The organism is Bowmanella denitrificans (assembly GCF_039522935.1).
Lineage (GTDB): Bacteria > Pseudomonadota > Gammaproteobacteria > Enterobacterales > Alteromonadaceae > Bowmanella > Bowmanella denitrificans.
Genome location: NZ_BAAAEI010000006.1, coordinates 818,983 through 909,341, shown reverse-complemented (window position 1 = coordinate 909,341; position 90,359 = coordinate 818,983). Strand labels below are relative to the sequence as shown.

At 50.0% G+C, this 90,359-nt stretch carries 74 protein-coding genes and 2 tRNA genes; 48 read left to right on the top strand and 28 right to left on the bottom strand.

Annotated features, from left to right (window positions below):
- Nucleotides 1-65: 65 nt before the first annotated feature.
- The 7 genes from ABD028_RS06910 (at nucleotide 66) to ABD028_RS06880 (ending at nucleotide 5,865) form a co-directional block, all read left to right on the top strand.
- Nucleotides 66-659 (top strand): Cap15 family cyclic dinucleotide receptor domain-containing protein, encoded by a 594-nt coding sequence (locus ABD028_RS06910; RefSeq protein ID WP_343843347.1) that lies wholly within the window; start codon nucleotides 66-68, stop codon nucleotides 657-659.
- 2 nt (nucleotides 660-661) lie between these two features.
- Nucleotides 662-1,765 (top strand): nucleotidyltransferase-like protein, encoded by a 1,104-nt coding sequence (locus ABD028_RS06905; protein WP_343843344.1) that lies wholly within the window; start codon nucleotides 662-664, stop codon nucleotides 1,763-1,765.
- A gap of 161 nt (nucleotides 1,766-1,926) precedes the next feature.
- Entirely contained in the window at nucleotides 1,927-3,558 is a 1,632-nt protein-coding gene (locus ABD028_RS06900) for a TIGR04141 family sporadically distributed protein (RefSeq protein ID WP_343843341.1), read from the top strand.
- Between the two features lie 323 nt (nucleotides 3,559-3,881).
- On the top strand, nucleotides 3,882-4,169 hold the full coding sequence (locus ABD028_RS06895; protein ID WP_343843338.1) for a hypothetical protein: 288 nt from the start codon (nucleotides 3,882-3,884) through the stop codon (nucleotides 4,167-4,169).
- A 26-nt stretch (nucleotides 4,170-4,195) separates the two neighbouring features.
- Nucleotides 4,196-4,678 carry a hypothetical protein gene (locus tag ABD028_RS06890; RefSeq protein WP_343843336.1) on the top strand — a complete coding sequence of 161 codons (483 nt, stop codon included), beginning with the start codon at nucleotides 4,196-4,198 and terminating at the stop codon, nucleotides 4,676-4,678.
- A 54-nt stretch (nucleotides 4,679-4,732) separates the two neighbouring features.
- Nucleotides 4,733-5,227 carry a rod shape-determining protein gene (locus tag ABD028_RS06885; RefSeq protein ID WP_343843334.1) on the top strand — a complete coding sequence of 165 codons (495 nt, stop codon included), beginning with the start codon at nucleotides 4,733-4,735 and terminating at the stop codon, nucleotides 5,225-5,227.
- Nucleotides 5,228-5,292: 65 nt separating this feature from the next.
- Complete coding sequence (locus ABD028_RS06880) at nucleotides 5,293-5,865, top strand: hypothetical protein (protein ID WP_343843331.1); 573 nt, start codon at nucleotides 5,293-5,295, stop codon at nucleotides 5,863-5,865.
- Between the two features lie 29 nt (nucleotides 5,866-5,894).
- On the opposite strand, the gene lipA is transcribed toward ABD028_RS06880, so the two are convergent.
- The 7 genes from lipA to ABD028_RS06845 form a co-directional block, all read right to left on the bottom strand.
- Nucleotides 5,895-6,860 carry a lipoyl synthase gene (gene lipA / locus ABD028_RS06875; protein ID WP_343843328.1) on the bottom strand — a complete coding sequence of 322 codons (966 nt, stop codon included), beginning with the start codon at nucleotides 6,858-6,860 and terminating at the stop codon, nucleotides 5,895-5,897.
- Nucleotides 6,853-7,437, bottom strand: a complete 585-nt coding sequence (gene lipB, locus ABD028_RS06870) for a lipoyl(octanoyl) transferase LipB (protein WP_245921532.1) — start codon at nucleotides 7,435-7,437, stop codon at nucleotides 6,853-6,855. The genes lipA and lipB overlap by 8 nt, the downstream gene beginning before the upstream one ends.
- Nucleotides 7,438-7,506: 69 nt before the next feature.
- The gene (ybeD, locus tag ABD028_RS06865; protein ID WP_102796226.1) at nucleotides 7,507-7,770 is read right to left on the bottom strand and encodes a DUF493 family protein YbeD; all 264 of its coding nucleotides are present in this window, start codon (nucleotides 7,768-7,770) and stop codon (nucleotides 7,507-7,509) included.
- A 512-nt stretch (nucleotides 7,771-8,282) separates the two neighbouring features.
- Nucleotides 8,283-9,893, bottom strand: coding sequence for an FMN-binding glutamate synthase family protein (locus tag ABD028_RS06860; RefSeq protein WP_343843324.1), 1,611 nt, complete (start codon nucleotides 9,891-9,893; stop codon nucleotides 8,283-8,285).
- Nucleotides 9,894-10,028: 135 nt separating this feature from the next.
- A complete protein-coding gene (asnB, locus tag ABD028_RS06855) occupies nucleotides 10,029-11,705 on the bottom strand; it encodes an asparagine synthase B (protein ID WP_343843322.1) in 1,677 nt (558 codons plus the stop codon).
- A 375-nt stretch (nucleotides 11,706-12,080) separates the two neighbouring features.
- Entirely contained in the window at nucleotides 12,081-12,950 is an 870-nt protein-coding gene (locus ABD028_RS06850; RefSeq protein ID WP_343843319.1) for a class I SAM-dependent methyltransferase, read from the bottom strand.
- A 99-nt stretch (nucleotides 12,951-13,049) separates the two neighbouring features.
- The gene (locus tag ABD028_RS06845; RefSeq protein WP_343843318.1) at nucleotides 13,050-13,499 is read right to left on the bottom strand and encodes an OsmC family protein; all 450 of its coding nucleotides are present in this window, start codon (nucleotides 13,497-13,499) and stop codon (nucleotides 13,050-13,052) included.
- A 93-nt stretch (nucleotides 13,500-13,592) separates the two neighbouring features.
- On the opposite strand from ABD028_RS06845, the gene ABD028_RS06840 reads away from it, so the two are divergent.
- Complete coding sequence (locus tag ABD028_RS06840; RefSeq protein WP_343843315.1) at nucleotides 13,593-14,171, top strand: Tll0287-like domain-containing protein; 579 nt, start codon at nucleotides 13,593-13,595, stop codon at nucleotides 14,169-14,171.
- 230 nt (nucleotides 14,172-14,401) lie between these two features.
- Nucleotides 14,402-16,591, top strand: coding sequence for a catalase/peroxidase HPI (gene katG, locus ABD028_RS06835; protein ID WP_343843313.1), 2,190 nt, complete (start codon nucleotides 14,402-14,404; stop codon nucleotides 16,589-16,591).
- A gap of 119 nt (nucleotides 16,592-16,710) precedes the next feature.
- On the opposite strand, the gene ABD028_RS06830 is transcribed toward katG, so the two are convergent.
- The 4 genes from ABD028_RS06830 to ABD028_RS06815 all read right to left on the bottom strand — a co-directional run bounded on the left by ABD028_RS06830 (nucleotide 16,711) and on the right by ABD028_RS06815 (nucleotide 22,363).
- Nucleotides 16,711-17,904 carry a Ca2+-dependent phosphoinositide-specific phospholipase C gene (locus ABD028_RS06830; RefSeq protein ID WP_343843310.1) on the bottom strand — a complete coding sequence of 398 codons (1,194 nt, stop codon included), beginning with the start codon at nucleotides 17,902-17,904 and terminating at the stop codon, nucleotides 16,711-16,713.
- 16 nt (nucleotides 17,905-17,920) lie between these two features.
- Nucleotides 17,921-20,134 (bottom strand): TonB-dependent receptor, encoded by a 2,214-nt coding sequence (locus ABD028_RS06825; RefSeq protein WP_343843308.1) that lies wholly within the window; start codon nucleotides 20,132-20,134, stop codon nucleotides 17,921-17,923.
- Nucleotides 20,135-20,343: 209 nt separating this feature from the next.
- A complete protein-coding gene (locus ABD028_RS06820; protein ID WP_343843306.1) occupies nucleotides 20,344-21,510 on the bottom strand; it encodes a hypothetical protein in 1,167 nt (388 codons plus the stop codon).
- Nucleotides 21,497-22,363 carry a substrate-binding domain-containing protein gene (locus ABD028_RS06815; protein WP_343843304.1) on the bottom strand — a complete coding sequence of 289 codons (867 nt, stop codon included), beginning with the start codon at nucleotides 22,361-22,363 and terminating at the stop codon, nucleotides 21,497-21,499. Before ABD028_RS06815 ends, ABD028_RS06820 begins: the two co-directional genes overlap by 14 nt.
- A gap of 420 nt (nucleotides 22,364-22,783) precedes the next feature.
- Here ABD028_RS06815 and ABD028_RS06810 point away from each other — a divergent pair.
- The 4 genes from ABD028_RS06810 to ABD028_RS06795 all read left to right on the top strand — a co-directional run bounded on the left by ABD028_RS06810 (nucleotide 22,784) and on the right by ABD028_RS06795 (nucleotide 25,372).
- Nucleotides 22,784-22,860, top strand: a tRNA-Pro gene (locus ABD028_RS06810).
- Nucleotides 22,861-23,518: 658 nt separating this feature from the next.
- Nucleotides 23,519-23,812 carry a hypothetical protein gene (locus ABD028_RS06805; RefSeq protein WP_343843302.1) on the top strand — a complete coding sequence of 98 codons (294 nt, stop codon included), beginning with the start codon at nucleotides 23,519-23,521 and terminating at the stop codon, nucleotides 23,810-23,812.
- A gap of 615 nt (nucleotides 23,813-24,427) precedes the next feature.
- Complete coding sequence (locus ABD028_RS06800) at nucleotides 24,428-25,132, top strand: GNAT family N-acetyltransferase (protein ID WP_343843299.1); 705 nt, start codon at nucleotides 24,428-24,430, stop codon at nucleotides 25,130-25,132.
- Between the two features lie 30 nt (nucleotides 25,133-25,162).
- Nucleotides 25,163-25,372, top strand: coding sequence for a hypothetical protein (locus tag ABD028_RS06795; RefSeq protein ID WP_343843296.1), 210 nt, complete (start codon nucleotides 25,163-25,165; stop codon nucleotides 25,370-25,372).
- Between the two features lie 107 nt (nucleotides 25,373-25,479).
- On the opposite strand, the gene ABD028_RS06790 is transcribed toward ABD028_RS06795, so the two are convergent.
- Complete coding sequence (locus tag ABD028_RS06790) at nucleotides 25,480-26,181, bottom strand: hypothetical protein (protein WP_343843293.1); 702 nt, start codon at nucleotides 26,179-26,181, stop codon at nucleotides 25,480-25,482.
- Between the two features lie 193 nt (nucleotides 26,182-26,374).
- Between ABD028_RS06790 and ABD028_RS06785 the strand changes: the two genes are divergently transcribed.
- The 4 genes from ABD028_RS06785 (at nucleotide 26,375) to ABD028_RS06770 (ending at nucleotide 29,836) form a co-directional block, all read left to right on the top strand.
- Nucleotides 26,375-27,226, top strand: coding sequence for a TraB/GumN family protein (locus ABD028_RS06785; RefSeq protein ID WP_343843292.1), 852 nt, complete (start codon nucleotides 26,375-26,377; stop codon nucleotides 27,224-27,226).
- Nucleotides 27,227-27,372: 146 nt separating this feature from the next.
- Nucleotides 27,373-28,029 carry a TetR/AcrR family transcriptional regulator gene (locus ABD028_RS06780; RefSeq protein WP_343843290.1) on the top strand — a complete coding sequence of 219 codons (657 nt, stop codon included), beginning with the start codon at nucleotides 27,373-27,375 and terminating at the stop codon, nucleotides 28,027-28,029.
- Nucleotides 28,026-29,525, top strand: coding sequence for a wax ester/triacylglycerol synthase domain-containing protein (locus tag ABD028_RS06775; protein WP_343843288.1), 1,500 nt, complete (start codon nucleotides 28,026-28,028; stop codon nucleotides 29,523-29,525). The genes ABD028_RS06780 and ABD028_RS06775 overlap by 4 nt, the downstream gene beginning before the upstream one ends.
- Entirely contained in the window at nucleotides 29,525-29,836 is a 312-nt protein-coding gene (locus ABD028_RS06770; RefSeq protein ID WP_343843285.1) for a DUF4156 domain-containing protein, read from the top strand. The genes ABD028_RS06775 and ABD028_RS06770 overlap by 1 nt, the downstream gene beginning before the upstream one ends.
- On the opposite strand, the gene ABD028_RS06765 is transcribed toward ABD028_RS06770, so the two are convergent.
- Nucleotides 29,827-30,534 (bottom strand): hypothetical protein, encoded by a 708-nt coding sequence (locus ABD028_RS06765; protein ID WP_343843284.1) that lies wholly within the window; start codon nucleotides 30,532-30,534, stop codon nucleotides 29,827-29,829. The two genes, ABD028_RS06770 and ABD028_RS06765, sit on opposite strands and share 10 nt — an antisense overlap.
- Before the next feature lie 167 nt (nucleotides 30,535-30,701).
- Here ABD028_RS06765 and ABD028_RS06760 point away from each other — a divergent pair, with 167 nt between their 5' ends.
- The 12 genes from ABD028_RS06760 (at nucleotide 30,702) to ABD028_RS06705 (ending at nucleotide 48,005) form a co-directional block, all read left to right on the top strand.
- Nucleotides 30,702-32,246, top strand: coding sequence for a hydroxymethylglutaryl-CoA reductase (locus tag ABD028_RS06760; protein WP_425542074.1), 1,545 nt, complete (start codon nucleotides 30,702-30,704; stop codon nucleotides 32,244-32,246).
- A 180-nt stretch (nucleotides 32,247-32,426) separates the two neighbouring features.
- Nucleotides 32,427-34,043, top strand: a complete 1,617-nt coding sequence (locus tag ABD028_RS06755; RefSeq protein WP_343843282.1) for a GMC family oxidoreductase — start codon at nucleotides 32,427-32,429, stop codon at nucleotides 34,041-34,043.
- A 101-nt stretch (nucleotides 34,044-34,144) separates the two neighbouring features.
- On the top strand, nucleotides 34,145-35,470 hold the full coding sequence (gene fadI / locus ABD028_RS06750; protein ID WP_343843279.1) for an acetyl-CoA C-acyltransferase FadI: 1,326 nt from the start codon (nucleotides 34,145-34,147) through the stop codon (nucleotides 35,468-35,470).
- 10 nt (nucleotides 35,471-35,480) lie between these two features.
- Nucleotides 35,481-37,604 (top strand): fatty acid oxidation complex subunit alpha FadJ, encoded by a 2,124-nt coding sequence (gene fadJ / locus ABD028_RS06745; protein WP_343843276.1) that lies wholly within the window; start codon nucleotides 35,481-35,483, stop codon nucleotides 37,602-37,604.
- A 378-nt stretch (nucleotides 37,605-37,982) separates the two neighbouring features.
- Nucleotides 37,983-40,850, top strand: coding sequence for a TonB-dependent receptor plug domain-containing protein (locus tag ABD028_RS06740; protein WP_343843273.1), 2,868 nt, complete (start codon nucleotides 37,983-37,985; stop codon nucleotides 40,848-40,850).
- Nucleotides 40,851-41,098: 248 nt separating this feature from the next.
- Nucleotides 41,099-41,785, top strand: a complete 687-nt coding sequence (locus ABD028_RS06735) for a response regulator transcription factor (protein ID WP_343843270.1) — start codon at nucleotides 41,099-41,101, stop codon at nucleotides 41,783-41,785.
- Nucleotides 41,782-43,119 (top strand): histidine kinase sensor domain-containing protein, encoded by a 1,338-nt coding sequence (locus ABD028_RS06730; RefSeq protein ID WP_343843267.1) that lies wholly within the window; start codon nucleotides 41,782-41,784, stop codon nucleotides 43,117-43,119. Before ABD028_RS06735 ends, ABD028_RS06730 begins: the two co-directional genes overlap by 4 nt.
- Nucleotides 43,120-43,268: 149 nt before the next feature.
- Nucleotides 43,269-45,407, top strand: a complete 2,139-nt coding sequence (locus ABD028_RS06725; RefSeq protein WP_343843264.1) for a TonB-dependent receptor domain-containing protein — start codon at nucleotides 43,269-43,271, stop codon at nucleotides 45,405-45,407.
- Nucleotides 45,408-45,471: 64 nt separating this feature from the next.
- Nucleotides 45,472-45,768 carry a hypothetical protein gene (locus ABD028_RS06720; RefSeq protein WP_343843262.1) on the top strand — a complete coding sequence of 99 codons (297 nt, stop codon included), beginning with the start codon at nucleotides 45,472-45,474 and terminating at the stop codon, nucleotides 45,766-45,768.
- Nucleotides 45,769-45,788: 20 nt separating this feature from the next.
- On the top strand, nucleotides 45,789-47,339 hold the full coding sequence (locus ABD028_RS06715) for a PepSY-associated TM helix domain-containing protein (protein ID WP_343843259.1): 1,551 nt from the start codon (nucleotides 45,789-45,791) through the stop codon (nucleotides 47,337-47,339).
- Between the two features lie 13 nt (nucleotides 47,340-47,352).
- Nucleotides 47,353-47,655 carry a DUF3325 domain-containing protein gene (locus ABD028_RS06710; RefSeq protein ID WP_343843256.1) on the top strand — a complete coding sequence of 101 codons (303 nt, stop codon included), beginning with the start codon at nucleotides 47,353-47,355 and terminating at the stop codon, nucleotides 47,653-47,655.
- Between the two features lie 152 nt (nucleotides 47,656-47,807).
- Nucleotides 47,808-48,005, top strand: coding sequence for a hypothetical protein (locus ABD028_RS06705; protein WP_343843253.1), 198 nt, complete (start codon nucleotides 47,808-47,810; stop codon nucleotides 48,003-48,005).
- A 151-nt stretch (nucleotides 48,006-48,156) separates the two neighbouring features.
- Here the strand turns inward: ABD028_RS06705 and ABD028_RS06700 are convergent, their stop codons facing one another.
- The 3 genes from ABD028_RS06700 to ABD028_RS06690 all read right to left on the bottom strand — a co-directional run bounded on the left by ABD028_RS06700 (nucleotide 48,157) and on the right by ABD028_RS06690 (nucleotide 56,105).
- Nucleotides 48,157-48,306: a hypothetical protein gene (locus ABD028_RS06700; protein ID WP_172449314.1), complete on the bottom strand. Its 150-nt coding sequence runs from the start codon at nucleotides 48,304-48,306 to the stop codon at nucleotides 48,157-48,159.
- 330 nt (nucleotides 48,307-48,636) lie between these two features.
- Entirely contained in the window at nucleotides 48,637-53,013 is a 4,377-nt protein-coding gene (locus ABD028_RS06695; protein WP_343843249.1) for an EAL domain-containing protein, read from the bottom strand.
- Nucleotides 53,014-53,345: 332 nt separating this feature from the next.
- Entirely contained in the window at nucleotides 53,346-56,105 is a 2,760-nt protein-coding gene (locus ABD028_RS06690; RefSeq protein ID WP_343843246.1) for an insulinase family protein, read from the bottom strand.
- A gap of 136 nt (nucleotides 56,106-56,241) precedes the next feature.
- Here ABD028_RS06690 and sixA point away from each other — a divergent pair, with 136 nt between their 5' ends.
- Together sixA and ABD028_RS06680 are read left to right on the top strand one after the other, a co-directional pair.
- Complete coding sequence (sixA, locus tag ABD028_RS06685) at nucleotides 56,242-56,706, top strand: phosphohistidine phosphatase SixA (RefSeq protein ID WP_102796265.1); 465 nt, start codon at nucleotides 56,242-56,244, stop codon at nucleotides 56,704-56,706.
- 99 nt (nucleotides 56,707-56,805) lie between these two features.
- The gene (locus tag ABD028_RS06680; protein ID WP_102796266.1) at nucleotides 56,806-56,991 is read left to right on the top strand and encodes a hypothetical protein; all 186 of its coding nucleotides are present in this window, start codon (nucleotides 56,806-56,808) and stop codon (nucleotides 56,989-56,991) included.
- A gap of 17 nt (nucleotides 56,992-57,008) precedes the next feature.
- Here ABD028_RS06680 and ABD028_RS06675 read toward each other — a convergent pair whose 3' ends face one another.
- Nucleotides 57,009-58,310 carry an HlyC/CorC family transporter gene (locus tag ABD028_RS06675; RefSeq protein WP_102796267.1) on the bottom strand — a complete coding sequence of 434 codons (1,302 nt, stop codon included), beginning with the start codon at nucleotides 58,308-58,310 and terminating at the stop codon, nucleotides 57,009-57,011.
- Nucleotides 58,311-58,401: 91 nt separating this feature from the next.
- Nucleotides 58,402-59,196, bottom strand: a complete 795-nt coding sequence (locus ABD028_RS06670; protein WP_102796268.1) for a cytochrome C assembly family protein — start codon at nucleotides 59,194-59,196, stop codon at nucleotides 58,402-58,404.
- A 274-nt stretch (nucleotides 59,197-59,470) separates the two neighbouring features.
- Between ABD028_RS06670 and ffh the strand changes: the two genes are divergently transcribed.
- On the top strand, nucleotides 59,471-60,847 hold the full coding sequence (gene ffh / locus ABD028_RS06665; protein WP_102796269.1) for a signal recognition particle protein: 1,377 nt from the start codon (nucleotides 59,471-59,473) through the stop codon (nucleotides 60,845-60,847).
- A 78-nt stretch (nucleotides 60,848-60,925) separates the two neighbouring features.
- On the opposite strand, the gene ABD028_RS06660 is transcribed toward ffh, so the two are convergent.
- Together ABD028_RS06660 and pabB are read right to left on the bottom strand one after the other, a co-directional pair.
- Nucleotides 60,926-61,492, bottom strand: a complete 567-nt coding sequence (locus ABD028_RS06660; RefSeq protein WP_102796270.1) for a CoA pyrophosphatase — start codon at nucleotides 61,490-61,492, stop codon at nucleotides 60,926-60,928.
- 54 nt (nucleotides 61,493-61,546) lie between these two features.
- Nucleotides 61,547-62,977 carry an aminodeoxychorismate synthase component I gene (gene pabB / locus ABD028_RS06655; RefSeq protein ID WP_343843235.1) on the bottom strand — a complete coding sequence of 477 codons (1,431 nt, stop codon included), beginning with the start codon at nucleotides 62,975-62,977 and terminating at the stop codon, nucleotides 61,547-61,549.
- An 86-nt stretch (nucleotides 62,978-63,063) separates the two neighbouring features.
- On the opposite strand from pabB, the gene ABD028_RS06650 reads away from it, so the two are divergent.
- From ABD028_RS06650 to ABD028_RS06640, 3 genes are all read left to right on the top strand, one after another.
- On the top strand, nucleotides 63,064-64,593 hold the full coding sequence (locus tag ABD028_RS06650; protein ID WP_343843232.1) for a fumarate hydratase: 1,530 nt from the start codon (nucleotides 63,064-63,066) through the stop codon (nucleotides 64,591-64,593).
- Between the two features lie 285 nt (nucleotides 64,594-64,878).
- Nucleotides 64,879-65,469, top strand: a complete 591-nt coding sequence (locus ABD028_RS06645; protein WP_343843227.1) for a biliverdin-producing heme oxygenase — start codon at nucleotides 64,879-64,881, stop codon at nucleotides 65,467-65,469.
- Nucleotides 65,469-65,855, top strand: a complete 387-nt coding sequence (locus tag ABD028_RS06640) for a YbaN family protein (RefSeq protein WP_343843224.1) — start codon at nucleotides 65,469-65,471, stop codon at nucleotides 65,853-65,855. The genes ABD028_RS06645 and ABD028_RS06640 overlap by 1 nt, the downstream gene beginning before the upstream one ends.
- A gap of 281 nt (nucleotides 65,856-66,136) precedes the next feature.
- On the opposite strand, the gene ABD028_RS06635 is transcribed toward ABD028_RS06640, so the two are convergent.
- From ABD028_RS06635 to ABD028_RS06625, 3 genes are all read right to left on the bottom strand, one after another.
- Nucleotides 66,137-66,298: a hypothetical protein gene (locus ABD028_RS06635; protein WP_343843222.1), complete on the bottom strand. Its 162-nt coding sequence runs from the start codon at nucleotides 66,296-66,298 to the stop codon at nucleotides 66,137-66,139.
- On the bottom strand, nucleotides 66,288-67,010 hold the full coding sequence (locus ABD028_RS06630; protein ID WP_343843220.1) for a diguanylate cyclase domain-containing protein: 723 nt from the start codon (nucleotides 67,008-67,010) through the stop codon (nucleotides 66,288-66,290). Before ABD028_RS06630 ends, ABD028_RS06635 begins: the two co-directional genes overlap by 11 nt.
- Before the next feature lie 118 nt (nucleotides 67,011-67,128).
- On the bottom strand, nucleotides 67,129-68,757 hold the full coding sequence (locus ABD028_RS06625) for a M28 family metallopeptidase (RefSeq protein ID WP_425542073.1): 1,629 nt from the start codon (nucleotides 68,755-68,757) through the stop codon (nucleotides 67,129-67,131).
- 73 nt (nucleotides 68,758-68,830) lie between these two features.
- Between ABD028_RS06625 and ABD028_RS06620 the strand changes: the two genes are divergently transcribed.
- The 7 genes from ABD028_RS06620 (at nucleotide 68,831) to ABD028_RS06590 (ending at nucleotide 76,738) form a co-directional block, all read left to right on the top strand.
- On the top strand, nucleotides 68,831-69,685 hold the full coding sequence (locus ABD028_RS06620; protein WP_343843217.1) for a DUF3025 domain-containing protein: 855 nt from the start codon (nucleotides 68,831-68,833) through the stop codon (nucleotides 69,683-69,685).
- Between the two features lie 113 nt (nucleotides 69,686-69,798).
- Nucleotides 69,799-70,578, top strand: a complete 780-nt coding sequence (locus ABD028_RS06615) for an ATP-binding cassette domain-containing protein (RefSeq protein WP_102798694.1) — start codon at nucleotides 69,799-69,801, stop codon at nucleotides 70,576-70,578.
- Nucleotides 70,578-71,774, top strand: coding sequence for an ABC transporter permease (locus ABD028_RS06610; protein ID WP_343843209.1), 1,197 nt, complete (start codon nucleotides 70,578-70,580; stop codon nucleotides 71,772-71,774). The genes ABD028_RS06615 and ABD028_RS06610 overlap by 1 nt, the downstream gene beginning before the upstream one ends.
- Nucleotides 71,775-72,161: 387 nt before the next feature.
- Nucleotides 72,162-74,483: a TonB-dependent siderophore receptor gene (locus tag ABD028_RS06605; RefSeq protein WP_343843207.1), complete on the top strand. Its 2,322-nt coding sequence runs from the start codon at nucleotides 72,162-72,164 to the stop codon at nucleotides 74,481-74,483.
- A gap of 56 nt (nucleotides 74,484-74,539) precedes the next feature.
- Nucleotides 74,540-74,812, top strand: coding sequence for a hypothetical protein (locus tag ABD028_RS06600; protein WP_343843204.1), 273 nt, complete (start codon nucleotides 74,540-74,542; stop codon nucleotides 74,810-74,812).
- The gene (locus ABD028_RS06595) at nucleotides 74,799-75,101 is read left to right on the top strand and encodes a hypothetical protein (RefSeq protein WP_102798698.1); all 303 of its coding nucleotides are present in this window, start codon (nucleotides 74,799-74,801) and stop codon (nucleotides 75,099-75,101) included. Before ABD028_RS06600 ends, ABD028_RS06595 begins: the two co-directional genes overlap by 14 nt.
- Entirely contained in the window at nucleotides 75,101-76,738 is a 1,638-nt protein-coding gene (locus ABD028_RS06590) for a PepSY-associated TM helix domain-containing protein (RefSeq protein ID WP_343843201.1), read from the top strand. Before ABD028_RS06595 ends, ABD028_RS06590 begins: the two co-directional genes overlap by 1 nt.
- A 9-nt stretch (nucleotides 76,739-76,747) precedes the next feature.
- On the opposite strand, the gene ABD028_RS06585 is transcribed toward ABD028_RS06590, so the two are convergent.
- Complete coding sequence (locus ABD028_RS06585) at nucleotides 76,748-77,707, bottom strand: hypothetical protein (protein WP_343843199.1); 960 nt, start codon at nucleotides 77,705-77,707, stop codon at nucleotides 76,748-76,750.
- 51 nt (nucleotides 77,708-77,758) lie between these two features.
- Between ABD028_RS06585 and ABD028_RS06580 the strand changes: the two genes are divergently transcribed.
- Both ABD028_RS06580 and ABD028_RS06575 read left to right on the top strand, forming a co-directional pair.
- Nucleotides 77,759-80,194, top strand: coding sequence for an FAD-binding oxidoreductase (locus tag ABD028_RS06580; RefSeq protein ID WP_343843197.1), 2,436 nt, complete (start codon nucleotides 77,759-77,761; stop codon nucleotides 80,192-80,194).
- A 91-nt stretch (nucleotides 80,195-80,285) separates the two neighbouring features.
- Nucleotides 80,286-81,590, top strand: coding sequence for a diguanylate cyclase domain-containing protein (locus tag ABD028_RS06575; RefSeq protein WP_343843194.1), 1,305 nt, complete (start codon nucleotides 80,286-80,288; stop codon nucleotides 81,588-81,590).
- Nucleotides 81,591-81,596: 6 nt separating this feature from the next.
- On the opposite strand, the gene ABD028_RS06570 is transcribed toward ABD028_RS06575, so the two are convergent.
- From ABD028_RS06570 to gloB, 3 genes are all read right to left on the bottom strand, one after another.
- The gene (locus tag ABD028_RS06570) at nucleotides 81,597-82,586 is read right to left on the bottom strand and encodes an ion transporter (protein WP_343843192.1); all 990 of its coding nucleotides are present in this window, start codon (nucleotides 82,584-82,586) and stop codon (nucleotides 81,597-81,599) included.
- Nucleotides 82,587-82,681: 95 nt separating this feature from the next.
- Entirely contained in the window at nucleotides 82,682-84,340 is a 1,659-nt protein-coding gene (locus ABD028_RS06565) for a lytic transglycosylase (protein ID WP_343843190.1), read from the bottom strand.
- A gap of 116 nt (nucleotides 84,341-84,456) precedes the next feature.
- On the bottom strand, nucleotides 84,457-85,227 hold the full coding sequence (gloB, locus tag ABD028_RS06560; RefSeq protein WP_343843187.1) for a hydroxyacylglutathione hydrolase: 771 nt from the start codon (nucleotides 85,225-85,227) through the stop codon (nucleotides 84,457-84,459).
- A 103-nt stretch (nucleotides 85,228-85,330) separates the two neighbouring features.
- On the opposite strand from gloB, the gene ABD028_RS06555 reads away from it, so the two are divergent.
- Nucleotides 85,331-86,053, top strand: coding sequence for a class I SAM-dependent methyltransferase (locus tag ABD028_RS06555; protein ID WP_343843184.1), 723 nt, complete (start codon nucleotides 85,331-85,333; stop codon nucleotides 86,051-86,053).
- Between the two features lie 29 nt (nucleotides 86,054-86,082).
- Here the strand turns inward: ABD028_RS06555 and metG are convergent, their stop codons facing one another.
- Nucleotides 86,083-88,113 (bottom strand): methionine--tRNA ligase, encoded by a 2,031-nt coding sequence (gene metG / locus ABD028_RS06550; protein ID WP_343843181.1) that lies wholly within the window; start codon nucleotides 88,111-88,113, stop codon nucleotides 86,083-86,085.
- Nucleotides 88,114-88,220: 107 nt separating this feature from the next.
- On the opposite strand from metG, the gene apbC reads away from it, so the two are divergent.
- The 3 genes from apbC to ABD028_RS06535 all read left to right on the top strand — a co-directional run bounded on the left by apbC (nucleotide 88,221) and on the right by ABD028_RS06535 (nucleotide 90,356).
- Complete coding sequence (apbC, locus tag ABD028_RS06545; RefSeq protein WP_425542072.1) at nucleotides 88,221-89,270, top strand: iron-sulfur cluster carrier protein ApbC; 1,050 nt, start codon at nucleotides 88,221-88,223, stop codon at nucleotides 89,268-89,270.
- Between the two features lie 155 nt (nucleotides 89,271-89,425).
- Entirely contained in the window at nucleotides 89,426-90,019 is a 594-nt protein-coding gene (gene dcd, locus ABD028_RS06540) for a dCTP deaminase (protein WP_343843178.1), read from the top strand.
- 249 nt (nucleotides 90,020-90,268) lie between these two features.
- Nucleotides 90,269-90,356: transfer RNA gene (locus ABD028_RS06535), tRNA-Ser, on the top strand.
- Nucleotides 90,357-90,359: the final 3 nt, after the last annotated feature.

Genomic DNA, 90,359 nt, shown 5'->3' with positions numbered 1-90,359 from the left:
CCGTCTATTAAACTGTTATGAGGCCTAGAGACTTGATTGATACATCACAAAATGGAGGTTAGTACATGCACGATTATGCAATATTTGGCCATGATCGCGCCGGTATAGGTCGTTGGCTAGGTTTGATTGCCATATTGATTGCTGGTGGCGTAGCACAGCTTGCGAACCTCCTATCAAGTATGACCGGGTGGGAGGCTTTTACAAAAGGCTCAGTAACAGTCGGCGTAGTATATTTTGGTTTGCATTGGGTTTTTAATAAGTGGATTTGGAAAATTCATTTTTTCAATATTCCCGACTTAAATGGTGTGTGGAAGGTTGAAGGCCGGACCTTGGACGAACAAGGCAATAATAAATATGAATGGCCTGCTGAGTTAGATATTGAGCAAAATTGGAAACAAATATCTATAAATATCAAAACTAGCAAGAGCCAAAGCGAAAGCTACACAGCAACCCTCTTGAAGAGGAGCGGAGTCCGAGGAGGGTGGGTGCTAAGTTATAGCTACAAGAACGAGCCAAATCTGGATCAGTCACACGAATTAGCTTCACACAAAGGATTTTGCGAAATTGAATTTAGTAAGGATCTGATGTCAGCCGAGGGTACTTACTTCAATAGTGGCGGAAGAAAAACCTACGGTTTGATGAGTCTTAGAAGAGGGTAAGAATGATCGATTTCGATGCGAGGCTTAAGAAGCTTAAAGACAGACGTCAAGGTACTAGAGAATTGGTTCTCTTGGAGAAAGGTTTTCATTCTTGGGATACTGGAGATTACCGGATCAGAGAGTCTTATGAAAAGCTATCTGAGAGTCCTGGAGTTCGTTATGCGATTGGGGCTATGTCGGCCGTAGATCCGCAGTCCACTCAGGTTTCCATCAATGAAGGAAATCGCGTTTCCGATACGCTAATAAGTATGCTTAAAACTGAAGGAATCGGCACCACCAAAAGAATTCAGGGATCTGTGGCTTTAGACATACATATCGAAGGCCATTCAGATGTGGATATGCTCATAATTTGTGAAGATACCGTTCTTGTGCAAACGCCAAAACTAGATGGAACTGCTTGTTACGCATCTGATAACCGCCCCATGGTGGAAATAGTCGCAGAAATAAGGAATAAATCTGAGCAGAAATTGACAACGAGATATTATGAAGCAGAAGTTGATTGCACGAGCAGCAAATCAATTTCACTTGTGGGTGGAAGCCTAAAGCGTAAAGTGGATATCGTTCCAAGCTGCTGGTATCACACACATGACTATCAGCGCAGCCGTCAAGAGCGAGATGTCGGCATAAATATATATCATAAAAAAGAGCATCGCCTGTTAGGCAACTTCCCGTTTAAACATATTGCACGAGTTAATGATAAAGATGCTCAATACTCTGGAAATCTTAAAAAGGTTATTCGATTACTGAAAAACTTAGTCGCAGATATGCCCGATTATAAAAAAGGAAAAGCCAAAGCGCTGACGAGCTATGACCTAGCTGGGATAGCTTATCATATGGATCAAAGATTAAATATGCCTAGCTATATGTCGCTCGCACTCGTCGAGCAGACAAGAGATTTTCTGAGTTTGCTTAATGCATCTGAAGCTTACAGGAATACTCTTGCAGTTCCAGATGACACAAGAAAGATATTTGACGAAAAGGCAAAAACAGAGGCTTTGGAAATAATAACTAAGGAGGTAGAGGATTTAGCCTTTTCAATTTTCAGAGAGCTACGACCTTATTCACAAGTGTACGACGGCAGCGTTATTAAATCTAAAGTCATATAACGTGCCAAGCCACTCATAACAAGTTGCTGTACTCGGACCCAGCTACGCGCCGCAAGCTTGTGGTTTGCTGCGCAAACTTTACCACAAGCTTACTCTGCTCCACTGGGCCGGTAAGCAAGGCGTTAGCTGAATATAAGAACTGGCTCTGATGAAGGATTAGGATGAGAACGCCAAAGAAAAGGAAAGAGAAGTTATCCATATACCTAGCCAAGCCTGGTATTGAATGCGACGCTTCAAAGGCAGTTAATCTTGAGAACTCTAAACCCCCTATTGAGATGGAAGTGCAGGGTCTTGAGGCGACTCTTTATGTAAAAAAAGAGCCCCCGAAGCCGCCACCTCCATGGACAAAGCTCTTCACAGATCATCAGGATCTACCAGAGGATATATTTGGAGGTAGAAAATCTGTCGGGGCTGCGCTGGCGGTTAGGCTGGATGAAAACCTATTCGTATTGACTTTTGGGACTGGTTTTCATCTTCTTAAGAATGAAGCTATAGAAAGAGATTTCGGGCTACGTGTAACACTAAATTCCGTAGATCCAGACAAGTTAAGAAGCCTCGATAAGGCTAGCTATGATCACAACCCCCTTAATTCGCGAACGCAGAGTTCAATAGATTTGGGTGTATTTGATCTAGATGTTGACTCTGAAATGGACATGCTTTACGCGGTAACCGGTGCATCTACGGTTCCAATATTTGGTTCCCATGTGACAGGGAGAGATGCGCTCACTCTAGTATTAGAAGTGAATCTAAACGGGTTGAAAGAAATTCTTTCAGAGTGCTTGCTAAGGTACAAATCATCTCTACCTAAGGATTTTGAGTGGGTTGAAAATATTCAACGAGTTAAGGATAAAGAGCTGCATGAGGTATTAGACCTAGAGCTTGATGATATTCTCGGCAAAGGTGAATTTAAGAATATGTGGCTTGGAGAGCCGGAAATTATCGATTGGGAATCACAAGTTGGCTATTCGTTCGATTTGTACCAAAAGACACCTAGGCACGTTGTCTTAAAAATTGATGATTTAGTGAAATATTTTGGTGAAAAAGGCATACCATTGACATCAGAAAGCCTTAAAGATCAAAGTATTCATATTAACGATAGCGAGTACAACTCTATTAAGAAATGGTCCGCATACAGATGTTTATATGCAGAGGTTTCTACAGAAAATGAGCAATACATTTTACGAAATGGCCAGTGGTATATTGTAAATACAGACTTCGTTGCTAGTGTAGACAAGTACTTGGAGGGCTTTGATGTCTACGACTTTAAATTTCCGACGTACTCACACGACAGGGAGGAAGACTATAATGCATTTGTGGCCTCATCATTTGAAAACATTGAATTAATGGATAAGAATTTTGTAAAAATTGGCGGGCCACATGACAAACTAGAATTTTGCGATTTAATTAAAGACTCCAGTGAATTTATTCATGTTAAGTACTACAGAAGTTCTGCCACGTTAAGCCACCTGTTTTCACAGGGATTTGTTGCTTCTGAGGCGTTTATTGGCGATGCTGATTTCAGGAGGCGATTAAATGATAAACTCCCAAAATCCTCAAAATTGTCGTGCACTGACTCTAGACCAGATCCAAGTAAATATAAAATAGTCTATGCAGTTGCCACGAATCGAGATATTCCCAAAGAGCTACCGTTTTTTTCAAAAGTGACTTTAAAAAATGCACTGAAAACGTTAAAAACACTAAATTTCAGTGTCTCCATTTCAGCAATAGAGGTTGATCCAGTCCTTGAAATAAAGAAAAAGGGAAAGCCTGCCAAGGAAAAGAAGCTAGCATGATTCTAGTCCGCCAGCTAACAAACGCGTCAATAAGGACGCTCGCAAGCTCGCGCCTATTACGCGGGCTACATGGACTCCCCCGTTTGTCAAACAACAGCTACACTAATCTTGATGTGTGGTATGGGACTGCCGCTCCCGGCCTGTTAGTGGCCTTGACTGACGTGGAATTTAGCGGGCTGTAGAAGTCAATTACATAGGTAACGGTCATGTCCATAAACATAGTTGAAATTGGACTTGGTCAGTTCTCCACTATGGTTGCCAGATAAGCGTGGCAGAACCCCGGGAAAGGGAAGTCCATATCATTCGTTAACTACTGAGGCTAAATGCGAGCCATTTTTATACAAATCATCATGGCTGTAGGGTTAATATTTGTCGGCTCCTATATTTTTGAAATATCTTTCATTGGGGTTGCTATTTTTCTTACTGCTATCTTTTTTGTCAGCGGTATCGTAACTGAGGGTGAATACATACCCGGACAAATGTTCAATTCTGATGGGGAAGAGCTTCATCCTTTTACGCTATTGGCTAGTTTAGCGTTTATTTTCATTATTTTAATTGCGATTGGTTGTCTTTTTCCGTCCCTGTATAATTATGGCGCGTATGATAGATAACAAGTTAATGCAGCGGAAAAACACATATGAAATATGTAAATTCACTTCCCGAAGATGTAACAGAAGAAGGGATTTTCTTCGTAGAAAAATACAAGCGGACAATGCTTGGCTTCATTGCTCCGGCTTTTAGCTACTTTTTGGTGCCAACCGCGCTCCAGTATGAATTGGTAGCTTTAGTCACTCTTTTCTATTTATATGTTGTCTTCATTTCAAAGACTTCTCGTATCTTATGGCAGTTCGCCAGGAGTACCTGGTTTAAGGTTTTCGGTTCACTAATATTTGGGTTAGTAGCCGTTGTATTTTTTAGGTTCTTCGATATAAATCATTGGCTTATTCATGAGGTGGGTTACATACCTGATGGAGAAGTTAAGCAATATTTTGCAGCCGTTTTCTTTGTTCCACTTGTTGCAGCATACTTTGACTCATTTAAGAAAGTAGAGTTGGCCTATTACAAATCAAAAGGATATGACTATAAAGGTCGGGTCGGGGATATTTTCAGTGGCTTCTAACAGAATCATCATAATGGGAATGGACTTCCTTTGTTTTTTTGGAGAAACAAAACTTTGTTTACCTATCTGAGAAGCCTATTTTCAAACGACTTACTTATCGAATTAAGTGAAAATAAAACCTCGATTAAAGTGTTTTCATCAGACGTTCAATATGAGGACGAACCGCTGATAGCTATCGAAAAAGGGGCTAAAGGAGAAGTTATCAAAGCGATAGGAATTGCGGCCAAGCGCCTGCAATCGAATAGCACCAGTGTTCATAATCCTTTCAAACATCCCAGATTATTGGTTGCTGACTTTTTTCTTGCAGAGAAAATACTCCAATATGGTGTGAAGCAAGTTCATCAGTCAAGGATACGACCTGCACCAAGGATTATCATGCATCAGTTGGAGAAGACTGAAGGCGGACTTACCAGTATCGAAGATCGGGTGTTAAGAGAGCTTGCCTTGGGTGCAGGGGCAAGAGAAGTTTTGGTGCATATGGGTGACAGAATAAACGTACTTACAGATAGTTTTGATACAGTAAAAGCACGTTCAGTGGCAGCTAAATAATATAGAGAGAGTTTTTGTTGATTGAGCGTGCGGTAGTTTGCCTTGGTTTTTAGGGATAGCTAAGTATGACAAGCAGATTAGTACATGATACAAGCGCAATTGACGAGCTTAGGGAGGTGTATTGTCAGAGATACTTTGAACGCAGGTATCAAGGCTGGTGCAATAATTACGACAAACAATATGACCCTTTTTCTGAATGGTGGATGTTAGCTGGAGGGGAAACTTTCTGCCGTGTTACACATGCCAACTCTGATCGCACTATTCCAGGTCTCAGCACAATCGAAAATTATCTTGCAAAAGAAGCTAGGTTTTGTGAGATCAATAATTTCATCTATTCGGATAAAGGGAGTGGTATCGCGTTAATCAAGGATGTAATAGCGCGAAAACGTCGTGAAGGATTTGAGGCTATATACTGTTTGGTTGATACTCACTCAAAATATAGACAAGCGTTCAATTTGAATACGTCGGAGTTTGGATTTAAGTCGACGGGATTACACAGCATCTTTCCGGACATTCTTTATCGTATATCACAAAGATCTGTGGTTTGGGAGTTGCTGAAACTTAAGTTGGATAATGAACAGTCTGCGGCTGAGTTATATTCGCAGCTAGAAGCAGAAGGTGAAATCAAAAGGGGCTAAGCGCCTGACACCTAACCCCTCACACTTCACTATTTCACTTCTTCCCCGGCAGCCTGGCGGTCAGCATGGTAGCTGGAGCGCACCATTGGGCCGCAGGCGGCGTGGCTGAAGCCTAGCTCGTAGGCGGTGTCGCGCAGGGCGTCAAATTCACTGGGGTGCACGTAGCGTTTAACCGGGAAATGGTGGCGGCTGGGTTGCAGGTATTGGCCCAGGGTCAGCATATCGACGTTATGCTCACGCAGATCTTTCAGAACCTCGGCCATTTCCTGCTGGTCTTCACCCATGCCCATCATCAGGCCGGACTTGGTCATAATTTCCGGGTGCTGCTCCTTAAATTTGCGCAGCAGTTCCAGTGACCATTTGTAGTTAGCGCCGGGGCGGCATTCACGGTACAAGCGTGGAATGGTTTCCAGGTTGTGGTTAAACACATCGGGTACGCCGCTTTTAAAGATTTCCAGCGCGGTATCCATACGGCCACGGAAGTCCGGCACCAGTACTTCAATCTTAGTGCTGGGGCTGTGTTTGCGGATGGCGTTAATACAGTCAACAAAGTGCTGGGCGCCACCGTCACGCAAATCGTCGCGGTCTACCGACGTGATCACCACGTATTTCAGCTTCATTTCGGCAATCGTGGTGGCCAGCTTTTCCGGCTCTTCGGCACTGGGTGGCAGTGGTTTACCATGGGCTACGTCGCAAAACGGGCAGCGGCGGGTACAAATGTCGCCAAGGATCATAAAGGTGGCGGTACCGTGGGTAAAACACTCAGACAGATTCGGGCAACTGGCTTCTTCACAGACCGAGTGCAGGTTGTTCTTGCGCATAATGTTTTTTATGCGGTCGATACCTTCGGTGCTGGAAGGCAACTTGATTTTGATCCAGTCGGGCTTACGCAGCATCTGCTCCCGCTCGGTGGGGATGATGGTGACAGGGATATGTTTCATTTTGTCTTCGTCGCGCAGTTTTACTCCTGCTTCGACACGTACTGCTTTAGTCATCAAAACCTTCCCGATAGTCTGTCTGTTCAATCTTGATTAGCCGGCAAAATGCCTGGCTTAACAACTTACCTGCCTCTGGCAGATTGTCCGGCCCGCCGAGTTGCGCGCAGTGTATCATTTCCAGCCCGGCATAGCCGCATGGATTTATACGCTGAAACGGCCCCAGATCCATATTGATATTCAGCGCCAGGCCGTGAAATGAGCAGCCCTTGCGAATGCGCAGGCCCACGGAGCAAATTTTACGCCCGTCTACATATACCCCTGGGGCATCGGCCTTGGGGTAGGCGTTTACACCATAAGGTTTTAGCAATTCCACCACGGATTGTTCCAGCGCAGTGACCAGATCGCGCACGCCGATTTTCAGGCGTTTGAGATTCAGTAGCACATACATCATTTGCTGGCCGGGGCCGTGATAGGTAACCTGGCCGCCACGGTCTACTTTTACCACCGGAATATCGCCGGGAGCCAATAGATGTTCTTCCTTACCGGCCTGGCCCTGGGTAAACACCGCGTTGTGTTCAACCAGCCAGATTTCATCCTGCTGCTCGACACCGCGTTGGTCGGTAAAGTTTTGCATGGCATGCCAGATGGGCGCGTAGTCCTGGCGCCCCAACTGACGAATAATCAGGCTTGGCGTACTCACGATCTAGAGTACCATCCGTACCAGTTCCAGTTTGCCCAGTTCGATATACACCGACTCCATATGCTCCTTGCTGGTCACACGTACATCAATGGACACCGAATGGTAATTGCCCTTAGTGCTGGGGCGGATGCTGGGATTATAGTCATCCGGTGCCAGTAGCTGCAGGCAGGCCACCACATCCTCAGGCAGGCGCTCATGGGCAACACCCAGCACTTTAAAGGTTTGATAGCAGGGGAACTCCAGCAGTTCATCAAAACGGGTTTCCATTTAAGGCTCCAATCAAATCGCAATGGCCTGTAAATGGCGACGCCGGGCCTGGTTATCAAGCCCGGTTTTGCTGTTACAGGGATAGTGGGCGAAGTATACCTAAAAGGCGCGAATTGGCCCAGCCCAGCCAGAGGACATAGTAGGCAGATTGTCAGCTTTGCTTGTCAGTGAAAATGCCTTAATAACCACAGAGGCACGGAGAACACAGAGTTTTTGGGGCAGGGGTAACTGATTATTACCGCTTTGTTCCCTCTGTGTTCTCTGTGGCTCTGTGGTTAGATCATAAAGTCTATCAACAGCGGTGGCAGAGATAGTTGTCTGGCATAAAGTGTTCGCTGCTGGCTTCCTGGATATAGGGCTAGTATGCCTGGCGCGGGATTGTCAGCTTTGCTTGTCAGTGGAAATGCCTTGATAACCACAGAGGCACAGAGCACACCGAGTTTTTGGGGCTAGGGTAACTGATTACTACCACTTTGGTTCTCTGTGGCTCTGTGGTTAGATCACAAGGGCTATCAGCAGCGGTGGCAGAGATAGTTGTCTGGCATAAAGTGTTCGCTGCTGGCTTCCTGGATATAAGGCCGGTAGCTGGCCGGGTAGGGCGCCTGTAAAAACGCCCCGGCGGTAGGGTAGGGAAACAGTTCATCCAATCTGGCCACCCGTTGCTGGTCAATACGCCGTTGCACATGGCTGCGATTGAGCATTGAGGGGCTGGCAAGGCCCGCCGATGAGGCAATATCCACCGCCGCATGCACGGTCTCTTTATGAAAACGGGCCACCCGGTGGCCCTTATCCTGCACATCCAGGCCCTTAATCAGTTTAGGATTTTGCGTGGTAATGCCGGTCGGGCAGCGGTTGCTATTGCATTCCAGCGAATGTACGCAGCCCAGCGCCAGCATCATACCGCGGGCGCTGTTGCAAAGGTCGGCCCCCAGGGCCAGATTGCGTACCAGGTGAAAGGCGGAAAAGACCTTGCCCGAGGCAATAATGCGGATATCTTCGCGCAGGTTAAAGCCAATCAGGCAATCTTCCACAAAGGCAATGGCATCGCGTAGCGGCATGCCCACCGAATTACTGTATTCCAGCGGCGCCGCACCTGTGCCCCCTTCGCCGCCGTCCAGGGTAATAAAATCTGGTTGAATGCCGGTTTCTACCATGGCCTTGCACAGGCCGATAAATTCACTTTGACGGCCAATACACAGCTTAAAGCCGATGGGTTTACCGCCGGATTTTTGCCGCAGCAGGCGGATAAAATGCATCATCTCAATGGGGGTGGAAAAGGCCGAATGGGCAGAGGGTGAAATCACATCGGTATGGGCCTGAACATGGCGAATCCGGGCAATCTCATCGGTGTTTTTACTGGCCGGTAAAATACCGCCATGGCCGGGTTTAGCGCCCTGACTGAGCTTGATTTCAATCATCTTAACCACGTCCTGAGCGGCCTTTTCGGCAAAAGTGTCGGCGCAGAATTTGCCTTCACTATCACGGCACCCAAAATAGCCGGTACCAATTTGCCAGACCAAGTCGCCACCATGCTCCAGATGATAATCAGAAATGCCGCCTTCGCCGGTGTTGTGGTAGAAGCTGCCCATCTTTGCGCCCTTATTCAGAGCGCGGATGGCATTGTTACTCAGCGCGCCAAAGCTCATGGCAGAGACATTTAAAATGCTGGCCGAATAGGGCTTCTGGCAGTCTTTGCCGCCAATCTTTACTCTGGGCGAGCAGTCCAGCTCATGGATATTGCGCGCTGCAATGGAATGGCTGATCCATTCATAGCCAGACTCATAGGTATTGATTTTTGTGCCGTAGGGCAGGGTGTCCAGGTCGCCCTTGGCGCGCTGATAGACAATGCTGCGAAACATGCGATTAATCGGCGTGCCGTCCAAATCAGATTCAATCAGATATTGGCGGGCAAAGGGGCGCAGGCTTTCCATCATCCAGCGGCCGCGGCCAATCAGCGGGAAATTGCGGCGGATACTGTGCTCGGTTTGCAGCATATCCTGAAGGCCGATGGCAAAGGTCAGTGCCAGGGGCACCAGCAACCAGACAACCCAGCCCCAGCTTTGCGCCAGTAGCAGCAGGGCAATCGCCATTAACAAATGTGAGACAATAAAGGCACTACGCATGGTCTTTCCGGGTATTGCTTTTTTGCCCAGCTTAAACGGCAAAGCCTTGGTGTGCCAAGGGTTTATGAGTTATTTAGATTGATGCAGAACAATAAAAAGCCCGCGAAAGCGGGCTTTTAGAAAAATAGCTACAGATTACTCTGCCAGCGCGTCGCTATGTACACCGCGCATAGCACGGCCGGATGGGTCAGCGTTATTGGTAAAGCTGGCATCCCAGGCCAGGGCTTCCACCGTGGAGCAGGCAATAGACTTGCCGCTGGGCACGCAACGTGCCGCGCTTTCCTGCGGGAAGAAGCTTTCAAAGATAGTGCGGAACAAATAGCCTTCTTTGGTATCCGGGGTGTTAACCGGGAAGCGGAAGGCGGCGGTTTTCATCTGCTGGTCGGTGACCTGGCTGGCGGCATAGTCTTTTACCGAATCAATCCAGGAATAGCCTACACCGTCACTGAACTGCTCTTTCTGACGCCACAATACTTCGGCTGGCAGATATTCGCCGTTATCAAACGCAGCACGCAGCACATGTTTTTCCATTTTGCCGTTGCCGCACATCTTGTCCTTGGGATTCAGGCGCATGGCCACATCCATAAATTCCTTATCCAGGAACGGCACCCGTGCTTCCACACCCCAGGCCGAGGTGGACTTATTGGCGCGCAGGCAGTCAAACATATGCAGGCGATCCAGCTTACGTACGGTTTCCTCGTGGAATTCCTTGGCGTTTGGCGCTTTATGGAAGTACAGATAACCGCCGAAGATCTCATCCGAGCCTTCACCAGACAGCACCATCTTAATGCCCATGGCCTTGATCTTACGCGACATCAGGCTCATTGGCGTGGCGGCACGAATGGTGGTGACATCGTAGGTTTCCAGGTGATAGATGACATCCTTGATGGCATCCAGACCTTCCTGAATAGTGAAATGAATTTCATGGTGCACGGTGCCAATCATATCGGCCACCTTGCGGGCCGCGATCAGATCCGGTGCCCCTTCCAGGCCTACGGCAAAGGAGTGCAAACGTGGCCACCAGGCCTGGGTTTGATCGTTATCTTCCACCCGTTTGGCGGCATATTTGGCGGCAATGGCCGACACCAGTGAGGAGTCCAGCCCGCCTGACAGCAATACCGCATAGGGCACGTCAGACATCAGGTGGCATTTCACCGATTTTTCAAAGGCAATTTTCAGGTCTTCCAGGCTGGTGTGGTTGTCTTTGACATTGTCATAGTCCATCCAGTCGCGCTGATAATACTTGGTCAGCTCGCCGGATTTACTCCACAGATAATGGCCAGGAGGGAATTCCTTAATGGTTTTGCACACCGGCGACAGGGCTTTTAGCTCTGACGCCACATAGAAGTTGCCGTGCTCATCAAAGCCGGTATACAGCGGAATAATACCAATATGATCGCGGGCAATCAGGTAAGCATCTTCGGCTTCGTCATACAGGATAAAGGCAAACATACCCTGCAGGTCGTCAATAAAGTTCACACCCTTTTGCTGGTACAAGGGCAGGATGACTTCACAGTCAGACTTGGTTTTAAACGCATAGGGCGTTGCCAACCCGGCTTCCAACTGCTTGTGGTTATAAATTTCACCGTTTACGGCCAGGATCTGCTGATTATTATTCGAGATGAGCGGTTGTGCACCATTATCAAGGTCAACGATGGCCAGACGTTCGTGGCAGAGGATGGCATTATTATTATTCCAAATCCCTGACCAGTCCGGGCCGCGATGGCGCAATAACTTGGAAAGCTCCAGTGACTTGGAGCGTAGCTCGGTGACATCCGTCTTGATGTCGAGAATACCGAATATACCGCACATAAAAAGAGGTCTCTCCTGGTTAAACAGATTGGCGCCGACTCCTGCTGGAGCGGCTGATATCAGGCAATTCCCTGGCCTGGGCGGCAACATCCACGTTGCCGGTTTTGTTACTAAAACGTGAAAAAACAGGGCGTTAGTAAAAAACTTTTGCCGAAAGCCGCTTTTTTGTGAAATAAAGCTTTCGACACCCCGACTCTGCCAGTATGAGCAAAAAATGCAAGATGATTCTGTAATAAACTTACTAATTTAGGCATATGCTTGCTGGCGTGAGGCGTGAGGCGTGAGGCGTGAGGCGTGAGGCGTGAGGCGTGAGGCGTGAGGCGTGAGGCGTGAGGCGGAGCCGGTCGCTTATCGGGCAACCGGCTTGTTGCGGGTTTAGTGGGTGACTTGTGTAAGTTGTTGATTTGCCACTTTGATAAATTTCAGCGTCATGCGGTCTGATTCACCAATGGCCAGGTATTTGTCCTGGTCTTGCTCTTTCAGCGCCAGGGTAGGGGGTAACGTCCAGACGCCTTTAGGGTAATTTTGCTCGTCTTTGGGATTAGCGTTAACCTCGGAACTGTCGACCAGTTTAAAGCCATGGGCTTCTATCATGGCGATGACCTGGGATTGTTTAAAGCGGCCATTCTTTGCGGCAGTTTCGGCATCCAACGTTGATGACTCGTTCAGCCTGTGCTGCACAACGGCTAAGGTGCCGCCTGGTTTGAGGATTTGCCAGCTTTGCTGCAAACCGGGTTCCATACGCCCCTGGTTTTGCCAGTTGTGCAGGGTACGCACGATCAGCAGTACATCGACGGAGTTTTCCTCAACCGGCAGACCTTCCGGCATGGGTAACCAACTGGCACTGGCACGATTGCCATACAGCTCAGGCTGTTGCGCAACCTGTTCAGGATAAGCGGCCAGCTTAGCGGCCCAATCTGGCCATTTACCGTAGTAAGCCGGATGATGCTGTAAACCAACATAGTTACCTTGGTCTTTTAGCAGTGGCGCCAGAATATGGGTATACCAACCGGCGCCGGGGGCGACTTCCGCCACACGATCGGTTGCCTTGATATTAAAAAAGCGCAGTACTTGTTCCGGATGCCGGTACTGATCTCTTGCTATCTCGCTTTCACTGCGGTGCGGGTTGCTATTCACCGCTGTCCATATGGCATCTTTGGCCATGTCAGCGCTAAGCGCAATCTGACTTGTCAGAGCAAGCAGGGCGACGCTTGTGAGTTTCAACAGTGCGTGGGGTTTCATCATTGTCAGTTCCTTTGTATCGTTTTTTTTGCCTAATTTTCCGCCAGCACTATTAAGTAATAATCAAACACATGTCAATAAGTGTTTACCTGCTGGGGGTATTTAACCGCCAAGCAGCAACTTGCCGCTGGCATCACACACCTTAACCTGCACATCGATGCCCTGGCGGACACTCTGAGTAACCACGCAGAAGTCTTCAAACTGGCCGAGCGCCCGTTCAAGGTGAGGAATATTGGCGCTCTCATTACCCAGGTTGAGTTGCACCTGTAGCTGACCAATCCGCCAGCGCCCATCCTGGCGCTCCATGGTGCCCTGTACTTGTGCTTTAACCTCGCCAGGCTCTTCCTTAAATTTACGAATAGCAAACATCAGACTCGCGGCCAGACAATTGGCGACCGAGGCGGCCAGCAAACGTGAAGGGTTGGGTCCTTGTCCCTGGCCCAGTGGCTGGGGTTCATCGCTGATAATCTGGCCAAACTCAGCAAAGTCCACCTCGAATTTGTAGCCTTCCAATAACTGCAATTGCACACTGAATGTTTGCGATTCCGCCATAATAAGGCTCCTTTTCTGATCCAAAACAAAATTACTGTGGTTCTGAGCACTATAGTAGTGGTAGTGAAGCTGATATTAAACGGGGGAGGGGGTATGTGGGGAGCAAGAGTAAGGCCGGGGATAGTTGTTGGGCTATTAATGGCGCTGGGCTCAGTTGCCGCCGTGGCCAGTGAGCCTCAAGCGCAGAGAGCTCAGATGGAAGCGGAAGCCATGCAACGCATCCGGCTATTTGCCACTGAACTCAAAACTACCTTAAGCCAAGCTATTGAGCAGGGTGGGCTTAGCCAGGGGATTAATGTTTGTCGTGAAATGGCACCGCACATTGCCAAACGTTACTCCACAGACGGTTGGCATATCGGCCGCACCAGTCATAAGGTGCGTAACCCGGATAATCAGCCGGACAATTGGGAAGCTGAACAGATCCGCTACTTTCAACAGGCTCTGGCTGCTGGGGAAAAAGCCTCGTCATTAATCGCCATACAACTGGATAAGCAGCAGTTCAGGCTGGCCAAACCCATAGTAACCGAAGGCCTTTGCTTATCCTGCCATGGTAGCCAGTTAGGGAATGACGTTAAGGCCGCTTTGCAAAGTCATTACCCGGCGGATCTGGCCACGGGCTTCAGCCCAGGTGAGCTGAGGGGGATTTTTACCCTTAAGAAAGTGCTGCCTTAATTCGCTTGAGGAGAGATTTGAGCGCACTAGTCTGTAAGGTTGAGGTTTTCACTTGCAGATTTGCCAAAGCCAACTTTACTTGTAACAGCCGTTACCAGATGTATTGATTAAAACGATTGGGGCCAGCCAATAAATCAATTTTTAAAGATTAAATTATCTAGGTAACTTTTAACTTCGATTGTGGCGATAGTGACGCCATCCAACTTAGCAAAGTGAAGAGGAAACCTGACATGGAGAAAACGCATCCCAACAGTGCCGGAAAGTGCCCGGTAATGCACGGCGGTATGACCTCATCTGGTGCCACTAATATGGACTGGTGGCCAAATGCGCTGAATCTCGACATCCTGCATCAGCATGACAGTAAAACCAATCCGATGGATGCAGACTTCAACTATGCCGAGGCTTTTAAAAAGCTGGATCTGGCTGCTGTTAAAGCCGATTTGACCGCCTTAATGACCGACAGCCAGGACTGGTGGCCGGCAGATTGGGGTCACTATGGCGGTTTGATGATTCGGATGGCCTGGCACTCGGCGGGTTCCTATCGCATTGCTGATGGACGTGGCGGTGGTGGTACCGGCAACCAGCGCTTTGCCCCCCTGAACAGTTGGCCGGATAACGGCAATCTGGACAAAGCTCGCCGCCTGCTGTGGCCGATTAAAAGAAAGTACGGCAACAAGCTGTCCTGGGCCGATTTAATGATTCTGGCCGGTAATGTGGCCTACGAGTCCATGGGCTTTAAAACCTTTGGCTTTGCCGGCGGCCGGGAAGATATCTGGCACCCGGAAAAAGACACCTACTGGGGCTCGGAAAAACAATGGCTGGCACCGTCGGATGGTGAAAACAGCCGTTACAGTGGTGAGCGCGATCTGGAAAACCCGCTGGCCGCGGTGATGATGGGGCTGATTTACGTCAATCCTGAAGGGGTGGATGGTCATCCTGATCCGCTCAAAACCGCCGAGGATATGCGCGTGACTTTTGCCCGCATGGCCATGAACGATGAAGAAACCGTAGCCCTGACGGCGGGCGGCCATACTGTAGGTAAAGCCCATGGCAACGGTGATGCGGCCAAATTGGGGCCCGCACCGGAAGGGGCAGATATAGAAGAACAGGGCTTTGGCTGGATGAACCATAAGTCACGCGGCATTGGCCGGGATACGGTGACCAGCGGTATTGAAGGGGCCTGGACTACCCATCCAACCCAATGGGACAACGGCTATTTTGAAATGTTATTCAAGCATGAGTGGGAACTGACTAAAAGCCCGGCCGGTGCCTGGCAGTGGCAGCCGGTTGATATTCGTGACGAAGACAAACCAGTGGATGTGGAAGATGCTTCCATCCGCTGTCTGCCGATGATGACCGATGCCGATATGGCGCTAAAGATGGATCCGGAGTATCGCAAGATCTCCGAGAAATTCCGCGCTGATCCAGCCTATTTCAATGAGGTGTTTGCCCGCGCCTGGTTTAAGCTGACGCACCGGGATCTTGGCCCGAAAAGCCGTTATCTGGGCCCGGAAGTGCCAAGCGAGGATTTAATCTGGCAGGACCCCATTCCAGCTGTGGATTATCACCTGGATGAAAGCGAAATTGCCGAGCTGAAAACCCGCGTTCTGGCCAGCGGTCTGACGGTAAGTGAACTGGTCAGCACCGCCTGGGACAGCGCCCGTACGTTCCGCGGTTCGGACTATCGTGGTGGCGCCAACGGTGGTCGTATTCGTCTGGCACCACAAAAAGACTGGCAGGGTAATGAGCCTGAGCGGCTGCAAAAAGTGTTGGCAGTGCTGGCGGAAATCCAGGCCGGACTAAGCAAAAAAGTCAGTATTGCCGATCTGATTGTATTGGGCGGCAGTGCCGCAGTCGAAAAAGCCGCACGCGATGCCGGTGTTAATATCAGTGTGCCTTTTGCCCCTGGCCGTGGTGATGCCAGTGCTGAAATGACCGATGAAGAGGCTTTTGCTGTGCTGGAGCCTATTCACGATGCGTTTCGCAACTGGCTGAAACAAGACTACCGCGTACAACCGGAAGAGCTGATGCTGGATCGCGCGCAGTTAATGGGCCTGTCAGCCAAAGAGATGACAGTGCTGCTGGGCGGTATGCGGGTACTGGGAACTAACCATGGTGGCAGCCGTCACGGCGTATTTACCGACAAGGTTGGCCAGCTCAGCAATGACTTCTTTGTCAACCTGACCGACATGAATTACCGCTGGGTACCCACAGGGCGGAATCTGTATGAACTTCGTGAGCGGCAAAGTGGTGCAGTGAAATGGACCGCAACCCGGGTGGATTTGGTGTTTGGCTCTAATTCCATCTTACATTCATACGCAGAGGTTTATGCCCAGGACGACAATCAGGAGAAGTTCGTACGCGACTTTGTCAGCGCCTGGACCAAAGTGATGAATGCCGACAGGTTCGACCTTCGCTAGTCAATAATCAGCGAGCCAATAAAAAAGCGCCGAACGGTCGGCGCTTTCTAACAGGTGCCGTCTACAGCGACGGCATTGTTATTTGTGGGTCATAAAAGCGTTGTGGCTGATGCAGGCATCTAGCAATCAGCGTTAACAGGGTTGCAGCGAAAATCCGCCTCAGCGTCCTGCGGCAAGGTGACATGATAATCGGTGCGGTAAAAATTGCCGGGTTTATAAAAGTCCGTTGAGATAACCTGTGCACCGCTGCTAAAGGCTGCCCGGGCGCGGCTTTGGTCGTTGACCTTTGCCTCATAGGTTTCAATGTCCGAGCGGGTACGCACTAAGTAGCCTTGTTTAACCAATGCCTGAATATCCTCTTGTCTGACGATAGCGTTGTCCATTAACACAAAAGCGGAATAGGTGCGGCCGGGGCTAGAGCGTAAAAATGCCACCCTGCCTTCAAGGTTGGGGCGGGATGCGGCGTAATAGCCAAGGTCGCTGGTATCGCCAGCTGCGATCAGCATAAACACAAATTTCCCTTTGCTGTTTGCCAGTGTTGGCCAGTTATGTGCGCGGACCGCCGCCTCCAGCGTATGATAGCTGCCGCGGACATCATCCGGGGTGATAACACGCTCGCGCCCCAGAACCTGAATAATGTCATGGTCCATGCTGGCATACGCCGCCTGGTCAAAGCGCAGAACTTCGGTGGCGCCAGGAAACCCATCCAAGCCCTTACCTTTGGCTTCCAGCATAACAAAAATGGGGGCATGCGAGGGGTTGGCATCGGACCATTGTTTCATTTCCTGCAAGCAACGGGTAAATAAGTTGCAGCTACTGCGAAAATCAAGATCCGCCATGTGCAACACTTTTAAGCCCGGCTTTTGCAGATCCGTCTTGTCATGGGGCAAGAGTGAGTCTTGTTGTAGCCCTTGCGCGGTAAGCATGGCGTACCCGGCTGGATGCATAAAACGGCCTCCTTCAGGGTCCCGGTGCAAGTCTATTTCTAATCCCCTGACACCATGGTTAAGTTGGTCAGTCAGCGAGGTAAAGCCGTAGTTAAATCCTTCAGCAAAGTTCATCGGATTGGGATGTTCTTCCTTAAACACGGCGATTTGCTCGGGGCTCATATTGCGCATAAAGCCAGCTATTTTGCTATCTGCCGTCTTGGCCAAGGCTGCCAGCAGCTTGGGCTCGACAAAACCGGAGTAACTGTTGTGGGTGCCCAGTACCTGGATCTGATTCAGCTTAAGTTGTTGTTTTGCAGGCGACTGTTGGGTGTGAGTACAGGCGCTTAATGCTATTACAGTGAAGGCTAAAGTTAACTTTTTCATGCTCTGGTTCCTTTATTCAGAAGAATTCGGCGCGAAAGCGCACACCATAAAAACGCGGGTTGCCGCGAATTGCGGTGGAGGTGCCAAACAACTTGCCTGCGTTGCCAATATCGCGCACCCACTGTTCATCCAGTGCATTTTCTGCAAAGAGTTCTATTTTGTAGCCGCGGGTGTCATCTTCCAGGCCAATACGAACGTCTAACAAGCCAAAACCGTCCTGCCGCTCATTTGCCAGGTTGTCGTTGTTAAAGAAGTAGTCTGAACGATAGGCATATTGGGTATTGGCAAACCAGCGCCAACTGCCGCTCAGCGTGGCCGATGCATCCAGTCCCACACTGAAGGTGTTTTTGGGGGCCAAACGGAATCGGTTGCCTGACAAATCAACCGGCTCGCCATTGAGGGTATCGAAGAAATTGACGTATTCGGTATCAATGTAGGCGTAGTTGACAAAGCCGCCCAGCCAGTCGGTGAACTCGGCACTGATCAGGCCTTCGAGTCCCCAGGCTTTAGCCTTACCGGCGTTTGCTGCGCCTTCGGTGATATCCAGGCTGACAGTTTGGAAATCGTCGTATTGGTAGCTGTATAAGGCGAGATCAAAGTACAGGTTGCTGGTCTGTCCTTTGGCGCCTATCTCGTAGGACGTCAGCGTTTCATTGCCAATCTCTTTAGTGCTGAAGCTGACGCTATCCGCCGTAGGATTTTGGATGCTGATATCCGGGTAGCCGGCACGCTTGCCAATAGACATCCCGGCATACAGATTGACCGCCTCGTTCAGCCGATAGGTTAGGGCAACACGTGGTGACAGCATATTGAAGTCGGCATCTGTACTGTGCATTTCCCCAAAACTGTTGCCCAGAAAGCCATTGGGCAAGACAAAAGAGCCCACGCCGTCCAAAGTAAAGGCGTCACCGGATCTTGCCAGTGTGGCCCGGTCCCAGGTGTAACGCAGGCCGGCGTCCAAGATCCAGTGAGCATTCAGATCCATATTCAGATTGGCAAACACCGACTGACTATGGCGTTTGTTTTCGGTGTAACTACGTGACACATTGGCTTCGTTGAGCGGCACGGAGACGCCGGGCGCGACCGGCAGTTCGGGGAGTGGGGTTAACACATTGGGAAAACCGCCCAGTAAGTGCTGCTCGTTAATAACAAAATCAAAACCACTGCTGGCTTCATCCCGATAGTAGCTGGCACCCAATGTAATGGTGGCCGATTGGCTGTCATAGGCAAGACGCAGCTCCTGGCTGATGGCTTTCTGCCGGTCATACTCTATACCTGCAAAGGCATGGTAAGTGGTGCCATCAATATCAAAGGCATTATCAAACCAAAGTTGCCGGTGGCCGGAAATAGACGACAGTCGCCAGTCCTGATTGATATCCCAGTCAACCAGCAGGGTGTAACCGTTCTGACGGCGGGCCTGATCTTTTAGCTGTTTGTTTTGCCCGGCATGAGTGAAGGGCGAGGTATCGCCGCCTGGAGATGCGGCAATGATAGACTTGGTGGACACACCATAGTCTTTGTCATTTTGATGATCGTATATAAAGTCCAGGTGAATGCTGTCACTGGGCTGCCAGCGCATTGAAAAACGTGCGGCGGCCATATCGTCGTCATTAAGTTTTCGCTCTGGTTCACCAAGGTTAAACACATAGCCATCGCGTTTGCGGCGACTGCCCGCCACACGAATCCCCAGTTCATCGTTAACGACCAGGTTGTAGGCCCCGGTCAGACTATATAGGTTGTAGTTACCCAGTTTGCTTTCAACAAAACCACTGTTTTCCTGCGTATCGGCTTTGCGGGTATGGATGGCTATAGCACCGGTAGAGGCCCCGCGACCAAACAGTGTGCCCTGTGGGCCTTTGACCACTTCCACCCGTTCTATGTCATACAGTTCCTTCACCGCACCGCGGGAACGAGAGGAGTCCACACCGTTGTAAAATATGGAGATAGTGGGTTCGGCTGCCGCGCCGGTGCCGGCCGCTTCAACACCGCGGATCACAAAGCTGGCGGAGCTGTCGGTTTGCTGCTGGCTGATAAAGCCCGGTGTCAGTGCCGCTATGCGTTCAAAGTCAGTCAGGTTCATCTTTTCCAGCTCTTTGTTGCTGAAGGCCGACAATGCCACCGGCACCTCGGTGATAACCTGATTTTGTTGTTGCACGGTGACCACAATTTCTTCGATGCGATGCTCGGTTGTTTGTGGACTTTGGGCATACACCACGTGGGGCAGAGACATTGAAACTAACAATGCCAGGGGGCGTATACTCGGTTGAGAGCAGTTCATAAGGCGATCCTTTGTGTAAAATTGCACAGGGATAGTGAAATGCAGCGATGACAGTTCAGTTAAAGCGAGATTGATGTCGGATTTATGGATGTCTATTAGTTGTAGGTTATTGTTTATTAATGTTTTTTCTCTTTGATGGCGAAGTGACAATTCAGATTGTTTTATCTGTTGCTGATAAGAATTTGAGGTATATCCACCGCAATTCGATGTGCAAAGCGGCCACTGCGGATGTCTCGTTTCGACTCAAACAAATATGGTTCGGCCAGCGCTTCCCCTAACACCGCGCAGAGGGTTTCGCGAATACGATTGCGGTTTTGGTCTAGTTTTTTGGGCGTGAGACCGTTTTGTTCAAGATCGTTAATCGCACGGCTATGTCCTTGATGTGCGCGCATAAAATTGGCCAAGGCAGCACCAGTCGGTAAGTCAGCTTTGTTGGTGGCCGGGTTTAACAACCATCCTTCATCCAGGTTTTGCCAACGCTGCTGCGCATACCAGCGGTAATACAACAGGGGCGTCTTTGCCATTGGGATCACCAATCCATGTATTTGCACCTGCTGAGGCAAAAAAACGAGTTCTGCCGGCGCACAAGCGATAGACATGGCCTGTTCGGCCGAGCATTCTGGTTGGTTTAAGGCGCATAGCAGCCAATCAAATTGAATGGTGGTCAAACTGTAAAAGCGGCTATCCAACAGACAGGCCTGCAACTGCGAATCCTTTAAGGAATTGCTGGCGAGCTCTATGCTAAGCCATTGATATTGCTGTGCAGACAGTGCTGAGATCCTGGCCAGACTGACCTGCATTGTGTTGCGATTAAGCAAAGGGCCAATGCGCAGCTGCCAGTCCCGCTGGCGTGCGCTTAACGGCTGCGGAAACAACAGCAAAAATATCAACAGTAGGACAGCTAACAAGCCCTGAAGCTGCAGCCATTTAACTGTGTCTAATTGCCAACTTAGTTTGAACTGCATCTGGTGATGTGCGGGGCCAGAATCCCATTGCAAGTTGAGCGTATCCGGCCCGCCCTGAGGTAGGGGGTTATTGGTTTGCCAGTCCAACAACGTCAATTGTCCGCTTAAAAAGTGACCGGCCACAGCTTGAGTTTGCCACTGCGAGATGTGTTGATTAATTTGTTCGACAATAAACCGGCGGTTATTGAGATCATGAATACTTGATTGCAGCGCATCGTTCACGTGCATCGTTAGCGATTCCTGCAGATAGGTGTTCAACTGCTGCCTGACACTTAATAAGGCGGTGTAATAGCTGCACGGCAAAGACAACACAACCAGCGCACACCATATCGCCAGCCGTCTGTGGTACTTAGCACTGAGCATAAATGGTTGCCTGTTTTGCGTAGTTTTTTATCACCTCAGCATACACAGTGTTGGCCCGCACAAACTCACACAGGATCTCCGGGGTATCGCTGATTTTTTTGCTGGCAAACCAACTGCTGCTGGCAACCTCCCAAGCTTGCTGTGAATGGTATAGCGGATAATCGTGCAGATGAGCCTGCAACTGGCTCGGCAGTTGAGCCGACGCCATAATCATATCCACATGACCTTCGGCAAAAGCCTGTAACAGCGTATCGGGGGTGGGGAGTATGACCAATTGTTCGTCTGACAACTGGATTCCGGCATCAGCCAGGGATTTCAGTGGTATCAGATAATAAGGGTGGCTTTCGGTATTACTGGTGACGCCAATCCGTTTATGCTGGAAAAACGCAGGAGTAAGTTGTGGTGGTGCGCTTTTACTCCACCAAAAAATAGGTTGTAACGGATATTCAATAATTTCCTGATACAGCTCGTCAATGTCGTTGAGCAACCCCTTAAGATTATGATGACGATTGAGTAAAAAGTCATATTCCTGCGCTAACAATGACTTAGCGGTAATTTGTCCTGCAGGTGGCCAACTGATCTCAATGTATTGATAACCTTGTTTCGCCATAATGTCAGAGTGACACAATTGCCTGGCCAGATCGATGGACAGATTGGACACCACATTGCGGATCCTTAGGGTGTGGTCAGCGGTTGGCGCTTGTAACTGGCAGCGGTAGGTATACAGATTATTAATGTCTGGGGGCGTTAGTTTATGGACAGAAAGTAACAACGACATTGCCAGGTAAAGTGCGAAAGCAAACATAAGCAGAGCAAGGTTAACAGTGGGGGTTCGGATAACAGCGAGTGACATTATGGCTCTGGCGAAAAAGCAGTAGGCAGAGGCTATTAAAAAATTATGACAGATTAATTAAACGCCTTACCAGAGTGGTCGCTAATGCGATTGGGTGAATAGCGGGTACTAACCGTTCTGACTCTCGGAGGGATAGTCAGCTACGCTGATCCAGTTGTTTTGATAAAGAAGGCGTAAGTCTGTTAAGGGAGAATCAGCCTTATCTTGCCAAGCGCAAGTTGTATAGACGTTGGTGATTCAACAAACCGGCCATCAATATGGCAATAAACATCCAAAGACACACAACCCATACCGTATAAAACCCCGGCAGATTGCCCATCACTCGCCCAGACTGCACAGATTATCGGCAAACGATCTTTTTTCTGTCATCTGGGCATTGCAAAGCCAGGTAAAATAAGTAAACTTTGCAGCCTCTTCAGTCGGCGTGTAGCGCAGCTTGGTAGCGCACTGTCATGGGGTGTCAGGGGTCGGAGGTTCAAATCCTCTCACGCCGACCATTTTCTCTCTTTCTGATACCCAATTAATTCTTAAATTTTCCGCAGCTTTCAACGAACCTACGACATAAGCGCGCTAGCGGTTACCGTCGGAGTTCACCAATGCTTCTGGAACGCATTGGAACATCGGAGGGATGACGATGGCCCGAAGGGCGGAGGGCAGGACGCCCGGAGTACAAATTCGTCAGGAGCGAATTTGAACAGCTTTAGCTGGCCCAAAGGGCGAAGGGCAGGACGCCCGGAGTAATTCCTCTAACGCCGACCATTTTCTCTCTTTCTGATACCCAATTAATTCTTAAATTTTTCACAGCTTTCAACGAACCTACGACATAAGCGCGCTAGCGGTTACCGTCGGAGTTCACCAATGCTTCTGGAACGCATTGGAACAGCTTTAGCTGGCCCGAAGGCAACAGGCAGGATACCCGAATGGGACTGGTACGCCATGGGAGCATGTCATAAAGGGCAAGGAGGTCATGTTATTCAAACCTTGTCACGACAGTCTTAGCTGTGGATACTAAAACGCAAATTGGCTAAACAATGCCATAGACATAGTTGTAATCACACATGGACAGTTCTCCTCAACAGTTGCCCTTAAGTTTGGCAAAACTCCGGGAAAAGGGGAGTCCATATCATTTGTTATGCGATTCAGAAAGGATACTTCATGAGTTTGTTTAATGATCCCATAAAATGGGCTGAGTCCGCGGCCAAGTCCAAAGTTCGTCTGATGCTGTCTATCGCTTTGCATTTTGTTTTGGTGTTAGGGGGATTGTGGGTTCTTTATGACTCTATACCGCTAAAACCTCAGCTTAATGGGCTTTCTTATATCGAATTTATAAGCTCAAGTAGCCCAATTTTCTTTATGGGGGCACTTCTTCCAAGTATGTATTTGTATTCAATGTATCGAATGACAAAAACTATCAAAGAGAAAAGTGGCGTTGACACAAAAATCACATAACAACCCAATAAAATCACTTCGTTCGCTGGGCCGCATAAGCGCAGGACGGTTTCGCCATTATGCCCTGCGTGCCTGCGCCCGTTATTGAAAGTTATTTACCGGTTTAAATAAAAAAAACTTCTTGGCGAATTTTTATGATTCATTTCAAAATTTTAAATTCGGTAGAAATGATGCCGACACATCCCAAGCTAAATATCGCTCTGAAGGAAACGAGTCCCACCTCAAAGTTTTAGAAGACAAGATAGATTTAAGGGACGGTAAAGCAGGCGGGAAAGTCAGTGCACCAACTAACAGCCCAGATTGTGGGCACCGAATCAGTAAAAAGAGAACTCATTAATCCTTTGGCCGGACCAGCAACGGGTGCCGCACCCTGATACAACATTTTTGGTTGGCGAAAATGACACTGGCAAATCCAATCTGATTGCAGATTCTGATAGAAGAGTGACGGGTGGCAGGGCGATACAAGGTATGAAGGTGTCACAACGTCGGCTTTTTTAAATTCAAGGACAGCAGTGTATCTGGCAAGATTTTCAAAAAAGCTGGCCAGTTTAGTGTTGCTGAACTCACAGGCAAAGGGGTTAACCTTGTTCAGATGAACGGTTGGAGTGCGCGGTGATGAATAAGTTTGAATGTGTTTGGTCAGATTTTTACTTTAGCGGTGAGCCCAGTGTAACAGGGCTTGATATGGATATTTATATTCATCATGAACTTGCTGAAGATGAAAAAATCACTATTTTGACCTGCAGCCAGGGTAAAACCCGGGTGAGTATTGCCCCTCAAATGGCAGCGCAGTTGTGCTTGGAGCATACATCCGCAGTGAATGACCTAGGCTCATTCAGAACGCGCCTGTCAGAGGCAGGTATTGAGGTGCACAGTCCGGACCGGGTGTATTTTTCTGAACAGCCTGCCACGGTCAATGTGGCTGGTAGCAATATTGTGATTCGCCGTCTGAGTGAGGCAGATACACAGCTTTATGCAGAATTTAAACAGGACATTGATGATGACGAGTGGGACAACGCCTGGGTAGAGTTGGACCATTGGCAGGTTTTTGGATTGTTTTTGCACGATAAACTTGTCTCGGCCTGTAGCCTGTATCCATGGCGGCAAAGCCATATTGCCGATTTGGGCGTGATTACGGCACCTGCTTTTCGGGGGCAGGGCATGGCTAAAAAACTCGTTAATTATGCTCATGGGGAAATTGCAAAACACGGCTACATTCTGCAGTATCGAACGCAAGTGGATAACGAGCCATCGATAAAGCTGGCGGAGTCACTTGGTTTGAGGTTTTACGGTACCTGGGAATCGGTTATTGATAGCTGAACGAGCGAATGTCGGCGGTTAAGGAGTGCAATGAACAATACAAACAATACAGCTAAGCTGCCGCCAACGATTCGCCTGATTGTGGCGCTTGCCGCTGTTCCATCGTTATTACTGGCGGTGATGATTGTGATCAGTGCCTTTGATCAAGGCATCACCAGCATTGGCGTATTTGAGGTGCTTTACTCGCTTGTGGGTGTGCTTGCTTTGTATATTGCCATAACAGGTAAGCGATTGTTTTAGCATTATTAGTTGCATACCAGGTGGTGGCGGCATCGCCGGGCCTAGGTGTTTTACCACCTGGGCCCGGGGGCTGCAGACATTGCCAGCCGAGCGCTTAGGGATAAAAATTACAAACGCTTCAACTGAATATAAATCTTGTCGTAATACAGGGTGGTTTTACCTTCAAAGCCGGAGTCTGTACCGACAAACAACCAAATGCTGCCGTCCTGGTTGGTGGTAAACTCAATACAGCTGTCTTTGTTGCTGGCCAGCACTTTTTCTACATACTTGCTGCCCTCGCAGTTGGCGCCGCTGGCGGCAATATCGCCAATAATTTTAGCGTTTTTGCCGTTATTGTTTTGCGCGCCTTTGTCCAGGTTCAGGTAGTAGTCGGCCTGTTTGGGCTCTTGCTCACCAAAACCAAATTTCATCCACACTGCTTCGCCAGGGGCGCCGCCTATTCCCATGCAACCTTCACCGGCATTGGTTAGCAGGTTCACGCTGATATTGGCCTGATAACGGCTGCTGGGCTCCAGGCCGGTGAATTTACCTTTAATATACATAAACAAATCGTCACTGCGATTATGGCCTGACAGCATAAACCCTTGCTTCTGGCTGTCGGTAGGCAACGCCTTAAGACCGGAGCTGAGTTCGTGGGTATCGGGATCATCCGGTGGATAATCGGAAAAGCCAGCGCTCCAGCCATGGTCGTTTTGTTCAAAGTCAAAGCTAAAAGCCGGATCTTCCTTATTGCCGTCGCTGCTCAAGTCCAGCTCACAGCCGCCTAGCAGCAGGCCTAAAGCCAGTACTGCGGTGATCTTGTTATACATAGGGTCTCCCGTTGGTGAATAACGTAAAAAAACTCAACTGCCCATATGCTATGTAAGGGGGAACTCGCTGACTGTATCAGTTGTTAATCGGCTGCCGTCAATTTGTAAAAGCTTGCTGGTATTCGCCGCACTTTGTTTTTCCCTTGTTACCGGCACTTGGGGTAAAGTCGGCTTTTTTATAAAAGGAATATCAATGAAGCATTGGTTGCTGTTGTTATGCTGCTTGTCGTCACTATGTCAGGCCGATGGTGCCGTATGGCGGGTGTCAAAAGCCGGGAGCCAACTGTATTTGGGCGGCACCCTGCATTTATTGAGTAAGACCGACTATCCGCTGCCTGACGGTTTTGACCAGGCCTATCAAAACGCCGCTAAAGTGGTGTTGGAAACCGATATCCGTTTGATGCAGGAACCGGCCTTTATGCAGCAGATCATGGCGCTGATGACTTTACCGGCCGGACAGAGTTTGGCAGACAAATTGTCCCCTGCCACATTCACCAAACTGCATGATTATTTACAGGCCCACGGCATGCAGGCAAAACCGCTGATGGGTTATAAAGCCGCCATGCTGGCGCTGATCCTGACCAAACTGGAAATGCAAAAGCTGGGGCTGGATCAGCTTGGCGTCGATTCCCATTATCTGCTTAAGGCATCTGAAGATGGCAAGGCACTGGGCTTTTTGGAAACACCGGAGCAGCAGATGGGGTATCTGGCCGACATGGGCGCGGGGCAGGAAGACGAACTGGTGCTGTATACCCTGGAAGACATGCAAAGCCTGCCGGATATGCTGACCAAGCTGCGCCATGCCTGGCGTGAAGCGGATATTAAAGCGCTTGAGAAAGAGGGCATACAGCCTATGCTGGAAAGTCACCCGGCCTTATACACCAGCCTGCTGAAAACCCGTAACGATAACTGGCTACCGCAACTGGTTAAGATGTTACAGGATAAAGAAGTGGAACTGGTACTGGTGGGAGCATTGCATCTGGTGGGCCCGGATGGTTTGCTGGCACAACTGGCAGCGCAGGGATACCAGCTCGAAAAACTCTGAAGGCTATTGTTAACTAACGAAAAAGCCTGAACCTAGTTAACCACTTCACTGGTCAGTGGCTGCTTTAGGGTAAAAGTGTCTGAGTGCTTTCGCTTTAGCCAAAATACCGTTAGTCTGGGTGTACAAGAACTATCCAGGTGACGGCCATGGCCAGTAAAACAGCACAACGGATTTTGTTTACCAGTCTGGAATTGTTCAATACCCATGGCGAGTCTGCGGTGACCAGCGTAGATATCGCCATGGAGTTGGATATCAGTCCGGGCAATCTTTATTACCATTTTAAAGGCAAGGAAGTGATTGTCCTGGCCTTGTTTGAGTTATACCGGGAGCAAATGCACCCCCTGCTTATTGCTCCGCAGCAGACACTGGAGCTGGACGAGTTTTTCTACTTCTTGCATTTGCTGCTGGACGTCAATCTGACCTTTCGCTTTCTGTACCGTAATCCGGTTGATTTACTGGAAAAATACCCTGGATTGGTTAAGCCATTTCGTTTGCTGCTTAAGCAGCAAGACCAGCGTTTAGAAGACTGTTTGAATCAGTTTATTGGGCAGGGGCTGCTTAGTCTTGAACCTTCCGACGTGCCGCTGATGTTGCAGCAACTGGGGTTGGTATTCAGCCAGGCCGGCAACTATGCTCTGTTAAAAGCGCAGGAGCTGGACGCTCAGGCTTTTGAGCAGCAGTGTATGCGCAATATGTTGTTTCTACTTAGACCTTATATGCAGATCGAACCGGGCGCATGGCAAGATTTTCAGCAGACCGTGCGTAGCGGGCAACGGGAACAGAACAGGGAGCATGCAGAGTGACGCGAAAGATTAGTTTTCTTGATCGGGCGTTTTGGATAACAGAATCCGACAGTAACCCTAAACATGTAGCCTGTCTGCAATTGCTTGAATTACCCGCAGGGGCCGGCGAAGACTATCTGCCTAATCTGGCCGAACAGTTTCGTCGTTTTGATAAGCCGTCCAGCCCTTTTAATACCATAGTTGAACAGATGCTGGGTTTTCCGCTGCGACTGGTGACCGTGCGGGAGCTGGATATGCAGTATCATGTGCAACTGCATATTATCGATGATGTGGGTGACAAGGCAGGTTTAAACCGCTTTATTGCCAAATTACATGAGCCTCGTCTGGACAGAGACAAACCTCTTTGGCAGTACCATCTGATTCAAAGCCGGCAGGGCGGGCATTTCGCCATTTATGTGAAAATTCACCATATGTATGGTGATGGTGCCGCGTTGATCCGCTGGTTTCAGGCCGGTTACCGGGAACAACCTGATATCGATGGCTTTACTCCGGTTTGGGCGCTGCCGCAACCTTTTCGCCAGCGCCGTCCCAAGCACTGGCTGTCTGGACTGATATCCAGTGCCTGGCATTTTCTGCGCACCGTGGTGGACCTGTTTTGGATCCTGTTTCGTTTGCTTGTAAAGCTGGTGCGTATTAATGATCACTACATGCCTATTCCGTTTTCCGGCACGCGCACGGTGCTGACCGGCCAGGTCAAGCCAGGCAGGGTAGTGGCGGTGGCGGATTTGGACTTTACCCGTGTGCAGGCGCTGTCGAAGCGCATGCGTGCGTCGGCCAATGAAATTTTACTCTGTTGTTTCGATATCGGCGTGCATCGTTTTTTAAAGGACTACGGCCACCATAGTTTTAAAAAGGCGCTGTATACCAATATGCCGATTAACCTGCGCAAGCCGGGTGAGCAGACCGGTGGCAATAAGATAGCTATAGTGCCGGTCAAACTGGCGCACGGTGAAATGGACCCCTACCTGCGTTTGCGGCAGATTATTGAAAACCACCGCATCGTTAAAAATGCGGCGAAACGCTCAGAGCCAGGCGCTTTTAGCTACTACACCATATTGATTCAGGCGGTGGCGCTGGTGGTGGAGTTGCTGCATTTGTCGGATTGGTTTAAGCCCATCGCCAATATCCTTATTTCCAATGTGCCAGGGCCAAGCCAGACCCGCTATCTGCGCGATGCCAAACTGCTGGCGGCTTACCCTATTTCCACTATTACGCCGGGGGGCGGGGTGAATATCACCCTGCTGACCTATGGCCAGACCGCCAATATTGGTCTGGTGTGTTGCAACACCCATATCAGCTCGCTGGACAACATGGCTCATTATTTTGTGGAAGCCTTTGAAATGCTGGATAAATGTGCCGACGACCCAAGCCTGAATATTGAAGATATTGGTGAGTGGGTGGATGATGAGGTAAAGTCCATTGTCGACGATGAGCTGAAACATGCTCAGGACGAAGCCCTAGATAAAGAACTTGCCCGCGAACCAATGGTGCACTAATGAAGTTGTTGAATGGTATTTTTCCTTTACTGGTTTTAAGTGGTTGTGCATCGGTGGAATCGGTGCCTGGCGCAGATGCTGTCGTGTTGCTGGAAAAGCATCAGCTTGCTGACTGTCAGCGCCTGGGCAGTGCCAATGCGCAGGTGCTGGATAAAATCGCCTTTGTCGAGCGAGACCAGGAAAAAATGGCCGCTGAACTGTTAAAACTGGGCCAGAATGAAGCGGTAAAACTGGGTGGTAACGCCCTGACGGTGGACAGTGACATTCAACATGGCAGCCGCCGTTTTGTGGTATATCGCTGTCAGTGGTGAAACAAAAACACTAACTGCCCGTTCTGCACTTGCACTTCTTTGCCGAGGCGGGCAAACAGCCGTTCATCGGGCAGGTGTTCATCCAACTGATAATCCAGTTCGCCACTGGTCACCAGATCCAGCAACTGCTTTTCAATTTGCCCTTTGTGGTAATCCAGTACTCTTTGCTTGCCACCGCTAACATAAAGGTCCAGATAGGCGGCGGCTTCTTTATACAAGCCACCACTGAATACATCCAACGAAGCATTGACCCAACCTGAAATAGAGTCTGGCAGCAGGCGGGCCAGAATATCTCTGCTACTTTTAATCACCAGATAGTCATCCTGCAGCAGTTGGATTGTATTCAGGCTGACCTGCATGGGGCGAATAGTGGCACTTTGCTTAAGAAAGTGCGGTTTTCCCTGCACCGTGGCCATTATATGTGCCTGGTAAATTCTGACCCCGCGCATCTCCACCTTGAATTCGCACAGTAACGCCATCTGCATTTTGTTGTCTGGCAGGCTGAGCTCCACACTCAACACGTTCAACAGGCCATTGCCGCCAGGGATCGCCAGGTTTAACTGAATTGGCAGATTGGGCACCAGCAGGGCACTGACTTCGTCCACCGACATACTGAACTGACGCAGTCTGCCGAAGCGTACCAACCAAGCGTAAAGCCAGTACTTGGCACGTTGCAGGAGCTTGTCAGATGTCAGCACAGCATTTCCTCTCTGGGCATTGTTGCAACTTACTGTTATCAAAGAAAAAATACTATATAAAACTAGCATTTGGCGGTTTTATCAACAATAGTTGATAGGCATAAACAAACAGCCTTCCGTTCAAGGCTATTCAGGATGGCTGACAACAACAGGGGTAGCAAGCAGATATGTTCATTCCAAGTATTCTTCTAAAACAACTATATAACAGAGGCAGTTTAACCAATATGGGCAGCGGAGTGCGTTTCTCCCTGAAAAACCGCCTTAAGGATGCCATAGTCCAGGAAGTTAGCGAGATACGCATAGGCGGTAAGGAAGTACCCAGGGATAAGATTTTTCTGCAACTGGCTGATGGGCAGACCTTACCGCTGGCCGAATTTAACAGCATGGGCAGCCATGACTTTCCGCTCAAGAGTTCGTTGTTTGTACATATCGAGCAATGCCAGCCACTGCCACAGCAAAAACACAAAATACTGGTGAGTTTTAAAGCCTCCCCCTTTGGTACATTGAAACTGGAAGTGGAAGATGTGGTGACCGAAAACAAGGTGGACCATAACAAAGTTCCCCGCTCGGACACTGATGATTACGGCGAGGAGATTATTCAGGCTCGCCAGCGCTTTTTTGAACAATTCAGTGATGCCAAAATCAATCATGTGGGCAAGTACAGCATCGACCCCCATAGCCTGCAGGGCAATATTGAACATTTTATCGGTGTGGCGCAGGTGCCTATCGGCATTGCCGGGCCATTTCGTATTAATGGCGAACACGCTCAGGGCGACTTTATGGTGCCATTGGCCACAACCGAAGGCACGTTAGTGGCCTCGTATAACCGTGGCATGAAGCTGTTTAATATGAGTGGTGGAGTGAAAAGTACCGTGGTGGACGATGCCATGCAGCGAGCACCGGTATTTGTGTTTGATGACGCCAGAGGAGCACGGGATTTTGTGCAGTGGATCAGGGAAAATCTCGACAGTATTCGTCATGAAGCCGAAGCCACCTCATCGGTTGCCAAGTTGACTTACATTGACCATTTTCTGTCGAATAAATTTGCTTTCCTGCGCTTTAACTTCCGCACTGGTGACGCAGCCGGACAGAATATGGTCGGCAGAGCTACTTTTGCCGCCTGTGGTTGGATCCTCGATCACTATAAAGGCATTCGCAATTTTTATCTGGAGTCCAACTTCGCTACCGACAAGAAAGCCTCGCAAATTAATATTATGCGCACCCGGGGTAAGCGGGTGGTCAGTGAAATCACCTTAAAACGTGAACATTTACTGCAGGTGATGCGGGTTGAGCCCAAACAAATTGATTACCATGGTCGGGTGGCGGGTGTCGGCTCATTTCTGTCTGGGGTAAATAACACCGGCTTGCATTCCCCCAATGGCATCACTGCCATGTTTATTGCCACCGGGCAGGATGTGGCCAACGTATCTGAATCATCGGCCGGTATTCTCTACAGTGAGCTCACTGATGACGGTGATCTGTATCTGTCGCTGACCATTCCGTCGTTGATTGTGGCGACTTATGGCGGTGGCACCGGTATCGGCACACAAAGGGAATGTCTGGAATTAATGGATTGCTACGGCCGTGACCGGGTGTACAAGTTTGCCGAAATTGTCGGGGCGGTGGCGCTGGCCGGTGAAATCTCCCTGGCATCGGCGATTTCCTCGGCCGATTGGGTATCATCCCACGAGCAGTATGGTCGCAACCGGTAACCTGCTGCGATTCAGGCACAAAATGCGGGCAGCCGACCTCCAGGCTGCCCTTTCATCTTGCTGTCGCATTATGCATAAATAATGGACAAATCGTTATTAAAACCCCCTAACTTTCGGTGCGGGTGCTGAGAAATCTTTGGTAGACTCACTGGTACGATCAGTAATAACGCAGGTGGTCCGATGGCGCAGATAAGACATTTTGATTTTATTGTAGTTGGCGCAGGGTCTGCCGGTGCCGCGCTGGCAGCCAGATTGTCGGAAAATCCGGCCTGGCAGGTTTGCTTGCTGGAAGCCGGCAAGCCAGACACCAACCCCCTAATTCATATTCCTTTTGGCCTGGCACTGCTTAGCCGGTTTCGCTCTATCAACTGGAATTACACCACAGCGCCACAAAAGGAATTGCATAACCGCAGTCTTTACTGGCCAAGGGGCAAAACCCTGGGCGGTTCTAGCTCGGTTAATGCTATGTGCTACATTCGCGGTGCCATGCAAGATTACGACAATTGGCAGGCGCAGGGAGCGGATGGCTGGGACTGGCAGTCGGTACTGCCGTATTTTAAAAAAGCCGAAGACCAGGCCATGGGCGAAGATGATTTCCACGCGGTGGGCGGCCCCTTGTCGGTGAGTAACCTGCGCCATGTCAGCAGGCTGTCGCAGGATTTTGTGGCGGCCGGTCAGGCGGCTGGTTTTGAACATCTGGCGGATTTTAACCGGGATCAGCGCCAGGGCGTGGGGTTTTATCAGGTGACGCAGCGCGAAGGGCAGCGCTGTTCTGCAGCCAAAGCCTATTTAAGCCAGGCGAAATCTCGCCGTAATCTGCATATTGTTACCTCGGGCCAGGTTAATCGCTTACTTATTGAGAATGGTCGGGCGCTAGGAGTGGAATTTGTGCAGCAGGGCCAGGTTCAGCATTGGCTTGCAGATAAAGAAGTGCTGCTCAGTGCCGGTGCGATTAACTCACCACAGATTTTAATGTTGTCTGGTATTGGGCCCGCAGCACATCTGGCATCAAAGGGAATTAACGTTCTGCATGATTTACCCGGCGTGGGCGAAAACCTGCAGGACCATTTGGATGCCATAGTGCAATGCAAGAGCAGAAAAGTGGCTGGCTACGGCGTCGCACCAGGCGCGGTGCCCGGTTATACCCAGGGAGTGTGGCAATATCTGATGCGGCGCAGTGGCATGGGTTCGAGCAATATTGCTGAAGCGGGCGGCTTTGTCAGCAGCAGTTTGTCCAAGGGGATACCCGATCTGCAGTTTCACTTTATTCCAGCCATATTGCAGGATCACGGTCGCAGCCTGGTGTGGGGCTACGGCTATGGGTTACACGTTTGTTATCTGTATCCTAAAAGTCGCGGCACGATTCGTTTGCAGTCGGCCGACCCCGCGCAATCACCATTGATGGACCCCAACTATCTGAGCCATGAAGATGATCGGCAGGCGATGTTGGACGGTGTTCGGCTGGCGCGCGAAATATTGTCACAACCTGCTTTTAGTCAGTACCAGCCAAAAGAATGGTTGCCTGGTGCAGACAAACAAACAGACCAGGATTTGCTGGAATTTATCCGTGCTAAGGCGGAAACCATTTATCACCCGGTAGGCACTTGTAAGATGGGGCTGGCTGATGATGCTATGGCGGTTGTGTGCCCGGCACTTAAGGTCAGGGGATTAAGTGGCCTGCGCGTGGTGGACGCGTCTGTTATGCCAAGTCTGATAGGTGGTAATACGAATGCGCCGGCCATCATGATTGCCGAAAAGGCCGCCGATTTGGTTAAAGCGGAACATCAACCAGGCTAGTCCCGCTGATCTCAACCTGATGCACATAGGCTAGAATTTGAATTTTGCTCGGCAAAGAGTACAATCCTGCCAAACAGGTCTGACCACTAAAAGGAAACAGAATGCCAGGTAACCCATCCTCTGTCACCCGCAGCGTGACCACGCGCAGCGGAGATCGTATTGCCATTGTGGCAGGTCTTCGCACTCCCTTTGCAAAAATGGCCACTTACTTCCACGGCGTACCGGCTGTGGATTTGGGTAAAATGGTGGTCAATGAAATGCTGGTTCGCAATAACCTGGACCCCAAGCTGGTGGAACAACTGGTGTATGGCCAGGTCGTGCAAATGCCGGAAGCACCCAATATTGCCCGGGAAATTGTACTGGGAACGGGCATGAACGTGCATACCGATGCCTACAGTGTATCCCGTGCATGTGCCACCAGTTTTCAGGCGGCAGTAAATATTGCTGAATCTATGATGGCAGGCACCATTGAAGTGGGTATTGCCGGTGGGGCAGATTCCACCTCGGTATCTCCCATTGGGGTATCCAAAAATCTGGCCCGTGCACTGGTCGACCTACAAAAAACCAAAACCCTCGGGCAGAAGTGGAATGTGATTAAGCGCCTCGGCTTTAAAGACCTGTTGCCCGTGCCGCCTGCGGTGGCCGAATATTCCACCGGCCTGTCCATGGGCGATACGGCGGAACAAATGGCTAAGAGTCATCAAATCAGCCGGGAAGACCAGGATGCGCTGGCGCACCGCTCGCATAGCAATGCAGCAAAAAGCTGGCAGGAAGGCAAACTTAGCGGTGAGGTGATGACCGCCTATGCCGAACCATACAAAGGGGCGCTGGAGCAGGACAACAACATCCGCTTTGATTCCAAACTGGAAGGGTATGCCAAGTTGCGTCCGGTATTTGACCGTAAATACGGTACGGTAACAGCCGCCAATGCCACGCCTTTAACCGACGGTGCCTCTGCGGTACTAATGATGACCGAAAGTCGTGCCAAGGCCCTCGGCTACACGCCGCTTGGCTATATTCGCAGTTACGCCTTTGCTGCCATTGATGTCTGGGAAGACATGCTGATGGGCCCGTCTTATGCTACCCCCATAGCGCTGGACAGAGCGGGTATGACGCTAAGTGATTTAACCCTGATTGAAATGCATGAAGCTTTCGCTGCACAGACCCTGGCCAATCTGAAAATGTTTGCCAGTGCTGACTTCGCCAAACAGAAGTTAGGTCGCGATAAGGCGATAGGCGAGATGGATATGGATAAGTTTAATGTGATGGGCAGTTCCATTGCCTATGGTCATCCATTTGCTGCCACCGGCACACGTATGATCACCCAGATGCTGAATGAGCTGAATCGCCGAGGTGGTGGAACCGGGCTGGTTACCGCTTGTGCCGCCGGTGGTTTGGGCGCCGCCATGATCCTGGAAACAGAATAAGGAGAACAATATGACAGAATTGACCAGCGCATTTTCCCTGAGTCGCAGGGATGACGGTATCGCTATTCTGACCATGGATGTGCCAGGCGAGAGCATGAATACCCTCAAGACGGAGTTTGCCGAGCAAATTGCCGCGCAGTTGGATGAGATTGAGAAAGATACCACCATCAAAGGCTTGGTATTAGCCAGTGGTAAACCCAGCTCGTTTGTGGCGGGTGCAGATATCAGTATGCTGGCCGCCTGCCAATCTGCAGATGACGCAGAAGCTTTGTCCCGTGCCGGGCAGCAAATGTTTAAGCGTATCGAAGATATGAAGATTCCGGTGGTGGCGGCGATTCATGGCCCGGCTCTGGGCGGTGGACTTGAATTGGCACTGTGCTGTCACTACCGGATTTGTAGTCTGGATGACAAAACCGTGATGGGTTTGCCGGAAGTGCAGTTAGGCTTATTGCCCGGTAGTGGCGGTACGCAGCGTCTGCCAAAACTGATTGGTATCCAAAAAGCCATGACGATGATGCTGACGGGCAAGCAACTACGCGCCAAGCAAGCCAAGAAAGACGGTCTGGTAGACGACGCTGTGCCCTTGTCTATTCTGCTTGATGTGGCCGTTCAATTTGCTAAAAAGCACAAGCCCAAGCGCCAGCCACCCAAATTGAACCTGGTAGGGCAGGCCCTGGAGCGTACGCCCTTTGGTCGTAATTTCCTGTTTAACCAGGCGCGCAAGCAGACCCGCAGTAAAACCCGCGGTAACTATCCGGCACCAGAGCGCATTATCGATTGTATTGAAGCGGGGGCCAATGCCAGTCGTGGCTATGAACTGGAGGCCCGCCATTTTGGTCATCTGGTGATGACGCCGGAGTCAAAACAGCTACGCAATATCTTCTTCGCTACCACTGAAATGAAAAAAGAAACCGGTGTAGAAGGGGTTAAACCAGCCAAAGTGCAGAAAGCCGCGGTATTGGGCGGTGGCCTGATGGGTGGTGGTATCGCTTTTGTGACCAGCAGTAAAGCCGGTCTGCCGGTACGGATCAAAGATATTCGCAGCGAAGGGATCGCCAACGCCATGAAATACAGCTATGACCTGCTGATCAAGAAGGTTAAGCGCCGTTTTATGCGTAAATCCGAGATGCAGAAACAGCTTTCGCTGCTGACCGGCAGTACGGATTATTCCGGCTTTGCCGATGTGGATGTGGTGATTGAGGCGGTGTTTGAGGATCTTAAGCTTAAACAACAGATGGTGGCGGACATAGAAACCAATGCTAAAAAAGACACGATCTTTGCCACCAACACATCATCCATTCCAATTGGACAGATAGCCGAACAGGCAGCACGTCCGGAACAGGTAATTGGCCTGCACTATTTCTCACCGGTGGATAAAATGCCGCTGGCCGAGGTCATTCCCCATGCTGGCACATCTGCTGATACTATTTCTACCACAGTGGATTTGGCCCGCAAACAGGGTAAAACCCCGATAGTGGTGAAAGACGGTGCAGGATTTTATGTTAACCGTATTTTGGCCCCCTATATGAATGAAGCGGCCTGTGTGCTGCTGGCCGGCGAGCCGATTGAGCAAATAGATCAGGCGTTGCTGAATTTTGGTTTTCCGGTTGGCCCCATGAAGTTGCTGGATGAGGTGGGCATTGATATCGGTGCTAAAATTGCGCCCATTCTGGTGGCTGAACTGGGTGAGCGTTTCCGTGCCCCGGATGCTTTCGACAAACTGCTGGCAGATGATCGCAAAGGCAAGAAAAACAAGCGTGGACTGTACAAGTACAGCGGTAAAAAACCTGGCAAAGAGGTGGATGACAGCGTTTATTCTTTGCTGGGGATCAGCCCGTCGCAGAAATTCAGCCATGACCAAATTGCCGAGCGCTGCGCACTGCTGATGCTGAATGAAGCGGCACTTTGTCTGGCCGAGCAGGTTATTCGTAGCCCCAGGGACGGTGATATCGGCGCTATCTTTGGTATTGGCTTCCCGCCATTCCTCGGTGGCCCATTCCGCTATATGGACAGCCTGGGCATCAACCATGTGGTGGCCAGATTGGAACATTACCAGGGATTGTACGGGGATAAATTCAGCCCCGCGCCATTACTTAAAGAAATGGCAGAGCAACAAAAATCCTTTTATGCCTGATAGAAGAAGCCCGCAAATGCGGGCTTTTTAATTTATGCACTAATTATTCAGCAGTAATAAAGAACTCAAAATTATTATTTATGCGATAGAACGGAATAATTAATCATATTGTCATATTTCTCGGCTAGTGCAGATTGAAATTTATCCAGCTTGATTTTCAATCGCTTTGGTTAGCGTGGTGTAAAATCTGTTTTTATTTTGTTGCTCAGTCTTTTCAAAGCCACGTTTTTACTGCTGTTCGTCGGTTCTGCTGTTGACCAGCTTAAGGCTTGCTGCTTATTATCCGCGCCCCCTGAAAAGGGAACGAAAGAGTAAATAAAACTGCGTAAGCAGTGAAAAAATATTCACCCTCAAGTGGTAAAGTGGGAAGCACAATCAATGTATTTAAACTCTAAAGTATCCAATGCCGTGCGTTATGCGCTGACGGCCACAACATTTTTTGGATTTTCGGCACATTCCGTTGCCCAGGATAATACTGACCAAGCCGTTGCTGTTGAGAAAATTCAGGTAACTGGCTCCCGGATTCTTCGTGAAGGCGCCATTGCGCCTTCCCCTGTTACTGTTATTTCTGGCGCGGATCTGGTTGAAACCGGTGCCATGAACATTGGTGAAGTGCTTAACGAACTGCCTTCACTGGCGGCCACCTTTTCACTGGGTAACTCCGGTCGCTCTATCGGCACCGCTGGCCTGAGCATTCTGGATCTACGTGGCATGGGCACCTCTCGTACCCTGGTACTGGTTGATGGTCGTCGCCATGTGGCCAGCAGCGCCGGTAGCGCATCGGTTGACACTAACACCATCCCCACCGCCTGGTTAGACTCGGTAGAAATTATTACCGGCGGTGCCTCTGCCGTATATGGTGCAGATGCGGTAACCGGTGTGGTGAATTTCCGTCTGAAGAAAAACATCACCGGAGTGGACTTCTCTGCCACTAAAGGTAAAGGTGAAGAAGGTCCCTATAAGAACGACAAAGTGTCGTTGTCTTTTGGTCAGGACTTTGCCGATGGTCGCGGTAATATCGCCTTTGCTGCCGAATACGCCAGCCAGGACGGTATGAACGCCAATGATCGCGATCAAACCCGCACCCCCTATATGTCGGTGCGTAACCCCGCCAGTAAAGATGCCCGTGATGAAAATGGCGTATTTGTGCATGACGGTATCGCCGACAACATTACTTTGTATAACACCGGCTGGCTGGATAACCTGCCAGGTGGCAATACCTACGTGGACGGTAATTGGTATGCCTTTGATCCTGACGGTTCGGTGCGTCTGCAGAATGTAGGGCAACTGGACAGCACAGGATACAAGTGCACCGACTGCGAATTTTTGAACCTGACCCGTTATGTTGAGCTGCAGCCGACTTTCGATCGCATGAACCTGAATACCAAAGGGACTTTTGAGGTATCTGAAGCACTAAACCTATTTGCCGAAGCCAAATATGTGCGTACTCGCGGTCAGTCTATCGGCCAACCCGCGTTTTATGATGCAACTAATGCTCCGGTAGTTATTCAGCGTGACAATGCCTTTATTCACCAGAGCCTGGCGACCCTGATGGATGCCAATAACCTGGATAGCATTGAACTGAACCGTTTCCTGGAAGACGCTGGCCGTCGTACCGAAGACAACACCCGTTCCACTAAGCGTTTTGTGTTGGGCGCCGATGGCGTGTTTGGTGATGACTGGGCGTATGAAGCCTATGGCTTGTTTGGTGAAACCCGTCTTAAGCAGTGGAACCGCAATAACCTGGTGCGCGATAACTTTGACAAAGCCACCGACGCTATTCGCCTGAGCAGCGGTGAAATAGTGTGTCGTGACGAAGCGGCCCGCGCCAAAGGCTGTGTGCCTGTCAGTTTGTTCGGTGACGGCAGTATCAGCGAAGAAGGGCGTAACTGGATCAATACCACGTCTTATGGTCACAGCACCATTCGCCAGACAGTGTTTAACGCCAGTGTAAACAATAGCGCCCTGTTTGAACTGCCTGCCGGATTTATGGGTTTCTCCGCCGGTGTTGAATACCGCAAAGAAGAAAGCGAAACCGTACCGGATGCCTTTGCCTCCACGGGTGCGACTTTCTTTAACGCGTTCCAATATTCGAAAGGCGATTTTAACGTCAAGGAAGTGTTTGCGGAAATCTCTGCGCCGCTGTTGACTGACTTGCCCTTTGTGGATGAACTGTTGTTTGACGCCGCGGTGCGTTACGCCGATTACAGCACTATTGGTTCTGCCACCAGTTGGAAGGCCGGTTTGGACTGGACCATTACCTCTGAGCTGCGCATGCGCGCTACCTACTCTGAAGCACTGCGGGCGCCCAATATCGAGGAGTTATATGGTCCACAGGACCAAACTTTCTTCCGTAATATTGACGACCCTTGTGCCCTGGATAATAAGCAAACTGCCACCCGTGTTGCCAACTGTAAAGCACTGGGTATTGCTGAAGACTTTGTTCTCAATGATCCGGGTGCCAGCGTAGAAGGCTTAACTGGCGGTAACCCAAATCTGAATGCAGAGGAGTCGCAAAGCTACACTGTAGGTCTGGTATATCAACCTGAGTTTGTTCAGGGCCTGAGCCTGACCCTGGATTACTGGTCCATTGAAATTGACGATGCCATTGATGCTGTGAAGGCACAGGACATCCTGAATAAGTGTGTGGACTCTGCCAGTGGTTTGAACAACCAGTTCTGTAGCCTGATTAAGCGCGATCCGAACACCAAGCAGTTGGACCTGATCACTACTATCTACCAGAATGTGGCTGCACAAACCGCTAAGGGTGTGGACTTTGAGCTGGGCTATGATGTCGACGTATTCGGTGGCCGCTTAAACTCCAAACTGGTGGGTACTTACCTGGAATCCCGTCGTACCTATTCATTCCAGGACGCCCCTGGTGAATTTGAAGAGGAAGCAGGCACAGAAGGTGATGCCCAGTGGCAGGCTAACCTAAGTCTGAAATACAGCCTTGGTGAGTGGTCAGCTTCCTGGCGCACCCTGTATGTGGATGCGGTATCCCGCTACTCAGAGCAGGACCTGGCTATCAACCCGGATCCGAGCGATAACATGGGCTATGGCAGTTACTTCCTGAGTAACGCCCAGGTTGCCTACCAGTTTGACAACGGCATTAAACTGGCCGTGGGTATCGACAACCTGTTTGACCGCAACCTGCCTAGCTTTACCCGAGGTACAACAGAGTTTACCGGCCTGTATAACAATATTGGCCGCATGTACTTCACTACGGCGTCATACAAGTTCTGATCAGCACTTTATTGAAACGATAAACCGGCTGGTATCAGCCGGTGACGTCAAACTGCTGTAAAGCAGCATTATCCAGATGAAAATCCGATGCTATCTGCCATCGGATTTTTTTTTGCTTGTTCATCGCATTTCGATTTTTAGCAACAGGTCGTTGGGGTGTGAATTTACTTTACTCTTCATCGCCATTACTATTGGCAATCTTATTTATTCGCATTTGTATATGCGGTTTTGTTCACTAAGGCGATTAAGTGTTGAAACCTTCAATTCTGGTCATTGAAGATGATCTTACGTTGAATGCCTATTTGCGTGATCTGCTGGTCAAAGCAGGCTACCAAACTGAGCAGTGCTTTGATGGAGAAACTGGTTTACACAGCGCGAAAAAACAGCAGTGCCAGTTGATTGTACTGGATCGAATGTTGCCCGGATTAGACGGTGTCTCGCTGTTAAAAGCCCTGCGCGAAACCAGCCAGGTTCCGGTCATTATGCTGTCAGCAAAGGGAGCCGAAGAAGAACGGATCTTAGGTTTAACCCATGGGGCAGACGACTACGTCAGCAAGCCGTTTAATTCCCATGAACTACTTTTAAGAATAGAAAGCCTGCTGAGACGCTACCTGAACAATAGCCGTCCAATCCGGCAATGTGAGATAAGCGTTGATGGTTTAACCTTAAATTCCACCAATCAAACAATCCACGTACACAACCAGGAAATAGAGTTTACCGCGATTCAGTTTAAGCTGTTGTGGGAATTAGTTTCTCAGCCTCATGATGTTGTAGCAAAAAATGAATTGTATCAATCAGTTCTGAATAAAAAAATGGCTGCTTATGATCGCAGTTTAGATATGCATCTGAGTCGGGTCAGAAGAAAACTCAATGAAGCAAACTGGCCGGGTGAAAGGCTACAAACTGTGCATGGCAAAGGATATTGCTTCAAATGAAAAGAACGCTGTTTTGGAAGTTTTTTGTGGTTCTGGCGACCGGTACGGTCGCCTTTTTTTACCTGCTGCATATATTAACCATTAAAACCGAAGAGAATATGAGTTTTATTGCAGAAAAGGATAAACAAGAATTACAGTCCTGGGGAGCGCAAGCCGAAGCCTTTATTTTATCCAAACAGTTTGACGCATTAGATGCTTGGCTAGCTGAGATAAAGAACAAAGAAAATACCTGGTTGTCGATAGCCAGTTTTGAAGCCTTACATATTGCCGGTGAGAATTTTGATAAGGATATTGTCGGTAGTTATCATTTTGGTCGAAGTGTTGACTGGAAAATTCATTTGTACTTTGCTGAAAATCCGGTCATGGAATTACCGTTTACAACATTAAATGCCAGTTTGCTGGTAAAACTTCCTGAGCGGATGCGGCCCGGTACATATTGGTCAACCGCCAGATTTGTGATGCAAATTATGCTGCCAATGACGGTGCTGGCCTTGTTATCTTTTGTTTTATATCGTCATATTATGAGCCCTCTGCAGCGTCTCGACAAAGCCACTAAAGAGTTTAGCATGGGCAATTTTGAGGCCAGGGTTGGGAAATATTTAGGCAACCGCGACGATGAGTTGTCCCATCTGGCTGATACCTTCGACCAGATGGCTTGCCGCATCGGCGAGTTGATTGCCAGTCAGCGCCAACTGATTTCGGATTTATCCCACGAACTAAGAACGCCTCTGACTCGTCTGGATATTGCGGTCAGCGGCTTTGACAATGCGAATAGTCAACAACATCTGATGCGTATCGGGCGTGAATCCCAACACATCCGCAAACTGGTTGAAGACACCCTGACACTGGCCTGGCTGGATAACGAAAAACCCATACTCCAGCAGGAACAGCTCGATTTGGTGGACCTGTTGGATGTATTGATTGAAGACGCCAAATTCGAGTTTCCCGACCGTCATATTCATCTGGATTCCCCCGTCAATGCCATGGTGCAAAACAGCAGTCACCGGGCATTATGTCTGGCCATAGAGAATGTCATCCGCAATGCCCTGCGTTATACCCCGCCAGGCAAAGTTGTGCACATTGCGCTGAATCAGGGACAGGATAATTTTTGTATCCTGGTGAGCGATCAGGGGCCGGGCATCCCGGAGCAATATCTGCAAAAGGTGTTTGAGCCTTTCTTCAGAGTGGACGATGCACGTCAGGGTGACAACCATAGTTTTGGACTTGGCCTGGCACTGGCAAAGCGCCATCTGGCCAGTGTCAGAGCAAGCATCCACGCTGAGAACTGGCCCGGGGGCGGATTGCAGGTGGTGATTCGCATTCCTGCTTTATAGAGCTGAGTTTCAACGGAGTCTATATTCAAGAGATGGCCAGCCTTGATAGATCACGACAATATGTAACAAATGTAAAAATGCTACTCTGCAGTCTTATTAATGGTAATAATTCTCATTTTGTTGATGTACCTAAAAATTGAGACGCTCACATGACTGCACATACAACCCCAACTCTTTACTTTAAAACCTCCATACTCAGCGCATTTGTTGCCGCAAGCCTAGGCATGCCCGCCTATGCTCAGGAACAGCAGCAAATTCAAGAAAAGAAAATAGAGAGAATCACGGTGGTGGGCGCCACAACCAACGCGGCGATTACCCCTGAAGAACTGGAAAGCTATCAGGCCAATGACCTGGAAGATATCTTTCGCCATACTCCCTCGGTGACCGTTGGTGGCTCTTTAGGTATTGCTCAGAAGATATTCGTGCGTGGCGTGGAAGATTCCATGGTCAATGTCACCGTGGATGGCGCGCCGCAAACCAGCACCTTGTTTCACCATATAGGCCGTGTGGCCATTGAACCTGAACTGTTGCGCAGTGTGGAAGTTCAGGCTGGCGCAGGGGAGGCCACGTCAGGCAGTGGCGCAGTGGGGGGAGCGATTCGTTTTAAAACCAAAACCGCAGAAGATCTGCTGACGGATGGAGAACGTTTTGGTGGTCTGCTTAAAGCCAGTTATTTTTCTAACGATGGGCATAAAGAAAGTGTGTCTTTGTACGGACGTGTTACCGACGCAGTGAATGTGCTGGCATCTTATGTCAATGTCAGCCGCAATAATATGGATGATGGTGACGGACAGGAGATCCCCGGCACAGCGGCGGATCAGACCCTGGGTTTTGCCAAAGTCCATGCCGATATTACCGAGCATCAGGAACTGACCTTAAGCTATGAACGCCGGAAAGAGGAAGGTCAATTTGGCAAGCAAACCAACTGGGCGCCGCTGGCAAGCGATCCGCTTTTTGCATCCTGGGGTGAGCGCGAGACCCTGGTGTTGAATCATGGTTGGTATGCCAACGCCTTACTGAATCTTGAAACCACCCTTTATCAGACCGAGTCGTCCTTTAAACGTGAGTTATACACCTGGGACGCGTCAATAAAAACCACCGGGTTTGATATTCGCAATAGCAGTGATATTGGTCGTCATGCCCTGACCTATGGCGTGGAGCACAAAAAGGATGAAGTGCACTCCCAGTCATACGCGGATTTTGGCGGTATTTTTGACGAAGACGGCAGGGTAACCGCGCTATATGCCCAGGATCACTGGCAGATCACCGATGCGCTGCTACTCAGTCTTGGTCTTCGTTATGACGCTTATGAGCTTGACCACCAAGGTATTGAAGCCAACTGGATTAAAGTCGATGGAGTTTGGGTAATAGAGACTGATGCCAATGGCGATCCTGTTACCTCCAGCAGCGCGTTTTCAACCAAAAAACAAGACGGGATAAGCAAGAATCTGGGCTTTACCTACAGTTTCACCGACAGCTTAAGGCTGACAGCGGGTTATGCAGAAGCGTTGCGCGGCAGGCAGGTAGCGGATGCCTTTACCGTGGGGGAGCTGACGCCTAATGCAAACCTCAAAGCCGAAGAGGTTGACAACATTGAGCTGGGCCTTGAATACAATGACGGGACCTGGTTATTTGAAGCCTCGGTGTATCGCAGCGTGATCAACGATGTGGTGTTTGATAAGTTTAAAGGCAGCGAGGGGGTCTTTTACGAGAATATCGGCGATCTGGAGAGTAAAGGTCTGGAGCTGGTAGCGGGTTATAAGGCCAATAACTTTGATCTGTTGGTGAGCTATAACCACAATGATGTAGAACTGAATAACAGCGAATTCTTGTGGCCCGATGTTAGCGCTCCCAGCGGCGTTCGTCGGGTAAATTTAAGTGGTCTGCAACTGGCCGCTTATGAATACGGTGGTTTGGGCAATGCGGTTGGAGATTCACTCAATGTGAACGCAAATTACTGGCTGAGTGATGAGATTAAACTGGGCCTGAATATCAACCATGTGGCCAGCCTGAACGATATCGAAGTCTTTCATCGTTCCATGGAACTTGGCTGGGTCACAGAGCTTGAAACTATTAACAAACCAAGTTACCAGGTTGTTGATGTCTATATGAGTTACGAGCCGACAGCAAACTTACGTCTGGATCTGGCAGTACAAAATTTACTGGACGAGTCATATCGCAGCCACGGTAGTGTCGCCGACTATGGCCATATTCCTGGCTACGAGTCCGTGGTGGGAATTAAAGAGGCTGGCCGGGACATTCGTTTAAGTCTGGCCTATCGCTTCTAAATTCCGGTTAGCTCAAAGTAAAAGCGCTGTACTTGTGCAGCGCTTTTATTTGCATGGTGTATTGATGATGTTTTTCAACAAATACGCGGGCGAAATTGCGATTTCCCTAAGAGTGTTGCTGGCCTCGGTTGGTGGTTTTGTGCTGGCGAATCTGAGTGCCATCGCCATTGCCTCTGTGATGACGGCCGATAAGGTAGATGGTATTACCGCTGGTATGATGCTGAGCTTTATTGTCTACGCCATCGCAATACTGTTGGTTTTTTCGGTTAAATCCATCCGCCGTGCCGCTCTGAGCATTCTGCTGCCCTGTGTTTTATTGTTTGTCTGGCTCTTGGCTGTTGAGGGAATGCTGTCGTTATGAAACCCAGATTCAGGCAATCTATGAACTGGTTGCACACCTGGAGTGGCTTCATCTTTGCGTGGCTACTGTATTTTATCTTTATTACCGGTAGCGCTGGCTATTTTGAAAATGAGATTGACCGCTGGATGCAACCTGAGCGGGTGGTGGTACAAAAGCCAATGGATGATGCCGATATTCTGGCCATGGGGACCCGGCAGTTAAGCCAATCAGCAGATGATGCGTCACAATGGTATATCAGTTTCCCTTCATCCAGAGACCCTTATATCGGCATTTCCTGGTTACAACCCGCAGATGCCAGTAAAGGAACCGTCAGGCAGTGGCTGGATCGTCATTTACACCCTGACAGCGGTGATATCATCAAAGCGCGTCAAACCAGTGGCGGAGAAACCCTCTACCGGTTGCACTACACCCTCTACTACATGCCATTACAACTGGGCTATATCCTGACCAGTGCCGCGGCGATGCTGATGCTGATAGCGCTGATTAGCGGTGTGATCATCCACAAGAAAATCTTTCTGGAGTTTTTTACCTTTCGTACGGGTAAGGGGCTGCGCTCCTGGCTGGATATACACAATATTTTCAGCGTGCTACCACTGCCATTTCACCTGATGATCACGTATAGCGGCCTGATGTTGCTGATGACGGTGACAATGGCAAAGGTTATTGATGCCACCTATGGGGAGGGAGAGCAGAAACACCGTCAATTCTATTCGGCAGCGCAGGCTGAGTTAACCACTGAGCAAGTTATCAGTATGTCGGCCGCTCAGTTGTCTCCCGAAGCTGCCCTGACGGATGCAAAGAACAGATATGCTAATCTGCCCGTGAGCTATGTCGGGATTTTGGCACGCGGCACCGAAAATCAGCAGATAGAGGTGTGGTTTGCCAGCCAGCGCAGTATAGAGTTTGCGTCAATGCTCAGCTACCGCGAACAGGATGGGCAGGTGGTGATGAGTCTTTCAGAAGGTAAAGCCGGGGCGGCGGCCAGGGTTTACGATGTGCTAGAACATTTGCATGAAGGGTTGTTTGCCGATATTTATTTGCGCTGGTTGTATTTTATCTGCGGTTTGCTGGGGGCGGGCATGATAGCCACCGGGGCCATCATGTGGCTGAAAAAGCGTTTAGCGAAAGGGCCGGATTCTGCCGGTTGCACATTACGACGCCTGGCCAGCATTAATGCTGGCATGATAGTGGGCATTCCGGTTGCCATTGCCTGTTACTTTGCCAGTAACAGACTGCTGCCCTTTGATATGGCCCTGCGCGCTCAATGGGAGCTACATTGTTTGTTTATTGGTTTGCTGCTGAGCATTGGCTTGGCGGTTTGCAGTGCTACACAGAGCGTCTGGCGGAATCTGTGCTGGCTTGCGGCCGTTATGTTTGGCTTGTTACCCCTGCTCAATGCCCTGACCACCAAGCACAATCTGCTTGTCAGCCTTATCCAGGCTGACTGGCTGATGCTTGGTTTTGACTTGTGCATGCTAGTGTTTTCAGCCGCATTTGTGTTGCTTGCTATCCGTTTATCTAAAACGACTGCTGCCACTCTCTCGGGTGACGACGTCACAAGGCCACTATAGGGCGTGAATCGATATGTTGATTTTAATGCTGTGCGTCCAGGTTTTTCTGGGATTCTACTGTTTGAGCCTAAGTTTAACGCGCCACTACACGCAGGTATTCGGAGCCACCAGACGGGCAACGCTTTTGCGCGTACGGTTTTACCGGTTTAGCGGATATAGCATGCTACTCGTCGCGCTACTGTATTCCGTCTCTATATGGGGGCTGGCACTCGGTCTGGTGTATGGACTGGGTACTGCCACTTTTACAGCGACCATACTGGCATTGCTGCTGACTTATATGCCCAGGCGTCTGACATTCGGCCAGCACCCTGATTAACTTTTCTCCGTCGGTTCAAAAACAGGCGCAATTAACGGCTGAATGACGCTCTGTGCACACGGGTTGTTAATATAATGTAAATTCATAAGTTGTGGTGTTTTTATCGCCAATATGTATAATGCGCCATCCATTACCCATGCCCTGGAGTCGTTATGTTGTTGGCCATTCTGGTTTCTTTGTTGAGTGCCTGGTTTTACTATGTAGAAGCATTCAGAAACGGTTTGAGCGCCAAGCATTGGGGTATGGCTGGGTTACTATTCGGCCCGCTGTTGTTGCCGCTGTTCAGTGTTAAAAAGCAAATGGCGCTGCGCAAGGCGAGGGGATTTGGCTCGGTGTATATTCGCGCCTGACAACCAATAGCAGGTATCAGCCGGTTTAATGCGGCAAACACAAAAACAAAAAAGAGAGCCGCTGCTCTCTTTTTTCTGGAATACCGGCAATACTGCTTCCGGTAACGTCATCCGACAGCCAGTGGACTGTTGAACAACCTCTTATGCATTCTTATACACGTACTGAGCGTGGCTTCCAGGCTTGCAGAGTCTGGGTGGTTTCTGCTTTGCTCTTAACTGGAGCTTTGGCACCCTCGGCGGCTTTGTCAGCGACAGGAGTGGCGGTGGTCAGTGCGATGGCAATGGCATAAGCTTTCAACATGTCTATCTCTCCTATTGGGTTAAGTTTTTCAGTAACAACCAGTTGGCTGTCCCACAGAGGATATAGCGAAAGCTGTGCCAGTTTTTTAAGTTGTTGAATTTTAAGTGTTTTGTGTTGCTTTGTTGGCGTTGGGCGGCAACAGTCAATTTTTTGATTTGGCAATCCAAGGGCTCAACCGATAGATTGCGCCAAGGATTTGACTAATTGGTGTTTTTAGACTTGTTGTCTGGGAAAGTGGCAAAAACATTGCCGGGTGACGGTGAATTACCGCGATTTGCGGCTGCTTAAAGCATCAGGCCGTAAACAACGACTAGCGGCTGTAAACAGCCCCTAGTAGTTATTTTGTTTGATCAGTTTATTCAGGCGACGGTTTTCCTGCAGCAGATTGGTAAAGCGTTCACTGCTGAGCGGCTTGCTATACAGGTAACCCTGTAACATTTCACATTCGTAGCGGCGCAGTATGCTTAGCTGCTGCTCTTCTTCGACACCTTCTGCGACCACCTTTAACCCCAGATTGTGGGCAATAGTGATAATGGCGCTGGTCATGTGCCTGTCTACTGCACTGGTGGCAATATCATCAATAAAGGCTTTGTCTATTTTTAACGTGTTAAGTGGAAAACGCTTCAAATAGGCAAGGGAAGAGTAACCGGTACCAAAGTCATCCAGGGCCAGGTGAATGCCCATCTCCCGTAACCTTTGCATCAGCTCCAGTGATTGCTCAGGACGTTGCATCAGGGTGCCTTCGGTAATTTCGCATTCCAGATGCAAGGGGGATAGGCCGGTCTGGCGCAGTACCTGCTCGATGCGCTGGTCAAGGTCTGGCAATTCAAACTGTCTGGCGGAGATATTTATTGCCACACGGCCACTGAATAAACCTTGTTTTACCCAGCGCTGGGTATCTTCGCAGGCCTTACGCAGGACAATATCGCCAATTTCGATAATTTGGCCGGTTTCCTCGGCCAAAGGAATAAATTGATCGGGGCTGACAATGCCTTTCTCGGGGTGCTCAAAACGAACCAGGGCCTCCATGCTGACCAATTGTCCGGACGCGATATCTACCTTGGGTTGATAATAAACGCTGAACAGATCTTCTTTGATACCGTGTCGGATGAGGTTTTCGATTTGCAACTGACGAACGGCATTCTGATTCATTTCACCGCTGAAAAACTGGTATTTGTTACCCCCGGCATTTTTAGCGAAGTACATCGCAGTATCCGCATTCTTAAGCAGTTCTTGCGGGCTGGCACCGTCTTCTGGATAAAATGCAATCCCCAGGCTGCCACCCAATACAAATTCCTGGCGGCTGATAATAAAAGAGCGAGCCATTTCGTCCAGAATACGTTGGGCTAAATGCGTGATACGGTGGATATCTGTACTGTTCTCAACCAGTACGCTGAACTCGTCGCCGCCCAGTCTGTAGCAAGTCGCGTTGGTACCAGTGATTTTCTGCAGCCTGGCGGCAATTTGCTTAATCAACAAATCACCGGTTTGGTGACCCATTGAATCGTTAATTTTTTTAAAGTTGTCCATGTCCATGCAAAGCAGAGCATGGGGCATACCTTTACGCACCAGGTTCTGATGGCTGGCCTGGAAAAAGGAACGATTAGGCAGGCCTGTCAGCGTATCGGTATTAGCCAGTTGCAACAGCTCTTTCTCGGTGCGCTTGCGCGACGTGATATCGGAAAATACCCCCACGTAGTGGCTTATACTGCCATCGTCACTGTGGATTGCATCGATGTTCAAATCGATTTCATAGCGCTCACCATTTTGTCGCAGAGATTCAATTTCGCCGCTCCAGTTGCCTTTGTGTCGCAAGGTTTTACGGACTTCATCGGTAAACGCGGTGGGATACTGATGAAAGGACAGATAACTGGCCAGGGCTTGTTCGCGAGTTTCGCCGGTATGGTTACAAAATGCCTGATTCACCGAAATAATCCTGAAGGTGGTATCGGTGATAAATACGCCGTCAGAAATAGTTTCAATGGAGCGTTTAAACAGTCTGAGTTGCTCCTCTGCCTGTTTAAGGTGACTGATGTTTTTTAATGTTCCAGTCATCCGTAGCGGGTTCTGATTGGCATCCCATGATACAACTTTGCCGCGATCCAGTATCCACTGCCAGTCGCCCTTGAAGTCTTTAACTCTGTAGGTGGTCTCATAGTATTCGGACTTGCCTTTAAGGTGCTGACTCAGGCAGTCTCTGACCCTGTCCAGGTCGGCTTTATGAATATTGGACTCTAATTGGGTGGCTACCCGATGATTGTCCTGCGGAAAATCCAATACTCCCCAGATATTGGCTCTGGTCACTTCGGCCTGCGCGATATCCCAGTCCCACAATTCGTCACCACTGCTCCAAAGGGTTAGCTTCAGCCGCTCTTCACTGTCTCTGACCCGGCGTTGAGTAACCCGGCGCAACTTGTATTGACGGAACCAGTAACTGAGCAGTAAAAACGCTACCAGGCCGTAGGCCAGCAGGGCTGACTGGTGTAACCAGGTTGGAGCTTTAATATGAATGGCCAGCTCCGCAGGCGGGGACCAAGGCCCATCTAACTCTCTGGCCTGTACGCGGAAATGGTAGTTACCAAAACCCAGATTAGTAAAGGTAGCCTGACGAATATGGTGGTCGGCTTCCAACCACTGATCAGACAACCCCTGCATCTGGTAGCGATAACTGACCGAACGTGGATTAACAGGATTGATAAGTGCAAATGTCAGGGAAAACGGCGATGCTTTGTTTTCCAGTTCAATCGATTCAAGCTGATAAACCGGCCTGGTAAGGGGACTGTCTATTTCACCTACGCCGACCTCTTGGTTAAAGATACTTAGCCCGGTTACTTTGGGGGCTCGCACTGCCAGCTTGCTCACATTGGTCAGGCGATTTGGGTTGAATATGTGGAAACCCTTAGTACCGCCGAATAACACATCACCTTTACGGGTAATAAGTCCTGCCGACTCATTTAATTCATTATAATCCAGCAGGTCTTTAGGGATGTGTTGAACCAATTGACCATTTTGCCTGGATATCTGGTCGATGCCCGCTGTTGTGGCAATCCAGACAGCGTTGTCATCCAGTAACATGGTTAAGACACCATTGTCTGACAGACCATTGTCTCTGCTGTAATGCTGGACAATCTTGTAACTCTGCTTATCCAGTTTATACAGGCCGTTTTTGAAGCTGGAGACCCAAATAAAATCAGGCCCTTCCAGAATGGCGTTGGTGTCACCCAGAGGTAACTTCTCACCATTGATATTGAAGGCTGGCTGACTAAACTGGCCGTTATCCAGGTTGTAAAGGCTGATGCCGTCATTGCTCGCCAGCCAGACATTGTTGTGGCTGTCCACCATATTAGGTTTGATCAATTGCCCCTGCTTGTTGGGTACAGGGATTTGGCTGAAACTGAAATCCGCTATGTTGATACTGGACAAGGTGCCGGTTGTCCAAATCCAGGCGAAGCCCCCTGACAGTTGAATACTATCGACAAGCTGACCGGGTAGCAGATGCTGTAACTGCAATAGCTGCCCTTTATCATTCAGTTTAAATATAAAAATGCCGTCTATGGTTGCCAGCCATATCCGATCCTGCTCGTCGAGGGCCAGATCCCAGATAGAGTGGGGAAAATCAGACAGATAATGTTTGAATCCGGCGGACGTAGGTTCAAACAGGTTCAGGCCGCCAGATTGTGTGGCGATCCAAATGTTGCCATTTTGCGCTTCAGAAAAAGCCCACACCATATTGTCTGAAATAGACACATCACTGTGAGGAATGGCCTGGTAATGTTTAATAAAGGCACTACGTTCATTGTACTGGTAGATTCCGCCGGTGAAACTGCCCAACCAGATGGAATCGTTGCTGTCTTTTAACAGTTTAAACACGTAGCGGTTATCCAGTGACACCAGTGCGTCATTGCGCTGGTCAATATTCAGGCTGGAGTAGCTTGTGGGGTTGACTATGCTCAGGCCTTCAGAGGTGCCCAGCCAGACATCGTTGTCAGCATCCTGCTCAATGCTCTGGACTAAATTGCTGACAATAGCCGGTTGTGAACCCGTGTGCAGGTGACGTAATAACTGTAACTGTTCGTTCAGAATATACACACCTTGCTCTGTAGCAAGCCAATACTGATTGTTAATGACTTTTATATCATGCAGGAAACTGGCATCAATCTGCAGCTCCCATGGATTTTGCCCATCTAATTTGTACAGGCTGTTGGAGTCGACCTGGTAGATCTGGATGCCGTGGCCGTAACTACCGAGCCACAACCTGTCGTCTTTCACCAGGATGCTTTTGGTTTCCGGAAAAATTTCGGTATTCGCCAGTCTGATGCGATGGAAATTTTGTTGTTTTTCATCGTATTCATACAAATGATTCTTGTCTGTAACCCAGAGTTTTCCGTCCAAGCCACGACTTATGGCGACAATCAAATCATCTGCCAATTGAGTATTTTGGCTGTTGAAGCGGGTAAAGTTATCACTATGGGCATTGTAACATGCCAGGCCGCCGTTGGTAGCGACCCATAAGGTGCCTTGCTGATCTACATATAGCTGACGTACGAATTTGTCGGGCAAACTGTTGGGATTGTTGGCGTCCAGATGATATTGCTTAAACTGATAGCCGTCGAAGCGGTTTAGTCCATTGACCGTTGCGAGCCAGATAAAGCCTTGTTTGTCTTCGGCAATATCCAGGATGGTACTCTGACTGAGTCCATCAGACACGGAATAGTTCTTGAATTGAATATTCGACAGATTGGTGGTGGCCCGGCTCCAGGGCGAAAAAAGCAGCCCGAGACAAAATATTGTCCCTAAAAAAGCCAACTTGACCGAATTAAGACGCAAAGGACACCTTTTAGCAGCGCCGCTGCTTTATAGTAATTATGTTTATCGGGTATTTTCTGCTGTCGGCCATCCCTGCCAAAATCATTGGCCAAATCGCTCAGCGATTGACCTGCAACTGGCTACCCTCCTGGCCTGCCAACGTCTTGTTGATTTCGTACGTTAAAATATGTCTGGGTTCAAGTCAAAGGGCTGGAGGTAGAAAAGGCTGACTTTTAACGAATCAGCCGTGCATTTGCCTTAAATTGCGGCAAATTGTCAATATGCACACCCTGCAGTGGCTGTGCCGATTGATCTGATTGGGTGCTGTACAGCAGTACTGAGCCAAACCCATTGCTGGCGTTGAACCCCTGGCAAAAATGCAATACCTGTTCGCGGCTTAAGGCCAGAATCTGTTTGCTGAGTCGCTGTGGCTGGTCAAAGTTAAGGTCTTCATTGCCTATGGCCAGCCACAAACGCTGACTGCGCATGGACAACCCGGTGTCTTTGCTGATCAACTGCTTGGCGATCCCTTGTTTGATGGCTTGCCAGTCTGATTCTGAGATGGACGCGATGCCGGCCAGGCTTTGGTGCAGGAAGTCACGAATTTCGCGCACCAGGGTTGCATTGTCATATTGTGGCGATTGGATATAAAAGCCCATGCCCGGATGCTGGTTATAAGGCATATAGCCACTTCCGACTAAATAGCCCAACTGTTTCTGAGTGCGTAATTGATTGAAAAAGGGCGCGGCCAGCAGTTGTTCGGTCAATATGGTTAGCGCGATACATTCCACGTCGGCACAAGGTGTTTGGAAGTACAACAATACCGCATTGTCATCTGCCTGACAGGGCACCGCTAACTGATAATTGTCTGTCAGTGCTATCACCTGTCTTGGCAATGTACCGATACGCAGTTTTTCGGCCAATTCCCCTTGCTGTAGTGTTTGTGCAAATGCCTGTGTGTCTGACTCAGACCAGTCTCCATGTGCAAAGGCTTCCAGGTGCAGGGCGGCCAGAAGATGAGTATGTTGATTTTGCATCTGGGCAAAATCTGCATCCTCAACCATAGGCAGCATATCTTCCATGGAAAAAGACAGCGGTTGCATCAGCACCGACAAATGGCTGAATAGCCGGTTTACCGGCTTATTGAGCAGACTATTTTGCATAGCCTGGATTTGTCTGGTTTTGGCTTGTTCAAACTCATCACGGGTGTAATCAAATCTAACAATCTGTCTGAGCATCTGCTCAGCCATAGTAAATTGTTGGTGGCTGAAACCGCTGGTATGCAGGGAAAACCCACCCTGATGTGCATAAAAGTGGAAGTGTAATCCAGCAATACTGGCCTGATAAAAATCCTGGTTCAAACGCTCCTGAACCATCGCTGTCCATATGCGTTTATAGGCACACAAATTGGCACCTTGCATGACTGCCTGGCTATCAAAAGACAAATACAACTCGCCTTTGGGTTGTCGAAATTCATCGTCCTGACAAAACCAAAAACTCAGGTTGTTAGTGCTGCACAGCTTAACCGGCAACAGAAAACGCTGATCTACTTCATTAAGTTGCGTGTGCACGCTTAAGTATGGGTTGGGTTCCGGTAAGCGTAATTCGTCAATTTCCTTCGGCTGACGGCACTGCTTAATGAAGTCCGTTGGCAGGGGCGAAATAGAGTAGGGTGTTTGATACCAGCGCGCTGCTCGGTCAGTGACCTGATCGGGCAGGATCAGTTTCAGGCGCATGTTGTCAGGTGTCATTTGTTCCAACATGTGCTTTATCAATTCAGGGGCGAACGTATCCATCAGGTATTCGCCACTCAGCAAATGCTGAGGAGGATAAAAATGTAACTGGGTAGCCAGGTGCGAGGCCATATCCATAGCTTTAGGCTTATCATGAAAATCAAAGGCCATCTGGCCAAACGCCTGACGTTCATCAAAACGCCACTGTGTAATGCCCTGTTGGCGAATAAGTTGCAGGCATGAAAACAACGCTTTAACGACTTCCTGCCAATGAGCAGCCCCTAGCGGAGTCAGTTGCATGCTGACATTGAAGTCTTTGAAATTACTGCCCTGAATTCCCCCGCCAGCACTGAGACTGGTCGCCCAACCCTGGTTTCGTAAATAACATAACAGGCTGCCGGGGCCTTCATCGCCAATTAAATGGCTGATTAGATTCAGGGGTTTGCTCAGGTAATACTGGTGCACATCCTCCAGCGCAAAACTAACGATCAGACGCCTGGCAGTCTTCAGTGGGGTAATATTGAGAATAACCCCCAACTGTTCGGGCAAGTACAAGGGTGGGTAGGCATTGGCCTCGTTTGTTTTGCCATGGGGCAGAGCAGCGAAATATCGCCTGCATAAGTCTTCTTGCTCATCAAGTGTCATATCTGACACCAAACTTAAACTCATATTTCCGGCGCGGTAATATTTCTGATGTAATTGCATCAGCATCTGTTGCAATTGCCCGGCACTGAACTGGCCGAATATTTCCTGATTGCCGACCGAAAATTTGCTGAATGGGTGAGCGGGATTACAGGTCTCTTTGTGCACCTGATACAGGCGTCTGAGGTCGTCTTGTTGCTTCAGCCGGAATTCAGCATCAATAGCGTTTAATTCACTGGAAATGGCTTGCGGATCAAATAACGGCTTGCTGAGCATCGCGCTGAATTGTTCAAGTGCATGGGCAAAACCGCTATTAAACGCATCAAAGTAGAAACTGGATTGTTCTGTACCCGTCCAGGCGTTAACATGTCCGCCGTTTAACGACAGGTAGTCTGCCAGGTGGTTAGCAACAGGGTAGGATTGACTGCCAAGGAACAGCATATGCTCAAGCAAATGTGCCAGTCCCTGACAGTGCGTTGGATCCTGGAAATGGCCCATGGCTATCGCAGCACAGGCAGCAGATTTTCGGCTGTCTGGATCTTGCACCAGCAGTACATTCAGACCATTGTCCAGTTTCAGGTGCCGATAGTGGCATCTATCATAGGTGCTGATGATCACGCGCTGAGCCTGTTAGTTGGTATATAGGGTATCAAATAGGATAACGTGGCAAATTGCAACTGAGGGTGCCTGTCCTTTTTATTTGTTATAGTCGCGTGCCGATATTTTCCAGGTATTTTGGGGAATTAAACTGTCAATGCAAATTTTTGTAATGCGCCATGGTGAGGCGGAAAGTCGTTTTGTTGAAGACGCCAGCCGCAATCTTACCGATTATGGTGTGGCTGAAGCCAAGGGAAGCGGTGGTTGGCTGAAAGAGGTGGCGGGTCATATTGACTTGGTACTTGTCAGTCCTTACGCCAGAGCCATTCAGACGTTGGATGCGGTTAAGACCATGCTACCAGTGGAAGTCACTGAGATTTGCAATGATGTTACCCCCAATGGTCAGGCTGAGCACTTCCATGCATATCTGCAGGCGTTACTCGCCAGTCGACCCACTGTGCAGCGTGTGCTGATTGTTAGTCATATGCCTTTTGTCAGCGCCTTGGTGGATGAACTGAGCGGCCATTTTTATTCGATGCTGTTTGCTACTGCAGGTATCGCGGTGCTGGACTATGAACCGGAAAATGGCCGGGCCTCGCTAGTCAGGCAGCATATACCTTAGAAATGTGTGGCTGCTAGCTCGTCTTGCCGGCAATGAAATTTCGATCTTGCCTTTAGCTTTTACGCATCTCTCCGATAATACTTGTGAGGAGGAGGAGAGATGTCCGGTAAAAGCTTGCCTGCCTATTTACAGCAGGTATTAGAAAATCATTTGGAACAGTCAGATCTGGTCTACGACGATGAGTTGCAGGGCATCTTTGAGCGTTTGGGGCAACTCAATGACAAGGTTGAGCAATTGAAAGCCAATATTCGTCAAAAACGCCTGCAACAGGAAAAGCAGAAGTAAAGGCCAACAGGCTCTGGTTAGCCTGTCAGACTGTCGCCACGCGCAGGGTCGGGCTCCTTGTAATAAAGCGGCTTAACCCTGACCGTTTTGACCATGTTGTCATTTATTTCAATGATCTCCATAGGGTAACCTGCTAAGCGGCAACACACCTGCGTGGAAGGAATGGCCTCGAAATGTTCCAGAATTAAGCCATTAAGGGTTTTAGGCCCTTCGATGGGCAGGTTCCAGTCCATTTCCTTGTTCAGATCCCGAATGTTGGCACTGCCGTCGACCATCACACTGCCATCATCCTCGATGTTCACTTCCTTGCTATGGGTGGGCAGGATGGTAGTGGTAAAGTCGCCGACGATCTCCTCGAGAATATCCTCCAGCGTCACCAGCCCCTGAATATCACCGTATTCATCCACAACCAGACCAATGCGCTCCTTGGCCGACTGAAACTTGTAGAGCAGGGTATGCAGTGGCGTCGTTTCCGGCGTGAAATAAATTTCCCGCACGGCGCGTAACAGATTGGCTTTGGAAAACTCGTCTTTGGCCAGCAGTCGCAGCGCATCCCGAGCATGTATAAAACCTACCGCATCGTCTATGGTGTCACGGTATAACAGCACACGAGTATGCTGGGAATGCATCAGTTGCTTCTGGATGGCTTTCCAGTCGTCATTGATATCGATGCCGACGATTTCGTTACGGGGGATCATAATATCCTCGGCCGTTACTTTCTCCAGATCCAGAATTCCCACCAACATATCCTGGTGTTGTTTGGGGATCATGGCACCGGCTTCATGCACCACGGTGCGCAATTCTTCGCGGCTTAAGCTGTCTTCATCACCGTTTTTGGGGCTGATACGGAACAGCACCAAGAAGGCATTGGTAAAGCCGTTAACAATAAACACCACCGGATAAAGCAGTTTCAGCATTGGCAGTAATATCACCGAGCTGGGGAAGGACACTTTTTCCGGGTAAAGCGCCGCCAGCGTTTTTGGAGTGACTTCGGCGAATACCAGGATCACCAGAGTCAGGGCAAAGGTTGCAATGGCAATACCCACATCACCAAACAAACGCATACCGATAATGGTGGCGATGGCCGAGGCGGCAATATTCACCAGGTTATTACCGATCAGAATCAGACCAATCAGGCGATCCGGTCTTAGCAGCAACTTGTGCACACGAATCGCACCTTTGTGTTCTTCTTTCACCAGGTGCTTGAGCCGATACCGGTTGATGGACATCATGCCGGTTTCGGAACTTGAAAAATAGGCGGATAACAATATGAGGATGGCAAGCAGAATAAACAGCGTGCCGGTAGATATGTCGTCCAAAGATGGGGTTCCTGTGTTGTCTTAACTTTTCCCTGCCGTCTTGTTTGTACAGCAAGGAATCATCCGACGCTCTAGTTTGCCAAACTCGTTTCTACATTCCCAGTAAAACTTCTTTGACAAAGCGACTGCCAAAATAGGCCAGGGTTAATAACATGGCCCCAACCAGGGTTGTAATCACCACCGGGCGACCACGCCAACCAAAGCGATAATGTCCCGCCAGCAGCAGCACAAACACCAGCCAAGCCAGGCTGGACAGGACGGTTTTGTGCACCTGATGCTGGGCGAACATATCATCCAGGAACATAAAACCACTGACCAGGGATAAGGTTAGTAGCACCGTGCCCACTAGCAGCAGCTTGAATAGAATTTGTTCAACAATCAGCAAAGGCGGCAAGGACGAATGCAACAATGAAAGTTGCTTGCGCTTCAGGCGAAAATTAATACAAGCCAGTTGTAAGGCGTACAGCATACTGATCATCAGGCAGCCATAGGCAAATAGAGCCAGGGTGATGTGGGCAATCAGGGCCGGACGCATTTCAATATGCATCAGGTGCGTGTCGGGCACGAGCAGATTGAGCAACACAGTAATGGCAGAAAATCCGTACACCACAGGCAGTAAAATGGCATTGGGTAAGCTAAAGGAGGCGATGGTCATCGAAAGGGTAATCATCCAGGCGACCAATGAGGCCACATTGAGTATGCTCATGTTCTGGCCTGGTTGGTTAAATATGCCTTCGCTCAGTAACCAAAGATGCAGCACCACCCCAAGCGTGCCGAGGAAGGCAGAGAACTTATGCCGCGGCCCTTCGTGATGAAACAACCGGCTGCCAATATGGATTGCCGCAACCAGATAGAGCAAGGTGACCATCAAACCTAACAGGAACATTGTTTTGCCTTACTGATTAGCATCTGTAGTTAAGATTCCTTCCGAAACCAGGCCTCTGAGCCCGGCTGACTTTGCCAAATGGCGCCCAAGTATATCTTTTCGTTGTTGGCTAAACCAGCCTAATGAGAATGAATATCAACAGGTTGCCTTGGATGGGCAGTGCGGATACATGGAAATTGCCCTGCATCGCCTATATAATCCGCGGCACCGGCTAATTGCCTGCATTTTTTATTTCAGACGCCAGTGGTCGGCGTCGAAAAGGATGAGACCTGATATGTTTGAAAATCTTACCGAACGCCTTGGGCAGACCCTGAAAAACATCAGTGGTCGTGGTCGACTCACTGAGGACAATATCAAAGACACCCTGCGTGAAGTCAGGATGGCTTTGCTTGAAGCCGATGTGGCGTTGCCGGTGGTGCGGGAGTTTATCAATCAGGTTAAGGAAAAAGCCGTTGGCATTGAAGTCAGCAAGAGCCTTAATCCTGGCCAGGTGTTTGTTAAAATTGTACGTGGCGAGCTGGAAGCCATTATGGGCCAGGCCAACGAAAAGCTGGCTTTATCGGCACAGCCGCCAGCTGTAGTGATGATGGCAGGCCTGCAAGGGGCGGGTAAAACCACCAGCGTCGGTAAATTAGCGCGTTTCCTGCGGGAGCGGGAAAAGAAAAAAGTGCTGGTGGTGAGTGCCGACGTGTATCGCCCGGCGGCGATTAAGCAGCTGGAAACTCTGGCCAACGAAGTGCAGGTAAGTTTCTATCCATCGGACATCAGCCAGAAACCCATCGATATCGTTAATGGCGCTATCGAGCATGCCAAGAAGCAATTCTATGATGTGTTGTTAGTGGATACGGCTGGCCGTTTGCATGTTGATGAAAGCATGATGGACGAGATTAAGGCCCTGCACCAGGCGGTTAAGCCTGTAGAGACTTTGTTCGTTGTCGATGCCATGACGGGCCAGGACGCTGCAAACACCGCTAAAGCCTTTAATGATGCATTGCCACTGACCGGCGTGATCCTGACCAAGGCGGATGGTGATGCCCGCGGTGGTGCGGCATTGTCGGTACGACATATTACCGGTAAGCCGATCAAATTCCTGGGTATGGGTGAAAAGTCTGATGCACTTGAGCCATTCCACCCGGATCGCGTTGCGTCGCGTATTCTGGGCATGGGCGATGTGTTGAGCCTGATTGAAGAAGTCGAGCGCAAAGTTGATAAAGACAAAGCGCAGAAAATGGCTAAGAAGATCCAGAAAGGGAAAGGATTTGACCTGCAGGATTTCAAAGAACAATTGGAACAGATGCGCAGTATGGGCGGCATGATGTCGATGCTCGACAAACTGCCCGGCATGGGCAATATGTCCGAACAGATCAAGGAAAAAGCCAACGACAAGAGCTTTAACCAACTGGAAGCCATTATCAATTCGATGACCGCCAAAGAGCGTGCCAACCCGGATATCATCAAAGGGTCGCGCAAGCGTCGCATTGCCGCAGGCTCTGGTACACAAATTCAGGATGTAAACCGTTTGCTTAAACAGTTTACCCAGATGCAGAAAATGATGAAGAAAATGTCGGGTGGCGGGATGCAGAAGATGATGCAGCGTATGAAAGGGATGATGCCTCCTGGTGGCCCGGGCGGCATGTTCCCGCGTCGATAATCCGTTATTGGTTGGCGGTGTGAGGCCGTCAACGCCCCCCTTCCGGTTAAGATGTCAGGCGGCCGGACAATGTCTGATTCAGGTTAGATGATTAGACAAAGTACGCACAAAAGCCGCCGTTGCCCCCCAGATATGTTGTTGTTGCCAGTGAATAAAATAAATCGGGTGGGTCAGGCCCTGACGCTCGGCAAGGTGCACCATATGATTGTGTTTATTCATTAAATAGCTGAGCGGCACTTCAAACACCGAGGCCACTTCATTGTGATCTGGTATCAGTTTGCGCGGCGGAGGTAAGATGCCGATGTAAGGCGTAACTTCGTAGCCGCTCACGGTTCGATAACGCTGCAGCTGGCCTACAATCTCAATATTGTCAGTATTGATGCCAATCTCTTCACGGGTTTCACGTAAGGCGGTATCCAGTAGGTCGGCGTCTTCAGGCTCTTGCCTGCCACCGGGAAAGCTAACCTGCCCGGCGTGATGCTTGAGATGGCCTGCACGGCGGGTAAATAGCAAGGTCAGTTCGTCCCGTTCAATAATTGGCATCAGCACGGCTGCCGGCCTGCCGGGTTTACGCAGCGGAAAATCCCGCTCACTGTCGACCTGGCGGGCATGATGAAATCTGTTCAGAAATTCAGCTTTTTTCATATGCCTGTTATTTAGTGGTTATGGTCAGTTGTTGCCAACTGCATTATCAAGGAGCTATGTCAGTACCGGCAGTATTTTATTGACCTTATGCAGGGTTTCCTGGTATTCGTCCTGCGGATCGGAATCCAGCACAATACCACCACCGGCCCAGCAATGTATTTGCTGATTCTCACATATCAGGGTACGGATGCAGATACTGGTGTCCATACGACCCTGGGCGGATAGATACCCAATGCTGCCACAGTATAGATGACGACGTTGGGGTTCGAGTTCTTCAATAATTTGCATGGCACGGATTTTCGGCGCACCGGTAATCGAACCGCCTGGGAAAGCGCCGCGCAGTAGATCCAGTGCCGATGCGTTTGGCTTTAACTGACCTTCCACCGTACTGACCAGATGGTGGACGGCCGGGAAGCTCTCGATATCAAATAATTTAGGCACTTGCACAGAGCCGGGCAGGCAATGCTTGCTTAAGTCATTGCGCAGTAAATCCACAATCATCAGGTTTTCGGCGCGATCTTTGTCAGCCGCACGTAGCTCTTCCGCCAATGCCGCATCCTGTTGTGGGTTGTCACCTCTTGGTCTGGTGCCTTTAATGGGTTTAGTTTGCACCTTGTCCCCATCGACCAGCAAAAATCGCTCGGGTGACAGACTTAGCACCGCCCCTTGTGGTAGACGCAAAAAAGCCGAAAAGGGCGCTTGATTTGTGGCTCTGAGCTTAAGGTAAGCCTGGTATTCATCACCCTGATAGGTGGCGCTGAAACGCTGGGCCAGATTCACCTGATAGCAATCGCCAGCCAGTAGATATTGGTGGATCTGCCCGAGTTTATGCAGATATTGTTGTTTGGACATATTGGCCTGCCATGGGCCGGTCAGCTTAAAAGCTTGCTGCGGAGCGGCTGGCTTTGCCTTTTTCAGCAGTTTATCAGCGCTGGGCGCCGGGTAGTGGGGGTGATAATACACCTTGCTTTGGCCACTGTGGTTATCCTTTACCAGGGCCCAGCTGTAAAAACCCACTGCCATATCGGGTGCCTGAATATCCTTATCTGCTTGCTGGGGCAGGTTTTCGAAACAGCGACCCAGGTCGTAGCTGAAATAGCCGGCGGCACCACAGGCAAAAGGGATATCTTCAGACACAGACGTCAGCGCAAGTTCAGGAAACAACGCCTGATTCAACTTTTCAATTAAACTTAAAGGGTCAGCATGGCTATATTCAATTTCATCCTTGTCTTGGTGCCATATATGGCTGACACCGGCAAAGGTTTGAATATGGGCAATGGGCTCAGCCAGCAGGATATCGTAGCGGCCGTTTTCATGGGGGCTTTGCGCCGAGTCCAGCAGGATAGACCAGGGGCTGGCACTAAATCGGGCGAAAATATCCACAATCGACAAATTTTCAGGTAGCAAAAAAGACTTCACGGGGTACTCGGTAAGACCATTGGCTAAGTATCTGGCCTTGGTCACTGCTGCTAATGCGAGTATCATACTGCAACCACAAGAAAGACCAAGCAGATAGCCGCTTTGACGGTTATCGAATGTGTAAAAATCAGACAACGCGGTGAGGCAATAGCATGGCAGTGATTCGTCAGCAGGATTTTATCGACAGCATCGAAGATGCCCTACAGTTTATCTCTTATTACCACCCTCTGGATTATGTCAAAGCCGTCGAAAAGGCCTATGACAAAGAGCAGAGCCAGGCCGCTAAAGACGCCATGGCGCAGATCCTGATTAACTCACGCATGTCGGCCGAGGGCCACCGTCCTCTGTGTCAGGACACCGGTATTGTCACCTGTTTTGTCAAAATCGGCATGGCCGTGCAGTGGGACAAAACCGATATGACGGTGCAGCAGATGGTGGATGAAGGGACCCGTCGTGCCTATACCAATCCAGATAATCCGCTGCGCGCCTCGATTGTGGCCGACCCGGCCGGCAGCCGTAAAAACACCAAGGATAATACACCCTCGGTAGTGCATATCGATATGGTGACAGGCGATCATATTGAAGTGATGATTGCAGCCAAAGGCGGCGGCAGCGAGAACAAATCTAAGATGGTGATGCTCAACCCCAGCGATGATATTGCCGAGTGGGTGGTGAAAACTCTGCCGACCATGGGGGCGGGCTGGTGTCCGCCAGGGATGTTGGGATTAGGGATTGGCGGTACGGCAGAAAAAGCCGCGGTGCTGGCCAAGGAAAGCCTGATGGATCCTGTGGATATTCATGAACTGATGGAGCGCGGTGCCGAAACCACCGAAGAAAAACTGCGTCTGGATATCTTCAATAAAGTCAATGCGCTGGGTATTGGCGCCCAGGGCCTGGGTGGTTTGACTACAGTGGTGGATATTAAAATTAAATCCGTACCGACCCATGCTGCGTCCAAACCTGTGGTGATGATCCCTAACTGTGCAGCCACCCGTCACGTACATTTCCATCTGGATGGCAGCGGCCCTGCTGAGCTGACGCCTCCAAAACTGGAAGATTGGCCACAAGTGACCTGGGAAGTGGGCGCCAATACCCGTCGGGTCAATCTGGATACCGTTACTAAAGAAGAGATTCAGCAGTGGAAGTCCGGCGAAACCGTGCTGCTATCAGGCAAAATGCTGACCGGTCGCGATGCGGCGCATAAGCGTATTCAGACCATGCTGCAAAACGGCGAAGGCCTGCCTGAAGGGGTGGACCTAACCAACCGCTTTATTTACTACGTGGGCCCGGTAGATGCGGTGGGTGACGAAGTGGTTGGCCCGGCTGGCCCGACGACTGCAACCCGAATGGATAAGTTCACTGATATGATGCTGGAGCAAACTGGCCTTATTGGCATGATTGGTAAAGCCGAGCGCGGGCCTGCTACGGTTGAAAGCATTGCCAAGCACAAGGCGGTTTACTTAATGGCTGTGGGTGGTGCCGCTTATCTGGTGTCTAAAGCCATTAAGAAATCCCGTGTGGTGGCGTTTGAAGATCTGGGCATGGAAGCTATTTACGAGTTTGAAGTGCAAGATATGCCGGTCACCGTGGCGGTGGATAGCCAGGGTAATAACGCCCACCAAACTGGCCCGGCCATCTGGAAAGCCAAGATTGAAGAGCTGGATGCCGCGCTGACTAAGTAAATTAGCCATGGCCGGACTTCAGTTCCGGCCTGATTCTCTGTCCCTGTTCATAAGCTCAGGGTAAATTACAATCCCCGATAATCAGCCCGCTTAGTGCCTTTGCGCGTCAAAAAGCATGCAACAACCTATTACCAGAAAGAACAACACCTGAGACGCGAAGTGCAAAAAACTGCGTGCAAAGTCCTGTTCTCAACAATCTGGCGGCTTTAGGGTAACTTGATGCTGCAAATGATAATGGTTATCATGTGTATGATTTAATCTACACTATAACAGAGGCGCAGCAGCATGAATTCCGTCAGTCATTTATCCAGTAGGGCGCTCAGGCTAAAAGCCGGTACGGCTGATCTGCATAGTCATGTAGACACCAGTATTATGGCCAAGGATCCCTTTGCATCGGTGCAAAGCTACCTGCAGTTTTTGACCTTACAATACCTGTTTTTAAAAGATGTGGAGGCTTTGTACACCCATCCGCAACTGGCTGAGCATCTGGATGATTTGAATGAGCGCAGACGCTTGGATGTTTTGGAACTGGATTTTGCTGACTTTGATCTGTGTTTACCTGACATTGCTGTAAAGCCGTTAATTACAGCAAAAACAGATTTTGCTACGGCGCTGGGCTGGCTTTATGTGGTGGAAGGCTCAAAAGTCGGAGCAGCGATGCTGGGGCGTCAGGTTCAGGCGCGATTACCCGTTTCGGGTGACAAAGGCGCACGTTATCTGGCAGGCCCTGGCGCGGGGCGCGGTAGTGCATGGCGTCATCTGGTACAGGTTATTGACGACGTGGTTTTTTCAGAGACTCAGGAACAGGCCATAATAAAGGGTGCCCGCAACGCATTTAGTCGTTTTCAGCAGTATCAGGCCCAGGTTTACGCTTGATGCAAAAAGTAGATGCCGGGCGCGTCAAAATGGTTGCTTTGAAGATGCTCGGCTGCTTGTTCCTCGCTCTTGGCGGCATTGGCGCAATATTGCCGGTAATGCCTACCACTATTTTTTTGATTCTGGCATTGGCCTGTTTTACCCGCAGCTCGAAAAAGTTTGAACAGAGGCTGCTTAACCACCACAGATACGGTGAAGCTCTGAGGAACTGGCAACAACACCGGGTGGTGCCGGTTAAAGCCAAGTGTTTTGCCGCCATTGGTATGAGCCTGGGGTTACTGATGATGAGCAGCATTGCCCCAATGGTATCTGTATTGTCTGTAGCTGCACTAATGTTGGCGGTATGGGTTTACTTACTGTACTGCCCATCTTCGCCACCAAACTAGGGTGAGAAAGCGATGTTTGCCTTTGAATTAACTGCCGGAGCTGCCCTGAAAAAGCACACTGAGGTCGTGTTCCGCCGTTGTTGGGCTGAAGCCCAACCCACAGTGGGTCGAAATTGATTTCGACAGCAAAGTCCAGATAAACATAAAGAGTCAGAATTGAATCCGACAGCAAAGCTCAGTCTAAGCGCCGTGGGTCGGACTTGAGTCCGACGGGATGTAAGCCGTCAGAACTGAGTGGTCAGTAATCAGTCGGCAGTTAGCAGAAATCCGTTGACAGAACGCTAGCGCGAGTCAGACTGAACTGCCAACTGCCAACTGCCAACTGCCAACTGCCAACTGCCAACTGCCAACTGCCAACTGCCAACTGCCAACTGCCAACTGCCAACTGCCAACTGCCAACTGCCAACTGCCAACTGCCAACTGCCAACTGCCCTAAACCTCACGAATATACCGGGCATGTGACAGATACAGAGCATCTTCCAGTTGTTCCAGGCCGAGTTTGAGTTTTGCGCGGCTTTCAACGACCACGCTGACACAAATAAAATGAATATCGGCTGGTCCTTCCGGAGAAAGGCTGATAGAGAGATTACCAATAGCCTGTTTCAGCTCACGGCGCCGATCATCGTTAATCGCCGGGGCAAACAGCATCAGCTGTTCACTGCTCCAATGACCCAGCAGTTCATTACTGTGAAGTCGCTCGCTGACTTGCTGCATGACTTTTTCCTGCAACTCATCACCCATAGACAGCCCATAATTCATAGTGGCTTGTCGCAATCCGATAATATCGATCATCAGCAAGGTGAGGGGAAAATCGCTTTGTCGAACTTTACTGACCAACAGCCTGTCCAGTGCTCTGCGATTGGGGTAGCGGGTAATACTGTGACGAAGTGATTGCTCTTCACTTAACCGGGACAAGGTTTGTACATCACGCCAGCGACGGATAGAGAAGAAACACAGCGCCAGGATCAGGTAAAAACCGGTGGGTACCAATTCATCCAATTCCCAGGATTCATACTCTCTGGAATAATGGTAAATCAATTCCAGCATATCGATATTGCCCAGCCAGGCAAACACCGCAGCAGTGGTGGCAACAACAAACAGCAAATCCGTATAAAAACGCCGTCGGATCCGTTGCTTTAACTTATCCAGGATCACTGCTACATCCCCTCTGCCGGAGTTGACGTTCCTGTGGCGGCAGCTGTGCTACTTAGCCTCCTGGCCAAATAGGTTGAAACAAAGATGCCGACGTAACTTACGTCGGCATCCAACTCACTTAGTTTTTACGCTGGAACTCACTGGTCGGCAGCCACTTTGGCCAGTCCTGGCCGTCGGCGATATCGAAACCAACTTCGAAAAACATCCTTGTGTCCTGTTCAACACCGCTAAAGTCCCAACTCTCGCGAAATTGATCGCACACCTGATGGTAGCAACCGCGGGTGATGACTTGCGTGCGTTTGCGATAGTTGGCGGTCTCTTCATCCCAACTGTCAACGCCGCCTTTGGCATACAATGCTGGTATGCCCTTTTTGGCCAGGCTGAAATGATCAGAGCGGTAGTAATAGCCGGCTTCAGGGCGATCCTCCTGGGTCAGATAACGGCCCTGGCCCTTTACAGCCTTGTCCAGATAATTTTCCAGTTCAGACTTACCTTTACCCACCACGGCAACGTCTTTGGTACGGCCGAGGATATTCATGGCATCCATGTTCAGGTTAGCGACGGTCTTATTCAATGGGATAACAGGGTGTTCTGCATAGTAAGCTGAACCCAGCAAGCCTTGCTCTTCGGCCGTCACCGCCAGGAAAGTCACAGAACGCTCAGGGGCTTGTTCTAAGGTGGCGAAGGCTTCGGCCATTTCCAATAACGCAGCGGTGCCGGTGGCATTGTCATGGGCGCCATTGTAAATATGGTCACCATTGAGGCTGTCGTCTTTACCCAGATGGTCCCAGTGTGCGGTATAGATAACATGCTCATCCGGGCGCTTGCTGCCGGGCAGGGTGGCGATAACGTTATTGCTGGTAGAACGTTTAAGGGTACTTTTTACGGTGACCGAGGTTTTGAGTCCTAAGGGTTTGGCAAATGGACCCTGCTGTGCTTGGGTTTTCATTTGCGCAAAGTCTAGGCCTGCTTCTGTGAATAATTTTTTCGCAGCTTCCAGGTCAATCCAGCCTTCAACGGCCACGCGTCCAGCGTTACCATCTGCGGATGCCAGACTATATTGTGGACCGCTCCAACTATTCCCTACCACTGACCAACCGTAAGAGGCTGGCTCGGTTTCATGGATAATTAACGCGCCAGCTGCGCCCTGACGACTGGCTTCTTCATATTTGTAAGTCCAGCGCCCATAATAGGTCATGGTCTTACCCTGGAATTTGCCGCTATCTGGGTTTTCGAATCCGGGATCGTTAACCAGGATCACCACGGTTTTGCCTTTAACATCCAAGCCTTGGTAGTCGTTCCAGTCATATTCCGGTGCATTTACCCCATAGCCGACAAACACCAGCTCAGAGTTATGCAAAGAAACCGTTTCTTGTTCGCGTTTGGTGGCGACCACCATATTTTCTTTGTAAGTCAGGGTCTGACTGCCAAGTTGCAGGGAAACATTTGGATCGGCGGTAATTTCCAGCAGATTTACCGGTTGCAGATAGCTGTCACCATTACCGGGTTTAAGGCCAAGACGCTTAAACTCACTGACCAGATAATCCACGGTTTTTTGTTCGCCTAATGTGGTTGGCAAGCGGCCTTCGAATGCATCAGATGCCAGCACTTTGGTATGCTCAGCCAACTCGGCTGCGCTGATACTGTCATAGGCGGCGGGGAAATTCGTTGTTGTTGTCGTGGTAGAAGTGCAGCCAAGCGCCATAAAAAGTGGTGCAATGGCTACAGCCAGTAGGTTTTTTTTCATTATCATCTCGTTTTGCATCACGTAAAATTCGGCCCAAGTATAGGTAAATACAAGGATCAAGACCAGACAGCCTATGTTGGACAATCGACCAAAACTAGCCCATTGTGCGACCAATGCTATAAAAAACAAGCCTACTGCCAGGCGATTTGCCGATTCATTGCCTCAGCTCTGGATGCCAGAGGTGTTTAAGTACGCGCCATTTTCCTGGCTGGCGTCGCTGTTTGCATTGCGTGAGATCATGAATTGGCCAGATTATCAATGGCTTAATCAAGATGCTAAGTTGTCAGTGGCCTTTGTGCCGCAGCACTGCCTTGACCTGCAATCTTTATGTTACGAGTCTTTTATTGCGACTCATAGCAAGGTACCGACTCGCCAGCACAACTGGCATGACTTTTTTAATGCCCTTATCTGGCGACAGTTTCCGTTAAGCAAATCAGCACTGAATCGGTTGCATATGGCAGACATCAAGGCGCACGGCACTTTGCAACGCACCCCCAGACGTAACCGCATTACCCACTTTGATGAATGTGGCGTATTGCTGGTATACAGTGACCCTGTCATTGCCCAGTTATTAAAGGACCATCAATGGCTTGAGGCGTTCTGGCAACATCGTTCAAGCTGGGGAAAACAGGTGCAGGCGCTGATTTTTGGCCATGCTAACTATGAAATGCTATTAAATCCCTACATTGGCCTGACAGGTAAGTGGCTGGGGATTCAGGTGCCAGCATGTTATTTTGACTGGCCGCAATGGGAGCAGTTGAGGTGGGTTGATCAGCACTTGCAGCATCGCTTGGCACAAGAAAACTGTCTTGGAGAGAAAGGTGTATTGTCACCCTTACCGCTGCTCGGCGTGCCTGGATGGTGGTCAGATAATCAACAAGCAGACTTCTACCGCAATAGCGATTACTTCATGCCGAAAAGAAAATAAAAAATCTGTTATTTATTTTGTTGGCGCAAGACTATAGCTGCTGTGATGCTGATCTTCACAAGATTTACCAAACATAATAATAAGCACTGAAGGGAAAAGGAGAACTGTCGTTTATGATTGAAATAAGAGGGTTAGCCAAAAAATTTGTGGTGGAAAACCTCAAAAAGCTCAGCGACCAGGAGAAGCTGGATCCGCGCTTAAAGGGGCGATTTTTTCATTCGGTTGAAGATGTCAGCTTCAATTGTGAAGAAGGACAGGTGTTGGGTTTGCTGGGCCCCAATGGGGCGGGTAAAACCACAACTTTACGTATGTTGTCTACGGCCATTAAACCAACCAGTGGGAGCGTCAGTATCCGGGGCACAGACGTATTAGCTGAGCCTTTGCTGGCCAGACGAAAAATAGGCTTCTTGTCAGGCTCCACCGGTTTGTATGGCAGATTAACCGGCCGGGAAAATATCCAGTATTTCGGGCGTTTGCACGGTGTCAGTGAAAACGACCTGGCACAACGTATCAATGAGCTGGCTGACCTGCTGGATATGCATAGTTTTCTGGACAGGCGCAGTGAGAGCTTTTCGACTGGCATGAAGCAGAAAACCTCCATTGCCAGGGCGGTCATACATCAACCCGAAGTGGTTATTCTGGATGAGCCGACTACCGGGCTGGATATTATGGCTACGCAAACCGTGCTGGATTTTATACGTCGTCTCAAAGCCCAGGGCACGCCGGTGATTTTTTCCACTCACCATCTGGATGAAGTCGACGAGCTGTGTGACAAGGTAACGGTGATTGATCAAGGTCGTACTCGTTTCGATGGCAGTCTGCTTGACTTTAAAGCGCTGTCATCCGGCTCTATGCATGAGTCTTTTCTGGCGACATTAAAAGGAGCTGCATAATGTGGTTAGTATTTAAAAAAGAGTTACTGGAACTGCTGCGCGACCGCAAGACCTTGTTTTTTATGATCGCTCTTCCGCTGTTGTTGTTTCCACTGATTTTCGGTGCGTTTGGCTTTTTTGCCAGTAAAGCGTTTAAGGAGGCCGAAACCAAAGTGCTGAAATATGCCATAGTTGGCGGGGAATACGCCCAGGGGTTAAGCGCCTCGCTGGCTGCCGCCACCGATAAGTTTGAATTAGTGGATGTGCCGCCAGATGCAGACTTGAAGCAATTGATCCGTGATGAAAGCATTGATTTTGCCCTCAAAGTGCCCAGCAACTACGACCAGCCATTGCTGGAAGGGGGCCAGGCGACTCTGATACTGGTCTTAAATGATGCGGGCTTAAATATGGTGCAGTCTCGGGTCAAGGATCTGGTTGATAACCAGGTTGAGTATAAGCGCCGCCAGGCCTTTGATGCCCTGACATTAGATGATGCTCAGCAAACGGCATTGCTTAAACCTGTGGTGATTGAGAAAGATGATGTGGCCGACAGCCGCGAGAACTGGGGGGAAAAAATCGGCGGTTTCCTGCCCTATATACTCTTTATCCTGTGTTTGCAGGGGGCAATGTATCCGGCCACCGATATGGGGGCGGGTGAAAAGGAACGTGGCACCCTGGAAACCTTACTGATTTCACCCACCGAACGACACAAACTGGTACTGGGCAAATTCCTGACCATTGCCTTTGCCGGGGTAACCTGCGCACTGATTACCATACTCAGCATGGCTATTTGGGGTGTTGTCCTGAGCCAGGGCATGGCGATTAAGGTGGTAGGGGAGTTTATGAGCGCCATCAGTGCACTGGACTTTGTGCTGATGTTCCTGATGCTGGCGCCCATTGCAGCCATTTTTGCCGCTTTGCTGCTGAGCTTGTCTATCTATGCACGCAGCTTTAAAGAAGCACAAAGCTATATGGGCAGTCTGATCATGGTGGCCATTCTGCCTATTATTATGGCCATGATGCCGGGGGTTGATCTTAAAGGTGGCTGGGCCTGGGTGCCTATTACCAATGTGGCACTGGCGATTAAAGAACTGATCAAAGGCACCATGGATTATGTATCGCTGTTTGCCATCTTTGGCTCCAGTATGTTGATTGCCGGCGCGCTGATCGCATTTTGTGTGTACTGGTTTAATCAGGAAAAAGTTCTGTTCCGCTGATATCGTTTCGCGGCAGGGACGCCGCGCTACTGTATGGGCAAAGGCCATCTTGGCCTGATAAAAGAAAAAACATTGATAGGCTAATGCGATGACTATGCAGGGTAGAGCTGGCGTGTTCAGTCCTGCAACCAACCGTTGGTAAGCCTTACATCAACAACACCAACAAATTCCCCCTGTTTTTCAGAACACGCCAGTTCCATCTGTGTTCGATTTGTAAATTTTTGAGAAATAAAAGGTTTCCAATATCGACCTGGTCGATGCTTGTAATGTGCCGCTCCGTTATAAATCCCAGTTGTTTGAATTAATGAGAATCGTTACTATTCGCTTCGATTTTTTTGCCGGGCGATTTTGCTGGCACATACTTAAACACACAGGAACACGTGAATTATGGAAACTTCCAGGCTTCAATCTACCGCTACCAAGGCTCATCAATTATCACTCAGTCCCATTATGCTGGCCATTCTGGCCTTGTCTGCGCCGGTGATGGCTGCTGAAGACTTGTCTGCAACTGGCGCCGATAAAAGTCAAAATGCCCTAAATGATCCCGACGGTACCAGTAAAACCCGCGCCCAGGAATATGAACGCATTTATGTTACCGCATCCACAGAAGGCAATTATTCTGACGCCGCCACCAAGTCGGCGACCAAAATGATTTTGTCACTGCGCGAAACACCACAGTCGGTGTCGGTGATCACCCGCCAGTTTCTGGAAGACTGGAACACGGTTAATATCAAGGATATTTTGCAGCACAGTACCGGCGTATACACCAATTTTGGCGCAGGTGAAGAGCGCCCTTCATTTATGGTACGGGGTGGTGAAGCGAATCTGATTCAAATCGATGGCGTACAGCAATTTCCCGGTGGTCGCCGCCCTGACGTAAACGGTGATTCCGTCGCCTTTGAACGGATGGAGATACTGCGTGGTGCCAATGGTTTGATGACAGGGGTGGGCGATCCCACCGCCACCGTCAACCTGGTAAGAAAGCGTGCCGTGAGTCGACATACCGATGCTCATGTGGGGATCAGTGGCGGACGCTGGGGCTATCAGCGTATCGAAGCAGATGTGGCCACTGCGCTAACCGAAGACGGTGATGTGCGAGCCCGCATTGCCGCAGCCCATTACGACAGGGATTCTTACATTGACCGCTACGGTCAGAAGAAAACCTCGGTTTATGCCACGGTGGAAGCGGATTTTGGGGATGCCACTTTAGTACGCGGCGGGATTGAATATGCTGACACTGCGTCCCGCGGCGTGATTAACACCCACGCGGTGCACTATTATTACGCCGATGGCAGTCTGGTCAATCCCAGCCGCAATATGACCGGTATGTCTGCTGACTGGAGCGCCTGGCCGATTAAGGAGAAAACCTACTTTGTTGGTGTCGATCATGCCTTTGACAATGGCTGGCAGTTAAACGCCATTGCCACTTACAACACTATCGATATGCAGGGCGGCGAGCTGTTCTTTGTGTATCCAGAGGATTATATGGATCCCGATGGCAGCAGCCATCTGGGCTTTGGTTACAGTGCCGTGATCAGCAGCAGTGAAGACCAGCAAAAAACCTTTGATGTGACCCTGCAGGGCACATACGAGTTACTGGGACGTGAGCATGACTTAGTCTTGGGCTACAGCTACTTTAACCGCGACAGGACCAGCTTTGGCAACCAAGCCGACCAGACCACGATTTCACTGGAAGGCCTGAATTACAATACCTGGACCGGAGATGTAGCGCGCTACCCCTTTGAAGATTCTGGTCGCAGCAGTTTGAATAAAAACAGCAGCGGCGGTGCCTTTATTGCTACCCGTCTGCACTTTACCGATGAACTGAAGTTGATCACCGGCGCCAGGTTGACCAACTGGCAAACCCGCACACATATGTACGATCCCAACAGCGGTGAATATCGCATGACCCGCAGTGAATATGAGGTTGACCGGGAACTCACCCCTTATGCCGGTCTGGTCTATGAGGTAAATGATAATGTCAGCCTGTACGCCAGCTATACCGACGCCTTCAGACCGCAAAATTACTATGATGCCAACGACGATATTCTCGATCCTGTGACCGGTCGCAGCTATGAAGGTGGCGTAAAGGCTGAGTTTGATTTACTGAACCTGTCAGCCGCTTATTTTGAATCCGAGCAGGACAACGTGGCGGAGCGCGATACGTCATTTCCGCTCGACTATCTGACACCAGGCGGCAATACCCCGTATCGCAGCAGCGGCAAAGGCAATAAAACCCAAGGTTACGAGCTGGAAGTATCAGGCGAGGTGGTACATGGCTGGAACGTGTTTGGTGGCTACGCTTATGCTAAAACCGAAGACAACCAGGGACAGGCGATCAGAACCGAGATCCCGCGCAAATTGTTCAACTTAAACACCACCTATCAACTCCCTGGTGCCTGGCATGATCTGGTATTGGGAGCCGGCATTCACTGGCAGTCCGCCTATTTCGTTAATAGTAAAAAACCAGCAGGTCTTGGCCGGGATGAGAACGGCTATGTGATTACTACTCCCGAGCGCCGTGAGCAGGGAGCGGTTGCTCTGGTCAATCTGATGGCCAGATACAGGCTGACGGAACAGATTAGCCTGTCGCTGAACATCAACAACCTGTTTGATAAAGCGTACTTTAACAGCATCTCGTCCTGGGATGGCAGTGTCGTATGGGGAACACCGAGAAACTGGACCCTTAGCGCCAGATACGACTGGTAACCATTAGTGGAGCAGTCCGCAGGTCAGCCTGCGGGCTGAGTGTAAGGATAATAAGAATGATGTTGTGTGCATTTCTACTCAATCTAAGCGGTTGTGTGTTGTTTTATCTGAGCCTGAACAACCAGCAGTGGCTAGCCAGACCTTTATCGGCTCGTCCCTGGCGCTGGCTTTCCTGGCTGGTGTTGGTGGCGTCTTTTGCCCTGTGGATGTGGGTGATGGACGCTAAGGCCGGATTTTTCGCGGCGCTGGTGTGCACCATGTTGCTGCTGGGCTTGTTGCCCTTTGTCAGTTTGCTTATCCACAAAGGGGAGCAACATGGCAAGGCGTGAGCGTATTCAGCCGCATTGGTGGAGCAAAAGTCTGGCCGGTGTGTTGCTGGGTTTTGTCCTGGCTATAGGGATTACCGGTTTGTTTGCCTGGCTTGGCCCGGGTGGTCTGCATGCCGATAACAAAATACAGTTTAATATGTGGATCAGTGCGCTTATCTGGATGGTGCTGTTCGCCTGCGTTTATTTGTTCAGTACCGGTCTTAAGGCCTGGTTATGGCTGGGCGGTGCCAGCATTGCGGTGTGGAGTTTGTTAGTTGCTACTCAGTTGTTGATGCAAGGAGGCGCCTGATGCGCGGTGATATTCTTAAGACCTATAAAACCCTGCATACCTGGACGGGGTTGATTGGCGGTATGGCACTGTTTATCTGCTTTTTTGCCGGTGCCCTGACCATGTTCAAACCCGAGCTGGATCGCTGGGTTAGTCCGCCAGCGCAGCAACTGCCCTGGGTGGAAGAAAGTCGGTTGTCTCTGCTGGTGGAAAAAGCCATTGCTGAACACCCGCAAGCTGCTAACAGCTTCACTTTGCATGTGCAGCGCAACGAAGGGGTTGAGGCGCCCATGAGCTGGCGGATACGTAGCAAAGACGGTAGCAGCACCTATTGGCTGGCCAGCCTGGATGCGGATAACCGCCTGATAGTGCGCCAGCATGAACCTTCCCAGCTGGCCCATCTGGTGGACATGCTGCATCAGACCGCTGGTATACCCGGTGAAGGCCACCATATGTGGGGCGTGTATGTGATGGGCGCAGTGTGTTTCCTGTATGGACTGGCATTGTTATCCGGGGTTATTTTATTGCTGCCTTCCCTGGTGAAGGATTTCCTGCTGCTCAGGCGGCAAAAAACCAGTAAGCGCTTCTGGCTGGATGCCCACAATGTTATCGGCATTACCAGCTTGCCCTTTCATATCCTGATTGCCTGGACTGTGGTGGTGTTCGCCTTCCATGACCAGATTTATGACGGTCTGGAAGCGCTGGTGTATCAGGGCGAACCTGCGTTTGGCCGTGCCGAAGCTGACCCGGATGCGCCAACCTTTAATACCGCAGAGTTGCTGATGCCGACGCAAATGGCGCCGGTCATCGCTAAATTGTCAGCAAACTTCCAAATATACGAAGCCAGTTATTCCAGAGTGCAGGGTAATGCGCCGTCGGTACGCATTGCTGGCAGTGATGCAGCGCATATGGTACGTGCTCCGTCGTTTGGCTTTGTCAGCTTGCAGCCATACACCGGCGAGGTACTGGATAAGGATTATCTGCCAGGTTATGAAGATGGCTGGCTGGATATGGTAATCGCGGTATTTGCCCTGCATTTTGGCAGCTACGGTGGTGACACCATCCGTTGGGTGTACTTCATGCTGGGCTTATCCGGTGCCTTTATTTTCTATAGCGGTAACCTGCTTTGGATTGAAAGTCGCAGGCGCAAACAGCGCGAAGCCGGACAAGTGGTAGAGCAGCAAAAAAACGCCCGTTTAATGGCCTCGGCCACCGTAGGCGTTTGCTGGGGCTCGGTTGCCGGTGTCGCCTTGGCGATGAGCATAGGTAAGTGGGTAAGTGCCACCGGCGGTGATGCCAACAGCGCCTATCTGTGGGTGTATTATCTGGTGTTTTTAAGTGCGCTGGCCTGGGCCTTTATTTGCGGCCCGGCCAAAGGGGCTGTGCATATACTGGCGCTTTGTGCTCTGGCTTGCCTTAGCATTGTGGTAAGTGCCATGGCTGCCTGGCTGATTGGCCCGCCACATTGGTGGCATGCCGGATTGGCGATGGTGGAGGTGACGGCCCTGCTGTTTAGCCTGATATTTGCCAATATGGCGATAAAGGTGCACCGGCGCGCGCGCTGTGGTCCACAGGACAGTGTCTGGGCTTATGCTGAGCGGCCTGTTGCGACCGAATTACCCGTAGGTATAAAACCCGTATCGGCCAGAAAGCCTTAATTAGCGATATCAGGCGCGCTGATACAGCATCAAGGTATTTAACGTGGGGTCACCTGGCTGACGCAGCATCTGGCCCTGCTGTTTAAAACCAAACTGCTGCATAAATTGCTGCAACTCTGACAATGCGTAAAAATGCCGGCGTTCGTCGGCATTGTATTGCCAACTTTCCATGGTACCCATATTAAACACATCATGGGCCAGCGCCACCACATGCCACATATGGCGGTTATGCACATCATGATCGCGCAGGATCAGGCAGCCGCCTGGTTTAAGCTTGTCCCGCAAGCCACCGATAAACTGTTCACGCAAATCGACAGGGCAATGGTGAAAACCGATATACACGGTAATCAGTTCCAGTGACTGATCTGCTATCTGGTCAAGCGCCGGTGTGTAGTCATTGAGTGCCAGCCAGTCTCCAGCCTGGGTGACTTGACCACGGTCCAGCATATCCGCCAATGAATAGCTGGGGGCCCGCTCACTGATAAAGAGCCGCTGGCCCTGAATATCCAGTACTTCTTCCAGACTGTCGATATAGCGGCCACTGCTGCCGATTTCCAGGTATCCCTCAAAACGCTTATCCGGCAATAAGCTACGGGTTTGCTCGGCCATCACCTGCTTTTGTTTTTGCAGGGCGGGTAAGGCGTAGCGTAAGTCAGCCAGCAGCGGACGGATCTCATCCAATTGCTGCTGTAAAAAGCCATATACCTGTTTGTCACTGCCAAATTCTTGCACCGCCTGATGAATCAATGCCTGCAATTGTTGTTCTGGGTAGAGGTGAAAGACATTTTGTAAAAACGGCAGGAATTCTTCGCGGCGGGTTTTATCGGCGTAGATATAGCGAAAATTACCGACTAATTGCTCGGCCTTGCCCACGCTGCCGGACGCGGTAGCTTTTGCCGATGCCCGGGTGGCCATACCGGCCAGTATCAGGGCCGATAATTCAAGAAACTGGCGCCGGTTCAACCGCATGTTAATATCCCTTGCTGGAAGCTGCATAAATCATATCAGAAGGACCGCCGCATGGGCACTGTGCTGAAAAAACTTCTCAAGCTGCCATTAAAGTTGCTGAAATGGGGCGGAATCGCAATTTTATTGCTGGGCATTGCTACCACAGTGGTGATCTGGTCAAGTGGTGACAGCCATTTTCTGCCTGGGCCGGGCCAACCCCTGGTCACCGATGTGACCCAGTTAAATCCGGTGGCGGTCACCAAAGTGACGACGCCACGCACCATCGAAGACATTGTCAGCGCGCTGCAGGACAGTCAGGGGCCGGTGTCCATCGGTGGCGGCCGCTTTAGTCAGGGCGGGCAGGTCAGTTATCCCGACAGTCTGCATCTGGATATGCGCCAGTTTAAGCAGGTGCTGAATCTGGATGTGCAAGCCAAGGAAGTGACCGTACAGCCGGGTATTACCTGGCGTGACTTGCAGGACGTCATCGACCCGCATGATTTGTCCATACGTATTATGCAAACCTACGCCAATTTCACTGTGGGTGGTTCAATCAGCGTCAATGCCCATGGCCGCTATATTGGCGAAGGGCCGCTGGCCCATTCGGTTAAGGCTTTAAAGGTGGTGCTGGCCGATGGTTCATTGATCAGCGCGTCCAGAGAGCAAAATCCTGATGTGTTTTTTGGTGTGATAGGCGGTTATGGCGGCTTGGGGGTGCTGGTGGAAGCCACCTTGTGGCTGACCGACAACAGCCGGGTTGAGCGCCAGGATCAGAAAATGCCTCTGGCCGATTATAAGGACTATTTCTTTGCCACACTGCGTGATGATGCCAATCTGGTTTTTCATAACGCCGATATTTATCCACCGGACTTTACCAGGGTGCGGGCGGTCAACTGGCTGAAAACCGACAAGCCGCTGACCGTCAATGAGCGGCTTATTCCCAAGCAGGATAACTACTACTGGACACCTAAGCTGGCAGGCATTGTGGCGGATTACGACAGTGGCAAGTGGCTGCGGGAGAATCTGATTGATCCCCTGGTGTATGCATCAGACAAAGTCGAGTGGCGTAATTACGAAGCCAGTTATTCGGTGATGGAACTGGAGCCGCAGGACAGGCAGGATGTCACCTATGCGCTGCGGGAGTACTTTGTGCCGGTGCAAGAGTTTGATCGCTTCGCCGCCAAAATGGCCGAGATTTTTCAGCGCCACCAGGCCAATATCATCAATGTCTCTATCCGTCATGCCAAGGCCGATCCTGGCAGCCTGCTGGCCTGGGCCAGAACCGAAACCTTTGCCTTTGTGGTGTATTACCAGCAAGGTACCGACCGCGAGGCGATGAAAAAGGTGAAGGCCTGGAGCCGCGAAATGATTGATGCGGTGGTATCTGTGGGGGGCAGTTACTATTTGCCTTATCAGGTGTTTGCTGACGAAAGTCAGTTTCTGGCGGCGTATCCGCGCGCGCCGGAGTATTTCGCCCTGAAGCAGCGGCTCGACCCGCACTATCGCTTTCGCAACAGTTTGTGGCGACAGCATTATCCGGGCGAGGCAATTCGCGGCAATCAGCAAGCCAAGTTTGCCCAGTATCAGCGCGGCGAGGAGCAAACCTTGCTGACTATTCCCGAATGGTACCTGGTGTTTAATCCCCAAGAGTACGCCGCGTTTTTGGCATCCGGTCAGCATCCCAGCGAGTTTCCCTTTTTGGACAGCATCGACCGTTACTGGACGCTGTACGATAGGGTGGTGGCCATGACAAAGGACAGGTATCCGCACAACGATGAATATCTGACCATGCTGCAGGTTATCGGCGTTAGCACCACAGTGGAATATCTGGTCAAATGGGCCTATGAGCAAAGCATTGGCCGTTTCAGCCAGTGGACCGCCAGCGCGCCGACCCCGGAAGAAGCGGTAATCGCCAGCGCTCATCAGGCCTACAGTGAACTCATTTTTGACAAGGCCTGGTACGAGTTTGACTTTGCTTACTGGATAGACAAAGTCTGGCAGGATACCGATTTTTGGGGCGAGAATTTTATTCGCAAACTGGAACGTAAGCTGGCCTTTACCCTGGAGTTTGGTTTTAAGCAGGGCTATGCGGCGTTAATTGGCTACGCGGCGGCCGCTACCTACGAACCGGCCGAAGGGCTGGTATATTTGTCCGCCTATGTGCCGGAACATGCTCAGTTGCCAGATAAGGTTAAGATTCTATACCAACAGAATGATGCCGCTATTTTGAGCCTGCCAAGGTGGGGGGATTTTAGCCGCCTGATGCCAAGCCTAGCCGCTGCTGGGGTGCGCTTTATTGATATTTCCGGCAATAAACGTATTAGTGTGTCGGTGCTCATGAACGGCGAACTGCCGCTTGAACATGGCAAACTGATGTTCAGCCTGCCAATGGTGGCCACGGCCGATACTCGGCAAGCCTATTTGTGGGTTCAGGTTGAACAACTGCATGCGCTGCTGAATGAACTGGCGCAAAAGCAGATCCGGCTTGAACACATTTATGATTTCTAGATGGCACCTGTTGGGCGGCGGAAATTCGGTAGGCAAAGCCATGTAAATGCGGCATGCTAGTTATCTGTAGTATCTGCTATCGTGTGAAGGTGTGACGCAACACATTCAAACCCTGGTGAGTGGCATTGTTGACCAGTTATTGGACGCCGTCTGTGTGGTTGACGAGCAGGGCCGTTTTTTGTTTTTAAGCGCAGCCTGTGAAGATATTCTTGGCTACAACCAGCAGGAATTACTGGGTCGTCCTATGCTTGAGCTGGTTCATCCTGACGACCGTCAACGTACTTTGGATGCCGCGGGTGAGATTATGAATGGTCAACCCAAGCGTCATTTTGAAAACCGCTATATCCGCAAGGACGGCCGCGTCATTGATATTATGTGGTCTGCCCGCTGGTTGGAGCATGAACGGGTGCGCGTTGCGGTGGCTCGGGATATCACTGTGATTAAACGGGCTGAGCGGGTTAAGGCGGCAGTCTATAAGATTACTGAAACCGCTTACGGTGTGCAGGACCTGCAATCCATTTATCACAGTATTCATAAGGTGATTGCTGGTTTATTGGAACAATGTGAGTTTTCCCTGGCGTTATTAGATACCGCCAATCATCAGTTAAAGTTGGTGTATGCCGGCGATGAACAGGGACCACAAGATGCTTCCCTGCTTAAACTGGATCCGGCCGTGTATCAGGTGGTAGCCAGTGGTGAACCACTAGGACGGCATCGACAACAACAAACGGGCGGTTCCATTCCTGCAGACTGTGACTGGATAGCCCTGCCACTGCGGGCCCAGGGCCAGGTGTTGGGAGCGTTAATCGTCAGTTGTCATAACCATCTGCTGGGAAGGGATGAACAGCAATTACTGCAATTTGTTTGTACCCAGGTTGCTGCCACTATTGCCCGTAAACAGGCCGAGGAGAAACTGGTTTATCTGGCCAGTCACGATATTCTTACCAATCTGCCCAACCGTATGCTGTTTATGGACAGGTTTGATATGGCTTTAAAACAAGCGTCCCGCGCACAGTCAAGGCTCGGTTTATTGTTTTTTGACCTGGACAAGTTCAAACAGGTCAATGATGCCTTTGGCCATGATGTGGGCGATATGTTGCTGGTGGAAACCTCGCGCCGACTGGAGCAGGCGGTAAGAAGCTCTGATACAGTGGGGCGTATGGGCGGCGATGAATTTACCCTATTGCTAAGCTTTATCAAAGATCAAAGTGATGTGGAGCTGGTGGTAGAGAAGATCCTGGAAGCCATGCAAACGCCATTCATATTAGGTGAGTTACAACTGCACATGTCTGCCAGTATTGGCATGGCTATTTATCCTGATCATGGTGATTGTAAAGAAACCTTATTGCGGGTGGCTGACAGCCGCATGTATCAGGCCAAAAAAGCCCGTACGTGACCCAATTTATAAGGCATCCTTCCAGCGCTGTTTAGCTACGTGCAGTTTCAGCAGCTCCAGGCATTCATCCACTACCAGCAGCATCTCCTGATCCAATGCTTGCTCCTGCTGGTTACTGGCGCCCAGACCATGTTGGAGCAACTGGTCAATTTTTTCCGGGGTAACATCAAGCAGCAGATTCGCCAAGGTTTCAATCACGATGCCCGAAACGGCGTTTTCCAGCATTTTTTCCACGCCACTGCCCAGCACTGGTACCAGGCGTAAACGGCCAACCTGGGGATTATCCCGTACCGCCTTGGTCACGCTTTCCTGCACGTGCTGGCGAACGACTTCACCGCTTTGTTCATCGGCCAGGGTATGGCCCGAATGCACCAGCAATGCGGCCAGCCATTGGCACAACACTGGACGGCGGGCTGCCAGTACCTGTGTAATGATATCGTCCAGCAGCGGTGAACCGTGACGCAGGTCCTGCTGGGCATCGGATAACACTTTTATCACTACCCGGTCGCTGACTTCCTCGACAAACACCTGGTAATAGAAGGCAAAGAAACGATACAAGGCGGTATCTTTGATATCGATGATTTTGTACTTTTGCAGCCGGTACAAAATGGAAAATATCCGCAAAAAGCGTAGAAACCTGGCGCCCCCGACCGGAATACAACCAACCAGATCGTACCAATGAATAAAAGGGTAAAAATACCAGCGCAGATAGTCTTTGCGATAAATCGCCACCGCCCAGCGCAATACAAACTCACTAAGGAAGATACCAACAAACACCAGATCGATAAGAATAAAGTTGGCATGCACCGGTTTGTACCAGTCCAACAGGGCCGGGGACACCTGATTCAGGGACTGGCGGACCAGCTCGGTTGCATATAAAGAGTCGAACAGAATCAGGGTAAGATTGAGGATCAATAAACCCAGCATCACTAAATCCAGCAAAAGCCAGGTGCCTTCATGGCTCTCCTTTAATCGCTTTAAACTGAAATTAAGCATGCTTGTTTACTCTACTCTCGCAGAGCACGCAGAGTTAAGAGCTTTTGTTACTCCGAGTCCTCTGCGGCTCCGTGGTCAACAATGTATTGCCTCACTCAGATCCTGGTGACATCCACATGGACTTTGAGTTTCTGACCGGGTTGCAGATATTTGTTTGCATTGAGCTGGTTCCAACGGGCCAGATCGTCAATGGCCACCTTAAACTTGCCGGCAATACGTGCCAGTGAATCACCGTTTCTGACCGTATAGGTGACGGTACGCATAATGGCATTGTCAGACTGCGTACTGGACACCTTATTCACCCAAATCACCAGCTTTTTACCCGGTATTAAAGGATCTGTGGGGGCCATACCGTTCCATTTGGCCAGGCTACGTACGTTGACGTCATACTTGCGGCTAAGATCCCATAAGGTATCGCCGCTTTTAACCTGATGGCTTAGTTGGTAAGACGCACGAGGCTTAGCCTGGGTTTCGGCCAGACGCTGCTCGGCCGACAAACTGTAATAGTCCATGGACTTCAGAGCGACCGGAATAAGCAGGTGATCGCCGGCGCGGATCATATTGCCGTCCACTTCATTGACCTGCTGAATCACATCGACCGAGGTGTGATACTTTTTCGCCAGTTTCAGCAGGCTGTCGCCGCTTTTGACCTGATGGCGTACCCAGTTAAGGCGTTTGGATTCATCCAGATCATTAAGGGCAATCATAAAACTGTCGACCTTATCTATAGGCAGCAACAGGGTATGAGGGCCTTTCGGATCGGTGGCCCAGCGGTTATAGCCCGGATTCAGGGCATGTAGTTCTTCGACGCTCAAGCCAGCCATATCGGCCGCCAGGGCCAAATCAATTTGTGAGCCGACATCCACCACACCTGTAACCTGGCGGTTTTCAATGGGTAGCCATTTGGCATCCCACTCGTCGGCATTTTTAAGGATATTGGCCAGAGCCAGCAGTTTAGGCACATAAGCCCGGGTTTCCCTGGGCAAGTCAAGTGACCAGAAATCAGTGCTTTTGCCTTTTCGTTTATTGTCCTTAATTGCCCGCGCCACTCTGCCTTCGCCACTGTTGTAGGCCGCCAGAGCATGCAGCCAGTTGCCGTCAAACATCTCGTTCAGATACAGCAGATAATCCATTGCTGCCGTGGTGGACGCCAAAACATCGCGACGGCCGTCGTACCACCAGCTTTGGCGTAGACCGAAACGCTTGCCGGTGCCTGGAATAAACTGCCACATACCGGCAGCGCGGCCGTGGGAGTACGCAAAAGGATCAAAGGCGCTTTCCACTATCGGCAGTAAGGCCAGTTCCATGGGCATATTGCGCTTTTCCAATTCTTCGACAATCAGGTACAAAAAGGGCGCAGCGCGTTTACTGACTCTGTCCATATAGGCCGGATGTTTAAGATACCAGTCCTGCTGCACTTTAACCCGTCTGTCATCCGGTACCTCAAAGCTCAGTTGAGAGCCGATACGCGACCATAGGTTAGTGATCTGTTGCACTTCTTCAGGATGATCAATCAGTTCAGGCACCGTTTCGATAGGATGGTTAATCTCTTCCACCGGATGGGTGATAGGAATCGTGCCTTCCTGTGCCACCTGACAACTTTCACTGTTGTGCTCAGCTTCCTCGCAGGCTTGCAGAACCTGAGCGGCAATTTCCAGTTCCTTGTCCTGCTGAATGTCCGACTGGCTGGTTTGCACCGTGGATACACAGGCGCTTAAACCCAATAGTGGGAAGATAAATAACAGTTTTTTCATAGGCTCACGGATTCTCTTGTTGTTGTGACGCAACCAGGCAATTCCTTGGAATCTTATCGGCCGTCAATTCCTGTGCTTCACCTTAGCAAAGGCGAGTTGTGAAGCCATTGTAAAGATTAAAAATGATCTTTCCAGTCCCTGAGTGCAGCAAAAACCGCCTCCGGTGTGGGTAAAGTTATCCCCCGGTATTGTTCTGCCTGTTGGCGTATCTGTGCTGAAGTACAGCGCAGGAAGGGGTTGATTGCCCGCTCTTGGCCAATGCTGGAGGGCAAACTCGGCAACTGCTTGCTGCGCTGCTGGTCCACCCAGTCACTGTAACGGGCCAGGGCCTGATTGCCTGGCTCCACGGTTTTGGCAAAGCGCAGGTTAGCCTGGGTGTATTCGTGGGTACAATAAACCTTAGTCTCGTCCTTTAGTGCCGACAGTCTGCTTAACGAGCGATACATTTGTTCTGGCGTTCCTTCAAACAAACGGCCGCAGCCGCCACTAAACAAAGTATCACCGCAAAACAGGCCCACTTCCTGATGATAAAATGCAATATGGTCGCGGGTATGTCCGGGCAGCAGCAACACGTCAAATGTCAGCCCCAGGCTTGGCAAATAGCAGGTTTCTTCCGGTACAACAACCTGGCTGACTTGCGGCACTCTGGGGGATTTCAGCCCATGTACCACCGTATCAGGATATATATCGAGCAACGCATTGATGCCACCAATATGGTCGGCATGATGATGGGTTACCAAAATATCAGTAAGTTGCAGATTGTGAGCTTGCAGATACGCCAGGGCAGGGCGCGCTTCACCAGGGTCGACTAAAACGGCCTTGCCTTTGTCCTGCAAGCACCAGATGTAATTGTCGGTAAAGGCTGGAATAGCGACGACGTTGAGCATAAATTGGCAGGTATCCGGGTAAAAAACACATAGGCTAACAGCGTAACAGGGAATAAAACTGATATGCTAGGCCTTATGACTGCGCCAACATGTATCGGTTCCCATGAAGCCGGCTCTGACCAGCAAAAAGCCCAGATATCCTAACACCTGGCAAGAATTGCCAAGCGGTGAGCTATTGCAGAATGTGGTAGCCCAGCGTTTGCTTGAGCCGAGTCGCCAGTGGTTTGGTTATCACTTATTAAAGGTCGGGCAACTGAGCGCCGAGCTGTGTTTTCCTGATTGCCCGATTAAACATCAGGTCTCTTTGCATAACGGATTGGGGAGTGCGCCCGGGGTTAAAGCGAAAACCCGCCAGTTACCGATTCTTGAGCGCAGTATAGATGCCTGTGTACTGGCATTTGAACTGGACTTTGCCCAGGATCCACACCAGATTTTACGTGAGGTCAACCGGGTGATGATGCCGGATGGTCACCTGGCCCTGATTGGTTTTAACCCTATGAGCCTGGCAGGTTTGGCCAAGTACATTCCCTTGCGTGGCGACAGTTTACTGCACGATGCCCGCTGCTTTTCCATGATGCGGATCAAGGACTGGATGAACCTGCTGGGCTTTGAAATTATTCAGGAGCAGTGCCTGCTGCATACAGAATTGTTGTTTGAGCGTCAGGTTAATCCGGACAATAAATTTCAGCGCTGGGCCAGTCACTACTGTCGTTGGTTTGGTTCTGTTTATATTTTAATTGGCAAAAAGCGTGAAATACCGCTGTCGCTGCAAAAGCCCAAGTGGGCACCCAAGCCAGCTTTTATCGCCAAGCAGGCCAATATATAAAAAAAGCGCCCTGAGGCGCTTTGATTACTTTACTTTACTTTCATTCCTGGCTGGGCACCGCTGTGGGGCTCCAGGATCCACAAATCTTTCCCGCCGGGGCCGGCGGCCAGTACCATACCTTCTGACAGGCCAAAACGCATCTTACGCGGGGCCAGGTTGGCCACCATCACGGTCAGCTTACCTTCCAGATCTTCCGGCTGATAGGCTGATTTGATCCCGGCAAATACCTGACGGGTCTCGCCACCCAGATCCAGTTGCAGGCGCAGCAGTTTGTCAGCACCTTCCACGTGCTCGGCTTTAGCGATTTTGGCAATACGCAGGTCGACCTTGGCAAAATCCTCAAAGCTGATGGTTTCTGTAATGGGATCTTTGGCCAGGGGGCTGTCCGGTGCAGGCCCAGTTGCTTTGGCTTGCAGATTTTCTTTGGAGGCGTCAATCATGGCATTTACCTTGTCGGTGTCTACACGCTGCATCAGGGCTTTAAACGCATTGATGTTGTGGTCGGTCAGCACTGACTGAGCGGAGGCCCAGGTCAGTTGGTCATTTAAAAACAGCTCGGCCTGCTCAGCCAATTTTGGCAGTACAGGTTTTAAGTACACCAGCAGGATACGGAACAGGTTAATGCCCAGTGAACAGACCTGTTGGGTTAGCAGCTGTTTGTCTTCATCCTTGATGGTCACCCAGGGGGCCTGGGCATCGATATATTGGTTGGCCTTATCGGCCAGCGCCATAATTTCGCGAATGGCGCGATTGTACTGACGTTTTTCATAAGCCTGGGCAATGGAATCGCTGGCAGCCTGGAACTCGGCAATTAAGGCCGGTTCGGGCAATGTTGCGGCCAGTTTGCCGTCGAACTTTTTGCTGATAAAGCTGGCACAGCGGCTGGCAATATTAACCACTTTGCCGACCAAATCTGAGTTGACCTTTGTCACGAAGTCTTCGAAATTCAGATCAATATCGGTGACCCCTTCGTTTAGCTTACTGGCGAAGTAATATCGCAGATACTCTGGATTAAGATGATCCAAATAGGTGCGACCTTTAATAAAGGTACCGCGCGACTTGGACATTTTGGCGCCGTTGACGGTCACAAAGCCATGCACGTTAACGCCGGTAGGCTTACGGAAGCCAGCGCCTTCCAACATGGCCGGCCAGAACAGGCAATGGAAATAGGTGATATCCTTGCCGATAAAATGATATAGCTCAGTGTCAGCACCTTTGTTCCAGAAACTGTCAAAATTCACACCATGGGTATTACAGTAGTTTTTAAAGCTGGCCATATAGCCCACTGGCGCGTCTACCCACACGTAGAAGTACTTTCCTGGCGCATCGGGAATTTCGAAACCGAAATAGGGTGCATCACGGCTGATGTCCCATTGTTGCAGGCCGTCTTCGAACCACTCCTGCAGTTTGTTGGCCATTTCTTCCTGAATGGCACCGCTTTTCAGCCAGTCTTTGAGCATGCCTTCAAATTGCGGCAGGTCGAAGAAGTAGTGCTCTGAGTCTTTCAGAATCGGTGTCGCGCCCGATACCACTGAACGGGGATTCTTGACTTCCGTGGGGCTGTAAGTGGCGCTACATACGTCACAACTGTCGCCGTTTTGATCTTCTGCACCACAGCTTGGACAGGTGCCTTTGATAAAACGGTCCGGCAGGAACATCTGTTTTTCCGGGTCGTATAGCTGGCTGATGGTGCGTTTGCTAATATAGCCGCCATCGTTCAGGCGGCGGTAGATCAGCTCTGACAGTTCGCGGTTTTCCGGCGAGTGCGTGACATAATAGTTGTCATACTCTACATGGAAATCGAGCAGATCCTGATGGTGCTCGGTACGGGTTTGTTCCACCATTTGCTCAGGACTGATGCCCAGTTCCTGGGCTTTGAGCATCACCGGTGTACCATGCGCATCGTCGGCACAGACGCTGTAGCACTGATGACCACGCATTCGCTGAAAACGGGTCCAGATGTCCGTTTGAATATGTTCCAGCAGGTGGCCCAAGTGAATGGAGCCATTTGCATAGGGAAGGGCACTGGTAACCAGAATTTTACGTTGCGAATCTGCCATAACCGCCTTAAGAATCGTATTAGAGGGTGGAGTTTGAAAAGACGCAAATGTTACCCAAAACTGCGCCCTAATCATAGTTCTCTATTGTTGTAATAAGGAGAGTTGCGTTGTTTTTTAAAAAACGCCAAGACGCTACGGATATTTCTGCCCTGGTTGAGTGTGTGGCAAACTTTTTTGGGATGCCACAACAGACCGTCAATGGCTGGTTTATGCAGGATGGTGGACAGCTAAGCCTGAATCTGCCATTTGCCTGTGCATCCCGCCATCAGGCGCTGCGAGATGCGTTGAACAACCTTGATGGGGGCGACAAGGTGCAAATCCGGCAGAATGTTGCGTTTGGCGGTGATGCCAAGCGGGGCCATCGTGGTATTCGCAATTTGCTGGCGGTGGCCTCTGGCAAAGGTGGGGTGGGGAAGTCGACCACTACGGTCAATCTAGCCCTGGCGCTGCGCCGTGAAGGGGCACGGGTCGGTATTCTGGATGCCGATATATACGGCCCCAGTATTCCGCTGATGCTGGGGAATGCCGACATGCAGCCGCAGTCCAGCGACAATCGGCATATGCAGCCCCTGCAGGCGCATGGTTTGGTGGCTAACAGTATTGGTTATCTGGTGCCTGCCGATGACGCTGCAGTGTGGCGAGGCCCGATGGCCAGTAAAGCACTGCAACAACTGCTGAATGAAACCTTGTGGCCGCAACTGGATTATTTACTGATTGATATGCCGCCAGGCACCGGGGACATTCAATTAACCCTGGCACAGCAGATTCCGGTGTGTGGTGCGTTGGTGGTAACGACCCCACAAAATATCGCTCTGGCGGATGCACAAAAAGCTATAGCCATGTTTAACAAGGTCAATGTGCCGGTATTGGGGGTGCTGGAAAACATGAGTTATCACCAATGCGAGCAATGCGGCCATAAGGAATTTCTGTTTGCCCAGGGCGGCGGTGAGCAGATCAGTCAGCAAAACGCAGTGCCGCTGCTTGGCCATATTCCTCTTGATATTCATATCCGCGAATATACCGACGCAGGCAAGGCGTTAATAGTGGAAAAACCTGATAGCCCTATCAGTCAAGCATACGCTCAGGCTGCCAGGGCGCTGGCTATGCAGTTGTATCAATCCGGACTCAATTGTGTACAGGCCATAGATATTGGATAGCAGGCAAAAAATTCACGGATTAAATGATTGAAGCAAGCTGACTTGGCGGGAATAATAGTGCCAACACTTTACTTACCTGCCAGCAAGCCTTTAACAGGCACCTTGTGTTTTGCATTTAGACGGCAATTAACAGCATTTCCAAATGGGACATCCTAATGCGCTTGTGCGACAAAGATATTAAAACCTGGTTAAACGACGGCAAGATTCAGATAGCACCTATGCCGGAAGATAATATGATCAGCGGGGTGACCGTGGACATCCGGCTGGGAAATAAATTCCGGGTATTTCAGGATCATGCTGCCCCATATATCGATTTAAGCGGTCGCCGGGAAGAAATGGAAGCGGCGCTGGAATCGGTGATGAGCGATGAAATAGAAATTGCCGAGGGTAAAGCCTTCTTCCTGCACCCGGGTGAACTGGCGCTGGCAGTTACGCTGGAGTCGGTAACGCTACCAGCTAATGTAGTCGGCTGGCTGGATGGCCGCTCGTCTTTGGCCCGATTGGGACTGATGGTGCATGTTACAGCCCACCGTATCGACCCTGGTTGGTCCGGGAACATTGTGCTGGAGTTTTTTAACAGCGGTAAGTTACCACTGGCGCTCAGACCGAATATGAAGATTGGCGCGCTTAGCTTTGAAGTGTTGTCGGACTTTGCTGAGAAACCCTATAATGCGCGCCAGGATGCGAAATACAAAGATCAGAAAGGTGCTATCGCCAGCCGTATCAGTTCTGATGGTAGCCGCAGCTAGAGGCATAAATCAAAGGGTTGTATATGCAAAGGGCGTCGGTGTGCCATTACTGCCCAGCGCCTTGCTGGCGACCAATGTGCAAATAGCCGACATAATCCGCGTTTTTTAACCGATATGCCTATAAACTCAGCAATCAACCACTGAGGCGGATATTTTGCTTGATTAAGCAAAATGAATTCCCTACCATACGCGGCGCTGGATGGGCAGGGGCAGACAAATGGTTCTTAAAAGTTCAGCAAAACAGAATTAGGTGAGGTGTCCGAGTGGCTGAAGGAGCACGCCTGGAAAGTGTGTATACGGCAACGTATCGAGGGTTCGAATCCCTCCCTCACCGCCATAT

Coding starts and splice junctions, on each gene's coding strand:
- ABD028_RS06910 (WP_343843347.1), top strand. CDS start 66: ATGCACGATTATGCAATATTTGGCCATGATCGCGCCGGTATAGGTCGT.
- ABD028_RS06905 (WP_343843344.1), top strand. CDS start 662: ATGATCGATTTCGATGCGAGGCTTAAGAAGCTTAAAGACAGACGTCAA.
- ABD028_RS06900 (WP_343843341.1), top strand. CDS start 1,927: ATGAGAACGCCAAAGAAAAGGAAAGAGAAGTTATCCATATACCTAGCC.
- ABD028_RS06895 (WP_343843338.1), top strand. CDS start 3,882: ATGCGAGCCATTTTTATACAAATCATCATGGCTGTAGGGTTAATATTT.
- ABD028_RS06890 (WP_343843336.1), top strand. CDS start 4,196: ATGAAATATGTAAATTCACTTCCCGAAGATGTAACAGAAGAAGGGATT.
- ABD028_RS06880 (WP_343843331.1), top strand. CDS start 5,293: ATGACAAGCAGATTAGTACATGATACAAGCGCAATTGACGAGCTTAGG.
- lipA (WP_343843328.1), bottom strand. CDS start 6,860: ATGACTAAAGCAGTACGTGTCGAAGCAGGAGTAAAACTGCGCGACGAA.
- lipB (WP_245921532.1), bottom strand. CDS start 7,437: ATGCAAAACTTTACCGACCAACGCGGTGTCGAGCAGCAGGATGAAATC.
- ybeD (WP_102796226.1), bottom strand. CDS start 7,770: ATGGAAACCCGTTTTGATGAACTGCTGGAGTTCCCCTGCTATCAAACC.
- ABD028_RS06860 (WP_343843324.1), bottom strand. CDS start 9,893: ATGCGTAGTGCCTTTATTGTCTCACATTTGTTAATGGCGATTGCCCTG.
- asnB (WP_343843322.1), bottom strand. CDS start 11,705: ATGTGCGGTATATTCGGTATTCTCGACATCAAGACGGATGTCACCGAG.
- ABD028_RS06850 (WP_343843319.1), bottom strand. CDS start 12,950: ATGATGAAACCCCACGCACTGTTGAAACTCACAAGCGTCGCCCTGCTT.
- ABD028_RS06845 (WP_343843318.1), bottom strand. CDS start 13,499: ATGGCGGAATCGCAAACATTCAGTGTGCAATTGCAGTTATTGGAAGGC.
- ABD028_RS06840 (WP_343843315.1), top strand. CDS start 13,593: ATGTGGGGAGCAAGAGTAAGGCCGGGGATAGTTGTTGGGCTATTAATG.
- katG (WP_343843313.1), top strand. CDS start 14,402: ATGGAGAAAACGCATCCCAACAGTGCCGGAAAGTGCCCGGTAATGCAC.
- ABD028_RS06830 (WP_343843310.1), bottom strand. CDS start 17,904: ATGAAAAAGTTAACTTTAGCCTTCACTGTAATAGCATTAAGCGCCTGT.
- ABD028_RS06825 (WP_343843308.1), bottom strand. CDS start 20,134: ATGTCTCTGCCCCACGTGGTGTATGCCCAAAGTCCACAAACAACCGAG.
- ABD028_RS06820 (WP_343843306.1), bottom strand. CDS start 21,510: ATGCTCAGTGCTAAGTACCACAGACGGCTGGCGATATGGTGTGCGCTG.
- ABD028_RS06815 (WP_343843304.1), bottom strand. CDS start 22,363: ATGTCACTCGCTGTTATCCGAACCCCCACTGTTAACCTTGCTCTGCTT.
- ABD028_RS06805 (WP_343843302.1), top strand. CDS start 23,519: ATGAGTTTGTTTAATGATCCCATAAAATGGGCTGAGTCCGCGGCCAAG.
- ABD028_RS06800 (WP_343843299.1), top strand. CDS start 24,428: ATGAATAAGTTTGAATGTGTTTGGTCAGATTTTTACTTTAGCGGTGAG.
- ABD028_RS06795 (WP_343843296.1), top strand. CDS start 25,163: ATGAACAATACAAACAATACAGCTAAGCTGCCGCCAACGATTCGCCTG.
- ABD028_RS06790 (WP_343843293.1), bottom strand. CDS start 26,181: ATGTATAACAAGATCACCGCAGTACTGGCTTTAGGCCTGCTGCTAGGC.
- ABD028_RS06785 (WP_343843292.1), top strand. CDS start 26,375: ATGAAGCATTGGTTGCTGTTGTTATGCTGCTTGTCGTCACTATGTCAG.
- ABD028_RS06780 (WP_343843290.1), top strand. CDS start 27,373: ATGGCCAGTAAAACAGCACAACGGATTTTGTTTACCAGTCTGGAATTG.
- ABD028_RS06770 (WP_343843285.1), top strand. CDS start 29,525: ATGAAGTTGTTGAATGGTATTTTTCCTTTACTGGTTTTAAGTGGTTGT.
- ABD028_RS06760 (WP_425542074.1), top strand. CDS start 30,702: ATGTTCATTCCAAGTATTCTTCTAAAACAACTATATAACAGAGGCAGT.
- ABD028_RS06755 (WP_343843282.1), top strand. CDS start 32,427: ATGGCGCAGATAAGACATTTTGATTTTATTGTAGTTGGCGCAGGGTCT.
- fadI (WP_343843279.1), top strand. CDS start 34,145: ATGCCAGGTAACCCATCCTCTGTCACCCGCAGCGTGACCACGCGCAGC.
- fadJ (WP_343843276.1), top strand. CDS start 35,481: ATGACAGAATTGACCAGCGCATTTTCCCTGAGTCGCAGGGATGACGGT.
- ABD028_RS06740 (WP_343843273.1), top strand. CDS start 37,983: ATGTATTTAAACTCTAAAGTATCCAATGCCGTGCGTTATGCGCTGACG.
- ABD028_RS06730 (WP_343843267.1), top strand. CDS start 41,782: ATGAAAAGAACGCTGTTTTGGAAGTTTTTTGTGGTTCTGGCGACCGGT.
- ABD028_RS06725 (WP_343843264.1), top strand. CDS start 43,269: ATGACTGCACATACAACCCCAACTCTTTACTTTAAAACCTCCATACTC.
- ABD028_RS06720 (WP_343843262.1), top strand. CDS start 45,472: ATGATGTTTTTCAACAAATACGCGGGCGAAATTGCGATTTCCCTAAGA.
- ABD028_RS06715 (WP_343843259.1), top strand. CDS start 45,789: ATGAACTGGTTGCACACCTGGAGTGGCTTCATCTTTGCGTGGCTACTG.
- ABD028_RS06710 (WP_343843256.1), top strand. CDS start 47,353: ATGTTGATTTTAATGCTGTGCGTCCAGGTTTTTCTGGGATTCTACTGT.
- ABD028_RS06705 (WP_343843253.1), top strand. CDS start 47,808: ATGTTGTTGGCCATTCTGGTTTCTTTGTTGAGTGCCTGGTTTTACTAT.
- ABD028_RS06700 (WP_172449314.1), bottom strand. CDS start 48,306: ATGTTGAAAGCTTATGCCATTGCCATCGCACTGACCACCGCCACTCCT.
- sixA (WP_102796265.1), top strand. CDS start 56,242: ATGCAAATTTTTGTAATGCGCCATGGTGAGGCGGAAAGTCGTTTTGTT.
- ABD028_RS06680 (WP_102796266.1), top strand. CDS start 56,806: ATGTCCGGTAAAAGCTTGCCTGCCTATTTACAGCAGGTATTAGAAAAT.
- ABD028_RS06670 (WP_102796268.1), bottom strand. CDS start 59,196: ATGTTCCTGTTAGGTTTGATGGTCACCTTGCTCTATCTGGTTGCGGCA.
- ffh (WP_102796269.1), top strand. CDS start 59,471: ATGTTTGAAAATCTTACCGAACGCCTTGGGCAGACCCTGAAAAACATC.
- ABD028_RS06660 (WP_102796270.1), bottom strand. CDS start 61,492: ATGAAAAAAGCTGAATTTCTGAACAGATTTCATCATGCCCGCCAGGTC.
- pabB (WP_343843235.1), bottom strand. CDS start 62,977: ATGATACTCGCATTAGCAGCAGTGACCAAGGCCAGATACTTAGCCAAT.
- ABD028_RS06650 (WP_343843232.1), top strand. CDS start 63,064: ATGGCAGTGATTCGTCAGCAGGATTTTATCGACAGCATCGAAGATGCC.
- ABD028_RS06645 (WP_343843227.1), top strand. CDS start 64,879: ATGAATTCCGTCAGTCATTTATCCAGTAGGGCGCTCAGGCTAAAAGCC.
- ABD028_RS06640 (WP_343843224.1), top strand. CDS start 65,469: ATGCAAAAAGTAGATGCCGGGCGCGTCAAAATGGTTGCTTTGAAGATG.
- ABD028_RS06625 (WP_425542073.1), bottom strand. CDS start 68,757: ATGAAAAAAAACCTACTGGCTGTAGCCATTGCACCACTTTTTATGGCG.
- ABD028_RS06620 (WP_343843217.1), top strand. CDS start 68,831: ATGTTGGACAATCGACCAAAACTAGCCCATTGTGCGACCAATGCTATA.
- ABD028_RS06615 (WP_102798694.1), top strand. CDS start 69,799: ATGATTGAAATAAGAGGGTTAGCCAAAAAATTTGTGGTGGAAAACCTC.
- ABD028_RS06610 (WP_343843209.1), top strand. CDS start 70,578: ATGTGGTTAGTATTTAAAAAAGAGTTACTGGAACTGCTGCGCGACCGC.
- ABD028_RS06605 (WP_343843207.1), top strand. CDS start 72,162: ATGGAAACTTCCAGGCTTCAATCTACCGCTACCAAGGCTCATCAATTA.
- ABD028_RS06600 (WP_343843204.1), top strand. CDS start 74,540: ATGATGTTGTGTGCATTTCTACTCAATCTAAGCGGTTGTGTGTTGTTT.
- ABD028_RS06595 (WP_102798698.1), top strand. CDS start 74,799: ATGGCAAGGCGTGAGCGTATTCAGCCGCATTGGTGGAGCAAAAGTCTG.
- ABD028_RS06590 (WP_343843201.1), top strand. CDS start 75,101: ATGCGCGGTGATATTCTTAAGACCTATAAAACCCTGCATACCTGGACG.
- ABD028_RS06585 (WP_343843199.1), bottom strand. CDS start 77,707: ATGCGGTTGAACCGGCGCCAGTTTCTTGAATTATCGGCCCTGATACTG.
- ABD028_RS06580 (WP_343843197.1), top strand. CDS start 77,759: ATGGGCACTGTGCTGAAAAAACTTCTCAAGCTGCCATTAAAGTTGCTG.
- ABD028_RS06570 (WP_343843192.1), bottom strand. CDS start 82,586: ATGCTTAATTTCAGTTTAAAGCGATTAAAGGAGAGCCATGAAGGCACC.
- ABD028_RS06565 (WP_343843190.1), bottom strand. CDS start 84,340: ATGAAAAAACTGTTATTTATCTTCCCACTATTGGGTTTAAGCGCCTGT.
- gloB (WP_343843187.1), bottom strand. CDS start 85,227: ATGCTCAACGTCGTCGCTATTCCAGCCTTTACCGACAATTACATCTGG.
- ABD028_RS06555 (WP_343843184.1), top strand. CDS start 85,331: ATGAAGCCGGCTCTGACCAGCAAAAAGCCCAGATATCCTAACACCTGG.
- metG (WP_343843181.1), bottom strand. CDS start 88,113: ATGGCAGATTCGCAACGTAAAATTCTGGTTACCAGTGCCCTTCCCTAT.
- dcd (WP_343843178.1), top strand. CDS start 89,426: ATGCGCTTGTGCGACAAAGATATTAAAACCTGGTTAAACGACGGCAAG.